Genomic DNA, 112,269 nt, shown 5'->3' with positions numbered 1-112,269 from the left:
GCACGTTGCCGATCTGCACGTGGACGGCCTCGACCGTGTCCGGAAGCCAGTCGGCGTCCCGGGCGGTGGCCATGACCATCCGCAGGTGCACGTTCTGCGGGGCACCCACGACGTAGAGGACGCGGTCTGCCTCCAGCTCACGGACCCGGTAGCGGATGGTGGCGAGGTCCGTGGTGCCGTAGCCGTAGCCGCCGTCGGACTTGCGGATGATCAGCGGCAGCGGCTGCCCGTCGCGGCCCGAAAAGCCGTCGGGGAAGGTGCACAGGGCGCCGTCGCTGATCCGGGCGAGGCCGCGCTCCTCAAGCTCCTGGCACAGTTGTGCCAGATGCTCGTCGTAGGAGCTTTCGCCGGCGATGTGGTCATCGGTGAGGCTGATGCCGAGCATGGAGTAAATGGCGTTGAAGTAGCGCTTGGACTGGGCAACGAGCCGCTGCCAGACCGCGAAGGTCTCCTCGTCGCCGCCCTGGAGGGCAACGACGCGGAGCCGGGCCCGGGTGGCGAAGCCGTCCGCGTCGGCGGCGGAGGAATCGAACTTGGCCCGGGCAGCCTGGTAGAACGCGCTGGGGTCATCCACCAGCAGCGCCGCTTCCGGGGAGTCCTCGCCGATCTCCAGCCAGTGCTCGATCAGCATGCCGAAGGGGGTGCCCCAGTCGCCGATGTGGTTCTGCCGGATCACGGTGTCGCCGAGGGCCTCGAGCACCTTGACCAGGCTGTCCCCCACGACGGTGGTGCGCAGGTGGCCGACGTGCATTTCCTTGGCGACGTTCGGGGAGGAATAGTCGACGACGACGCGCTGCGGTGTTGCGGCGGGCGTGACGGCGGTGGCCTTGGACGCGGCTTCGGCCGCCTCAGCGTTGAGCAGTTCCTCGATCCACGTGCCGTCAAAGCTCAGGTTGATGAAGCCGGGCCCGGAAATTTCGACGCCGGTGCAGATGCCGTCCAGGTTCAGGGCATCCACGATCTTTGCCGCGGCATCCCGCGGCGGCAGGCCGGCCTTCTTGGCCAGGGCCATGGCGGCGTTGATCTGGATGTCGGCGAATTGGGAGGGCCTGACCACCGGGTCCGTCTGCCGGAACTCTTCGCCGAACGCGGTGGCAATTGCAGCCTGGACTCTGGGGACAACCAATTCAGCCGGATTATTCACAGTCCCAAATTATCAGTAGGAGCCCTCCCCCGATGCTCGGCCGCCCTCAGGAGCAACGCACTCAGAAGCAACGCGGGGTCAGATATCGCCCATGCAGGGCGGCCAAAGTCACATGGGCGTGAAGTGACCCCGCGTTGCTGTGGCCCGAAAGGTGGTTAGGCGTCGGCGCGGAGCACCTGGACCACAGACGGGCGCGGGGCGCGCGCCTGGCCTGGCTTCGGCGTCGCTCCGGCAGCGACGTAGTCCGGGAAGTAGGAGGGCTGGTCGGCGAAGGTGCCTTCCTCCCCCGGGTGCTGAACGGCAACGAAGACCGTCCGTTCGTCGTCGTGGATCACCGGGCCGCAGGTCTCGGCGTCGCGCGGGACGGCGAGGAACTGCTCCACCTTGCCCCGGTCGGCACCGTCCAGGGTGACCTTGAAGAGCCCGTCGGCGTAGCCGATGCTGGACGGCGCACCGTCGGTGGAGATCCACAGGTTGCCCACGGAGTCGAAGGCCACGTTGTCCGGGCAGGAGATCGGCGAGACCTGGCTGGGCGGGAATCCGGCGAAGTAGGCGGCCGAGTTCTTTGCCGGATCCCCGCAGACCATGAGCAGGTTCCAGCCGAACGTGGTGGACGTCTGGTCCCCGGTCTCGGTGATTTCGACGATGTGGCCGTCCCGGTTCAGGGTGCGGGGGTTAACCTCGGTGGCACCCTCCTTGCCGGTCTTGCCGCGGTCCGTGTTGTTGGTGCAGACCACATAGACCTTGCCGGTGTGCAGGCTGGGCTGGACGTCTTCGCAGCGGTCCATCTTCGTGGGGCCAACCTTGTCTGCGGCGAGACGCGTGTAGACCAGCACTTCCTCCACGGACATCCCCGCCACCTTTGACTGCCCGCCCACAACGAGCGGCAGCCATTCGCCGGAGCCGTCGAATGTGCCGTCGGCGGGGAGTTTCCCCGAGCCGTCGAACTCTGCCGGCGCGGAGTTGCCGGTGAACTTGGCAACGTAGAGGTCGCCCTCCGAGAGCAGCGTCAGGTTGTTCTTGCGGTCCTCCGCCGTCGTGCCGGGGCGGTACGTTCCGGCCGAGACAAACTTGTAAAGGTAGTCGAAGCGTTCGTCGTCGCCCATGTAGGCCACCACGTGACCGGACTTGGCGACGATCAAGTTGGCGCCCTCGTGTTTGAAGCGGCCCATCGCGGAGTGCTTGCGGGGCGTGGACGCGGGGTCGAACGGGTCAACTTCCACGATCCAGCCGAAGCGGTTGGCCTCGTTCTCGTAGCCGGGGTTGCGGGTGTCGAAGCGCGGGTCATCCAGTTCCCACTGGCGCGCGGTGGGCTTGCTGGTCAGTCCGTAACGCTTGTCCGAGTCGGACGTTCCGGGCGCGGCGAAGTAGCCGTTGAAGTTTTCTTCGCCGGAGAGGATGGTGCCCCACGGCGTGGTTCCGCCGGAGCAGTTGCCCAGGGTGCCCTTGATGGCCCGGCCGGAGGGATCGGCGGTGGTCTTCAGGAGGGCGGATCCGGCAGCCGGGCCGTCGAGTTCGTAGGTGGTGTCGGTCAGGAAGCGGCGGTTCAGTCCGGCGCCTTTGACGTAGCTCCAGGGCTTGTTCTTGTTCTTCCGCTCCAGTTCCACGACGGTGAGCCCGTGGGCGGCCCGGCCGATCGCGCGGGTCTCGGCGGCGTCGAACCCGGCCGGCAGCATGATGTTTTCGTTGGTGTATTCGTGGTTCGTGAAGAGCACTGCCCGGCGGTCCTTGGAGCCGTCGATCGGCAGGATGTCCGTGTAGTCGTTGTTGTAGCCGAATTGGCGGGCCTGTGCGGCTGCGCTCTGGTGGTCGACGTCGAACGCCGGGGAGTCGTTGAACAGCGGGTCGCCCCAGCGGATGACCGGCTGCCAGGTGAAGCCGGCGGGGACGGTGAGCTTGTCCACGGCGGCGTCCACCGGCGCGATGGCCGTGAACTGCAGCTTGGATGCACCGAGGCCGTCTTTGGCGGCGGCCGCGAGGCCCGGGCCGCCGTCGGCCACTGCCGTGCCGGCGGACGTCACCGTGTTGCCGAGGACGACGGCGAGCGCGCCGGCGGCGCCGAAGCCGAGTGCTGCGCGGCGGGACATCGTGGCGGAGGCGATGTCCCGGAAGTAGCTGTTGCTGCTGGTGTTGCAGACCTCGCCTGAACAGGCGTTGTCGCATTTGAGCGCGCACGTGACAGGGCTGCGTTTGCCCTTCGTGTGGCCAAGCATGGGGAGCAGGGAAAAGGTGCGTCCGGAGGATGCGGGCATGGAGAGACCTTCCAAGGGGTGCGTGCGGTGCGGTGGCACCCACCCTTCCAGCCACGGGCTACGCGAAGCCGTCCCCCGGGTGAAGAAGCGGTGAACGGCGCTGTCCCTACCGGCCCCGTGGCCCTACCCGACGCTGTGCCCTACCGGACGGGCGGGGCGGCCAGCACCGCGTGCACGCGCCGCAGCCGCTCCAGCCACCAGTCCCGGCGTTCCGGAGAGGCGGCATGAGCGGCCAGGAGCTCCGGCGCCGGGCGGACGTCGCGGAGGGTGATCGCGCCGTCGTCGGCAACGAGGGAGTCGTGCGTGACGTCCGCGGCGAGCAGGGACACCGTCCCCAGGCCGCAGGCATAGGGCAGCTCCGGCAAGACGGCGGCGAGGGCCAGCCCGGCCCGGATTCCCACGGAAGTGTCCAGCGCGGAACTCACGACGGCGGGGAGCCCCGCCTGCGCCACAATCTCAAGGGCGCGCCGCACTCCCCCGAGCGGTGCGACTTTAACCACGATCAGGTCCGCGGCGCCGGCGCGTGCCACCTTGAGGGGGTCGTCCTCCTTGCGCACGCTCTCGTCAGCGGCTATCAGGACGGGGACGCCGGCGGCCCGGAGCCGGCGGCGGACTTCGGCGAGGCCCGCGATATCAGGAACGGGCTGTTCGGCGTATTCGAGTCCGACGGCGGCAAGCCGCGTCAGTGCGGTGACGGCCTCGGGCACGTCCCAGCCGCCGTTCGCGTCCACCCGGATCGCGGCATCCGGCAACGCCTCCCGGACGGCCGCCACCCGGGCGGCGTCGTCGTCGAGGCTCTGGCCGCGCTCGGCAACTTTGACCTTGACCGCGTCCACCCGACCAAAGCGGGCCAGGACTTCGGGCACCCGGTGTGCCGGCACGGCAGGCACTGTGGCGTTGACCGGGATGCTGTCCCGCAACGGCGCAGGGAACCCTGACCACCCGGCCTCGATCGCGGCCGCAAGCCAGCGGGAGGCCTCGGCATCCTCATACTCCGGGAAGGGACAGAATTCGCCCCAGCCCAGGGGGCCGCGGAGCAGGAGGGCCTCGCGCTGCAGGATGCCCCGGAACTTCACACGCATCGGCAGGCTCACCACATGGGAACCGGCAAGGAGCTCATCAAGGCCGGGCAGGGATGCATCGGAATGTGGCGGTGTGCCGGCGGCAAGGGGGTCCAGGGAATGTGGGTCCAACGGCTGTGGGTCGAGGGAATGGGCGGGCATGATGCCACTGTACTGGGACACTCTGTACTGGGATGCTCCGTACTGGGATGCTCTGGGCTGGAACGTTCCGGACTGGGACGCCGTGAACCCATATGCCGGGCTGAGACGCTGTCACGGGAAGCGGGCCCCTGATTGGGGCGGGGCCCTTGATTGGGCCGGCGTCGACTGGGGGTGAGTTCCTGGACCAGGAAACTCGTCTCCGCCGGCCCCGCTCAAGGAGCGTACTGCCGGGGACAAGCCGCGCCGGCACTGTCGACTCTACGAATCGCGTTCCGGCATGGCACGAGTAGTGTGTACTCGTTTTTTGTCCGGACACTACCCTCGCGCCGCGCGTCCGGTCCATCAGGTGGCGTGGAGGGTTCTGTGGGAGCCTTGATGGCATGACTTTTCGGCAGGAACCCACCCCACGGGACCCGTCTGCCCCAGTCTCTGGAACACCAATCCCTGAGACGCAGATCCCGGAGACGCAGGTCCTTCAGGCCCAGGCGCCCAGGACCTCCGCGCCAGCGGCCCGGGCGCCAAGGGCCCGGGCAACGAAGACTCAGGCCCCCAAGACCCGGGCCGGCACGACTCCGGATCCGCGGGCGCGGTGGTCTCCGGGCAGGGGCACGGCCGCCCTGTTCGTTCTGGCCACTGTCGCCTGCATCGCCGGGCTGGCCGCAACGTATTTCTTCTTTGTCCGCACCACCACGGGCCAGTTCATTGACGAGTCCGCCCTTGTGGAAGCGGTGGCGCTCAGCGGAACCGCGGGCAAAGCCGCCACCAAGTTGCTGGACTGGCTGCCAGCGCTCTGTGTCGTGATCGCGTCAATCGTGGTCATCTTCGTCACCATTCTGAGGCGACGCTGGGCTGCAGCCGGGATCGCGATTGCGGCCTGCGTGGGCGCCAACCTGGCCACGCAGATCCTCAAGGACCTGCTCCCGGTCCGGCCGTACCGCGGCGTCGAGACACTGGAACTGAACTCGCTGCCCTCCGGCCACACCACCATGGCGGCCTCGGCCGCCGCCGCCGTCTTCCTCATGGTCTCGCCGCGCTGGCGGCCTCTTGCCGGCTATCTGGGCGGCAGCTTCGCCGTCGCCACCGGCGTTTCCACCCTGATCAACCAATGGCACCGCCCGGCCGACGTCGTCGCGGCATTCCTCGTGGTGGGGGCGTTCATGCTCCCGGCCGGCTGGCTGATCATCCGCACCGGCCCGCGCTGGAACGTCTGGGACGGTTACGGGGAGCACTGGGCCTCAGCCAGGATATGGGTGGCGCTCCCCGTACTCACCGGACTTGCCGCGGCCGGGGTGGCAGCCTACGCCTTGCTGAGCATCGGTCCGGGTGGGCAGGAGATCAGCACCACCAGCTACTTCTGGGCAGGGACGTCCCTGATTGTCATCGCGGGCTACCTCGCCACCGTGGCGGCCGTGTGGCTGTTCGGCCTTGCCGCACGACGGCGGGACGCGTAGCAGCGAGGGTGCATAGGCCGCCTGGCTAACCCGGTGGCGCCGTCCGGGGGCGCTTTGACACGGACACGCCGGGGATACCCGGCGTCGCCACCGAAAAGCCCTTCAAAGTGCCCCCGCACGGAACGCACCCCTGGTGGAGTCGCACCCAAGGGCCGGCCGCCCGGAAACCTGCAGCCAGCGGGAGCAGGTCAGTAGTTCCGCCGGTATTTGAGCCGGGGAATGGTGACGGCGAAGACCGCCGCAGCAGCGAAGCCCAGCACGCCGGTGGCGGCCACCCCGGCCCCGAGCGAGACTGCGGCCGTCACGCCGGAGAGCAGCACGGGTCCGCCGGTAGAGCCGGCATCGGCCATGAAGCGCCAGATGCCGAGGAACTGGCCGCGGCCGGCGTCCGGCGAGAAATCGGCCCCAAGCGTCATGTTCAGGCCGGAGCTGATGCCGTTGCCGAAGCCGATCAGGAGCGCCGCCAGCATCAGGGAGACGAAGCCGGTGCTGAGCGGGATCAGCACCATGGCGGTCCCCATGATGAGGGTGGACGGCACGGCCACCCATTGCCGGCCCTTGCGGTCCATGAGCCGTCCCGCGGGGTAGAACACCAGCATGTCGATGGCCCCGGAGATCCCGTAGATGAGGGAGGCCTGGGTGGGGTCCAGGCCCAGATGGTCGGCCCACAGCGGGATGACCGCCTGACGGGAGGCCCGGATCGCGCTGAGCAGAAGGACCCCGCCTCCAACGGTCAGGAAGACGCCGGCGTGGGACACGGCGATGCTGCGCAGGGTGGGCTGTTGCCGGGGAACGCCGTCCTCGGGCGCCGGGGCTGCCTCGAGGTCGGGGATGGTGACGGACACGGCTGCCGCGGCGGCCATGGCCACGACGCCGACCCAGTAGGCGCCGGTGATGCCGGCAAACTGCATGACGGCGGCGCCGATGAACGGGCCGATGAAGATCCCGATCCTGTTGACGCCGCCGAGCGTGGACAGGGCCCGGGCCCGGAGCATGACCGGCACGGCCTCGGTCAGGTACTTCTGCCGCGCCAGGCTGAAGACGCTGGCGGCCATGCCGACCACCACCATCGCCGCCGCCAGCACCCAGAGTCCGCCGGGAAACAGCGGAGCGACTGCGGCGGCGGCGAGGGCCGCCGCGCTGGCGGCCGCGGCCCCCACGATCGCCCAGCGTTCGCCGAACTTCAGGGTGATCAGGGACGCCGGCAGGTTGAAGAACCAGGATCCGAGGCCGATCAGCGTCACGATCAGCGCAGCACCGGCCACGGAGGCGCCCAGATCGCGGGCGGACAGGGCAACCACCGGCAGGATCGCGCCCTCGCCCAGGCTGAACATGAGAGCCGGCCCGAAGGCGGGTACGGCGATACTGCGGAGGCTGAACGGGGCGAGGCGTGTGGTGGTCATCCCCTTCATCCTAGGCAACCGGCGGGCGCTCCCAGGTTTAGGCGTCGAAGTGGGTGCGGACTTCCTCGCTGGTGAGGTTCCGGAGCACGTCCGCGGCGACTTCTCTCAGCTTCTGGTTCCGGTTGCTGGACACCCGGGTGAGAATGGCCATGGCCTGCTCCTGGGAGCAGCGGTTCTGGGCCATGATCACGCCGCACGCGAGGTTGATAGACGTACGGTTTTCCAGGGCGGCCTGCAGGTCCTCGGCCCGGGACTGGAAGGTCCCTAGCCGCACGGCCAGCCGGAGGGCACGGCCGGCGAGATCGGCGAATCCGGCCGCTTCGGCGATGATGTCCTCGGTGAAGAGCCCGGTGTCCGGCGCGAAGAAGTTCAGGGCCGCGGCGGCGTCCTCGCCGATTTCCAGCGGGACACCCAGCATGCTGCGGCAGCCCTGGGCTGCAAGCTGGCGCTGGTAGTCGGGCCAGCGGGGATCGGTGTCGACATCCTCGAGCAGGACCAGGGCCTTGGTCCGCAGCGCCTCGATGCAGGGGCCGTCGCCGAGGCTCTGCTCGATGCGGTCCAAGGTGACCGCCCGCGGGCTGCTGCCCGCGACCGTCATGGTCCGTTTCCGGCGCTGCAGCGTGACGCCGCAGTCAATCTCGGCGTCGGCGGTGCGGCTCAACGCAGCGGCCGAGAACGCGGCGAGCCGGCCCAGGAAGTCCTCGACATTTTCGGTTCCCAGAAGAAGGTCCTGGAGGTGCAGGGCGGCGTCTTCCCCGATTGAGTTGTTGGCCATGCCTTAATCTACCGCGGCAGTCCGGGCACGTGGGCCTAGACGTATCCGTCCACGATTGCCGCGGCAATCTCCCGGTAGGCGCGCCGCGTTTCGGGGCGGAGCACGTCCAGGGTGACGAGGTCGCCGTCGGCCACGCCGCGGTCGTGCGGGACCGCGATCAGCTGCCGGCAAATGCCGGACAGGTGTTCCTCGATCGCGTCCTTGTCCACCCGCGTGGACACCTCGTCCTTGTCCGTGATGACAACTACGGCGTTGCGCGCCAGGTCCTCGTAGCCGTGGCTGGCCAGCCAGTGGAGGGTGCTGCGGGCGCGCTTGGCGCCGCTGACGGCGTACCCGGCCGCGATGATCAGGTTGTCCGCAGATTGCAGGATGCCGCTCATGGCATTGTGCGTGACGCCGGTGCCGCAGTCGATCAGCGCCACCGAGTAGTAGGCGGAGATGAGCTTGCGGATCCGCAGGTATTCCTCTGCCGTCAGTGAGTCCGACACCTCGGGGTCCTGTTCACCGGCGATGAGGTGGAGCCTGCCGGCATGGTGCATGTAGCGGGCCAGGGCAGTGAGCGAATCGACGGAATCGATGTTCTTGAGCAGGTCCGTGATGGTGCGCGGGCTCTGCTGCTGGTAGATCCCCTCGCCGAGGGCGCGCTCCACAAGGTCGCCGGAATCAGGGTTGGCGTCAATCGCGCACGGCGGATCGCCGCGGAACTCGGCCAGGGTCAGTCCGACGCCCACCGTCGTGGAGGTCTTGCCGATACCGCCCTTGAGGCTCAGGACAGCCGTGTTGTAGCTCCCCTGGAGCTGGCGGGAGATGCGCCGGGCGAGCTCGTCCTCTTCACGCTGCCGGGCGCTCGGCCCCAGGTTCAGCCCGCCACCGGTCAGCTTGTAAAGGGCGCCGCGGAACCCGCCGATGGGCCGGGGCTTCTGCTCCCGGACAAAAAGGCCCGGGGAACTGATGAAGTCAGGCACGGGGGCGTCTGCCAGGGCGGCGGCCCGGCTGGCCGAACGGGTGGCGCGGGTCGGCTGGGCAGGCACGGCAGGAGCAGCCTCGGGGGCAGGCGGTTTCAGGACGGGGTCCTTGGACGGTTTTGCAGGCTGCGTGCGCGCGGGCGCGTCGGCTGCAGCGGCAGCCTCCGCCCAGGAACTGCTCGGCGCCGTGGGGCGCTGTTCGGCCTGGTTGCTGGAGATGATGGGCATGGTTCCTGTCCAGGCGTCGGAGTCGTCACCGCGGCGGCGGTCTCTCCGGCGCGGGAGTTGGGCCTGCTCTGCAGCTGCGTCAGCTTCAGGGCGGCCGGTGGCGGTCTTGTTTTCGACCGGTTCTGGCATGTTCGTTCCCCCCAGGGATCACAGCGCAGACCGCTGCAGTGCTCGATTGACATCGTTCAAGGAACAAGTCTAGGGGCAGTGGTGAGCACCCTTACCATCGGATGCCGCAACCGGGCCCTAGCGGTGGGCGCGCGTGTCCTGCAGGCGTTTGATGAACCAGCGCGACTGCTCAGGACCGTACGGCAGGATCGGGATCGCTTTGGTCGCGTCATCCGGTGTTTCCCGCGTGGCCTGGATTGCCTGCCGTACTGCGGTGGTCATGGTGTTGGCCATGGTCTTGACGAACTGGTCGCTGCACGGCTCGCCGTGACCCGGGACCAGGAACTCGTAGCGGTGCCGCAGCGCGGACAGGTGCCGGAGGGCATCGGCCCAATCTTCCGGGAACGAATCCTCAAAGGAGGGGTGGGATCCCTGTTCCACGAGGTCGCCGGCGAAGACCGTGCTCGACGTGCCGACCAGGAGGTCGCCGTCGGTGTGTCCGCGGCCCAGGTAGAACAAGGTGGCGACCTGTCCGCCAAGGTCCACGAGGACCGGCTGGTCCTTGACGATCGCGTTCGGGACCACGAGCTCGACGTCGGTGCCCTCCCCCGCCGCCATTTCCGGCTCGGCCAAGGTCACGAACCGGCGCTGCTCGTCGCCGTTCTCCTCGATTTCCGCGGCGCAGTTCTCGTGCGCCCAGAATTCCGTGACGCCGTCGGCGGCGAAAACGGCGTTCCCGAAGAAGTGATCGTAGTGGGCGTGGGTGTTGACGACGACGAGCGGCAACCCGGTCTTTTCCCGCACGGCGGCCAGGATCTCGCGGCCCTGCCGAGGCCCGCCGCCGGTGTCGATCACCATGGCGCGCTCAGTGCCGACCACCAGCCCCGTGTTGAGCCAAGAATCTTGTGTTGTCAGTACGTAGTTGTCCGGACCGACTTCGAGCCATCGTGACATTAAATCTCCGTAATTCAGACGCTATTCCGGCGTTGTTGGTGCGCTGTCCAGGCCTCAATTCTACCTGTGAAGGCTGGCAAATCCCGGAGGGCATGCCCGTCCCGCGCCACATTGGGCGGGAGGACCCGGCTGCCCTCCCGCCCCAACGCCCGGCGTCCCCGGGCAATGCTCACATGTCCGCGAGCGCCGACCCCGGGTTCTCGATCGCGTCGGCGACATAGCGCAGGAAGCCCCCTGCCGTGCCGCCGTCGCACACGCGGTGGTCGAAAGTGAGCGTCAGTTCGGTGACCTTGCGGACTGCGAGTTCCCCGTTGACCACCCAGGGCTTGTCGATGATCCGCCCGACGCCGAGGATCCCCACCTCCGGGTGGTTGATGATCGCGGCGGAGCCGTCCACACCGAACACGCCGTAGTTGTTCAGCGTGAATGTGCCGCTGCCCAGTTCCGCCGGGGTCGCCTTGCCGTCGCGGACGACGGCGGTGAGGCGTCGGATCTCGGCGTCCAGCTGGCGGGCGCTGAGCTTGTCCGCGTTGCGCACTGACGGCACCATCAGCCCGCGGTCGGTCTGCGCCGCGAAACCGAGATTGACGCCGTCGAACTCCACGATTTCCTGGCTGGCGCCGCCGGTGGTGTCCTCGGTGGTGACGATCCTGGTGTTGAGCGCGGGGTACTTCTTCAGCCCGGCGACGACGAACCGGGCGATGAACGCCAGCAAACCCGGAGTGTTCTCCGGATCGGACGTCTTCAGCGCGGCACGCAGTTCCACGAGCGCCGTGGCGTCCACGTCCACCCACACCGTGGCTTCCGGGATTTCGGAGCGGCTGCGGGTCATGTTCGCCGCGACGGCCTTCCGCACGCCGCGGACGGCGGTGCGTCCGGCGATGCCCAGCCCGGTGCGGGCATCCGTAGCCCCGGATGCCGCGGCTGGGACTGCCGGCTCTGCCGGAACCGGCAGCTCGGCAGGCTCAACCCCCGGGAGCTCAACGGCCGGGGCTGGCTTGATGGCCGCCTCAACGTCCCGGCGCATGATGAGCCCGCTGGCACCCGACCCCTGGAGTCCCCCCAAATCGACCCCATGATCGCGCGCCATCCGGCGGACCAGCGGAGAAATAACGGCCCCCAGCTTCCCGGGAACCCGGGTGCGCAGGAGCAACAGGTCATCGGCAGCCGTCTCGGCCTCCGACACCCGAGGCGCCGCCGGAGCAGTCCCAACAGTCCCCTTAGGAGCCCGGGTCCGCCGGGCAACCCCATGCCCGCCAGGAGTCCCGTACCCAATCAGGACATTCCCCGACCCGGCCTTCTCCTCCTCGCGGTATGCCTCAGCGGCAGCTGCAGCAGGCGAGTCGGCAGCAGCGTCAGGAGAAGAACCTGCAGCGGCGCCGGACTGGGCGACAGCAGGTGAGCCAGCAGCGAAACCCGCCGACGCAGGCGATGCCGCCCCGAGAGTGGCATCGGGCCTTCCGGAGCCGGCAGCATCGTCCGCAGGACGAATGCTGTCCGGCGAAGGGGCGGGGGCGGCATCGCCTGTGGCGGCGCTACCAGCGGCGACAACGGCGCCGACCGGCATTACCGAGATCAGCGGCTTGCCGACATCGAGCGTCTGGCCGGGCTCGCCGTGCAGCACGGCCACGGTGCCGGCGTACGGCGAGGGCACCTCCACCATGGACTTGGCGGTCTCGACCTCGGCGATCGGCTGGTCCACGCGGATCTCGTCACCCACGGCCACGAGCCAGTTGACGAGCTCGGCCTCGGTGAGGCCTTCGCCGAGGTCCGGCAGGAGGAATACTTTTGGTTCGCTCATGGTCAGTCTTCCCACTGGAGGTCGTCAACGGCGTCAAGGATGCGGTCCACGCCGGGCAGATAGTAGTGCTCGAGCTTCGGTGCCGGGTAGGGCACGTCGAAGCCGGTGACGCGGCGGATCGGCGCGGCGAGGTGGTGGAAGCAGCGTTCCTGGACCCGGGCCACGATTTCCGAGGCCACGGACGCGAAGCCGTGGGCCTCGGCGATGACCACGGCGCGGCCGGTCTTGCGGACCGAGGCGCAGACCGTTTCGTCGTCGAACGGCACGATGGAGCGGACGTCGATCACTTCCAGCGAGCGGCCTTCCTCCGCGGCCGCGGCCGCGGCGGCGAGCGCCGTCGGGACGGACGGGCCGTAGGCGATCAAGGTGGCGTCGGTGCCGGGGCGGGCGACGGCGGCGCGGCCCTCGGAGGACGTGCCCCGTTCGGTGTTCGCTGCGTGCTCGGCGCGCAGCGCGTCCAGGTCCACCTGGTCCTTGGACCAGTACAGCTTCTTGGGCTCCATGAACATGACGGGGTCGTCGGAGTCAATGGCTTCGCGGAGCATCCGGTAACCGTCCGCCACCGTGGCCGGGGTGAACACCTTCAGGCCTGCGGTGTGGGCGTAGTAGGCCTCGGAGGAGTCGCAGTGGTGTTCCACTCCGCCGATGCCGCCGGCGTAGGGGACCCGGATGACGATGGGCAGCTTCACGGCGCCCTTGGTGCGGTTGTGCATCTTGGCGACGTGGCTGACGATTTGCTCGAAGGCCGGGTAGGCGAAGGCGTCGAACTGCATCTCGATGACCGGGCGCATCCCGTTCATGGCCATGCCGACGGCCATGCCGACGATGCCGGATTCGGCCAGTGGGGTGTCGAAGCAGCGGCTCTGCCCGAAGGTCTTGGTCAGGCCGTCGGTGATGCGGAAGACGCCGCCGAGCATCCCGACGTCTTCGCCGAAGACCAGGACCGACTCATCGGCGTGCATGGCGTCGGCCATAGCGGTGTTCAGGGCCTTGGCCAGGGTGATGGTCTGTGGGCCGGTCTTCTCGGCCTCAACCGCAGCCCGGGCGGCCGCGCGGGCCGTGGCGGCGCTGACGTTGCCGTTTGCCTCGGAGGACGTGGTGACGGTGGGGCTCATTTTGCTGCCCCCTTTGAAGTGGATGCGGTTGCGGTGGATGCGGCGTCGCGGGCCAGTTCGTCGGCGAGCATGGCGGACTGCTCCTTCAGTTGCGGCGTGGGGGTGGAGAAGACGTATTTGAAGAGGTCCAGCGGCTCCACCGGAACCTCTTCGCTGAGGCCTTCGCGCAGCTGGGCGGCGACCGCTTCGGCCTTGTCGGCGATCCGGGCGGCACCGTCGTCATCGAGGATGCCGCGGTCCGTCAGGTAGGTCCTCATCCGGCTCAGCGGGTCCTTGGCCACCCATTCGGCGACTTCGCTGTCCTGCCGATAGCGGGTAGCGTCATCGGCGTTGGTGTGCGCCTGCATCCGGTAGGTGTGGGCCTCCACGAGCAGCGGGCCCGAGCCTTCCCGGGCGAGCTTGACCGCCCGGCCCAGGACCGCGAGCAGTGCGACGACGTCGTTGCCGTCCACGCGTTCGCCGGCCATGCCATAGCCGACGGCTTTGTGCGCGAGCGACGGCGCGACGGACTGGTGCGCGAGCGGCACGGAGATCGCGTACTGGTTGTTCTGGACGAAGAAGACCACCGGCAGATGGAAGACGGCGGCGAAGTTCAAGGCCTCATGGAAGTCGCCTTCACTTGTGGCGCCGTCGCCGCACATGGCCAGGACCACGGTGTCCTCGCCGCGCAGCTTGGCCGCGTGCGCGACGCCGACGCCGTGCAGCAGTTGGGTGGTCAGCGGTGTGCACTGGATGCCGACCTTGTGCCGGGAGGGGTCGTAGCCGCCGTGCCAGTCGCCGCGGAAGAGCGTCATGGTCTGGACGGGGTCCACGCCGCGGGCCATCACGGCCACGGAGTCGCGGTACGTGGGGAACATCCAGTCGCCCTCGGACAGGCACAGCGCCGCAGCGACCTGGCAGGCCTCCTGGCCGTGGCTCGAGGGGTACACGGCCATCCGGCCCTGCCGGACCAGGGCGGAGTTCTGGTCATTGACGCGCCGGCCGACGACGAGCTGTTCGTAGGCGGCGAGCAGTTCGGCGTCGCCGGGCAGGCTGTATTCGTGCCCCGGCTGGGTGCCCTGCTCGGTGTGGGGGTTCAGTGTCCCGTCCGGGCCGACCATCTGGATCTGGTGGCGGGCCGGGAGCATGTAGTCCTCAACCGTGATGCCGAACTTGCGCACAGCCTCGCTGGCAGCATCTTGCTGCGCGGGTTGCTGCGCAGTCTGGTCTGCGGAGATCGTCATTGGTCCGTCCTTCTGTAGCCACTAATCTTTCCCAGTATGCTGCCAGCGGATGTTTCGTATCCACCTCCGCCGCAAATCGTGGAGAAGTCCATAAATTTGCCCTAATCTGGAAGACAAATCGTAAGTGTGAGCTGGATTACCGGCGGGGGTTGTAGACGAATGGCAGAGCTCGAGCCGGACCAGGTGGCGGTGCCGCTGGACGATGTGGACCGGAACATCATTGCGGAGCTGACCCGGGACGGCCGGATGTCCGTGACACAGGTGGCGGAGAACGTCCACATATCCCGCGCCCACGCCTACACCCGGATTGCCCGGCTCACCGGCGAAGGCGTGTTGACCAAGTTCACGGCGCTGGTGGATCCGATCAAGGCCGGCCTGAAGTCGTCCGCCTACGTCACGCTGAAGGTGCGCCAGCATTCCTGGCGCGAGCTGCGCGAACTCCTGCGCGCCATCCCCGAGGTGCACCACATTGCGCTGGTGGGCGGGGACTTCGACGTGATCCTGCTGGTGCGCGCGGTGGACAACATCGACCTGCGCCGGGTGATCTTCGACCAGCTGCAGTCCATGCCGGGGGTCCTGGACACCCAGACGTTCCTGGTTTTTGAAGACCTGGATACGCGCTAGCTGACGAACTCTTTCATCCAGGCCCGGAGCTCTTCGCCGAACTCCACCCGGTCGGCGGCGATCGAGATGACCGCCTTGAGGTAGCTCAGTTTGTCTCCGGTGTCGTACCGGCGCCCCCTGAACACCACGCCGTAAACGCCGCCGCCCTCGCAGTCGGACACGGCGAGGGTCTGGAGCGCATCGGTGAGCTGGATTTCGCCGCCGCGGCCAGGAGAGGTTTCCTCGAGGACGTCGAATATCTCCGGATGCAGGACGTACCGGCCGATCACGGCCAGATTGGACGGGGCATCGGCGACGTCGGGCTTCTCCACGAGGCGGTTGACCCGGACATGCTCCTCGCCCGGTATCGCCGAGATGTCGGCACAGCCATAGGCGCTGATTTCGGCCGGATCCACCTCGATCAAGGCGACGACGGAACCTCCGGTCCTGGCCTGGACCCCGATCATGGCGGTCAGCAGCTCGTCCCGCTCGTCGATCAGATCGTCGCCGAGCAGCACGGCGAACGGTTCATCGCCCACGTGCTGGCGGGCGCACAGGACCGCGTGGCCGAGCCCTTTGGGGTCCCCTTGGCGCACGTAGTGCAGCGGGCCCAGTCGCGAGGCGTGGCGGACGGCCTCCAGCCGGTCAAGGTCGCCCTTGAGCTCGAGGGCGTGTTCGAGCGAGGGCTCGCGGTCGAAGTGGTCCTCCAGCGCGCGCTTTTGGCGCCCGGTAACCATGAGCAGATCCGTCAGCCCGGCCCGGACGGCCTCCTCCACAACGTATTGGATCGCCGGCTGGTCGACCACCGGAAGCATTTCCTTGGGCATTGCCTTCGTGGCAGGCAGGAAGCGCGTTCCCAATCCCGCGGCGGGTATGACAGCTTTAGTTACAGATTTCCCCAGAGTCATAACCGAACATTACAAGCGGGTTCCGGAAATGAGAATGCTTCGGAGCAAAGACAAGTAGTGGACATTCCCGGTCCCGGGTCCCGCGCCGGGGCGCCTGTCAGCCTTTGAAAACCGGGGAGCGCTTCTCCTGAAAGGCGCGGAAACCCTCTGCGTAGTCCTCGCTCTTGCACAGCCGCGCCTGCTCGGCGTTCTCCTCTTCCATGGCCTCCCACAGCCCAAGGCGCTGGTCCCTGATGTGCGCCACGAGCTCCTTGCTGGCGTTGAATGCCCCGGTCGCGCCCGTCGCCACAGAGGCCACGATGGCGCGGGTGTTCTCCAGCAGTTCCGCGGCGGGCATCGCCCGGCTGAACAGGCCCTGCGCCACGGCGTCGGCGCCGCTCATGAGCTCGGCGGTATAGATCAGATCCAGGGTCCGGTGCATGCCGAGGCGCTCGGTGAAGTACCAGTGCCCGCCGGAATCCAGTGTCGCGCCGAGCTTTGCGAACGGTGAACCGAATTTGGCGTTCTCCGCCACGTAGACCACGTCAGTGGCCAGCAGCAGGCCGAGTCCCACGCCGAGGCACGCGCCCTGGGCCGCGGCGAACGTGGGCGCGGGGAAGGCGCTCATCTTCTTGAGGAGCGGCTGGACGAGGCCGCCCAGGTAGGCCTGGGCGTCGTCGCTCTCCGGGGTCACGCCGGCAATGTCGCGGCCGGCGCAGAAGGCGCGTCCCTCGCCGCGGAGCAGCAGTGCCCGGACCTCGCCGCGTGCGGCGGCGTCAGCGGCGTCGTCGTAGGCCCGGGACAAGTCCGCCAGTGCCTGTTCGTCGAGGGAGTTCAGCTTGTACGGCGCGTCGAGCACTACTTCGGCGACGCCGTCGGCGATGGACAGGGAAATCATGGGACTCCTTGGATTGGGAAAGGCCTAGACGTCGAAGTCGACCGTGACTTCCGGGGTGGTGGGGTGGGACTGGCAGGTCAGGACGTAGCCCTTGTCGAGCTCGTCCTGCTCCAGGGCGTAGTTCTCGTCCATGGTGACCTTGCCGGTCACCACCTTGGCGCGGCAGGTGCCGCAGACGCCGCCGGCGCACGCGAACGGCACATCGGGGCGGACCCGGAGGGCTGCGTTGAGGATCGATTCCCGGGCGTGAGTGGGGCTTGTGACCTCGCCCTGCAGGCCGTCCAGCTTGAACGTGATCTTGTAGGTATCCTGCGACTCGTCGGCGATGACGGGCCGGCCGATGTTGCCTTCGGGACGGTCCGGCTTGCCGGAGGTGAACAGTTCGAACCGGACATGTTCGGGGGCGACGCCGCGGGCGGCGAGGGTGTCCCTGCAGAGCTGGACGAGTTCGAACGGGCCGCAGAGGAACCATTCGTCGACGTCGTCGGCGTGGATGGCGGTGCCCAGCAGCGCCTGGAGCTTCTCTGCGTCGATCCTGCCGCTGAGCAGCGGCGCGATCCGCTGTTCACGCGAGAGCACGTGGTGCAGCGCCAGCCGGGCCGGGTACTTGTCCTTCAGGTCCGCGAGTTCCTCAAGGAACATCACGTCCATGGCGGCCTTGTTGGCGTAGATGAGGTCGAAGCGGGTCTCCGGGTGGGCCGCCAGCAAGGTGCGGGCGATGGCGATCACGGGAGTGATGCCGGAGCCGGCGGCGATGGCCACGAACGAGCCCGGCTCCCCCGCTAGCTCTTCCGGGTGGTTCATGGAATTCATGACGTTCTGCTCGACGGGCTTGCCGTCACGGCCGTGTTTGGAGACAAACGCGCCCATGGGGCTCATGACGTCCAGGACGTCGCCGGCCTTGAGCTCGGCGTTGGCCCACGTGGAGAACAGGCCGCCGAGGTCCTTCTTGATGGCCACCCGGATTTCGCTGCTGCCGTCCTCGAAGCTGCGCGGTTCGGCGCAGATCGAGTAGCTGCGGCGGATCTCGTGCGGCTGGCCGTCGGCGTCGGGCAGGGTTGTGCGGAGCGCGACGTACTGGCCCGGCAGGTAGTCGAACTGCCCCGCGAGCTCGGTCGGAACGCCGAACGTCACCTCGATGGCGTCATCGGTGAGCCGGCGGACTTCGTCCACCGTCAGGGTGTGGAAGGACGCACGACGGCGGCCGGTGGCTGCGGCCGACTCGGCGGCGGTCTGGCGGACAACAGTCATGGAGGCACCTGTTCCTTACAAAACTTTGAAGTAGTCGAACGGTTCCTTGCAGTCCTGGCACACGTAAAGGGCCTTGCAGGACGTGGAACCGAAGCGGGTGAGTTCTTTGGTGTTCAGCGATGAGCACTGGGGGCATTTGACGGCGAGGGACAGCCGCACCGGTCCGGCGTGGCGCACCGCGTTGGAGTGGCCGGAGGGCGGCGCGATGCCGTACTCCTCCAGTTTGGCCTTGCCGTCCTCGCTCATCCAGTCCGTGGTCCAGGCCGGGGACAGGACGAGTTCGACCTGGACGCTGGGGTACCCTGCGCGGTGGAACGCCGCGGTGAGGTCATCCCGGATGGTGTCCATGGCGGGGCAGCCGGAGTAGGTCGGGGTGATGGTGACGTGGACGGCGGGAACCATGCCGCCGTCGTCAGCGCTTGGTTCCTTCGTCACCTGGACGTTGCGCAGGATACCCAGGTCCTCGATGGTGAGGACCGGGATTTCAGGGTCGCAGACGGTGGCGGCCACCGCCCAGGCTTTCGCCTGGGCGGTGTTGCCCTGGGCGGCATCGCGGCGCCCCGGGGTGTCCGGATGGGAGACAAACATGTCCATCGTGGTTACCAGCTGGCTCCGGGGTACTCGCGGGCGAGCACCTGCATTTCGGCGAGGAGGTAGCCGAGGTGTTCGGAGTGCAGGCCGCGGCGGCCTCCGCCGGGGGCGGGCTGCACGTGGGGGACCTCAAGCTCTGCTTCGGCCAGGACCTCGCCGGTGAGCCGGTCGAAGTCCTCGCGCAGGCTCGACGGCTGCGGCGCGGCGCCGGCTTCGCTCAGCCGTCCGGTGAGCTCGTCGTCGCGGAACAGCTCATCCACGTAGGGCCAGATGACCTTGAATCCGTGGATCATCTTCTCGCGGGATTCGTCCGTACCCTGGGCCAGGCGCAGGACCCACTGGGCACTGTGGTCCCGGTGGTAGTCCACTTCCTTGACCGCCTTGGCGGCGATGCCGGCCAGGGTGGCGTCGGTGGAGGACGTCAGCCGACGATAAAGCTCGAATTGGTAGTAGCTGACCACGAACTGCCGGGCGATCGTGACGGCGAAGTCGCCGTTGGGCTGCTCGAAGAGCTCCGCGGAGCGGAACTCGTGCTCGCGGCGGAAGTAGGCGAGATCGTCTTCGCTGCGACCGTCCAGGCCGCCGGCGTAGCTCAGGAAGGACCGGGCGTGGCCGAGCTGGTCCAGGGCGATGTTGCCCAGCGCGATGTCCTCTTCGAGCTCCGGCGCACGGGAGATCCAGTGGCCCAGGCGCTGGGCCAGGATCAGGGCGTCGTCGCCCACGCGCAGGGCGAACTCGGCGACGTCGTCGCTCGGCTTCGCGGCGCCGCGGCTCACGGCAAGGGCGATGTCCTCCGGGCGGAGGGCGTTGCCGGGGGTGATGCGCGTTGCGCTGGCGGCGCCGTCGCCGCTGGCGCCGGCACCGGAGACGCCGACGGAGATGTCGCCGTGGCCGACGGTATCTGTCTCTGCGGGTGCCGCAGCTGCGGCAGTTTCGGCGGTGCTCACAGGTGCTTCACTCCCTCGCTCTTGGTGTAGTACGTGGCGTGGCGGTAGTCCTTGCCCTGCGGGGACTCAAAGAAGGACCCCTTGGAATCGGGATCGCTGGACGCGATGGCCTCGGCGGGAACCACCCAGATGGACACCCCTTCGTTCCGCCGGGTGTAGAGGTCACGGGCGTTCCGCAGGGCCATGGCCGCGTCGGGTGCGTGCAGGGATCCTGCGTGGACGTGGGACAGGCCGCGGCTGGAGCGGACGAACACTTCCCAGATCGGCCAGACGTTGCCTGCGTGAGGTTCGGGGGTGGTCATGCTGCGGATTCCTTCTCTGCTTGCTTGCGGCTCTGTTTTTCGGCATACGCCGCTGCGGCTTCGCGCACCCAGGCGCCGTTCTGGTGGGCTTCGCGGCGCCGTTCGAGGCGCTGGGCGTTGCAGGGGCCACGGCCGGCGAGGACTTCGTGGAATTCATCCCAGTCCAGCGGCCCGTGCTCCCATTTCTTGGTTTCCTCGTTGAAACGGATGTCCTTGTCCGGGAGCGTGAGCCCGAGGACCTTGACCTGCTCCATCATCATGCCGACAAAGCGGTTGCGGAGCTCGTCATTGCTGAAACGCTTGATGTTCCAGGCCATGGACTGCTTGGAGTTGGGCGAATCGTCATCCGGCGGGCCGAACATCATCAGGGCCGGGGCGTACCAGCGGTTCACCGCGTCCTGGGCCATCTGCTTCTGTTCGGGGGTGCCGTTAGAGAGTTCCAGCAGGATCTCGAAGCCCTGGCGCTGGTGGAAGGATTCTTCCTTGCACACGCGCACCATGGCCCGGCCGTAGGGGCCGAAGGACGCGCGGCACAGCGGCACCTGATTGGCGATCGCGGCGCCGTCGACCATCCAGCCGATGGCGCCCATGTCGGCCCAGGTGCGGGCCGGGTAGTTGAAGATGGAGGAGTACTTGGCCTTGCCGTCCATCAGGTCCTGCATCATCGCATCACGCGGCTGGCCGAGGGTTTCGGCCGCGGAGTAGAGATAGAGGCCGTGGCCTGCCTCGTCCTGGACCTTGGCCATGAGGATGGCCTTGCGCTTGAGGCTCGGGGCGCGTGAAATCCAGTTGGCCTCGGGCTGCATGCCGATGATCTCCGAGTGCGCGTGCTGCGAGATCTGGCGCAGGAGCGTCTTGCGGTAGGCCGGCGGCATCCAGTCGCGCGGCTCGATCCGGGAATCCTCCGCCATGACTTTGTCGAAGTATGCCTGGCCCTCGGCGTCGCGCCGGGCCGCGTCCTCGAGGCTCTGTTCATGCCGTGCCGGCGATGGCTCGGCGGGCACTGACTGCAGGGTCTGCGATGCCATGGTTGCTCCTATGAATTTCCGATAAATAATTACCGACCGTTCGTTCAGGATATGCGGAAGGCCGGAGATGCGTCAAGCACCGCAGACCCGACTCCGGCTCCCCTCGGGCGCGGAAAATCAGCGCACGTCCGGAGAGGGCACCGCCCGCGGGTTCGTGCGCAGGCAGGATGTCCGCGGATACAGGGATCGCGCGCAGAGGCCCAGCGCACAGAAGGCCTGCGCACGGAAGGCCTGGACGCCTTGCCAGGGCGCGCGGGATCCACGAGGGTTCCACGGGTGACGCATGACGGCGGCAACCGCCTCTCGGCGCGCACCGCCCGTACGGCGCCCAACGCGCGCACCGCGCGTACGGCCCGTCCGGGCTGTCCGGGCCGCTGCCCGCGCGGGATCCGGCTATCGCACTGCCGCGCGACGTCCGGCATTCATGGGCGCCGCCACAGAGAACGACGTCGCCAATCCCCACCGGCGCGGTGAGGAAGCCGGCGCAAGCTTAGGCCGCGAGCCTCCGGGGCCGGGGCGCCGGGGCATTTTCCGCCGGAGCCAGGATGCTGAGCTGGCATTCGGACTGGAGCGGATCAATGGCGGGCGGGAGGTGGTGGGAGGCCGAGCACTCCCGGAGCTGCTCGAGGGCCGCCGGTTCCACGCGGGCGTGGCTGATATCCAGCACCAGGTGGAGTCCTTCTTTGAGGTGGTTTGCCCTTTTAACCACTACGTACAGGGCTTGGAGGCTCCTCGCCGTCACATGTCCCTGCGCTGCTACTTCTGCCTGACCGCAATCGAGGTCAAGCCTGACAAGAACCCGGAGTTTGTGGTTCAAACGATTCCCCTGTTCGTGCATTTACTGCCTGGCCGCGACGCTGCGACCGCTTTGGCCGCGACGCTGCGACCGCCCCCAGCCTAGGCAGGGAGTGTGACGTAGGCAACAGTCCGCTTCATATCCGGGAAACCCCGCGTTATCTGCGGCTTTGTTGGGCCGAAAGTGTTGATCACCGGGCCCGGTGTACTGTAGTGGGGCCGCCACGGCGCCCGTCCGGCACCCGGCATTGGTCCAGATGGCTACCGGGTACGAAGCCCGGCCGACGTAGAGGAACACATGACAGACCCCTTCGAAACCGCAGACCACATCCCCGGGCCTGGGACCCGCGAGCGGCGCCCCGTGCGGAAACGCCGGGGCCGCACGGTGCTGATCGCCGTCGCCGTGGTGGTGGCGCTCGTCGCGGTCGTGGCCGGCGGCTACCTCTTCAACCTCGCCCGCACCTTCGACTCCGGCACCAGCAAGATTGACCAGGCCTTCCCGGACGAGTCCACGCGCCCGCAGAAGACGGGCACGGCGATGAACATCCTGGTGATGGGCAGCGACAGCCGCGGCGCCACCGAGTCAGATGCCGGCGGCGGCACGCCCACGAACCAGCGCGCGGACACGCTGATGCTCATGCACATCCCGGCGGACCGCAAGAACATCTACACGATGTCCATCATGCGCGACCTCTGGGTCAACATCCCCGGGCACGGCGAGGCGAAGATCAACTCCGCGCTGGCCCTGGGCGGCACGCCCCTGATGGTGCAGACCGTCGAGTCGATTTTCCAGCAGCGCATCGATCACGTCGCGATGATCGACTTTGAGGGCTTCAAGGGCCTCACCGACGCGCTGGGCGGGGTGACCGTGAACATCAAGGTGCCGTTTAGCTCCACCGCGCTTCCGGGCCAGTCTTTCGCCCCGGGCCAGCACACCTTCAACGGAACCGAAGCTTTGGCGTTCGTGCGCGAACGCCACGCCTACGCTGACGGCGACTACCAGCGCGTCCGCAACCAGCAGGAGTTCCTGCGGGCCATCATCAAGAAGTCGATTGCGGGCCAGACGCTGAGCAACCCGATCACGATCAACAACATGGTGGGCGCCGTCTCACCGTTCGTCACCGTGGACAAGTCCCTGGATTCAGGAGCCGTGGCGGGTCTGGCCCTCGAGCTCAAGGACATTCGGGCGCAGAATGCCGTCATGTTCACGCTCCCGACCGGCGGCATCGGAACGTCCTCCGACGGCCAGTCGATCGTCGTGACCGACCCGAACGCGATCCAGGCCATCTCCGGCGCGATGGCCTCGGACACCTTGGGCGATTACGTCGCGGCGAACAAGTTCGAGAACGGCAACTGATTCCCGCCATCCGATCCGGGGTGGGGGGCCCTTGGGCCCATGGTCCGCGGCGGGCGGCAATGGTAACGTCCGCTCATGGGGAGCGCTCAGGAGCCGGCAGCCGAGGCTTCCGCGGCGTCCCCGCCGCCGTCGCCGCCTCCCAAGGCCGGAACCGGCCGACGTCGGCTTGTCCTGCTTCTGGGCGTGCTGCTCGTGCTCGCCGTCGCTGCCTCGGCCGCGGTGTTCGTTCTCACCCGTTCCCGGCCGGGGCCGTCGGGAGCCACGGCGCCGGCCGCCAGCCCGGCTGCCGTGCCTTCGACACCGCCCAGTCCTACGACCACACCGGAACCACCCGCCGTCGCCCTTAACATCCTGCTGATCGGAAGCGACAGCCGGGTCAATGCGCGGGCGGCGGCGGCCGCCGGCAGCACCTCCGACCAGCGCGGGGATGCCCTCATTTTCATCCACCTTCCGGCGGACCGGCAGAGCATCTACGGCTTCTCGATCATGCGCGATCTCTGGGTCGACATCCCCGGCCACGGCGAGGCGAAGGTGAACGCCGCACTTGAACTGGGCGGGCTGCCCCTGATGACCCGGACGGTGGAGGCGCTGCTTGGTGCGCACATCGACCACACGATCATGCTCGATTTCCAGGGGTTCGCGGCTCTGACAGACGCGCTCGGCGGTGTCGACGTCGACATCAAGCAGCCGTTCACCGGCACCGTGGATGACAAGGTGCATTTTCCGGCGGGCGTGAACCGGCTCAACGGACTGCAGGCCCTGGCTTTTGTCCGCGAGCGCCATGCCTTCCCTGACGGCGACTACCAGCGGGTGCGGAACCAGCAGACGTTCCTGAAGGCCGTGATGGCCAAGATGGCCTCCGACGGCGGCCTGGCGGACCGCGATACCGTCCGGAAACTCGTCACGACGGTGCTGCCGCATGTGACCCTGGATGCGAGCTTCACCCCGGCGTCGCTGGAGGAGCTCGCCTTCAGCCTCCGCAACACGGCGCCCGGGCGTGGTGTGTTCTTCACGCTGCCGACCTCCGGCACCGGGACCAGCCGGGACGGCCAGTCGATTGTCCTGCAGGACCGTGCCGCGACCGCCGCGCTCTCCGCCGCGCTGGCCTCGGGAACGCTCGCCCGCTACGTGGCGGCCAACAATCTGCAGAACGGCAACTGAAGCGCCGCTCTTCGGTACATTGGGTCCATGACCCAGACTCCCGTCCAGCCGTCCCCGCAGCCTCCTGTCGCCCGGAAAGTCCCCTCGGTGCGCACCCACCACGGCGACTCCTTCGAGGACAACTACGAGTGGCTCCGGGACAAGGAATCCGCAGAGGTCGTGGACCTGCTCAAGGCGGAGAACGCCTACCAGGAGGCGGTGACCGCGCACCAGGAGCCGCTCCGCGAGGCCATCTTCCAGGAAATCAAGGGCCGCACCCAGGAAACAGACCTCTCCGTCCCCAACCGCAAGGACGGCTGGTGGTACTACACCCGATCGGTCGAAGGCAAGGAGTACGGCATCCACTGCCGCGTGCGCGGCCAGGACACCGGGGACCGCGTCGCGGACTGGACTCCGCCGGCGGTCGAGGCAGGCGTCGTGATTCCCGGCGAGGAGGTCCTCCTCGACGGCAACATCGAGGCGGAGGGCAAGCCGTTCTTCGCCGTGGGCGGGGCCGCAACGACCATCGACGGCACCCTCTACGCCTATGCCGTGGACAACGCCGGCGACGAGCGTTTCACGCTGCGCATCAAGGACCTCCGCACCGGCGAGCTGCTGCCGGACGTGATCGAGAACGTCTTTTACGGCATCTCCTTCTCCCCCGACGGCAGCCGGATCTTCTACACCGTGGTGGACGATTCCTGGCGGCCGTACCAGGTCAAGTCCCACGTGCTCGGCACCCCCGTCAGCGAGGACGAGGTCATCTATCAGGAGGACGACGTCGCCATGTGGCTCGGCTTCGAGCTCTCCGCCGACCGGCGCCACCTGGTGCTGAGCATCGGTTGCTCCGAGTTCAGCGAAACCCGCCTGCTGCGCTTTGATGATGTCGACGCCGGACTCCGCACCGTTATCTCCCGCGACGAGCGCATCCTGTACGAGGCGGAGCCGTTCCTGCTGGCCGACACCTCCGGCCGCGGCCAGGAACGGATCCTGCTCACCCACAACAAGGACGCCATTAATTCCATGGTGTCGCTCGTGGACCCGGCCGAGCTCGCGAAGCCGCTCGCCGAGCAGCACTGGAGCACCGTCGTCGCGCATTCCGAGCAGGTCCGGGTCAACGGCGCCGGCGTGACGTCGACCCACGTGGTGGTCTCGATCCGTAAGGACACGATTGAACGGGTCCAGGTCCTGCCCCTGACCGGGCTGGGCACCCCGGAGCAGGGCGCCGCGGTGGAACCGGCCTTCGACGAGGAGCTGTATACTGCCGGCGTCGCGGGCTCCGACTACGAGGCCCCCGTGATCCGGATGGGCTATACCTCGTACTTCACCCCGTCCCGGGTCTACGACTTCGTGCTGCCCACCCCGGAGCAACCGGGCGGTGAACTCCTGCTGCGCAAGGAGAGCCCGGTACTGGGCGGCTACTCGCCGTCCGACTACGTCGCCACCCGGGAATGGGCCACGGCCGACGACGGGACCCGCGTCCCGCTCTCGGTCCTCCGGCACGCCTCGGTCCGGCAGGATTCGACGGCGCCCGGCCTCGTGTACGGCTACGGCTCCTACGAGATGAGCATGGATCCGGGCTTCGGGATCCCCCGGCTGTCCCTGCTGGACCGGGGCATCGTGTTCGTGATCGCGCACATCCGCGGCGGCGGCGAGCTGGGCCGGCACTGGTACGACGACGGCAAGAAGCTGCGCAAGAAGAACACGTTCACCGATTTCATCGCCGCGACGGACTGGCTCGCCGGATCCGGCTGGGTGGACCCGGCCCGGATCGCCGCGATGGGGGGCTCCGCGGGCGGCCTGCTGATGGGCGCCGTCGCCAACCTGGCACCGGAAAAGTACGCCGCCATCGTGGCGGCCGTTCCGTTCGTGGACGCGCTGACCACCATCCTGGACCCCGAGCTGCCGCTCTCGGCGCTGGAGTGGGAGGAATGGGGCAACCCGATCACCGACCCGGAGGTGTACGCGTACATGAAGTCGTACACGCCGTACGAGAACGTCAGGGCCGTGGCCTACCCGAAGATCGCCGCGGTCACCTCGTTTAATGACACGCGGGTACTTTACGTGGAGCCCGCCAAATGGGTGCAGCGGCTGCGCGAAGTGAACACCGGCAGCGAGCCGATTGTCATGAAGATCGAGATGGAAGGCGGCCACGGGGGCGCCTCGGGCCGGTACGTGCAGTGGCGCGAGCGGGCCTGGGACTACGCGTTCGTGGCCGATTCCCTCGGCGCCACCGAGCTGCTGCCGGGGGCCGGGCTAAAGTAAATCCCCCACCCCCATCGGTTGCTCCGCAGGCGCCCTATTGGGGGCCCATTAGGGCAGTTGCGGAGCAACCGATCGGGTTGCCTGTTGCCTAATTGGTCATCATGCTTACTATTTACTGGCATGATGGGCACTTCGACGTGGAACCCGGCCGCTGGGGGCGGGGCGTCGCAGAGCTTTGACCGGGCACAGGGTGCCGGAGATGGAGTTTATTGTGAGCGTTGAGCAGGAAATGACCCCGTTGACTGATGATGAGCTGATGGCGCAGGGCGGCACGGCCCTTCCGGACAAGGAAGTCGCGTCCGTCCTGGACCTGAACGCCGACCTGAACCTGGGCATCAGCGCCGCGGCGCCGATCGACCTCGGCGTCGCAGCCAACGCCAACGTTGCCGCCCCGATCGACGCCGGCGCCTCGGCCAACGTTCTCTCCGTCGGGTCCGAATCGCAGGCGCTGGCCGATCAGGGCACCCTGATCAACCAGGGCATCACGGGCGATGCCACGGCGCATTCCGTGCAGGACAGCGGCATCGACCAGGGCACGGGCACCGCCACCGGGCCTGCCTCCACCGACTCGGCCCCGGCCCCGGCCCCGGATCCAGTCACGGATCCGACCACGGACCTGGGCGGCACAGACTTGGGCGGCACGGCCCCGGACCTGGGCGGCGCGCTGCCGACGGATGTCGCCGGTGCCGCCGGTGCTGCTGGGGCCCTGAACGGCAACCTGCTCAATGTCGACGTGAACCTGGACGCCAATGCGGGCATCGCAGCGCCCATCAACGGGGCCGTGGCCGCCAACGCCAACGTGGCAGCGCCGATCGACGCGGCCGTCGGCGCCAACATCGGCTCGATCGACAGCAACGCGTACGCAGTTGCCCACCAGGACGCCATCATCAACCAGGACATCCACGGCGATGCCACGTCCTCGGCCGATCAGCAGTCCACTCTGAAGCAGTAGCACCTCGATGAGCACTGTGCACGGAGGGCCGTCCGAACAGGGCGGCCCTCCGGTCCTGCCTGCCAGCGGCGGCGCTGGAACTGCCGGCGGCACGTCCGCTGAAACTCCTGCTGCAGCTGCCGCCGGGACTGGCCGCCCGGCGTCGTCCGTGGCGGTCAGCCAGCAGCCGGTTCCGGCGCGGGCCGCCGGCATCCAGCTGATCGGCGAGGCGAAGGGGTCCGGCTACAAGGAAGCCCCATCCCTCGTGCGCCGTTCCGACGGCCAGACCATCCAGCTCACCCGCCTGCTGTACCTCGTGCTCGAGGCGATCGACGGCCGCCGGGACACGGAAGAAATCGCCGAGCACGCCAGTGAAGGCTTTGGCCGGCTGGTCAGTGCCGATAACGTCCGGACGCTGATTACCTCCCAGCTCCTACCCCTCGGACTCCTCCGGCTGGCTGACGGTTCCGAGCCCGAGGTGAAGAAATCGAACCCGCTGCTGGGCATGCGCTTCCGGTACTCGGTGACCGATCCGGAACGCACCCGGAAGCTCACGGCACCGTTCGCCACGCTGTTCCACCCCCTGATCGTGGTGGCCGTGACTGCTGCCTTCCTGGCCACATGCTGGTGGGTGCTGATGGTCAAGGGGCTGGCGTCGGCCACGCATGAAGCATTCGCCAACCCCGGCCTGGTGCTCCTGATTCTGGTGGTCACCGTGTTCTCTGCCGGTTTCCATGAATTCGGCCATGCCGCCGCTGCCCGCCGCGGCGGGGCAACCCCCGGCGCCATGGGCACGGGACTGTACCTGATGTGGCCGGCCTTCTACACGGATGTCACCGATTCCTACCGGCTCGGGCGGGGCGGCCGCCTCCGCACCGACCTCGGCGGACTGTACTTCAACGCGATCGTAGCCGTCGCGATCATGGGCATCTGGTGGGCCACCGGCTTCGATGCGCTGCTGCTGGTGGTGGTCACCCAGATCCTGCAAATGGTCCGGCAGCTGATGCCGATGGTCCGTTTTGACGGCTACCACATTCTGGCCGACGCCACCGGCGTCCCGGACCTGTTCCAGCGGATCAAACCCACCCTGCTCGCCTTGATACCGTGGCGCCGCACCGACCCCGAAGCCCGGCTCCTGAAGCCCTGGGCGCGGGCGGTAGTCACCATTTGGGTGCTGGTCACGGTTCCCCTGCTGGTCTTCAGCATGGTCACCATGGTGCTGACCCTGCCGCGAGTCCTCGGGACCGCCTGGGACAACGGACTGAAGCAGCAGGCCATGCTCTCCCACAGCATCTCCGCCGGCGACTTCGCCGACGCCGCGGTCCGGGTGATCGCGATCGCCTGCCTGGCACTGCCGGTGCTGGGCATCTTGTACATTCTGCTGCGCCTTCTCCGCCAGCTCATCACTGGGCTGTGGCAGAAAACCCGCGGCAAGTCGCTGCAGCGGGCTACCGCCATCGTTGCCATCGCGGCCGTTGCCGCCGGCCTCGCGTGGGCCTGGTGGCCCGGCGGCGACGCCTACCGCCCCGTCCAGCCCTACGAGCGCGGCACCCTGGCCGACGCCACTGTGGCAGTCTTCCCCGTTGCGGCCACGGGCCGGATGGCGGAGGGCCGGCCAGGAAGGACCGTTGCCCTGTGGCCGGAGGGCGCCCGGAGACCCACGCGCGACGAGCCCCAGCTCAGCATGGTCCTGGTGCCGCGGCAGGCCGGCGCGGCCGGCACCGCAGGTCCTGCGGGCGCCGCAGCGGCGCCGACTGCCCCTTCCTGGGTTTTCCCGTTCGACAAGCCGGCTGCTCCCCAGGACGACGGCAACCAGTCCCTCGCGGTCAATACCACCGACGGTTCCGTGGTGTACGACGTCGCCTTCGCCCTGGTCTGGGCCGATGACGGCGACACGGTGGACACCAAGAATGAGGCCTACGCCTTCGCGAACTGCGCAGACTGCGCCGCCGTGGCGGTGGGTTTCCAGGTGGTCCTGATTGTGGGCCAGACCGATGTGATCGTCCCGGAGAACCTCTCGGCGTCCGCCAACTACAACTGCGTACGGTGCCTGACCTATGCCCTGGCGAGCCAACTGGTCCTCACCCTCGACGGTCCCCTGAGCAGCGACGGCACGGCCAGGCTCAACGCGCTGTGGCAGGAGATCGCCGCTTACGGCCGGGACCTGCGCAACCGGCCCCTCTCGGAGATCCAGGACCGGCTCAGCGCGTACAAGGAACAGATCATGGCGGTCATCAAAGCCGATCCCAGTGCCAGCCCGGCCGGGTCCTCCGGCACCGCCGGGACGCCGGGGGCCACACAGGGTGCCGCACCGGGGGCCAGCCCCTCCGCGACACCTGGAGCGACGTCCGGCGCCACGGGAGCCACCCCGGGCAGCACGCAGGCCGCGTCAACGGGCGCCAGGGGGACCACGGCGCCAACCGGCGGTGCTGCGCCGACTGGCGGTGCGGCGTCGTCCGGTCCTGCCCCGGGCTCCGGTGCCACGGTGCCTGCAGAGGAGCAGCCGACTGCGCCGGCTCCGGCATCGGGCACGCTCTCACCAGCGCCCGCATCCACCCCGCCGCCCGCACCCTAAGCTGGGGACCCTAACGGCATCCCATCTGACGCAGATGGCCGCAATGAGGACTTCATTCCGGCCATCTGCGTCAGATCGGCGTTCCGTCACGTCGGCGTTCCGCAAGGTCGGCGCGTCCCGGAGCCCTCAACCGCCGTATACCTCCTGCGGGCCTTCCATTCCTCCTCGAGGAGGGCGTACACGACTTCCGTGGCCCACTGTCCTTTGTAGTGCCACTTGTCCACCTGGGTGGATTCCAGGCGCATGCCGAGCCGTTCGCAGAGCGCCGCCGAGGCAGTGTTCAGGGCATCGAGCTTGGCGTCTATCCGGTGAAAGCCGAACTCCTCGAAGCCCAGCTTGAGCAGCGCCCGGGCGGCCTCGCTCGCGATGCCCCGTCCCCGGGCCTCCGGCGCCAGGCTCCAGCCGATCTCGGCCTGGCCAGGCCCCTCCAGCCACTTCAGGACCACCTCACCGAGCAGCCCGGGCGAATCCTGGGCCTCGATGGCCAGGGCAACCCAGTCGCCCTCCTTCTCGAACTCGAAGTTGGCGTACTTGCCCACGGTCTCCATCGACTGGGTATAGCTCTTAGCCTCGCGGGGCAGGAACCGGGCGGTCTCGGGCAGGCAGTGGTACGCGTGGAAGGCGTCGAGGTCGGCGGCTTCGAAGCGCCGCAGCACCAGCCGTTCGGTCCGGAGTGGCAGCGGAGGGAGGGGCGTGGGTTCCTTCATGTCCCCAACGCTACCCTCCGCCCAACTGACTCGCAGTTGAGGCCGTTGTGGGGGCTCAAAACGACCCCTGCTGCGAGCTAGTTGGGGCGGCTACGGAGCAACGGACGCCTGGGCGACGACGGCGGCCGTCGCCTCGGCGATCGCGCGTTCCTCGTCGGTCGGCACGACGAGAACGGGCAGGGCCGACGTCGGGGTGGAAATGACGCGGGGTTCTTTGGACCGCTCCCGGTTCAGCCCGGCGTCGAGCTCCACGCCCAAGGCACCGAGCCGCTGTGCCACAAGGGTCCGGAACTGGTGCGAGTTCTCGCCGATCCCGGCCGTGAACACGAGGGCCTTCGCGCCGCCGACAGCCACGTGGTACCCGCCGATGTACTTCGCGAGCCGGTAGGACGCGACCGCAAGGGCCATCGCCGCCTTGGCGTCGCCGGCCTCCGCGGCCTCCACGACCGAGCGCATGTCGTTGTTTCCGGCAAGGCCCTTGAGCCCGGACTGCCGGTTCAGCATCGAATCCAGGTCCTCGGGGGACCAGCCGGCCCGGCCCAGGAAGACGAGGATGGACGGATCGAGGTCACCGGAGCGGGTGCCCATGACGAGTCCCTCGAGGGGCGTGAAGCCCATGGACGTGTCGATGGACTGGCCGCCGCGGATGGCCGTGACCGAGGCGCCGTTCCCCAGGTGGGCGATGACGGCGTCGAACTCTTCGACCGGAACGTCCAGCAGCGCCGCCGCCCGGTGCGCAACGTACTCGTGCGAGGTGCCGTGGAACCCGTAGCGGCGGATCCCGTGGTTCGTGTAAAGCTCGTCCGGCACCGCGTAGCGCCAGGCGTGCTCCGGCAGGGTGCGGTGGAAGGCGGTGTCGAACACGGCGACCTGCGGCAGCTGCGGCCACTTCTTCGAGATGGCGCGGATGCCCAGGACGTTCGCCGGGTTGTGCAGCGGCGCGAGCGGGTTCAGTCGTTCGATGGCCCGGGTGATCTCGTTGTTGACCAGCACCGGCTCGGCGAAGCGTTCGCCGCCGTGCACCACGCGGTGGCCCACGGCGTCCAGGGCCCGGTCCCCCAGGGCTGCGTGGATGGCCGCGTCCACTTGTTCCAGGGCTTCGGCGTGGTCGCGCGGGCCCTCGATCTGGCCGTCCCCCTCACCGCCGGTGCCCATCCCGATCTTCTCGACCAGACCTTCGGTGAGCACGCTGCCGGCCTCGACATCACGTACCTGGTACTTGAGCGACGATGAGCCGGAGTTGATGACGAGCACGAGCACGGGGCCTCCTAAGCCTTGGCTTCGACGGGAAGTTTGGTTGCTGGCTGGATCTCCGCGGACTGCGCCTGGACGGCGGTGATGGCCACTGTGTTCACGATGTCCTCCACGGTGCAGCCGCGGGAGAGGTCGTTCACCGGCTTACGGAGCCCCTGCAGGACGGGCCCGACGGCGACAGCACCCGAGGACTGTTGCACCGCCTTGTAGGTGTTGTTGCCGGTGTTGAGGTCCGGGAAGATGAACACGGTGGCCTGCCCGGCGACGGTTGAGCCGGGCATCTTGGACTGCGCGATCGCGGCATCCACGGCGGCGTCGTACTGGATGGGGCCCTCGACGGCGAGATCCGGGCGGCGGGCCTTCACCACTTCGGTGGCCTGCCGGACTTTGTCCACCGCCTCGCCGCTGCCGGATCCGCCCGTGGAGTAGGACAACATGGCCACGCGGGGCTCCACGCCGAACTGGGCGGCGGTCTCGGCCGAGGCCAGCGCGATGTCCGCCAGCTGCTCCGCGTTCGGGTCCGGATTGACCGCGCAGTCGCCGTAGACCAGCACGCGGTCCGGCATCAGCATCAGGAACACGGAGGAGACGATCTTCACGCCGTCGCGGGTCTTGACGAACTCCAGTGCGGGACGGATGGTGTGGGCGGTGGTGTGCGCGGCGCCGGACACCATGCCGTCCACCACGCCCAGCTGCACCATCATGGTGCCGAAATAGCTGCCGTCCAGCATGACTTCCAGCGCCCGGGCGAGGTCCACGCCCTTGTGTGCCCGCAGCTCCGCGTACTTCTGCGCAAACGGCTGGCGCAGCTCCGACGTCGCGGGGTCCACGATGCTCATGCCGGAGAGGTCGATGCCCTGGGTGGACGCCAGCTCCCGGACCGCCGACTCGTTGCCCAGGATCGTGAGATCGCAGACATCGCGCCGGTGCAGAATCTCGGCCGCACGCAGGATCCGCACGTCGTTCCCCTCCGGCAGGACGATGTGCCGGCGCTGCAGCCTGGCCCGCTCAATGAGATCGTGCAGGAACCGCAGCGGCGTCATCCGTTCCGGCCGGGGCAGGTGCAGCCGCTCCAGCAGCTCGGCCTCGTCCACCCGCCTGGCCCACAGGCCCAGGGCGGAGGCCACCTTGCGGCGGTGTCCGGACCAGATCTCGCTGCGCACCTCGGAGACCCGCTTGGCGGTCACGTAGGTGTCGTCGGGGGCAGCGAAGATCGGGAACGGGGCCTGCGCCAGCAGCGAGTAGATGGTGGGATCGGGTGCCAGCCCGCCGGTCAGGATCAGCGCGGACGGGACGGGGAACTCGGGCGAGAACGACGACGCCAGGCAGGCGACCAGCACGTCGGCCCGGTCACCGGGAACGATCACCAGAGCGCCGTCGTCGAGCACGTGCAGGAAGTTGGCGACGTTCATGGCCGCCACTTTGACCGAATGCACGTCACGTTCCAGGTCCGGCAGCCCGGCGACCTGGCCCAGACCCAGGGCCGAGGCGACCTCGCCGGTGGTCGGCCTGGCGATCGCCTCCAGCTCCGGCAGGACGTACACGGGCCGGCCCGAGGCGCCCGGGCGGACGGCCGCGGCAATGCCGTCCAGGTCCTCCGGGTCGGCCCGGTTCACCATGATCGCCAGGAGCGTGCAGCGTTCGGCGAGGAGTTCCTTGCGGGCAACCTCGACGGCGTCGGCCGCTTCCGCGACAGTCCGCCCCTTCGCGCCCACCACAGCCACGATGGAGGCACCCAGATTGTTCGCGAGGCGTGCGTTGAGGTCGAATTCGACGGCGGCGTCCTGGCCGGTGAGGTCCGTTCCCTCCACGATCACCACGTCGCAGTGGCGCGACATTTCGGCGAAGATCTCCACGCACCGGGCGTCGATCTCCGCCCGGTTTCCCTCGGCCAGCAGCCCGCGGACCTCGGTAAACGTCAGGCCGCCGCGGCAGCGCTGGTCGTCAAGGTCGAACCGGGCCTTCATCAGGGCCACCATAGGGTCCGCCGCGGCGTCGTTGCCGTGAACCACAGGCTTGAAAAAGCCGATGCGGTCAGCATGGCGGTGCAGCGTGTCCGCCAGCCCCAGCGCTATGAGCGACTTCCCGGATCCCGGCGTGGTCGCGCTGACGTATATCCCCTTGGCCATGATCCGCCCTTAGGTCGTGTCGTGGTGGTGCTCCGTCCCTCCATACTTTCACCAGTTGCCGCAGTTTCTCCATGCGGCGCCCGGAGCACACGGGGCAGGTCCCGAAATATGCCTGATGTTCGGGCGGATGGGCCGCCAGCTCTTGACAGCGGGCACCCAAATGGGATTACCTAATGAACATTCGGTAAATAAAGCTGGAGGCAACGACGCATGGCTGAACTGACGATTTCCGGTGACACGCACCCCATCCTCAAAGACGACTACGCATCGGAGTGGATGGGCATCGAAGTTGTGGCACTGGACGACGGACATGCCACGATCCGCATGACGCTCCGGCAGGAAATGCTCAATGGATTCGGCATGGCCCATGGCGGGATGATCTTCGCCTTCGGCGACACAGCTTTCGCGCTGGCCTGCAACCCGGCCAACCCGAAACCGGGCGAAGCCGGGATCGACTCGGGCACCATCACCGTGGCTTCCGGCGTCGACATCAACTTCCTCAAGCCGGCGTTCCGCGGCCAGGTCCTGACCGCCGTCGCCAACCGCCGCGCCAGCACGGGACGCAGTGGTCTCTACGACATCCAGATCTACGCCGCCGATCCCGGCGAGGGCACTCCGACGGCGGCACCCGCCGGCCCGGCTCCCGCCGCCACGGTTCCGGGCGAACTCCCCACCGACATCGCCCCGGGCGAACTCGTCGCTGAGTTCCGCGGCCGCAGCCGCACCATCTCCAAGAAATAGAAACAGGGAACCACAGATGACCCAAGAAACTGCCGCCGCCACTACCGACGCTGTCCTGGACCGCGAGGAAACCATTTCCCGCGACGAACTCGAGGCGCTCCAGCTCAGCCGCCTGCAGCACACCGTGGCCTACGCCTACGACCGCGTTCCCCTGTACAAGCGCAAGTTCGATGCCGCCGGCGTCCACCCGACCGACCTGCGCGAGCTCTCCGACCTCGGCAAGTTCCCCTTCACCACCAAGGAAGACCTCCGCCTCGAGTACCCGTTCGGCATGTTCGCCGTGCCGCAGCACGAGGTCGCCCGGATCCACGCCAGCTCCGGAACCACGGGCCGCGCCACCGTGGTGGGCTACACGAAGAAGGACCTCGCCGACTGGGCCAAGCTCGTGGCCCGCTCGCTGCGCGCCTCCGGCGTCCGGCCGGGCATGAAGGTGCACAACGCCTACGGCTACGGCCTGTTCACCGGCGGCATGGGCGCCCACGCCGGCGCCGAGGCCCTCGGCTGCACCGTCATCCCGATCTCCGGCGGCCAGACCGAACGCCAGATCACGCTCATCCAGGACTTCAAGCCCGACGCCATCCTGGCCACCCCCACCTACCTGCTGACCATCGCCGACGCCATGATCAAGCAGGGCATCGACCCGGCCTCCACCTCGCTGAAGTACGCCGTGCTGGGCGCCGAGCCGTGGACCGAGGAAATGCGGCATGAGCTTGAGGTGACCATGAACCTCAAGGCGTGCGACATTTACGGCCTCTCCGAGGTCATGGGCCCGGGCGTGGCCGGCGAAGCCGTGGAGACGCAGGACGGCAGCCACATCTGGGAGGACCACTTCCGTCCCGAGATCATCGACGCCTTCGACCCCTCCGTGGTGCTGGGCGACGGCGAACCCGGCGAGCTGGTCTTCACCTCGCTCACCAAGGAAGCCCTGCCGATCATCCGGTACCGCACCAAGGACCTCACCCGGCTCCTGCCGGGCACCGCGCGGCCGGCACACCGCCGCATGGGCCGCATCACCGGCCGCAGCGATGACATGATCATCCTCCGCGGCGTGAATCTGTTCCCCTCGCAGATCGAGGAAATCGCCCTGCGCATCCCGGAGCTCAGCCCGCACTTCCAACTGGAGCTCACCCGCCCCGAGGGCCATCGGATGGACCAGATGACCGTCAAGATTGAACGCCGCGACACCGTCACGATCGAGAGCGGCGCGGCCGCGGCCAAGGTTCTGCAGCAGCAGATCAAAATCCACGTCGGCTCCTCCTGCACCGTCGACGTCGTCGACCCCGGCTCGCTGGAGCGGTCCAACGGCAAGCTGCGCCGGATCTACGACATGCGCCCCAAGGGCTGACGCTGCCCGCCGGTCCAGCCACCAGGCCAGCCCGGCCCGCCAGACCTTCGGGGCCGGGCTGGCCGGGCTGACCGACCGTTCATGAGAAACTAGCGAGTATGCCCAGCACAGCAACCACCACCAAGCGCGGCCGCCCCGGCTATGACCAGCAGTCGGTCCTGCTGATCGCCGTCGACGTCTTCAACCGCCACGGCTACGATGCCACCTCCATGGGCATCCTCGCCGAAAACCTGGGCATCTCGAAGTCCGCGATCTATCACCACGTGCCGTCCAAGGGCGATCTGCTCAAGCTCGCGCTGGATCACGCCCTCGGCGGCCTCGAAGCCATCCTGGACCGGCCCGAGGCGCAGACCGGCTCGGCCGAGGCCCGGCTGGAATTCGTGGTCCGTCAGACCATCTCGGTCCTGGTGGAACGGCTGCCGTTCGTCACGCTGCTGCTGCGGCTGCGCGGCAACACCGAGATTGAGCGGGACGCGCTGGAACGCCGTCGCACCTTCGACCACAAGGTGGCGGCCCTCATTTCCGCCGCCCGCGACGAAGGCTCGCTGCGCCAGGACATCGATCCCCGCACCGTCACCCGCCTGCTGTTCGGCACCATCAACTCGATCGTCGAGTGGTACAAGCCCGGCGGCTCGCTGTCCCCGGAGAAGCTGGCCGACGACGTCATCACCATGGCCTTCCACGGCCTCCACGTCCCGCAGTAGGCCCCCCGCTTCCTGCGGGCTGCGCGGCCGGATCGCCGTCGTCGACACGCTGCAGGCGTGCCTGATTTGGGAACCGCGGCGGATCACCCCGATCTTTGCCGTGCCGGAGCAGGAACTGCCGGCCGAGCCCGCCCCGGAACATCGCGTGGAGCTACGACCAGCGGTTCCTCGACGCCGCACAGATCCACGGATGGCCGCGTGACCCGTTTCGCCGAGTAATACCGGAGCGTCCGGGTCAATGTGCCCTCGCCCGGCTGACGCAGACGACTACTGAATCCGACAGGAGCCCTCGTCGCATGAAAGGATCAGCGGCTACTGGACGACAGTGCCGGTGGAATGCACCACGGTTCCGGTGCTTTGGGTTCGCCCGCTGATGTCGATCTGCAGCTGGCTGCGCTGCAGGGGCGCTTCCAGTGCGTAGGAGAGCTCCGGCAGGGTGGATGTTTGAATGCGGTGGATGAGGTCCTGGACGTCGGCCCTGTCATTGGCCGTCACCCTCAGGCTCAGGTCGGGGGCTCTGGCAGTTCCTCTCAGCAGGACCGCGGAACTGATGACACCGGGGAGGGTGTTGATCCGGTTTTCGACGGCGGCGGCGAGGACGGACGGGTCGCAGAGAGTGAATCCCTGACTGCCGTCGCCATGGAGGCGGTAGGCGCCGGCCGTGTTCTTCCTTGGGATCTGGGCGGTGATCCACAGCAGCCCGAGCACCGCGACGATGACGCCAATGATCAGTAGGGCGGCCGCCACCCACGGCTGCGCAAAGAACGCGTTCAGGTCGCCGGTGACAACGGACTCCCAAAAGCGGGCGGTGTTCAAAAAAGCATGCAGTGTCCCGTTGGACTGCAGGAGCAGAGCAGTACCGACGGCCAGGACAAGGATGCCGAGAACTGCCAGCCAGATCCGGTTCAGGGTCCCTGCAGTCTGTCTCATCGGAAACCATCCTTCAAATAGTCGCGGCGGGCGGGTGCGCGAATAGTCTTAGTCTCTGGACCGGACCGTGGCGGTAACCTGCGGAACCGGGGAGAGCCCGGTTTCTTCCAGACGGGCCCGGACAGCCTCGATGACCCTGGTGCGCAGGTCCCCCGGCTCGTGCAGGGAAGTCTTCACGCTCAGGTGTACGCGCCGGGTGGTGGCTGTTGCCGCCGCCGAGCCGACGCCGTCGATCTGCAGGCACCGGGCTTTCGCCAGGCGGGCGACGGCGCGGCGGGTCATCACTGTTTCCCGCTCCTGCACCGGCGGCGCCTCGGCCCCCGCGCCGCTGCGGGAATCATCGATTGCGAGGGCATTGAACCCTCCGGGAATGATGGCGCACAGCAACAGGATCACCCCTGCCAGTATGGCGGCTATCCCGATCTGCCCGACGGCGGGGTCGTTCCACGCCAGCGCGGTAAGCCAGTCGCGCGGTCCCTGCAGGAGGGTGGGCCAAGTGCCGTTGACCAGCCGGGTGATGGCCAGCCAGACCAAGGCGACGCCGACGGCCAGAAGCAGGGTTCCGGCGATGAGTGACGGGACGGCGCGGCTGGGCCGGTGCCGCAGGCGCGAGGACCGTTGGCCGTGCCGGCTCATAGCAACCTCCTTCGTCCGTTGGTGTCGGTGGTCAGCCACGAGATCCTGATGTCAACCTCTCGGACGTCAACTCCGGTCAACTCCGTCACCCTGGTCCTGATCCGGCCGCGCAGAGCCTCGGTGGCCTGCCGTAACGGCACCGGGTACAGCATCCCGACCTCGACCTTTAGAGTCGCGATGTTCCCGGCCAGTTCCACGGATGCCTTGGGCCGGGCAGAGAGGTCAGCACGGTTCCCGATACCCAGAAATCCGCCGGAGGAACCCCCGGCGGAGGACTCGTCGCTGGCGACCTGGGCGGCGATTTTCTCGATCACCCTGGCCGCCAGGACGGTCTGCCCCCGCGTGCCCGTCTCGACGAAGTCCGGGCCGGCATCCCCGGCCCCGGGCAAGGACCCGCCCCCGGCCCCGTCCCCTGGCAACGGCAGGGCGTGGGCTCCTGGCGGGTTCATCGGCTCGATGCTCTACCGAACAGGGCCTGCAAGTCGAGTTTTCCTTCCGCGACCCGGCCGACCAGCAGTCCGATAAATCCGAGGATCACCGCGGACAGCAGCGCCAGCCAGCCGCCGAAGCCCAGAACGATTCCCAGTACTAGTCCTATCGTCACGCACCAACGTGTAGTAGACATAGCCATCCTTTTTCCTCATCGTCCCGTTCCCCTTGGCGGAGGATTCTGTGACGGGTGGTTACTGCAGTTGGGTCTTCTGGACCTGCTGGTCTTCGTGTTCTTCGTCGGGCAGGTGGACATCGGTGACATTGATGTTCACTTCGAGCACTTCCAGCCCGGTCGCGCGCTCAACGGACTGAATGATGTTGCGGCGGATGGCCTGGCTGACCTCCACCACGGAGAACCCGTAGTCGACGACAATGGAGACGTCGATGGCAGTCTGACGTTCTCCCTTTTCCACGCTGACGCCGCCGCTGACATTGGTCTGGGAACCGGGAATGCGTTCCGTCAGTGCACTGAACGCCCGCCGGCCAGCACTGCCCATGGCGTACACACCGGGAACCTCGCGGGTCGCTATGCCGGCCAGCTTCTGCACTACGGTTTCCTCGATCGTGGTGTCGCCGCGATCGGTGTGCAGTGCGTCCCTCGCCTTCACTAGTTCCGGCGCGCCGCCGCGCATCTGATCGTCGGGTGTGGCCATGACGCCGCTGGCAGTTCCGGGGGTTCTGGGTGTCTCTGTCATGGAAAACATCTCCTCGTGGACTGGTGATCGTACTTACACCGATAAAGACGAAACCCGACAGGAATCGTCACGTGATGGCGCGGATTATTTTCCTCCCTGGGCACCGGAACCTCGGCATGGTTCCCGGCGTCGCCCGGCTGTGGCATATTTGGCCAGATACCGGTAAGTCACCGGACGGGATGGACAGCGCATGGGTGATCATGGCCCCGGCTTCGAACCGGACCTGGACGAAGGGAGCATCGTCGCCCGCGCCCAGGACGGCGACCTGGCAGCATTCGAACACCTGGTGCTCACCTATCAGTACAGAATTTTTCGGCTGGCGTATCGGATGCTCAACGACCATGGCGAAGCCGAAGACATCGTGCAAGAGACTCTGACAACGGGCTGGCGCGGTCTTCCCATGCTCGCTGACGTCGATGCATTCGGTGGCTGGATCTACCGGCTGGCGACGAACAAATGCCTGGACCTGCTGCGTAAGCGGTCCGCCCATGCCGTGAACTGCATCCAACCTGAGGACATGGACGCCATACCCGAAGCCTGCGCCCGCGCGGTGCCGGCCGGTTCGGATCCGTCCCATGAGGCTGAATGGTCCGCCGAACAGGCTGGCCTGACCGCAGTCCTAAACACGCTTCCCCCGGCACAGAGGGCCTGCTGGCTGCTGCGGGAACTGCACGGACGCAGTTACGCCGAGATTGGTGTCACACTGAAGATCAGCCCGACAGCAGTTCGCGGCACACTCGCCCGGGCACGGCACCAGATAGCAGAAGGGATGAGCGAATGGCGCTAGAAGACATCCCCCGGCTCGGCTGCGGCCGAAGCATCGACCGCATCTGGGCCACCATCGACCGGCCACCCACCGCACACGAAGAACATTGTGAACAATGCCAAACTGCCAGAACCCGACTGCAAAGACTCGGCGAAGCAACCCGTTTACTGCGTGAAAGCGACCTTCACGATCCCGCACTGAAACCCCGTCCCGGGATCGAAAACGCCATCATGGATGTGGCTCGCACTGAAGTCCGCCGCGGCAGCAGTATCCTCCTGCGCAGCGCAGACAACGGCACCACGGAGATCAGCGAACAGGCCTTGGGCTCCCTCATCCGCGTCGCGGCGGCAGCGATCCCCGGCGTCTACTCACGACGCTGCCGGATCGAAATACGTTCCGGCACCGCCAGTCTCGCCGGTGAAGACCACCCCTCCGGGACCACCGGTACCGCCACCAATGATGGTCCTCGCCTCATCGTCAATCTTTGGGTGGCCGCCGCCCGGGGGATCATCATCCCTCGAACAATGGAGGCGTTGCGACAAGAGATCAGAAACGCGCTTCCGGCCGGCGTCGGTATTGGCGCCGGAACCGTCAATATCACTGTTGAAGACCTTTACGATGTCTGACCAATCCCTCAAGGGCTCCATCATCACCAGCCGGCTCATTGCCTCCATCGCCACACGCACCACACTGGAAACACCCGGAGTCCTCAGACTTGAACCCACGATCCAAGGCTTCCTGGCGCGGCTCGGTCCCGCCGCCTTGCAAAACCTCCGCAATCCCGGCAGCCAGGACGGCACGTACCGGCAAAACGGCGTCACGGCGACAATCAGCGGAGGCACCGCACGCGTCCACCTCGACATCGCCACCGACATCGCCTACACCGCCCTCGACGTCGCCGAAACAGTTCGACGACGCGTGCGTGAAAACATAAGCCACACCGGCCTCATACCCGGCACGATCGACGTCACCATCCTCGCCATAGAGCCCCACCGCGGCGCAAAAATGCTGTAGCCCGGGGGGCATTAGCCGGCTCCACCACCCGGCCGCGCAGCCAGGGGGGCCAACACCGCCGACCCCACCCGGCTGCCACCTTGTATTCATAGCCAGCAGGGCGGCAGAGACCCGGCCGCACGGATTGCAGAGGGAAGAGGCACAACAATGGAACTGGTTCAGCTCATCCTGATCATCGCCGGAATCGTCGTCGTCCTGGCGGTCCTGTCCGCCCTGATGTCTTTTGGCCGGCGCAGAGGTGAAAAACGGGTACATGACAAACGACCGGCCACGGACGGGGACGCAACGGCCCAGGACCCCAATGAAGACCGCCGGGACCCATAACGGTTGCCGTTTCTCACGCCCCTGCCCCGGCTGTGGCCCGGCGCAGATCCCGCACGAGCGGTCCGGGGGCACTTTCACGGCGGCGGCACCGGTATCGCTGAGCAAAACCCGCGTGCCCTCGTCAATGGGCCCCCGCCCGGCCGACGACGGCGGCAGCTTCCCCGGACGAACTTCCCCGGACCAAAGAACAGCGCCCCGGCAGGCCCGGACGCTGTTCCCCTCGGGTGTATTGGGTGAAATGCTGTTTGGTTAGAGCTGGTAATCAGCTACCGTGGTGATGTTCTCGTGCACGCAGAGAATATTGTGCTCCGAGTCCATGAACCAGGCGCACTTCTCGGAATCCGTTGTGCAAATGTGGTTCTCGGTCTTGAGATCCGGGAGATCGTAGTCCTGGAACGTTACGCCCTTGGCTTCCATCTCCCTGACGGTGCGTTCGATCTCGCTGACTTCGAAACTCAGGGTGGTGTGCTCTGAATGCATCCCATCCTTGACTGGCATCAGCTGCAGCATGGGGCCGCCTTCTGAGCCGAACATTTCGCTTCCGTCCTCAGCCACGCCGCGGTGCGGGAGTCCCAAGGTGTCCGCGTAGAAATGCCGGGCACGCTCTGCATCATCGACTGGCAGGACCGTTGTGGCTTTACTGAGTACTAGGGACATTTCGCCACCTCCTACGAGCACGATTTTACGCCGGAGCGGGGTGGAAAGAACTTGCCAATCGCACCCTCCACCACTGTTGCCCTATCACTTATGGCTGCTATTCCGGGGTTTAGGCAGCCACAAGTGATAGGGCAACGGGAAGGGGTTACTTTTCGACGAGGGTCAGGACGTCGTAGGTGGCCACGATTTCGTCGTTCTGGTTGGTCAGGACGGCGTCCCAGGCCACCTCGCCGTATTCGTCGGTCTCGCGCGGGGTGATCTTCTTGGCGGTCAGGGTGACCCGGATAGAGTCCCCGGCCGCCACGGGCGTGATGAAGCGCAGGTTCTCCAGCCCGTAGTTGGCCAGGACCGGGCCCGGTGCGGGCTCGACGAACAGGCCGGCGCCCCAGGCCAGGAGCAGGTAGCCGTGAGCCACGATGCCCGGGAAGAACGGGTTGGCCGCCGCGGCTTCCGGGTTGGTGTGGGCGTAGAACGTGTCGCCCGTGGAGTTCGCGAACTTCGTGATCTCCTCCAGCGTGACTTCGCGCAGCCCGGAGCGGATGGCGTCGCCGATGTGCAGCGTGGCGAGGGACTTCCGGAACGGGTGCTGGCCCTCAGTCTCGAGCGTGAAGTTGCGGTCCGCGCCCGTGTGCCAGACGCCGGTGACCGCGGTGAGCATGTTGGGCGAGCCCTGGATGGCGGTGCGCTGCATGTGGTGCATCACGGAGCGGATGCCGCCGAGCTCTTCGCCGCCGCCGGCGCGGCCCGGTCCGCCGTGGACCAGGTGCGGGACCGGGGAACCGTGGCCGGTGGAGCTGCGGGCGTCCTCGCGGTTGAGCATGAGCACACGGCCGTGGTGGGCCGCGATCCCGGTGACCAGCTGCTGCGCCACGGCGGGATCGTTGGTGCAGACCGAGGCGACGAGCGAGCCGCCGCCGCGGGCGGCGAGCCGGACGGCGTCGGCCAGATCCGTGTAACCGATCACCGAGGACACCGGGCCGAAGGCCTCCAGCGAGTGGACTTCCTCGGCTTCCGGGTCGGCCCAGCTCAGCAGGACCGGGGACATGAAGGCGCCGCCGTCGACGACGCCGATGCTCCCGTCCGCGCTGGTGACCTTCGGCGAATCGAGCGTGCCGTAGGCAAGCTCGCCGCCGGCGTCGAGCATGGACTGGACGGCCGCGCGCACATCGGCGAGCTGCTCCCGTGAGGCCAGGGCGCCCATCGTGACGCCCTCCGCGCGGGGGTCACCGAGCACAACGCGTTCGCGGATGCGCTCCCCGACTGCGGCGATGACGTCCTGAACCTGCTCCTGCGGAACGATCGCGCGGCGGATCGAGGTGCATTTCTGGCCTGCTTTGGCCGTCATCTCGGTGACGAGGGATTTGATGAAGGCGTCGAATTCCGGCGTGCCTTTGACGGCGTCCGGGCCGAGGATTGCGGCGTTGAGGGAGTCTGTTTCGGAGGTGAAGCGGACGCCGCCCTTGACCACGTTGGGGTGGGACTTCAGCGTGTTGGCGGTCGAGGCCGAGCCCGTGAACGCCACGAGGTCGCGGTAGTCCAGGTGGTCCAGCAGGGTGCGGACGGAGCCGGAAATAAGCTGCAGCGAGCCCTTGGGGAGGATGCCGGATTCATCGATTGCCTTGACGACGGCCGCGGCCACGTACCCGGTGGGGGTGGCGGGCTTGACGATGGTGGGGACGCCGGCGATGAAGGCCGGGGCGAGCTTCTCCAGCATGCCCCAGACCGGGAAGTTGAAGGCGTTGATCTGCACGGCGACGCCCGGGATGCGGGTGTAGATGTGTTCTCCGGCGAAGGAGCCGTCCTTGGACAGCACCTCCATGGGGCCGTCCACCACCACCTGGGAGTTCGGGAGCTCGCGGCGGCCCTTGGAACCGAACGTGAAGAGCACGCCGATGCCGCCGTCGATGTCGATCATGGAGTCGATCTTGGTGGCGCCGGTCTGTGCCGAAAGGGCGTAGAACTCCTCGCGCCGGCCGTTGAGGTACTGCGCCAGTTCCTTGAGCTTGAGGGCGCGCTGGTGAAAGGTCAGCTTGCCGAGTTCCGCCTGCCCGGTGGTGCGGCCGTAGTCCACGACGGCGGCGAGGTCGAGTCCTTCGGTGCTCACCTTGGCCAGGAGTTCGCCGGTGCTGGCGTCCAGGACCGGCGCGGCGCCGGCGGCGGAGGCTGCGTCGGGAGTCCACCAGGAACCCCGGATGAAGCTGGGAACGATCTCTACGGTGTCTACTGTGGGTACGACTGTGGTGGTCATCGTTGACGGGTCCTTCCAACGCGGGGCAAGATCAACACGGCCAGCATTACTGACCGTCCGTTCGGTAATATGTCTACAGTACATGAATGAGGCCTGCCGCACACTAGCTACGGCAGCACAGACCGGCCAGGCCAATGGCCCGCCGGCAACGAAGGAGACGCTATGACGCCCGAGACCGGCAGCACCGAGTTGTGGAAGATCACCCTCGGGGAACTCGACGAGAAGATGGGCGTGAAGATCGTCGAGGAGTCCGTGGACCGCGTGGTGGCGACCATGCCGGTGGAGGGCAACCGGCAGTCGTTCGGGCTCCTGCACGGCGGCGCCTCGCTGGCCGTGGGCGAGGCCGTAGGATCCTGGGCCGCCGTGATCCACGCCAGCACGCTGGGCAAGACGGCCGTGGGCGTCGACGTCTCGGCCACGCACCACAAGTCGGCCCGGGAGGGGACCATCACGATCACGGCAACCCCCATCCACCTCGGCGGCACCCTGACCACCCACGAGGTCCTGATCACCAACGAGGTCGGCCAGCGGCTCTGCACGCTGCGGATCACCAACCTGTTGCTGGACCGCAAGTCCTGACGGCCGAGTTCGCGGCCCGGGGTTCCGTCCCGCACCCCCGAGTTCGCCCCAGACTTGCGGGCTCGCCGTAGCCGTACGGCGAGCCCGCAGCTTTCCGGCGAACTGGGTCCTGGGCCAAGGCCCGACTACACCGCTCTCACCGCGTGATGTAGGGCCGATCGACCCGGAAGGCCCGACGACGGGACTGTTAGCTTGCAAGTGCTGAGTCGCCCGGCAACGCTGGGTGCAACCGGTCACACCGGAAGGGACCCATCATGCTCTCAGACACCTCGCTTCCCGTCATCAAGGCAACGCTTCCCGTAGTCGGCGAGCACATCGAGGAGATCGCCAAGCGCTTCTACAAACATATGTTCGAGGCGCGGCCGGACCTCCTGGACGGCCTCTTCAACCGGGGGAACCAGGCGGACGGCCGCCAGCAGCAGGCGCTCGCCGGATCTATCGCGGCGTTCGCCGGCATGCTCGTGGACAAACCGGATCAGGTCCCGGACCATCTGCTCTCCCGGGTGGCCCACAAACACGTCTCGCTGGGACTAAGCCCGGACCAATACCAGGTTGTCCACGACCACCTCATGTGGGCGATCGTGGATGTCCTCGGGGACGCCGTGACTCCCGAGGTCGCCGCCGCCTGGGACGAGGTCTACTGGCTGATGGGGAACCTGCTCATCAACAAGGAACGCGGACTGTACAACGCCGTGCACCTCTCCCCCGAGACCATATGGCGGACGTGGCGGGTGGTGCGGCGGATCCAGGAGACGGAGGACGTTGTCTCCTTCGTCGTCGAACGGACCGACGAGCGCGACGTCAAGCCGTCCCTGCCGGGGCAGTACGTGACCCTCAAGATGGCCATGCCCGACGGCGTGCAGCAGCCCCGGCAATACAGCCTCACCAAGGCCGACGACGGGCAGCACCGGCAGTTCGCGGTGAAGCGCGTCCACGGCCTCGCGACTCCCGACGGCGAGATGTCCACGCTGCTCCACAACGGTGTCCAGGTGGGCGATGAGGTGGTGCTGTCGGCACCGTTCGGCGACGTGGTGCTGGAGTACACGGACCGTCCGCTGGTTATGGCCAGCGCGGGGATTGGGATCACCCCGATGGCCGGGATGCTGTCGCACCTGGTGAAGTCCGGCTCCCAGCGCCAGGTGATGCTCCTCCATGCCGATGACAGCGAGGCGTCCTTTCCGCTCCGGGCGCAGGTCCGGGAGGATCTCGCGACGCTGGCGGACGGGACCTTGAAGACGTGGTTCCTGACTCCCCCGGAGGCCGGAGAGTCGTCCGGATCCGTGTTCTCCGGGTTCATGGACGTCAGCGCGGTGGAGCTCCCCGACGACGCCGAGTACTACCTCTGCGGTCCCCTGCCGTTCCTGAAGTCGGTGCGCAGCGCCCTGATTGCCGGCGGCGTCCCTGCCAAGGACATTCAATACGAGGTTTTCGGCCCGGATCTCTGGCTGGCTGACTTCCAGTAGCCGCGGTAGCTAACGCACCGCCCGACGCCGGGCGAAGATCACGACGGCCGCGCCCAGCAGCAGGGCACCGGCGCCGAGACCGGCGGCGTACAACAGCCCTCCGGCGCCCGTGCCGGCCAGTTGGTTTGCGTTGCCCGGAGGCGTGCCGTCCACCGTGACGGAGGCGTCCGACGGCGGGACGGTAGAGGGCGGGACGGTGGACGGCGCAACGGGAACCTGCGCAACGGGAACCTGCGCCGGAACTGTCGACTGCGCAGGAGTTCCGGGCTGCCGGGGAGCGGGCTGCTGGACGGCCGGCTGCCGGGGAGCGGGCTGCTGGACGGCCGGCTGCTGGGGAGCCGCCGGCGTCTCATCGGGGGTGCCCGCGGAAGCAGGCGCGGCGTCGATGGTGAACGCGACGGCGGCCGGAAGTGAAGCGACCCCGTCAATTGCCTGCGTGACCGTAAGCCTATGCGCTCCGGCGGCCAGGCCTGCGGGGAAGGGGACACTCCACCGGGCGCCGCCGGCCAGATCCTGCGGAACCCGCGGCTGCAGCGAGGCCCTCGCCCCCGTACCGGCGGAACTTGCCTGTGCCGATCCGATGGCCGCACCGTCCATGGACACGCTGACCTCGGCGCCATCGACGGCGGTCCCGGAGATGCTCGCGGGCAGGGCATCCTGACGGAGATGCTTGCCATCGCGGATGCCCGAGACCGCCGGGACTGGCGGGATGACGGTGAAACTGCTGGTCGCGGAGGGGCTGTCCGTTTGGCCCGGAGCCGTCAGCACCGCGGTCACCGAGACTTTTCCGAAGACCGGCTGATCGGCCACGTTGATGCTCCAGCGGCCGTCCGGGGCGACCAGTCCGGTCCCGGTGAAGTCACCGGAGAGCCGCACCGTGCGGCCGGGCTCCCCCGTTCCCTCAATCGTTTCGACGGCGGTCAGCCCAGGGCCGTCCGCATGGCCGTCCGTCCGGGCGTCTGCCGGAGCCGTGATGACCGGGGCCACGAGGCCGGAGACCTTCACGGACAGGGAGACCGCCCCGGAGCGGCTGAAGCCGTTCACGGTTTCCGCGGAAAACGTGAAGGAACCGGCCCACTCGGGTGCGGGGAACTGCCAGTTTCCCGACGCGTCCACCGGCACTTCCAACGGCTGGCCCGGCTTCTGGCCCGGGTTTGAGCTTTGGACCGTGATGCGGACCTTGGAATTCGGCGCCACCACGGAAGCCGGGCCGGCATCCACGTGGCCCGTGATGGGCTCGCCGGCCGTGAGGGTTCCGTTGGCGGCCGCGGCGAGCGTCGGCTTATTCAGGAACAGCTGCAGCTGGACTCCTCCGGGGATCCGGCCGGTGGCGTCCTCGAGCGTCGTCGCGATGGCGCGGGTCTGGACGCCGCCGTCGCTTTCCGCCCCGGTGTGCGTGCCCACCGCGAAGTTCCCGCTGATCCAGGGGCCGCCCGAGTCGCCGGGGCGGGACTTGACCGTGGTGGAGTCAAAGCCGTTCAGCGCCCGGAGATCGTTGTCGTAGTCCGGCGGCAGGGAGTCCGGACCGGCGATGACCCACGTTCCCACGGAGTCCACGGTTCCGCATGACCAGCCGAGGCTCCGGCCGGATCGGCACACGGGCTGGCCCTGGAAGGGAGCCACGGTTCCCACGATCTTCACGGAGGTCGGCCCAGGATCGGCAGGGTTGTCCCACCGGGTGACGGCGGGCTGGAGGTCCAGGCTGCTTCTGATGCCTTGGAGGACGGCGATGTCCGTGCCCACATTGGTCCCGTCCGAGGCAACCTTGGTGTTGCCCGGACCGCCGAACTGGCTGAATCCGAAGGACCCCAGGGTTCCGGCGGCTGTGCCGGAACCGGCCCCGCCGGCCGCCGGCGCACCCGCCGGGTTTTCAATCTCGGCCTGCTTCGCGGCGCCGTCAGCGGCGCAGTGCCCGGCCGTCAGGACCAGGGGCTCGCCCGCGGGGCCGAAGGCTCCGAACCCGGCCGAGCACACGGTCCGGCCGTCAATGATGTAGCCCTCGCCGCCAAAGTAGTCCTCCTCCGTAGCGATCCGGGATCCTTGCTCCAGCGCTACGTTGGCGTAGCGGGCCACAAAGTCCGCTGCGGACATCTTCGGCTTAGTGCCCGGCGCTGTCGCCGGCGTTGTGTCCGGGCCGGTGAGCAGGCCGGCGCTGGAGGCAGGCCCGGTTTGCGCCGTCGTTGTGCCGCCGGTTCGGATGACGAAGTGGCCGTTGGTGTAGGTGACAGCCTGGAGCCCGGCGGCGCCGACGTCGCGGACATAGGCCTCGAACAGTTGCTGCGTGCTGGAGGCAAGGAGCTCGGCGGCCGAGGGGACCACGGCTGCGGATGCGGGGGCGGCCAGCACGAAATCGGCAGGGCCGGCCTGATTTAGTTGGTCCACGCCATTCACTTGGTCCACGCGGTTGAGTTCCGCCACGCGCGCCCGGAGCTCGGGGCCCTCGCCTTCGACGACGATCGTGCCGGCGTGGAGGCTGATCCCCACATAGCCGGGGAGCGCACGGAGGGAGGGCGCGGCGTCGGCGGCCCGCCGGGCCAGGGCCCCGGCGGCGTTGAATTCCGAGAGGGTCATGCCAAGGTCCCGCTGCACGGCTTCGGCGAGACCGGTACCGCTGATGGGCGCCGTGGCAGGCGCCGGAGCAGAGTCGGCTGCAGAAGAACCAGCCGAAGTCTCAGCCGGGGAAGACGCGGCAGGCGCCGCCGTCGTCGCTGGGACCGGCGAGGGCGAGGTTGAGGGTGACGACCCAGCCGGGACCGGCGTCGGCGTTCCCGTACCGGTTTCGGCCTCTGCCGGCATGGCGGACACGGTTCCGGCGGACAAGGTGCCGGCGAGCGCGATCGCAAGGGCGGCAGCACGCACCATCAGCTGGAACTTCGGAGTCTTCACCCGGTTACTCTAGCGTCCCAATTTGGCCAGAATGGCCGTCAACTCCCGGTCCGTTATGCCATTGTGGCGTAAGAAAGTTTCAGTCTTCACGTGGCGAACGAACCGCAGCAGGCTTTCGCCGCGGGATTCCAGCAGGGGCACCAGGGCGTCCTCGGGCAGGAAGCGCTCGTGCGGATGCGGGACGGCGGAGCGCCGGTGATGCTCGTTGATGCCCCGCATGGAGCGCTGGTAGGCACGCACAATGGCTTCGTCGCTGTGCCCGGCGAGGTCCTGGAGCATGGCGGCGATCATGCCGCTCCGGTCCCGCCCGGCGGAGCAATGGATGATCACCCCGCCCTCCGCGGCGGCCACCGCTTTGAAGACGCCGGCCAGCAGGTCCGGGAAGAGCCTGGCGTTGTCGGCATAGGAGGCGGGGTCGTTCAGGTACGGCACGCAGAGTTCACGGAATTCGCTGTTGGCCGGGTCTTCGGTGGGAGCCAGCACGACCTCGAAGGCCGCCAGGGCTGCCTCGTCCACCGGCGGGTCGGTCTCCCGGCGCCGGATTTCGGCCTCGTTGCGGAGGTCGACGACGGTCCGGATGCCGTGGTCGTACGCCTGCCGCCAGCCGGCCTCGGTCAGCCATTCGCGGCGTCCCATGCGGTAGACGTCCCCGGCCACGTGCCAGGCGTTGACCGCACCCTCCCAGCGCATCGCTCTGTGCACCGCCATCCCATTGGCGTAGCCACCCGAGGCGGCAGGAATCGTCATCCTGAAAGCTAATCACACGCCCCGGCGCCGATCCACGGCAGGATTCCCAAAAGACATACACAGTGGGAATATTGGCATGGTGCGGGTTCCCGATTCCGCAGAGTAGCGGAGCACCCGGTAGCCGCCGGACTCCTTTTCAGTTCGCCTGCCGCCGGGGCTGACACCCCTTCGCGATGCGATTTCAAAGCATGGGCGCTGAAGCCAGCGTGTTACTGAGGAGAACACCATGGGAAGTCTGAAACTTCGACGCCGGCGAACGGCTCTGGCAGCCGGTCTCGCCGCCCTGGCAATGGCGGCCGGTTTGGCGGGGGTGCCGGCGCAGGCGGTGGGCAGGACCACGTACATCGCGCTGGGAGACTCCTACGCCGCCGGGCTGGGGGCCGGTCCGTATCTGGATAGTTGTTACCGCAGCGAGAACACCTATTCCGAACTCGCTGCCCACGCGCCAACCATCAAGCTGGTCGCCAACGCGGCCTGCAGCGGCACGACGACCCAGGACGTCGTGAACACCCAGCTGAGGCAGCTGAATAAGACCACCGACCTCGTCACCATCACAGCTGGCGGCAACAATCTCCGGTTTGGGGCAATCCTTGCGTACTGCAGTGCCGCCATGGTGAGTCCCGTCGCGGGGCGGCAGTGCGCCGCGGCGACGGACTTCGCGGAGGGCGAGATCTCCAGCCATAAACTGGACGGTGACGTGACCGCGATGATTCAGAGCGTGAAGGCTGCCGCCCCCAACGCCAGGGTTGTGGTGACGGGCTACCCCTACCTCTATGATCCGGTCGCCCCGGGTCAGACTGATCCGATGTCCCTGTTCATCTATAAAGCCACACACCTGGCTGACGGCCTGAACGGCTCCATCGCCGCCGCGGCCGGGGCCGCCGGAGCGGAGTACGTCGATGTACGGGCCGCTTTCGCCGGTCATGGCGTCAATTCCGCGGCCCCGTGGATCAATCTCAACCTTTTGGCCCCGGCCAGTCCCGAAAACTACCACCCGAACGCCAAGGGCTACACGGCGTACTTCGCATCACTTCGCGAGGCCAAGGCCTACTCGACCCGCTGACGCCGTCTGGCCAGCCGGGCCTCGAGGCCGTTGCGGACCATGGGCCACTCGTGCTCGAGGATGGAAAAGACCACCGTGTCCCGCAGGACGCCGTCGGCGGTGCGGGAGTGGCTGCGCAGGACGCCGTCCTGCTTGGCTCCCAGCCGGGCGATCGCCTCGCGGGACTGGTGGTTGAGCCAGTGTGTCCGGAATTCGACCGCCGGGCACCCGAGCGTTTCGAACGCGTGCCGCAGCATCAGGAGCTTGGAGTCCGGGTTGGTGCCGCTGCCGTGCGCGGAGGCGGCGTTCCAGGTGGATCCAATCTCGACGCGCGGCGTGACCGGATCGATGTTCATGTAGGTGGTCATGCCGATGACCGCGCCGGGCGTGCCGGTGGCCGGATCGATCAGCCGCGTGGCGAACGGCAGCATGGATCCCTGCTCCTGGAGCGCGAGACGGCGGTCAATCTCCGCTGCCATCCCCTCCGGCTCGGGGACGCCGGTGTACCAGAGCTTCCACAGTTCGCCGTCGCGCACCGCGTCCACGAGGCCGTCGTGGTGGTCCTGGCTCAGCGGTTCCAGCACGACATATTTTCCGGTGAGCGTTGTGGGATGAATGCGGTTCACGCGACCATCCTAGGTGCGGGAGACGGCTGTTTGCCGGATCACGGGCGGCCCGGAGGCAGGTTCGGTCCCCATGCCGGGCCTTCTGGGTAGGCTGGGGCCATGATCACAGTCACCGGTACGGTCCGCTCAGCCCTGGATGCCAGTAGCGCCTTCGCATACCTCGCCGCTTTCGAACACACGCCGGAATGGGACCCCGGGACGCCGGTGGTCAGGAAGCTCTCCGACGGCCCGGTGGCTGTGGGCCACCGCTATCACGCCGAAGCGGAGTTTCGCGGCAAGCGGCAGACGCTGATCTACGAGGTCGTGGAGCTCGCCGGGACTGTCATCAAACTGCGTGGCGAAAACAAGTCAGTCATCTCCGTGGACACCATCGACGTCACGCCTTCAGGCTCCGGATCCGAAGTCCGGTACACCGCAGAATTCCGGCTCAAAGGTTGGCTCAAGCTTGCCGAACCGTTCGTCAAGCCGGCCTTCCAGTCGCTTGCGGCTCCGGCCATGGACGGCATGAAGAAGACCCTGGACGCCCGGGCAGCAAGGTAGTCCCCGCCCTGCCGTCAGTCGGTCCAGTCGAAGAACCCCTTGCCGGTCTTGCGGCCCAGTTCGCCGCGGGCCACCTTGTCGCGGAGGATCTGCGGCGGGGCGAAGCGCTCCCCCAGGGTGGACTGCAGGTATTCCGCGATGCCGAGGCGCACGTCGAGGCCGACGATGTCTGTGGTCCGCAAGGGTCCGGTGGGGTGCTTGTAGCCCAGGACCATGGCGTTGTCGATGTCCTCGGCGGACGCCACGCCCTCTTCCACCATGCGCATCGCTTCGAGGGCGATCGCGACGCCAAGCCTCGAGGAGGCGAAGCCGGGGGCGTCGTTGACGACGACGGCCGTCTTGCCGAGAGCTTCTACCCAGCCGCGGGCGGCCTGGGCCAGGGCATGGGAGGTCTGTTCGCCGAGGACCACTTCGATCAGGGTCGACGCCGGAACCGGGTTGAAGAAGTGCAGCCCCAGGAAGTTCTGCGGCCGCTTCAGCTCGCGGGCCAGCCCGTTGACGGACAGTGATGACGTGTTGGAGGCGAGGTAGGCGTCGTCGTCGAGCCGTTCCTCGATGCCGCGCAGGGCGGTGACCTTCAGGTCCCAGTCTTCCGGCACCGCCTCAACCACCAGGTGCCGGCCGGCGAAGTCGTCGTAGTCGACGGTGACCGCGAGCCGGGAGACCATCTCGTCCAGATTGCCGTCTACGGCGCCACGTTCGATGCTCTTGGCCGCGGCGGACTCGACCCGCTCGCGGGCGGCCTCGGCCGAAGCCTCGTCGCGCTCCACGACCAGGACATCGGCGCCCTTGATCAGGAAGGCGTGGGCGATGCCGGCGCCCATGCGGCCGCCTCCGAGGACTCCCACGAAGTGGGGAAGATCACTGTTGGGAAGGTTGGCGGGGAGTACGGAGTTGCCCATGGCTAGTTCTTCTTCTCGGATTCGTTGGCTGCCGTCTTTGCGGCAGATTTCTTGTCGGATTTTTTGTCCAGGAAAGCCTGCATGCGGTCGAATTTTGCCTGCGATTCGAAGAGGATCCCCTGCGCCAGCTGGTCGATGAGGGGGTGCGCCTCGGCCGGGGCATGGAACACGGACTTGGTGATCCGCACGGCGAGCGGATCCTGCGTGGCGATCCGGTCGGCGAGCTTGTGCGCCGCTGCCATGAGCTCGGACGGTTCATGGATTTCGGTGATGAGGTTGACGGCCAGGGCGCGTTCTGCGCGCAGCACGGCGCCGGCGAGCAGCATCTCCTTGGCCACGGGCTCCCCGACAAGTTCTTTGAGGCGCCAACTGGCACCTGCCGCGGCCAGGATGCCGAGGCCGGTTTCCGGGTTGCCGATCCGGACCGACGGGGTGCCGATCCGGAAGTCGGCGGCGTAGGCCAACTCGGCGCCGCCGCCGAGGCAGAAGCCGTCCAGGGCCGCGATGACGGGCATCGGCAGCTTGGCGATGCGGACGAAGATGGAGGAGTTGATGCCCTGCAGGGCGTCGTCCCGGCGGCGTTCGCGCAGCTGTGCGATGTCGGCGCCGGACGCGAAGACTCCGTCGGCGCCGGCGATGATGAGGATCTTGGGGCGCTGCTCGAGGTAGGCGCACACGGCGTGGAGTTCGTCGACCATCTGCTGGTCTATCGCGTTGCGGACCTCGGGGCGGTTGAGGACCACAACGACGCGGTCCTCACGCTGGTCGACCAGGAGCGTGCTGAAGCCGGCCGGGTCGAGCGTTTCGGCCGCCACTACACGCGCTCCAGCAGCATGGCCGTGCCCTGGCCGACGCCGATGCACATGGTGGCGAGGCCGATCCTGGCGTCTTCGCGTTCCATCCGGCCCAGCAGCGTGATGGCGATCCGCGACCCGGACGAACCCAGCGGGTGGCCGAGGGAGATCGCGCCGCCGTCGCGGTTGACGATTTCCGGGTCCAGGCCGAGCCGACGCATGCTGGCCAGGGACTGGGTCGCGAACGCTTCGTTGAGTTCGACGGCGCCGAGGTCACCGACGCTGAGTCCGCTGCGCTTGAGGACCTTCTGAGTGGCCGGGACGGGGCCGATGCCCATGATTTCGGGCTCACAGCCGGCCGAGGCGCCGTCGATGATGCGGGCGCGCGGCGTGAGGCCAAGCTTCTGGATGGCGGCTTCAGAGGCCACGATGATGGCGGAGGCGCCGTCGTTGAGGGTGGAGGAGTTGCCGGCCGTGACAATCGAGCCGCCCTTGACGACGGGACGGAGCCCGGCGAGGACGTCCATGGTGGTGCCTGCCCGGGGGCCCTCGTCGGTATCTACGATCGTCTCGCCCTTGCGGGACGTGACGGTCACGGGGACAATCTCGTCGGCGAAGCGGCCTGCGGCGATCGCCGCGAGGGCGCGTTCGTGGGAGCGGACGGCGAAGGCGTCGGCGTCCTCGCGGGAGATGCCGTCAACCCGTCCCACTTCCTCGGCCGTCTCCGGCATGGAGTAGGTCATCTTCCCGTCCCGGGCGAGCTCGCCCTTGGCGAACCGCGGGTTGACGAAACGCCACCCGATGGAGGTATCGAAGATTTCGCCGGGTTTGGCGAAGGCCGTCCGGGGCTTTTCCTGGACCCACGGGGCCCGGCTCATGGATTCGACGCCGCCTGCGATCACGATGTCGGCGGCGCCGGATTTGATCATCTGGCTGGCCATGATGATGGCGCTGAGGCCGGAGGCGCACAGCCGGTTCACGGTGATGCCGGGGATGTGCAGGGGAAGCCCGGCCAGGAGCGTGGCCATCCGGGCCACGTTGCGGTTCTCTTCGCCGGCGCCGTTGGCGTTGCCGAGGATCACCTCGTCAATGCTGTCCGGGTCGACGCCGGCGCGGACCACGGCTTCGCGGACCACCAGTGCGGCCAGGTCATCGGGGCGGACCGCGGAGAGGGCGCCGCCGTAGCGGCCGACCGGGGTGCGGGCACCGCCTACAAGAAAAGCCTCGACCATGAGAACATCCTTCACCAAGAAAGCGGGGCCGGCAGCAGACTAATTTACCGACCGTTCGTTCTATAAAGATTACACGGCAGGGCAAGCGGGTCAACCGGATGCCGCCGGATTACGCGACGACGACACCCAGATGCGTTGCGAGCAGCGGGGCCAGCAGGGTGAGCTGGTAGTCGTCGATCACGAGGCCGGCCAGGCTGCCCAGGCCGCTGATCGTGCGGAAGTCGGTGCCGCGGAGATCGAAGTCCTTGAGCCGGGCCCCGGTGAAATCGAGGGTGCCGATCGTGCAGTTCTTCAAGGCGACCCGGGTGGCGGTGCAGGAGCCCAGATCCAACTCGTTGATGATGCAGTCGCTGATCTGCACGTCGGTGAGCTTGGATCCGCGCAGGTTCACGTAGTCGAGTTTGCCGCCGTCAATCCGCACCGACTGCCAGCCGCTTTCGTAGAGCTCCGCCGATCCCCAGCGGGGATTGCCGATCTCCACGTCGCGCAGGCTGGCCCGGGCGGCCGTCAGCACCGGGGCGTAGAGCTCGGTGAGGATGCAGTCGCGGAAGGTGGCGCCGCGCAACTGGGTCTCATTGAACGACACCCCTGCGAACTCGCACTCGGCAAAGACCGCGCCGCCAAGGTCCAGGCCGTCGGCCGACACGCGGCTGTAGCGGACGCCGTCGTACCGTGCACCGCTCCGGAAGTCCGGGGCAGGGTCATCCCGCAGTTCCGGTGGCCGAACCGGCGCGAGGCGAGGGGCGGTGACTTTGGGGGCCTTGGCCGCCGCAGCGTGGCGGACCATCAGAGCGACTCGGCTTTGGCCGCGATTTCCGCCAGGTCCTTCGCGAGAGCTTTGCGGGTGATGCGCATGCCGAGCGGACCGAACACGGTGAGCATGATCTTGCTGAAACGGGTGGGGCTGGCGAGCTCGGCACCGAATGTCAGCGTGAGGTCAGTGCCGCCGTCGCGCTCCGCCAGGGAGAAGCGCGAGGTGTAGTCCGCGCCGCCCTGGAGAGCCTTTACGGTGGTGCCGCCGCCCCGGCCGTTCGACGGCGCCTCGCACTGGGAGACCCACATCTCCACCGTTTCCGAGCGCCCCATCATGGTGCGGGTTTCCTTCCAGCGGGTCCCCACAGCATAGGGTCCATCGGTGAGCATCTGGATCGCGTCAACGCCGGACAGGGTTGCGGCAGATGCGGGAATGTCCGACACCACCGCCCAGACCGAGTCCGCCGGAGCCTTGATGTGCTGCGTGAGAGTGGTCTTATGGTCCATGACTCCGAGCCTAGCCCGGGGAGCGCCCGCCAGGAAAAGCCCCCAGGGTTCGCGCCGCTCTGCCGTGGCCCGGCGGCGACATCCACCGATCAGCTCGCGGCACCCTTTTGGACGGGGCCCCTTGAAGTAGTAAGCATGCTTTGTGTTATGGTGTTCGGACAGTGAATTTCTACCGGAAACGAAAGGTGGCCTGCACCATGGGTATCGGAGACAAGATTCAGAACGAAGCGGAGCACCTTGGCGGCAAGGCCAAGGAAGCCGCAGGAAACGCGACTGACAACGACCAGCTGCGGGCCGAGGGGCAGCGCGACCAGGTTGTAGCCGACGCGAAGAAGGTCGGCGAAAACGTCAAGGACGCCTTCAAAAAGGACTAGTCCTTTTCAAGAATTGCGGCGCCGGACTTTCCTTTGGGGGATGTCCGGCGCCGCTTTTTTGTGCCCTCCGGGCGAACATCCTGCAACAATGGCCCAAACAGCCACAGAGGGGACAGCATGGCACGCACCGAGGCAGACCACGGCAAGCCCGCAAGCCGGGATCTCAGCAACGTCGACCTGAGTCAGGCCAGCGCCGCGGCCGGCGGTTCGCGGGTGCTGCGAGCTTACCTGGCGACACCGGAGGGCGAGGGGCCTTTCCCGGCGGTCCTGATGATCCACGAAGTGTTCGGCCTCAATGACATCACGGTCCGCCACGCTGACAGGTTGGCGGCGGCGGGATACCTGACGCTGGCCGTTGATCTGTTCAGCGACGGCGGCGCCCGCCGCTGCCTCGTGGCCACCATGCGGGCGCTGGCGGCGGGCGAGGGACGGGCCTTCACCGACCTGGCGATAGCCCGGGACTGGCTTCTGGAATCCGGCCGGACCACCGGCAAAATCGGCGTGATCGGGTTCTGCATGGGCGGCGGATTCGCCCTGCTCCTGGCCAATGACCGCTTCGACGCCGCGGCCGTCAACTACGGCCGGCTCCCTAAGAACCCCGAGAAGGCCCTGGCCGGCGCCTGCCCGGTGGTGGGCAACTTTGGCGGCAAGGACCGCAGCATTCCCGGCGGGGCGGCGAAGCTTGAGTCCGTGCTGGACCGGCTGGGGGTGGAGAACGATGTCAAGGAGTTCCCCTCGGCCGGGCACGCGTTCCTCAACGACGCGGAGGCCGGACCGAGGGCGCTGCGGCCGCTCTTCCGGGTCATGGGCGTCGGTCCCGATCCGCAGTCGGCTCCGGAAGCCTGGCAGCGGATCGAGGACCACTTCGCTGAGCATCTGAAGACGTGAGCATTTGAAGGCGTGAGCGCCCGCGTGTTCCGCATCGGCTGCTCCGTAACTGCCCTCATGGCGTTCCAGAAGGGCGGTTACGGAGCAATCGATGGGCAGATCTGCGGCGGTTCCTAGCTGTAGAGCTCGCTCTTGGGCGCGTTGTGCTTGACCTTCTGCCAGCCCATCCACAGCATGAGGGCGAAGAACGGAACGGTGGCGAGGGTCCACAGGCCGAGGTGGAAGACCTCGCCGGTCTTGCTGGTCATGGTATCGAAGCCGATCAGCACGGTGATCGCCAGGAGCGCGAGCAGTCCGGCCCAGCTGGTCCACGGCGAGCCCGGCATCGGGAGGCTGGAGACGCGGCCCTTCTGGTGGCGCAGCGCGATCTGACTGGCGAAGATGGCGCCCCACGTGAAGATCACGCCGATCGAGGCGGTGTTCAGTGCGAGGTCGAAGGCGTGCGAGCCGCCCAGCCAGATGTTCAGCAGGATGCCCACCAGGTAGAAGGCGGCGATGGCGAGGATGGCCGCGTACGGCACGTGCCGCTTGGACATCTTGGTGAGCCACTGCGGGGCATGTCCGTTGTTGGCCATGGTGCGGAAGACTCGGCCGATCGAGTACAGGCCCGAGTTGCAGGAGGACAGAGCGGCGGTGATGACGATCATGTTCATGACGTCGCCCACCCAGCCAAGGCCCATCTGGCCGAAGACGGTGACGAACGGGGACACGCCGGCCTTGTACTGGTCCGAGGGCAGCAGCATGGCAAGCAGCAGTACGGAACCGACGTAGAAGACCACAATGCGCAGTACGACGGCGCGGATCGCCTTGGGCACTTCGCGCTTGGCGTTTTCCATCTCGCCGGCGGTGATGCCGACGAGTTCGATGCCGTTGTACGCGAAGATCACGGCGTTCAGCACCAGGACCATGACGAGGGCGCCCTTGGGGAACATCCCGCCGTCGTCGGCAAAGAGGTTGGCGACCGAGGCGTGGCCCGCGCCCACCTTGGCGTTGGTGACCACCATGAAGGTGCCCACAGCCAGGAAGATCAGGATGGCGCCGACTTTGAGGCAGGACGCCCAGAATTCAAACTCGCCGAACGCCTTGACGCTGAACAGGTTCACGGCCACCAGCAGCGCGAGCGCCGCAATCGCGGAGGCTTCCACCGGCACGTTGGGGAAGAAGAACTGGAAGTACAGGCCGATCGCGATCAGTTCCGCGATCCCGGTCATGCCCCAGTTGATGAAGTACATCCAGCCGGAGATGAAGGCGCCCTTCTTGCCGAACATTTCGCCGGCGTAGCTGACGAAGGAGCCCGAGGTCTGCCGGTACATGATGAGCTCGCCGAGGGCCCGCATCAGCAGGTAGGCGATCACGCCGGCAATGGCGTAGGAGAAGATCAGCGCCGGGCCGGTGGAGGCCAGGCGTCCGCCGGCTCCCATGAACAGGCCGACGCCGATTGCGCCGCCCATCGAGATCATCGTCACGTGGCGGCCGCTCAGGGTCTTCTTGTAGCCCTCGGCGCTGAGAGTCGAGTCGACGACGGCGGGTTGCGCCGGCGCGCTCTGAAGTTCGGTGGAAGTACTTTGTGGCACAACAGTTCCTTGCAGGTCGGATTAGGGCCGGGACGGGACCGGGATTCGGTTACACAACATGCGGGTTTGCCCCGGCGGGGCGGCAGCGTGTACCGAACCTCACAAAGTCAAAGCTTCGCGCGGCTCATCCATCGTACTAGAATTCCCGGCCGCACCGTGACGCGGGCAACACCAGACGGGCACTATGCCTAATTAATGATGCTCGATCTTCTCAATGGCCGAATAATATTCTATTTGGAGTCCTTAAATCCCGGCGCATCATTGCCTTGCGTCACGGCGCCGTCCCGCATGGCGTACCGGCGCCAGTTCCCGGCCTCAACGCCGTGCCCGGTGCGGTTCCCGCTGCTGTTTGCACGGGCGCACTTGCTGAACCACTCCCCCAGCGCGCGGTCATGGCTGACTATGACCAGCGTCCCTGCGAAGTCGGAGAGGGCCGCTTCAAGCTGTTCCACGAGGACGGGCGCCAGATGGTTGGTGGGCTCATCCACGAGCATCGTCCCGAACCCGCCGAGCAGGAGCCGGGCCAGCGCCAGCCTGCGTTGTTGCCCTGCGGAAAGGCTGCCCACCGGTACGTGGAATTCGCTGGTCCGGAAGAGTCCCAGGCGCAGCAGTGCCTCGGCGTGCTCATCGATGTTGCCGCCCAGGCCCGCGGCAAAAGCAGGCAGGAGACGCAAGGCCGGACGCCGCGGGAGCTCCAACTCCTGCTGCAGGTACCCGATCCGGCCATGCCTCACCACGGTGCCCTTGGCCGGTTCCAGCGTGCCCGCGAGGACGGAGAGCAGTGTGGACTTGCCTGCACCGTTGGGGCCCGTGATGAGGATTTTCTGGCCCGCCTCCACCCGGAAGTCCGTGGGTTCCAGGCGGCCGGGCACGGCCACCCCGCTTGCTTCAAGAGCGGGACCCGCCGCAACGTCCGCCTGCAGATCCGTTGCCAGCTTCAAGGGCACCGGGGGACGGTCGATGGGGTTGGCCTCCAGCCGGCGGAGACGTTCCTGGGCATTGCGGACCTTGCTGGTGACCGCCTTTTGCCACGTGCCGGCCTTGAAGTCGAACCCCATTTTGTCGCCGTCGCGTTGGCGGGCATAGCCCATCCTTCCCGCGACCGTGTCCGCCTGGAGCCGTTCGGCAGCCATCGCGTCCAGCCACCCCTGGTATTGCTGCGCCCAGCGCTGGCGTTCGGCAGCCTTCTCCCGCAAGTAACCTTCATATCCGTTGCCATAGCGGTTGACCGTCCGGCGTTCGGCATCAACCTCAATCACGGTTGAGGCCACTTTGCGCAAGAGCACGCGGTCGTGGGAGACCACCACCACGGTTCCGCGGTGCGCCGCCAGCCGCGCCTCCAGCCAGGCCGTGCCGCTGGCGTCAAGGTGGTTGGTGGGTTCGTCCAGGAGGAGGATGTCCGCGGGATCGGCCAGTACGCAGGCGAGTGCCACGCGTTCCTGTTCCCCGCCGGAGAGCGAGCCCAGCGTCCGCATCCGATCCAGTCCGCCCAGGCCCAGCCTGTCCAGCGCCGCCTCCACCCGGGATTCCGCGGCGTAGCCTTCCCTGAGCTGGTACCTCGTCTGCAGGTTTCCGTAGCGCTCCAGTTCGTCCGCTTCCGCGCCGGCAAGCCCGTCCTCCAGCCGGTCCAGCTCGGCCTCCAGTGCGCGCAGCGATGCCAGTGCGGCGTCGATCGCGTCGCTGACGGTGAACTGATCGGGCAGGCCATGAGCCTGGGCAAGGTAGCCGACACGGCCTTGGCTGACGGCGGTGCCCTCGTCCGGGGCCTCAAGGCCGGCCAGAACCCGGAGCAGCGTTGATTTGCCCGCGCCGTTTTCGCCGACGACCGCCACATGTTCACCGGCTGTGATGGCCAGTTCGACGCCGGCAAAGAGCTGGCGGTCCCCATAACCATGGGATACGCCCGAAAGGCGGAGATGTTCGCTCAAGGAGTCCTCGCAAGTATGTGCCCAGCCTGCCGGCGGCAGCTTGCGTCCTCAAGTATCGCACCGTCAACTCTTGCTGAGGTACCGCGGCGACTGCCGCATGGTGTACTTGACCGCGTCAGTGCGCCCCGGCGCTAGGCTGGGGGCATGGGCACAGCTCTCCGCACACCGCCGGCGCCGCAGCCGGAGCTTTACCGGTTCTCACGGCTCGATTTCATCACTGCCGGACTCTATGTGGCCGTGGCCGCATTCTTCGCCGTGGCGGGCGAACTGCTGGCGCCGCTGCTGCTGAGGCTGTCCCCCAATCCGGCCGTGGCGTCCTATACGGTGAACCTGATCTTCTACGCAACCATCGGCATCCTGGCGCTGGCCGCCGCCCGACGCGTTGCCGCGCGGGACCTCCGCGTCCTGGCCACGAGGCCCTGGTTCACCGCGCTCATGGTGCCGCTGACCGTGGTGGCGATGCTCATCCTCACCGCCGTGTTCGTGGCCGTCAGCGGGCCGGTGCAGACCTCCGCCAACCAGGCCGGTCTTCAAGCGCTCATGCAGCAGGTCCCGGTGTGGCTCATGGTGCCCCTGCTGGTGATCGTGGGCCCGTTCGTCGAGGAGTACATCTTCCGCCACCTGCTGATCGGCAAGCTGAGCCGCCGGGTCAACCTCTGGCTGTGCTGCGGCCTGTCCGTGGTCCTGTTCGCGGCCCTGCACATCGTGGGCCAGGAGCAGATGACCCTGCAGGTGCTGATGCCGTACCTCGCCATGGGCGCCGTCCTGGTGTTCGTGTACGTCTGGACCGGCAAGAACGTGATGTTCTCCTACTTCGTCCACGCCTCCAAGAATCTTCTGGCGGTGGTCTTCGTCTACGCGATTCCGCCGGAGGTCCTCGAACAGCTGCAGCGGATCCAGGGCTAGGCGAAACAACGCGGGGAGACCGGGCACTTACCGTGCGGCCCGGGCACCTTCCGTCGCGGCCCCCGGCGTCGTAGGTTCTTCCCATGACACTGAACATTCAGATCGTGGTGGACTGCATCGACCCGCACGGGCTCGCCGACTGGTGGGCCGAAACCCTGGACTGGGCCGTGGAGCCGCAGGATGAGGGCTTCATCCGCTCCATGATCGGGCAGGGTTTCGCGACGGAGGCGGAAACCCGGACTCATCACGGCAAGCTCGTCTGGGATGCCGGCGCCGCCATCGTCCCGCCCGAAGAACTCGACGCCAAGCCGCCCCTCCGCCGCATCCTGTTCCAGGCGGTCCCCGAGGACAAGACCGTCAAGAACAGGATTCACTGGGATGTGAGGCTGGCCGGCGCGGACAAGGATGAGGCGCGCGCCGCCCTGGAAGCGCGCGGCGCCACGTTCCTCTGGACGGGCCGCCAGGGACCGCACGAATGGCACACCATGGCGGACCCGGAAGGCAACGAGTTCTGCATCAGCTGAGCCGATTACTAGACTCGGACTGTGAGCAACGAAATCCCCGCCAAGGTATCCGACGTCTTTGACCCCCAGCGGTGGCGCACCGTGTCCGGTTTCGACGACTTCCAGGACATGACCTACCACCGGCAGGTGGAGCGCTCCGCCGACGGAGAGGCGGTCCGGGACCTGCCCACCGTGCGCATCGCCTTCAACCGCCCAGAGGTCCGCAACGCCTTCAGGCCCGGCACCGTGGACGAGCTCTACCGCGCCATGGACCACGCCCGGATGACCCCGGACGTGGCGACCGTGCTGCTCACCGGGAACGGCCCCTCCTCCAAAGACGGCGGCCACTCGTTCTGTTCGGGCGGCGACCAGCGGATCCGCGGCCGCGACGGGTACCGCTACGCCGATGGGGAGACGAAGGAGTCCATCGACCCCGCCCGCGCGGGCCGGCTCCACATCTTGGAGGTCCAGCGGCTCATGCGCACCATGCCCAAGGTGGTGATCGCCGTCGTCAACGGCTGGGCAGCCGGCGGCGGGCATTCCCTCCACGTGGTCTCGGACCTCACCATCGCCTCCCGCCAGCACGGCAAGTTCAAGCAGACCGACGCCACTGTGGGAAGCTTCGACGCCGGTTACGGCTCGGCCCTCCTGGCCCGTCAGATCGGCCAGAAGGCCGCCCGGGAAATCTTCTTCCTGGCCCGCGAATATTCCGCCGAAGACATGGTCCGGATGGGCGCGGTCAACGAGGCCGTGGACCACGAACGACTCGAGGAAGTCGCGCTGGAGTACGCCGCCGACATCGCCCGGCAGTCCCCGCAGGCCATCCGCATGCTCAAGTTCGCATTCAACCTGGCCGACGACGGCCTGGCCGGCCAGCAGGTCTTCGCCGGCGAAGCGACCCGTCTGGCCTACATGACCGACGAGGCCGTGGAAGGCAAGGAAGCCTTCCTCGAAAAGCGCGACCCCGACTGGTCCAAATTCCCGTACTACTTCTAAGGCGCAGTGTGACTTCCGGAGCTATCAACATCGAACCTGCGCTCAAGGCGCTGGCTGCTGCCCTCCACGGTGAGGGACCCGCCGTCGAACTCTCCGTCGGGCCGGACGGCGCTCCGGTGCTGGCGTTCCCCGCAACGCCCGGCATCGAGGACGCAGCCGTCGTGGTGCGGACGTCCGGGTCCACGGGCACGCCGAAGGCAACCGTCCTCACCGTCGACGCCCTGGCGGCGTCGTCGGTGGCGACCGCCTTTGCGCTGAAGGGCGAAGGCCAGTGGCTGCTGGCCCTCCCCGTGCAGTATGTGGCCGGCCTGCAGGTGCTGGTCCGCTCCCTCTTTGCGGGCACCCGCCCGTGGGTCATGGACATGTCCGGCGGCTTCACCCCGGAGGCCTTCACGGCCGCGGCTTTGGAGCTCACGGACAAGATCCGTTTCACCTCGCTGGTGCCCACCCAGCTGCAGCGGCTGCTGGACTCGCCCTCGGCCGAGACGCTGGCCGTGCTGCGGCGCTTTAACGCCGTCCTGCTCGGCGGCGGCCCCGCGGCCCCGGAGCTGCTCGCGGCGGCCCGTGACGCCGGAGTCAAGGTGGTGACCACCTACGGGTCGGCCGAGACCTGCGGCGGGTGCGTGTACGATGGCTTCCCGCTCGAAGACGTCCTGGTCCGCGTGGCGGAAGACGGCCGCATCCTGCTGGGCGGGGCAACCGTCGCCGCCGGGTATCTGGATGCCCCCGAGCTCTCGGCCGGCGCCTTCATCGAAGAGGACGGCGTCCGCTGGTACCGGACCAACGACCTCGGCGAACTGGACGCCGACGGCCGGCTCACCGTGCTCGGGCGGGCCGACGACGTCGTGATCACCGGCGGCCTGAAGGTTTCGGCCGCGCGCGTCCAGGCCGAGCTGGAAAAGCTCGACGGCGTGCGCGCCGCCTTCGTGGCCGGCGTGCCCTCCGCGGAGTGGGGCCACGCCCTGGCCGCGTACGTCGCGGTGGCCGACAGTTCCCCGGAAGGCCTGGCCGCGTTCGCCGACGGCCCGAACGAAACTTGGCGGACGGCGCTGGGTGCGCTGGCGCCTAAAACGGTCCTGCCCGCCGCGGAACTGCTCATGCTGCCCAACGGCAAGCCGGACCGCCTCGGCATGACGGCCCTGCTCGATGCCCTGCATCAGGGAAAATAGACAAGCGGCTTCCGGCTTCCGGCCGGGTATCGAACCAACCAACGAGCATTCAACGAACCAATGAGGTACTGACCGTGGCCACAGCCGCACAATGGATCCAAGGCGCCCGACTGCGCACCCTGCCCGCCGCGATTGCGCCGGTGCTGATCGGCAGCGCGGCGGCCTACGAGATGGATTCGTTCATCCTGCTGAACGCCGTGCTGGCCGCACTGGTCGCCCTGCTCCTGCAGATCGGTGTCAACTACGCCAACGACTACTCGGACGGCATCCGCGGTACGGATGAAGACCGGGTGGGCCCGCTCCGGCTGGTGGGCTCCGGCGCTGCCAAGCCCGAACACGTCAAACAGGCCGCGTTCGCGGCGTTCGGGCTGGCGATGCTGTTTGGCCTGATCCTGGTGATCATCACGCAGGCCTGGTGGCTCATCCTGGTCGGCATCGGCTGCGTGCTGGCCGCCTGGGGCTACACGGGCGGCAAGAACCCGTACGGCTACCTCGGCCTGGGCGACGTCTTTGTGTTCGTGTTCTTCGGCCTCGTGGCAACGCTGGGCACCACCTACACCCAGGCCGGCCAGCTCAGCCTCGCCGCCATCATCGGGGCGATCGGCACGGGGCTGATCGCGTGCGCCCTGCTGATGGCGAACAACGTCCGCGACATCCCGACCGACAGGAAGGCCGGAAAGAAAACCCTGGCCGTGCGGCTCGGCGACAAGCATGCCCGCGAAAGCTACGTGCTGATGCTCGCCGTCGCGATCCTGCTGGTGATCGTCCTGGCCCCGGCCAGGCCGTGGATGCTGATTGTGCTGCTGCTGATCCCTGCCAGCCTCATGCCGTCCTGGCTCATGATCTCCGGGCGGCGCCGGAAGAGCCTCATCCCGGTCCTGAAGCAGACCGGACTGATCAACCTCGGCTTCGCGGCACTGTTTTCACTGGGACTCGTCCTGAGTCACGGCTTCTAGCACGCTGTTTCCAAGAACGGATTCGAGTCCGTGGCCCGGCGCTGCTTCCGAGTCATGGCCGGCGCTCCGGCCCGGCGGGTTCCGGCCCGGCGCTGTTAGGAGTCTTTGGGGCGGGCGTCCGTGTGGACGGCAATGTCGGGGTTCGCATCCACCATTCGGTCTTCGGCCTCGGCGTCAGCCACCTCACCGGCACTGCGCAGCGGCTTGGCCTTGCCCGAGAACCGGTGGTGGAGCGTCGCGGTGGCCGCGTCGCGCTGCCTCTGGAAGAACAGGAAGCTGATGGCGAAAGACATCATCCCGGCGCACAGCGCGGCCAGGAGCACCCCCAGCTGCAGGTAGAGGAAAAGTGCGAAGAGAGGCGCAAACAGCGCCAACCGAATCAGGGAGTATTTGAGGAAAGCCACACCCCAAGTTTAGCCGCCAGGACGGCAGCCCGGCTTCGGCCGCCGACCTCCCCGCGGCTCCGGCGCCCCTGACGTGTCCCGGCAGCAGTACCGGTGCCCGGACCCGGGGACGGACCGGGGGCGGTGATCGGCGCCGTCGGGCCGCTTGACGGCTAGACTGAAGATATGCTCCGAGTAGTGGTCCCGATCGTCATACTGGTCGTATTCGTCTATGGACTTGTCGACCTCATCCGGACTGACAAGCGGTTGACCAGGGGGATCTCCAAAACGGCTTGGATCTTCGTGCAGATCCTCCTCCCCGTGGTCGGCGCCATCCTGTGGTTCCTGATCGGACGCCCCCGTGCCACGGACACCGCGCCCGTCGCCTACAGCCACCCCGTAGCGCCCGACGACGACCCCGATTTTCTGCGCAACCTTGAAATCCGCCGCCGCAACCAGGCCGAGGCCGACCGGCTCAAGAGGCTCAAGGACCAACTCGATGCCAAGGAGCGCAAGCTTGACGCCGGCAACGGGGATGCGAGCCGCCCGGAGAGCGCCGGCGATGCCCGCGAACCAGGCGACGCCGGCACGCAAGGCACCGACGAGGTCAAGTAGCACTACTCCGGCCCTCATTCCCCCGGTCCAACGACTCCGCGCCATACTAACTGCCGCCATTCGCCCCAGATGGCCGGAATCCCGGCCTCAAAGCGGCCATCTCCGGCAAATGGCCGCCACTCATCCACTCGGCGGCTGCTGCTCACACGGCCCACTTCTCCCCCACACCCGGCCCGCTCTGTGGACAACTCCCGAGCCTCCTCGACGCGGGCGCAGAATGCTCATATGCGCGAGCCCAGTGAGCTACCCCCGCACCTTCGACATCGACCCTTCACCGTGGCCGAGGCCCGCACTGCCGGGCTGAGCCGACGACGGACCCGGGCCCAGGATCTCGCCAGCCCCTGTTACGGAGTGCGCGCCACCGCCGCCGCCCCGAATAGTTTGCTGGCGCGTGTGCACGCCCTGACGGCGGTGACGGGCGCAGTCGTGAGCCATCTGTCTGCGGCCGTGCTGTGGGGCTTCCCGCTGCCGCGCGCCTTGGAGAACCTGACTGTCGTCCATCTGACGAGTCAACCGGGCCGGCGCGCTGTGCGGCGTAAGAATGTGGTGGGCCATCAGCAGTCACTCGAAACGGAGGAGATCGTGTCCGGTGTCAGGGTGAGCTGCACATCCCCGCTGCGAACGTGGTTCGATCTCGCCGGCATACTGAGTCTCGATGAATTGGTGATTGCCGGGGACTTCCTATTGCGGCGGAGAAATCCATTGACCACGATCGACAGGCTGGACGCATACCTCGCCGGGAAGCAAGGCAGGGCGGGCTACCGGCGCGCTATGCGTGCCCGCTCCCTGATACGCGCCGACACGGACTCCCCCAAAGAGACGGAACTCCGGCTACTTCTGATTCGGCACGGCCTGCCCGAACCCGGAGTCAACGTCCCCATGTTCGACGAGACCGGGGGTTGGATCCAGGACCCGGACCTCTCGTACGAGCAAGAAAAGGTAGCGATTCAGTTCGACGGCGGCCATCATGCCGCTCCGGCCCAGCGTCGCAGCGACATCTTCCGGGATGAGAACGCCAGGGATGCCGGGTGGCGCGTCGTCGTATTGACCCAATGGCACTTGGCCCCGTTCGCCCCGGGGATGGAGCCGGCGGCGGTTACCCGAGTGCGTGCCGCGTTGACGGAGCGCGGCTGGACTCCTCCCGCCCCGGTTCCACAGCAGGGGCGACGCCAGCGTGCTCGCCCCACACCGAACTCACTTGACACGAATGGCCGCTGAGCCTGGTGGCGTAGCGGCCATCTGTGGCGAATCGAGGGAGTGCGGGGCCGACGCAGCCTAGTGCCGCCGCGCCATGCCGCGCTGCCCCAGCCGACCCACACCGCACTCACTTGGCACGAATGGCCGCCAAACGCGGTAGCTTGGCGGCCATTCGTGGCGGATCGCGGAGGCGTTGCGGCTCTGGGGTGCGGTCTACAGCCCCGAGTAGGAGTGCAGGCCGTTGAAGAACTGGTTCACGATCGTGAAGTTGAAGACCACGCACAGGTAGCCGACGATCGACAGCCAGGCGGCGCGGGTTCCGGTCCAGCCACGGGTGGCGCGGGCGTGCAGGTAGCCGGCGTAAACCACCCAGATCACGAAGGTCCAGACTTCCTTCGTGTCCCAGCCCCAGAACCGGCCCCAGGCCTTCTCCGCCCAGATGGCGCCGAACATGAGCGTGAACGTCCAGCCGACGAACGCGATCGCGTTGATGCGGTAGGACAGGTTCTCCAGGCTCAGGGCGTTTGGCACGAGGCGCATGAATCCCAGCTTGTCGGCACCTCCCGCGGCGATGGTCTTCTGCCGGTGCGACTGCACGAGCTGCAGCGCGGACATGGCGAAGGTCAGGGTGAACAGGGCAGAGGACATCACCGCGATGGAGACGTGGATGATCAGCCAGTAGCTCTGCAGAGCGGGCACGAGGTGCCCCACGGGCGTCCAGAAGGCGATGGAGGCCGCAACGAGCATGATGATCGCCAGGCCGATCACGAACGTGCCCAGGAAGCGCAGGTCGCGGCGGATCAGGACCAGCAGGAAGACGGCAACGGCCACGAAGGCACCGGTGGTGAGGAATTCGTACATGTTGCCCCACGGCACCCGGCCCGCGCCGAGCGCACGGGTGATCACACCGGCAGCATGGATTGCGGCGCCCAGGACGGTCAGCGCGACAGCCACCCGCGCGGGGACCCGCCGCTCGCCGCCGTAGCGCATGCTGCCGTCGGCGGTGTAGCCGGCCCCTGCCGCGCCGCTACGGCCTGAGGAGGACGACGTCGGACGTTCGGCGCGGCCCACGGGTCCGCTGACATCCGAATCGGCGCGGTCAGCGTCGCCTCCGGCGGCCCCCGCACCGACGCCGACGGGGACGCGCGCGGCCTCGGCCGTCTGGCCGGAGAGTTCCGCCGCCTTGAGGTCCACCGCGCGCAGCATCTTGCTGCTCTTGGCCAGGTCCCAGGCGAAGGCGATGAAGGCCACTGTGTATGTGCCGGCGGCCAGCAGCATGAAGAGCTCGCTGTACTGGCCCATGGTTTCGTTGATCGAGAACAGCATTACTGATCCTTCTTCGACTCAGAGGAGCCGGCTGTTGACTGAATGAAGTCTTCTGCGGGGTGTTCAGGGGAGGCGTCCGTGCCGCCGGCACCGCTCTCGGCGGTATCTGCCCGGTCATTATCCGCCGTCCTGCTGGGAGCGGGCTGGGAACCGGGCGCGGCGTCCTCGCCCAGCAGCCATTCGCTGGACAGGAGTTTGCGGATGGCCGCGGCTTCCCCGGCCAGGCGGTGGTCCTCGCCGCGGGCCAGGAGACCGTATTCCACCATGGTGCGGCCGTCCTCGTGGGTGCCGGTCCGGACCCAGACGCGGCGGCGGTTCACGTAGAGCGAGGTGACCAGCCCGGCGACGGCCAGAAGCGCGAAGATCAGGGCGTAGAGCTGGCCGGGGTTGTGGTGGATGTCCACGCCGACGTAGCGCTTCACGCCGTCGAAGCTGATGGAGCCCTTGCCGTCCGGCAGCGTGTAGGTGCTTCCGGGCGACAGGACGATGCCCTTGGTGGGCAGGTTCCGCGCATTGAGCGGCGTCAGCTTCTTGACGTCGAGTTCGAACACGTTCTGCGGGGCCCCCGCGTTCAGGCCGAGGTCGCCGAAGTACGAGTTCAGGGTCAGCTGCGGGTTGATGAGCTCCGGATCACCGCTGAAGGATACGCCCTTGTCGGTGATGAAGGCCGTCGGCAGGAAGAACCCGGCGAACGCGAGCTGCTCCGGCTTGGCGTCCGGGACTTTGATGACCACGGAAGAGTAGTAGTTCTCGCCCTGGAGTTTGGCGACCACGGGTCCCTGCATGGCGATGTTCCCGGCGGCGTCGCGGACGGTGACCACGGGGGCGTAGCCGTTGCCCGTGAGGTACACGCTGGTGCCGCCGAGGCTCAGGGGGTCGTTGACTTTGAGCAATTCCTTCTTGGCCGGCGCGTCCGGGTTTTCCTTCGTGGTCACTTCGGCTGTGAAATCGATGGGCTGTCCGAACTTGCCCTTGGATTCGCGGTCGAAGGTGATGTCGAACTTATCCAGCTGGACGGAATACGGCTGAAGCTGGCTGCTCTGGAAGTTCGTGCCGGGCGTGAACTGGTCATAGCCGACGAGGGTGTTGACGAAGGTGTCGCCCTCCACCAGGATCCGCTGCCCGCTGTAGCCGAAGAGGCCGCCGGCCGCCACCGAGACCAGCACCCCGATCAGCGCGGTGTGGAAGACGAGGTTGCCGACTTCCTTCAGGAAGCCGCGCTCGGCCCCGAGGGAGGGCCGCTCGCCATCGCGGTCCCGGACATCCACCCGGTATCCGCGCTTTTTCAGCAGCTCCGCGGCGTCGGAGATAGCCGCCGACGCCGGGATCCCGGCGTCGGCCGGAATCACCAGGGTGCCGTATTCGGGGAGGCGGGACAGCCGTGCCGGGGTGCGCGGAGGCTGGGAGCGCATCGCTTTGTAGTGCGCGATGGCACGCGGGATCACACAGCCGATCAGCGAGATGAACAGCAGGAGGTAGATCGCGGAAAACCACGCCGAAGAGTAGACGTCGTAGAGCTGGACCGAGTCCAGGATCTTGCCGTAGTCAGGGTGGTCCTGGATGTACTGCGTGACAATTGACGGGTTGGCGGGCCGCTGCGGAAACAGCGAGCCGGGCACGGCGGCGACGGCCAGCAGCAGGAGCAGGAACAGGGCCGTGCGCATGCTGGTCAGCTGCGTCCACGCCCAGCGGAGCATGCCCAACGGACCCAGCGAGGGCATGACGGCCTCGGACTTGGGGGACTTTTTCTTCTTTACGTTCACGCGCTCGCTCATCAGATCGGCAATTTCACATCGGTTTGGAACCAGTACTGCAACCCGGAGACCCAGGTACCCCACACGCCGCTGGCCATCAGGACGCCGAGCAGGATCAGGATGCCGCCGCCGGTGCGCTGGATGGCGAGCCGGTGCTTGCGGAAGAAGGACATCACGCCAATGCCGCGGCGCACAGCCAGCGCGATCAGCAGGAACGGGATACCCAGCCCAAGGCTATACACGAAGGCCAGGAACGCCCCCTTCGCCGCGGACGAGCCGCCGGAGAGGCTGAGCAGCTGGACGGCGGAATAGGTGGGACCGATGCACGGGGCCCAGCCCAGCCCGAAGGTGATGCCGAGCAAGGGCGCACCCCATAGGCCGGCCGGCGGTTTGGCATGGATCTTGGCATCGCGTTGCAGCCAGCCGAAGCCGCCCATGAACACCACGCCCATGATGATCACCAGGATACCCAGCAACTGGGTGATCCACCTGTTCTGCGAGCCGGTGATGAGGCTGCCCAGCTGCCCGAACGCCCCGCCAAGCAGCACGAAGATCACGGAGAAGCCCAGGACGAAGAGCCCGATCCCGGCCAGCATGCGGCCGCGCCTTTGCTTCTGCAGGTCGACGCCGGTCAGCCCGGTGACGTAGCCGAGGTATCCGGGGACGAGCGGAAGGACGCAGGGAGAGAGGAAGGAGACAAATCCCGCCAAGAGGGCAACGGGAATGGCCAGCAGGAGCGATCCGTTCAGGATGGCTTCGGCGAAGGGGCTGTTCACGGTGTGGACCGCGCTACTCGGCCACGGCGGCGGCGATGAGGGATTTAAGGGTGCCCTGCTGGATTTCGCCGAGCACCCGGGACGCGACGCGGCCCTGCTTGTCGAGCACGAGGGTGGTGGGCACAGCGCCGGGCGGCACGAGACCGGAGACGGCAAGCAGTACGGCGCCGTCTTTGTCGTTGAAGCTTGGGTACGTCAGCTTGAAGGTCTGGTCGAACGCGTCGGCCGTGGGTTTCTCGTCGCGCAGGTTGACGCCGAAGAACTGCACGCCCTGGTTCTTGAATTCCTGGTGCAGCGACTCAAGGGTGGGCGCTTCGACCCGGCAGGGGGCGCACGCGGCGAACCAGAAGTTCAGCACGGTGACTTTGCCGGTGAAGTCTGCCGAGGTGACGGCGGTGCCGTCGAACAGCGTCCCCTTGAGCTCCACGGGACTCTTGCGGTCCGCGACGGCGAATTCGGTCACGGATCCGTCGCCGGCCACGTAGTTCTTGTTGTCCCCGGCCTTGGCCTGCTTGGCGAGGGCATCGTCCTGGGCGCAGCCGGACAGCCCGAATACTGCGGCGAGGGCGGCCCCGCCGGCCGTCAGGACGTTGCGGCGGGACAGCGGAGCCCCGGCACGTCGGTTCTCTGCCATGGTCAGGCTCCCGGGGTGCTGGCGGCACCGGGCAAGAGGGCGGCAGCGGGCTCGCTGTAGTCAACCCGTACGAGCACGCCGGCGTCGTCGAACACCAGGGACGTCAGCGAGGTCAGCGTGCACTCGCGCTTCCGCGGATCATGCCACAGCGGGCGGCCCTCGGCGCTGAGCCGCGTGGCCCAGATGGGCAGCTGGTGGCTGACCAGGATGGCTTCGGCCCCGTCGCCGCCAAGCTCGATCGCCCGGACCCGTGCGTCCTGGACCGCCGCGATGACCCGCGCAGCCTGCTCCTTGTAGGGCTCACCCCACGACGGCCGGAGCGGGTTATACAGCTTGGTCCAGTGCTTGGGCCGGAGCAGCTCCGCCTTAGAGACGTGGAGACCCTCAAAGTAGTTGGCCGCTTCGATAATGCGGGCGTCGGTGGCGATCTCAAGACCCAAGGCTGCGGCAATCGGCTGGGCCGTCTCCTGCGCGCGGGCCAGCGGCGACGCCGCCAGGTGGACGATCCGGGCCCCTTGCTCGGACCGCTCGCTGAAGTGTTCGGCCAGCGTGCGGGCCATCTCCCGGCCGAGTTCGGAGAGGTGGAATTCCGGCAGCCTGCCGTACAGGACACCATCGGGATTGTGGACCTCGCCGTGGCGGAGCAAATGAACAGTGGCTTGGGGCATGTCTACCAGTTTCTCAAAGATGACGGTCGATCTGAAATCTTCTACGGAAGGTAGAACTGACGAGTTTTGAAAAATGTTCCCTGGAGTTGGAATAAAAGATGCAAATGCATGTTTATACTGGGTGAAGCAGTTAGTTGAGATTTCAACCAATGAGGTTTCAAGTAACGATCAGACGAACCGCAGCAGGACCCACCCGACTCAAGGAGCATCACCATGGCACTTCCCGCAAACGTCACCACCGGCACCTGGACCCTCGACCCGTCGCACAGCGAGATCGGGTTCACCGTCCGCCACGCAGGCATCAGCAAGGTCCGCGGCCAGTTCACCGACGCCGCAGCCACGCTGGACCTCTCCGAGAACGTCACCGACTCCAAGGTGAGCGCCTCGATCAAGACCGCGAGCTTCGACTCCGGCGATGCCAACCGCGACGGCCACGTCCGCGGCGAGGACTTCTTCGACGTCGAGAAGTTCCCGGAGATCTCCTTCGTCTCCAACACCATCGTCCCCAAGGGCGACGCCTACGAACTCCAGGGCGACCTCACCATCAAGGGCATCACCCGCCCGGTGGCCCTCGAGACCGAGTTCAACGGCGTGGCCGTCGATCCGTTCGGCAACACCCGCGCCGGACTCACCGCCGAAACCACCATCAGCCGGAAGGACTTCGGCCTGACCTGGAACGCGGTCCTCGAAGCCGGCGGCGTGCTGGTCAGCGACAAGGTTGCCATCAACCTGGAACTGGCCTTCATCGCTCCCGCGGCATAGCCACTACTCTCCCCGCTGGCCGCCCGACGCCGGGTGGCCGGTTCCGGCGCCCTGCTTCATCTTCGCGATGAAGCAGGGCGCCGTTGTTTCCGCCATTTTTCCGCAGTTGCTTCGCGGGCCGCGGCGGGCCTCGGATTCCCTAGATAACAGGGAATCGCCGGTCTACAGTGAGAGCCATGAGCAACCCGAGTGATGTACCGCCGCAGCAGCCAGGTGCCCATCCACCGCCGCCGCCGGGCAGTGTCCCGCCGGCCGGCCCGGAGCAGCCGCCGGGCTACCAGGCACCGCCGCCGGGTTATCAGGCGCCCCCGCCGGGCTACCAGGCACCGCCGCCGGGTTATCAGGCGCCCCCGCCGGGCTACCAGGCACCGCCGCCGGGCTATGAGGCACCTCCACCCGGGTACCAGGCACCGCCGCCGGGCTACCAAGGGCAGCCGGCGCCTACGGGCGGATTCCGTTTCGAGATGCCTGCGGACCGCCCGAGAAGCTTTAACGATGCATTGCCCGCGGGTGGCCTGTCTGGCATGTTCAAGGTCACCGCAATGCCCACAGAGCTGAAGGTCTCGTACTGGATCTGGCTCATCGGCGGGCTTCTGGGCATCCTCGGCGGAATCATTGGTTTGTTCGGGTCCTTTGTCATCATCGCCTTTGCGCCGCCCCTCGGGCTCCTGGTGTTCGTCCTGGTGTTGGTGGCCCTCGTGCTGGCGACTGCCCAGATCATCCTGGCCATGAAGATGAAGGAGGGCCGGGAGTGGGCCCGCTTCGCCCTGACAGTCCTTGTTGGCATCTCCTTGGTGCTGGCCATCGTTAGTGCCGGTCTCGCTGCCGGTCGGGGCGGTGGAGGCCTGCCGGGCTTCTTCATCAGCCTGGCGGCAACCGTGCTCATGTGGCTGCCAAATTCACAGGCTTGGTTTGTCGCCCATCGGGGCCGAATCTAGGCCTGCCGCGCCCCGGGATTCCCTCTGATGGCAGTGGCGTGCGCGCGGCCCGACCGCCCGTCCCGCTTGCCGTCCAGCCGCGGCACAGCCGGGGGTCGAACGAGGGTTGAGAATACCCCTTCGGAATGATCCGCACGGCGGCCGGCCCGCGGTACGGTGGAGCTAAACCATGCTGGGGGCAGGGCAGGATCGCTGGTCCCGGTGGCCGATTCCGTGATCGACTCGCAAAGGACCGCTTCATGAGCAACCCTCCAGTCCAGCCTTCACCTCCCAACGGCTCCGAGCCGGGAGGGGAGTCCAACCCTGCCAACGGTCAGAACGCGCCGCAGACCCCGCAGTACGGCCAGCAGACGCCCCCGGCCTACGGCCAAAACGCCCCGCAGACTCCGCAGTACGGCCAGCAGACGCCCCCGGCCAACGGTCAGAACGCCCCGCAGACTCCGCAGTACGGCCAGCAGACGCCCCCGGCCTACGGCCAAAACGCCCCGCAGACTCCGCAGTACGGCCAGCAGACGCCCCCGGCCTACGGCCAAAACGCCCCGCAGGCTCCGCAGTACGGCCAGAACGCACCGCAGTACGGCCAGCAGACCCCGCCGGCCTACGGCCAAAACGCCCCGCAGACTCCGCAGTATGGCCAGAACGCCCCGCAGTATGGCCAGGCCCCCTACGCCCAGTACCCGTCCGAGCAGCCTCAGGCTGCTGGCCCCGCTCCCCAGCTCGTCAACACCTCGTTCTGGCTGATCATCGCGGCAGGCGCGGTGTGGGTGATTTCCATGCTGCTGTCCTTGGGCACCCTGGACAGCCCCGCCGTTCGGGACCTGTTCGAGCAGCAGATGGCAACAAGCGGCACGAAGGTCGATTTCGAGTCCCTCAAAGGTGTCCTGATCGGCACCATCGTGGTGATCGCCGTGATCACCGCCGGGCTGTACGCCCTCGTGGCGTTCAATGTCCGCAAGGGCAAGAACTGGGCCCGTATTTTGGGCACGGTGTTTGCTGCGCTGTCGATCCTAAACCTCTTCCCGTTCAGCCTCGCCACCTTGGCCGCGCTGCTCGGCATTGCGGCCATCGTGCTGCTGTACCTGCCCGCGGCGTCGCCCTATTTCCAGAAGCGGCAACCCTTTGCCAACCCCTACGGGCGTCCCGGGGCGCCCTTCGGGAAGTAGCTGAACCAAGGACTCCCCAACAGGGAACTGCCCAACGGGCGCGGGAGCCGGAGGACCTGGCCGAACCTAGTCGGCGTCCTCCGGGTCCTGCGCCCGTTGTGCGTGATAGGCCAGGATCTGCAGTTCAGTTGCCATGTCGACCTTGCGGAGGTTGACTCCCGGCGGGACCTGCAGCATCACCGGGGCGAAGCTGAGGATGCTCCGCACACCGGCGGCAATCACGCGGTCGCAGACATCCTGGGCCACCGCGGCGGGCAGGGCAAGGACCACCATGTTGGCGCCCGTCCGTTGCAATACCGGCTCAAGGTCCGCGGCGTCGCTGACGCGCAGCCAGCCGACTTCGCTACCCACCACCATCTGGTCGGCGTCGAAAATTGCCACGATGTCAAAGCCCCGCGACTCGAATCCGCCGTATCGGGCCAAGGCCTTGCCCAGGTTGCCCGCACCGACGATTGCGACCTTCCAGTCATGCGTCAGCCCGAGGGCGGCCGCGATGTGCCGGTTGAGGTACTGGACCTCGTACCCCACGCCCCGCGTTCCGTAGGAGCCAACATAGGAAAGGTCCTTGCGCAGCGTCGAGGAACTAACCCCGGAGGCCTCGGCCAGGGACTCGGACGAGACCCGGTCCACCCCTTCAGCCAGCAGAGTGGTCAGGGCGCGCAGATAAATGGTCAGCCGCGCCACGGCCGCGGGCGGAATCTGTTTGGCGGCAGTCCCGGCTCCCCCGGGAACAGCCTCGGGAGATGAATCCAGCGAAGTCACTATCTGCTCCATTGCGTCGCGTTGTGCTTCCCACTCTAGAGCCCGCGCGCATCACGCAACAAAGCACCAGGCGTCAGGGCTGTTGTCCGAGGGCCCGCTGAAGGGTCCGTGTCAGGCGGGCCTCGTCGATCTTCCAGAAATCCCGCTGCACGCCGTCCACCAGCACCACCGGGATCTCCTCGGCGAATCGGTCGCGCAGCCCGGCGTCGTCGTCCACGGATTGCTCCGTCCAACCGATCCCGAGGGCAGCGGTGACGCGGCCGACGGCGGCGCGCGCCTCCGTGCACAGGTGACAGTTAGCTTTGGTGATCAGTACTACATCGGGGAAAGACGCGGGTGTGGCCATGGATCCACCGTAGCCCGGCGGGCGCGTCGGCGTCGACGCGCTGCACTCCCCTCATGGGGACAACACCGGCGGCGGCGCTTGGGGGGCCGTCATGCAGTCCTGCCGCCGCGTCGCGCGCCCGGCGGGCGGTCCGGGGCCGGTCATTGACTAGACTCGTGGCATGCCCGAGGAGAAAAACGTCGCTGTGGCCAGCGAGCCCGCTGCAACGCCGCAGCACGGCGAGGCCGCGTTCTTCGACGTCGACAACACCCTCATGAAGGGCGCAAGCCTTTTCCACGTGGCACGCAAACTGCACCAGCGCGGCGCTTTCACCCTGTGGCAGGCTGCCGGCTTCGCCTGGAAGCAGTTCATGTTCATCCTGCGCGGCGAAAACATGGACGATGTCCATGCCGTCCGGGATTCCGCCCTGTCCCTCGCCGCCGGCATCACGGCGAAGGATATCGAGGCCCTGGGCGAAGAGGTCTATGACGAGATGATCGAGTCGCGGATCTGGCCGGGGGCCAAAGCCCTGGCCGAGCAGCACCTCCGGGTCGGGCGCAAGGTTTGGCTCGTCACTGCGACACCGGTCGAGGTGGCGAACGTTATTGCCAGCCGGCTGGGCCTGACCGGGGCGCTGGGCACTGTGGGCGAGATCCTGGACGGCTCCTACACCGGACAGCTCGTGGGCGAAATCCTCCATGGCCCGGCCAAAGCGGTGGCGGTCCGCGAAATCGCCGAGGACCAGGGCCTGGACCTTGGCCACTGCTGGGCCTACAGCGATTCCCACAACGACATCCCGCTCCTGAGCATGGTGGGACACCCCGTCGCCATCAATCCCGACTCCAAGCTGCGCCGTTACGCCCGCGAGCACAACTGGCCGGTCTACGATTTCCGCTCCGGCCGGCGCGCTGCCACTCTGGGGTTCAAGGCCGCCACGGTGGGCGGGGCCATCTACGGCCTCTGGCGGGGGTTCTCCCGCTTCCGCGGCCCCGGCCGCTAAGCTCCGGACCTTTCCGCCGCGGTTCCGGTCGCGCGCGGCGCGGATCCGGCCCGCCGTCGTCCGGTCCGGTAGCCTGCGCCCGGTTCCGCAGCCCGTGCCCGTTTCCGGCGCAAAATCCCTGCCCGCCCGCACAAGGGCAAGAAAATGCCCGCCACCTGGAAGGCAACGGGCATTTCATGCAGTGCGAAGTATTGCTACTTCTTATTGCGACGCTGGTGGCGCGTCTTGCGAAGCAGCTTGCGGTGCTTCTTCTTGGCCATACGCTTGCGACGCTTCTTAATAACTGAACCCACGAAAGTTCCTTACCGGCTAGATGCAGTACCTGCCTGTTGGGAAGGGTCCGCGGGCTAAGCAGCAGACTGAAACAACTGACAGGTTCTTACAATGACGTAAAACGTTCCTTAACAGGGTACCGCCTCTCCGGGGCACCCCACGACCGCGGGCCGTATGCGGGCCCCAAAGCAGTCAATTCACGCTGAGAAAGATGTTGCGGACTGTTTAACCAGTCCCGGCGTGGCCGTCGCTCGAGTCGACGACAGCACCCTTGAGGTACTGCTCGACGGCGTTCTCCGGTACGCGGTAGGAGCGGCCGAAGCGAACGGCCGGCATCTCCCCCGAATGCACCAGACGGTACACAGTCATCTTTGATACCCGCATGAGTTCCGCGACCTCAGCCACGGTCAAAAAACGGGCTTTGGAGAAGTTGGCCTCCGTAGACATTTCCCTTATTCCTTTGCTCAAGCGAACGGCAGCCCCACCTGATGCCATGGCGGTGTGCCGATGCTGAGCCATCAAACAACCATGTGAAAGCAACTGTAGTTGCTCATGGTGCCAATGTGAAAGGCTTCCGCAGGAATACCCACGCACTTTCCGCAGGAATCTCGAAATGCTGGCCGCGCCGGCACCCCGTTCCCTGGTCCGGGTTGCGGCCTCAGGCGCGGGTCCGGCGCGTGCGGGCCGAGGCCGCCAGTTGGCCGAGCACCGACGCCGTTACGTCCCAGTCCATGCAGGCGTCCGTGACGCTCTGGCCGTAGACCAGTTCGTCCCGCCCCGAGCCTGGTTCTGCGGCTGTGCCTGCGGCGTTGGCCGAGGCGTTGACGTCCAGGTTCTGTGCCCCGCCCACCAGGAAGCTCTCCAGCATGACGCCGGCGATGGCCCCGGCAGCGGCTCCGGCGCTTTCCAGCTGGGATCCGATTTCGAGGGCGACCTCGGCCTGGCGGTGGTGGTTCTTGCCGCTGTTGGCGTGGCTGGCGTCGACGATCAGCCGGGGGTTCAATTGCTTCGCGGCCAGCTTGGCCGAAGTGGCCTCAACGTCGGCGGCGGAGTAGTTGGGTCCCTTGCGTCCGCCGCGGAGAATGATGTGGGTGTCCGGATTGCCGGCGGTGGCCACGAGCGCGGCCCTGCCGTCGTCGTCGATCCCGAGGAACGCCTGGGCGGCCGCGGCGGCGCTGCAGGCGTCCAGCGCCACCTGGAGGTCGCCGTCGGTCCCGTTCTTGAACCCGATCGGCATGGACAGCCCGGAGGCCAGCTGGCGGTGGATCTGGCTCTCCGTGGTGCGGGCGCCGATTGCGCCCCAGGAGACGAGGTCCGCGACGTACTGCGGGCTGATGGGCTCGAGGAACTCGGTGGCCGTGGGCAGTCCGAGCGCGGTGACCTGCCGCAGGAATGACCGGGCCGCGCGCAGGCCTGCGGCGATGTCGTGGCTGCCGTCCAGCCGGGGGTCGTTGATCAGGCCTTTCCAGCCGACCGTGGTGCGCGGCTTTTCGAAGTAAGTGCGCATGACGATCAGCAGGTCTTCACGGTGCTTCTCTGCCTGGCTCACCAGCCGGCGGGCGTATTCGAGGCCGGCCTTGGGGTCGTGAATGGAGCACGGACCCACGATCACCAGCAGCCGGTCATCGACGCCGTCCATGATGGCTCGGACCTCGTCGCGGCTTCGTCCCACCACCTCGGCCATGCGGGCCTCCAGCGGCAGTTCCGCCCTGAGGTCCTGCGGGGTGGGCAGCGGGGTGAACTCGCTGACGCGCAGGTTCGAGGTGGATTGCTGGGTGTCGGCGGCTGCTTCGATGCTCATGTTCGGGTCCTGTTCCGGGTGCGGAGCGGGCCCTGATCAGAACCCGCCGGAGAAATGGCGAAGGGCAGAGAATGATCTCTGCCCTGTTGGCTCTGAAGGAAAGTTGGATGCGTGTCAGTTAGACGCGGGCCCCTCCAGAGCCAACGAAAAATACGCATACCAACGGTTAGTCATAGCGTCGACCATAGCCCCGGAGCCGAGGAAGGGGCAAACGCCGGGCGTAACATTTCGCCGGCACCGCCGCCACCCAGCCGGCGGGCCACCCCAGCTCCCCGGCCGCCCCACGTCGTCGAGACGGCAGATCACGGCGCTATCTGGCGGGTCGATGCTGCCGCAAAGTGTCATCTCGGGGCGGGCACGGGGTCAGGCCGCCGGCGGGGCCAGCAGGACGTCGACAAGCTGGGTCAAGCCGTCCGCCATGTCCACGTCCTTGTCGTAGAGCCACTGCAGCTGCAGGCCGTCAAACGCTGCGATCACCAACCTGGCCAGGATGTCCGGCGCAACGTCCGTCCGCACCGAACCCGCACCCTGGCGGTGCGCGATGTCCTGCCGCAATTCCTCGACCAGCTGCGCGTACCTGTCCTGGAAATAGCCGTGGGAATCATGTCCGGGGTCGTTGGCGGTCGCCGACGCCACGGCGTACAGAGTAGTGAGGCCCGGTTCGCGGCGGTTTCGCTCGGCAACGACGGCGAGGGAAGACAGCCCCACGTCCCCCGTCCCCCCGGCTTCCCGGCTGCGCCGGTCCCGTTCGGCCAGCACGGCCGTCAGGAGTTCCTGTTTGCCAGTGAAGTAGTGGAAAAGTGTTGCCTCCTTCACGCCGACGAGTTCGGCGACGCGCTTCAGGGCAGTGCCCTCAAAGCCTTCTGTGGCGAACACATCGGTCGCTGTCCGAACGATCTGCTCGCGGCGTTCCGCTCCTTTGGCGTAGGGCCCGCGCGGCTTCGAGATTGACATTGACACAGTTTATTTCACCTTTTTGTCTTAAAACCTAGTCGCACTCGGTTTTTATGGTTACGATCATTTCCAGGGCCCAACGGAGGGCCACTTTTCGTCAGGAGGCAATGTGGCCGTCAGGACCATCAACCAGGATTCAGCGGCTCAGGCCGCCCATCAGGCTCCCAGCAGCCTGGAACCGTCAATCAGCAAGGCTTCCCGCGCCTACGTGATCGGGATGCCGATCGCGAGCGCCGGTCTGTGGATGGCGGTGCTTGCGCCGGCCATCGTTGTTCTGGCCATCAAGGTTTCCGAAATCACCACGCCGGACACGCGCGCCGGTGCGCTGAGCCTTGTCGCCGGCGTCGGCGCCATCGTCGCCCTTCTCGCCAATCCGTTCTTCGGCCGTCTGAGTGACCGCACGACGTCCCGCTTCGGAATGCGCAAGCCGTGGATCATCGGCGGGGCGCTGACCGGGCTTGTTGCGCTTTTCTTTTTGGGTTCGGCCACCACTGTCGCGGGGGTCCTGGTCGCGTGGATCTTTGCCCAGCTAGGCTTCAACGCGGCACTCGCGGCGCTGGTGGCCACCCTTCCGGACCAGGCCGCCCCCTCGGAACGCGGCCGCCTGTCCGGGCTCATCGGCATGACCCTGTCCGTCGGGCTTGTGGCCGCGGCGTTCTTCGCGCAGCTCTTCGACAATGCCCTGCAGATGGCCGTTGTTCCCGGCGTCGTGGGGACCGCCCTGGCCATCGGCTTCGCTTTCACTTTCAAGGACCGCGTCCTCACCGAGAAGCCCGCTCCGCTGAACCTCAAGGAGATCCTGGGTTCGTTCTACTTCAACCCCCGCACCTACCCTGGCCTGGGCTGGGCCTGGCTGACCAAGTTCATGGTCTATGTGGGCTACTGCGCGGCCCTGCTCTATCTGCCGTACTTCTTCACCGACCAGCTCCACGTAGCCCCGACCCAGGTCACCACCCTGGTCTTCCAGGCAACGCTGATCAGTTCCGCCGGCACGGTGCTCACCAGCGTGGCCGGCGGTTGGCTCAGCGACAGGATCGGCAAGCGAAAGGGCATGGTGATCGCCTCGGCCCTCATCATCATGGTCGGCCTTATCGTCATCGCCACGTCCAGCACCACCGACCAGGTCCTGGTGGGCCAGGCCATCGCCGGACTGGGCCTGGGCTGCTTCGGCGCCGTGGACGTCGCCCTCATCGCCGACCTCCTGCCGGGTACCCAGTCTGAAAACGCCAAGACCTTCGGCGTGTTCAACATTGCCCAGGCGCTTCCCCAGTCCCTGGTGCCTGCCGTCGCCTTCCCCGTGATCGCCTTGGGCGGATACCCCGCACTGTTCCTCGGCGGCGCCGTCGTCGGCATCATCGGGGCGATCCTCGTCACCCGCATCAAAGGAGTCAAGTAAATGAACCCCTCGCTATCCCCTGCCGTCCTGGCCCTCTCCCCGGATTCGCCGGATGCAGAGGCCCGGATCCGCGAGCTCGCTGCCGGTCTGAGCCTGGAGCAGCAGATCCAGCTGCTGACCGGAGCGGATGTGTGGTCCACGCACGCCATCCCCGAAATCGGGCTCAGCCGCGTCGTGATGTCCGACGGCCCCGCCGGCGTCCGCGGCGAGGACTTCGATGAGCGCCACGACTCCGTCTCGTTGCCCTCGTCCTCCGCCCTGTCCGCGACGTGGAGCGTTGAAACCGCCCGCCGCTACGGTCAGGTACTCGGGCAGGAGGCCCGGCGCAAGGGCGTCCACGCCGTCCTCGGCCCCACTATCAACCTCCACCGCTCGCCGCTGGGCGGTCGGCACTTCGAATGCATGAGCGAAGATCCCCGCCTCACCGCGACGCTGGCCGCCGGGTACGTCTCCGGCGTGCAGTCCATGGGCGTGGGCGCCACCCCTAAGCACTACCTCGCCAACGAGGCCGAGACGGAGCGTTTCACATCGGATTCCGTCGTGGCCGAGCGCCCGCTCCGCGAGCTCTACCTCGCCGCCTTCGAAGACGCCATCACCGAAGCCCGCGCCTGGCTCGTGATGAGCTCGTACAACTCCATCAACGGCACCACGGCCAGCGAAAACAAACTCCTCGAGACGCCGCTCGCCACGGAATGGGGCTTCGACGGCGTCGTCGTGTCTGACTGGACCGGGGTCCGGTCCGTGGAGGCTGCCAATGCGCACCAGGACCTGGAAATGCCGGGACCTGTGGGTCACTGGGGCCCGAAGCTGCTGGCGGCCGTGAACGACGGCCGGGTCAGCCGGGACGCCATCCTGGAAAAGGTCACCCGCATCTTGCGGCTTGCCGCCCGCGTGGGTTCCCTCGAGGGATTCACGCCGGCCGTGACGGACCTGCCTGCACAGTTGAACGGCGCCGCCGTCGCCCGTGAAGTGGCTGTCCGTGGCGCGGTACTGGTCCGTAACGAGGGCGGAATCCTGCCGCTGGACGCCGCGAAGCTGGGCAGCGTGGCAGTGATCGGCCACAACGCCGAGGAGGCGCGCACGCAGGGCGGGGGCAGCGCCACCGTCATGCCCAAATACACCGTCTCGCCGCTGGAGGGACTGCGAAAGGCGCTGCCCGACGGCGTCGACGTCACCTATGCCCGCGGCGCCAAGGTGGCGGAAGGCCTTCAGGCGTTCCCGCGCACCTCGCTTCACAACCCGGTATCAGGTGTGCCCGGAATCCGGGTCACGTTCCTCACAGCGGACGGAACAGAGATCTCGGGCGAAGACCGCCTTGCCTCACATCTGATCTGGTTCGGCGTGGGCATTCCCGACGGCACCGCAGCCATCCGGATGCAGGCCGACTGGACCGCGGAAACGGCCGGTATCCACCACCTCGGCGTCGGGACCGTCGGTCAGATCCGGCTCGCCCTCGACGGGGATGAAGTGTTCAACGGTGAGCTCGAGGACGACACCGACGTCCTCGGCGCCGCCTTGTTCGACCCGCCCAAGACCGTCCACGCCCTTGAGGCCGCGGCCGGCCGGAGGGTCCGGATCGACGCCGAATACCAGCTGCCGAAGCAGCAGGTCATCCCGTTCACGGCCATCCTGCTGGGCGAGGAAACCGTGGTCACGGATCCCCAGGCGGAGATCGACGCTGCCGTGGACGCCGCACGGGACGCCGACGTCGCGGTGGTGGTGGTTGGAACCAACGCGGCGATCGAATCCGAGGGTTTCGACCGCAAGGACCTTGACCTGCCCGGCCGGCAGAACCAGCTCGTGGAAGCCGTAGCCGCGGCCAACCCGCGCACGGTAGTTGTGGTCAACTCCGGTTCGCCGGTACTCATGCCGTGGCTGGACAAGGTTGACGCGGTCCTGCTGGGCTGGTTCGGCGGCCAGGAGTTCGGCACCGCAGTCGCCGATATCCTGCTCGGCGCCGAGGAGCCCGGCGGCCGGCTGCCCACCACCTGGCCTGCGGCTTTGGCGGACGTTCCGGTGCTCGCCACCCGCCCCGTCGACGGCAAGGTGGTGTATTCCGAGGGGATCCACATCGGCTACCGCGCGTGGCTCCGGCAGCAGGCCAACGGCGGAGCTGCGCCAGCCCTGCCGTTCGGATTCGGCCTCGGGTACACCACGTTCGACGTCGGCAGCCCGCATGCTCCGGCATCCGTTCCCGCCAACCAGGACGTCGTGGTGCACGTACCGGTCCGGAACACAGGCACGCGCACCGGCCGCGAAATCGTCCAGGTCTACCTGGACCGCGCCGACTCCGCCGTGGAGCGGCCGGTCCGCTGGCTGGCCGGCTACGCCGGAGCACACCTCGCGCCCGGCGGAACGGACAGCGTTGAAGTCCGGATCCCGGCCAAGGCGTTCGGCCACTACGACGGCGGCTGGCAGTTTGAGCCCGGCACCTTCCGGCTACTGGTAGGCCGCCACTCGGCCGATGATTTCCAGACTCTGGACATCGAACTGCGCTAAGGCCTTTCGGCCCGCCCGAGGCTTGGCGAAGGAGCAGTTGGCGGCAGTGCCCATTACCGGCGCTGCCGCCAACCGCTTCCCTCGTCACCACCGGCCACCCCCTAGAGTGTGAAAGGACCCCAACACGAGCATCCGACCGCTTTGGAGGAAGCCATGACGCAGACCTTCCCGCCCGAGAACCCAGAGGCCCCCACAACGCCGAGCGCGACGGCGCCGGACATCCAGGCGCCCGGCGCCCGTGCATTCGGGCAGGCCGGCCCCGGGGCCGTTCCGGCGGCGCTGAGGCGCCGCGTGCCCAAGTACGCCGACCTCGCGCCCCTGATGCAGTTCAAGAAGCCGGAGTTCAGCCGGGCCGCCCGGCTGCGCCGCGCGAGCACCATCTGGGACCTGCGCGACATCGCCAAGCGCCGCACACCCCAGGCGCCGTTCGACTACACCGACGGCGCCGCCGAGGCTGAAATCACTCTCCGCCGCGCCCGCCAGGCCTTTCTGGACATCGAATTCCGTCCCGGCATCCTGCGCGACGTCTCCAGCATCGACCTCAGCACCGAGATCCTGGGCGGCCCGTCCCGGCTGCCGGTGGGCATCGCGCCCACGGGATTCACCCGGATGATGCAGTCCGAGGGCGAATACGCCGGCTCCCGGGCCGCCGAAGCCGCCGGCATCCCGTACACCCTCTCCACCATGGGCACGGCGTCCATCGAGGACGTCGCCACCGCCGCACCGGCCGGCCGCAACTGGTTCCAGCTCTACCTCTGGACGGACCGGGACCGGTCCCTGGAACTGATCCAGCGCGCCGCCACGGCCGGCAACGACACCCTCATGGTCACGGTGGACACCGCCGTCGCCGGCGCCCGCCTCCGGGACGTCCGCAACGGCATGACCATCCCGCCCGCACTAACGCTCAAGACCGTCCTGGACGCCTCCTACCGGCCCGCATGGTGGTTCAACTTCCTCACCCACGAGCCCCTGACCTTCGCCTCGCTCTCCCGCTACACGGGCACCGTCGCGGACCTGATCAACTCCATGTTCGACCCCACCCTGACCTTCGCCGACCTCGACTGGCTCCGCGAGACCTGGAAGGGCAAACTCGTGGTCAAGGGCATCCAGACAGCAGAGGACGCCCGCAAAGTGGTGGACCACGGCGCGGACGGGATCGTGCTCTCCAACCACGGCGGCCGCCAGCTGGACCGGGCACCGATCCCCTTCCACCTGCTCCCCGAGGTGTCCGCCGCCCTGAAGGCGGACCGAAGCGACGCCGCGATCATCCTGGACACCGGCATCATGAGCGGCGCGGACATCATCGCCGCGCTCGCCCTGGGCGCCGAATTCACCCTGATCGGCCGCGCCTACCTCTACGGACTCATGGCCGGCGGCCGGGCCGGCGTCGACCGCGCCCTCCAGATTCTGGAGAAGGACATGCAACGCACCATGGCCCTGCTGGGCGTGAGCCGCATCGGGGACCTCACCCCGGACCACGTGCGGATCCTCCGGGGCTAAGTCCGCAGCCTAGATGGCATTTCGCGGCAGAGTTGGCCCCTGGCACTGGCGCGAACCGCCAACACAAGACGGGAGGCCGGAGGGCTACTTCTTGCGGCCGAACTTGGGCAGGTTGGCGAGGAGGTCCGCGGCCTTGGTGGCGGCGCGGCCCACGGTCCGCCCGATCTGCTGGGGCATCTTATCCTCGCCGGCGGTTCCCACCGGGATAACGACGGCGGGGCTCAGCGGGCTGCCGGCAGGGCGGCCGGCCAGTGCCGCAGCCGGCTGCGCGCCAGCCTGCGCTGCGGCAGGTAGCGGCTGCGGGGCGGCCGCGGCTGCCAGGCTGTCCGGCACCGCTGCGGGGCTGGTTTGGGGGCTGGATTCGGGGTGGCGGGCCGGTGCCGTGTCCGGGGCCGCTGCTGGGACGACGTCGAAGGTCTGCAGCCAGTTGGCAACGCCGGCAAGGGGCTTCGGGTTGAGCGCGTAGTAGCGCTTCTGGCCCTGGGCGCGCATGCTCACCAGGTTCGCTTCCCGGAGGACCTTGAGATGTTTTGAAATGGTGGGCTGGCTTGCATCAAGCTCCTGGACCAATTCCCCCACTGCCTTATCCCCCTTGCGGAGGGCCACCAGAATGTCACGCCTGGTTGCCTCAGCAATGACGGCAAATACGTCGTCTGTCACCATGTCCTCCACACTAGCGACATATACGCCAGATGGCATCCACAAATTGGCGGGCTGCCGCCTGGCCTGATCCGCGGCGCGGAGCTAGTCGAACCAGGGGTCCAATCCATGCAGGGGAAACACCTCTTTGCGGGTGGCCATGATGGTGCGGTCCACCGCGTCGTTGGGGTCGAACCCCACTTCCCAGGACCGCCACCAGACGTCGACGTCGTCGCCCATCAGTTCAGGGGGCTCGACGCCGAACTTGGCCCCGTACTTGTCCCTGACGTAGCGGCGCCAGTCCTCCGGAACCGGGGTGCGCAGGGGGACAGGCCGGCCGGCGGCGATGGCGATGAGGTGGCTCCAGGAGCGCGGCACCACGCTGACGACGTTGTAGCCGCCGCCGCCCGTGGAAATCCAGCGGTTGTCGCAGTAGCGCGCGGCGAGATTGCCGATCGCTGTGGCGGCCTCACGCTGGCCGTCCACGCTGATGTTCAGATGGGTGAGCGGGTCAAGCCGGTGCGAGTCGCACCCGTGCTGGCTCACGATGACTTCCGGTTCGAACGCGCCGATGAGTTGCGGCACGACGGCGTGGAAGGCCCGCAGCCAGCCGGCGTCGCCGGTGCCCGCCGGGAGGGCCACGTTCGCGGCGCTGCCCTGCGCCCCCGGGCCGCCGATCTCATTGGCAAACCCGGTGCCCGGGAAGAGAGTCAGCCCGGACTCGTGCAGCGAAATCGTCAGGACGCGCGGATCGTCCCAGAAAATGCTCTGCGTACCGTCGCCGTGATGGGCGTCGACGTCGACGTAGGCGACGCGCCTGATGCCGCCGTCAAGCAGTCGCTGGATCGCGAGGGCGGCGTCGTTGTAGATGCAAAAACCGCTTGCGCGGTCCCGGGAGGCGTGGTGCATTCCGCCGCCGAAGTTCACGGCCCGCACCGCGCTGCCGTCCAGGACGGCGGCAGCCGCCAGCAGGGAGCCGCCGGCCAGCCGGGCGCTGGCCTCGTGCATGCCGGCAAAGGCGGGGTCGTCCTCGGTTCCGAGGCCCCTGGCTTCATCGGGAGTGTCCGGATCTTCGCTCACGCGCCGCACGGCGGCTACGAACTCGGGGCTGTGGACCGCGCACAGTTCCTCGTCGGCGGCGACTTCCGGGGCAGCTACCGTTACATGCTCCAGATCCAGCAGTCCCAGGCTGCCGGCCAGCTTCGCCGTGAGCTCCATGCGCTCGGGCGCCATCGGGTGGCTGTGGCCAAAGTTGTAGGCGGTCATGGCAGGAGCCCACACCACCGTCGTTGGCAGCGCGGCCTGAGAGAGTCCGGGCAGGAATGTCATCACTCACAGGCTACCCGAGCGTCCCCCTGCTTCCCGCGTGCGCAGGCGTGCTCCCCCGGTCATGACGCGGACTTTAGTGGTTTACTACTGAGGGAAGCAGTTTCAACCAAGGAAAAACATGACGCAAAGCCAGTCGAGGTCTACGCGCACGGCCAGCTGGCAGCCAGGCATGCCGGAGCGGGACGGTCTGTGGATCTTCACACGCCTGCGCGACTTCATTGACAGCATCGCGAACAGCTCGCCGGCCCGCCTGGCCCTCACGGTGTTCGGCATCGTCATCGTGGTTTTCACCACGCTGCTTTCGCTGCCTATCGCTTCCGCCACCGGACAGGTCACACCCCTGCACGAGGCCCTCTTCACGGCCGTGTCCGCCGTCTGCGTCACAGGCCTGACCGTGGTCTCCACGGCCGCGTATTGGTCCTTCTTCGGTCAGCTCGTGATTCTGGTCGGCATTTTCGTGGGCGGCCTGGGCACCCTGACTCTCGCGTCGCTGCTGGCGCTCATGGTCAGCAAGAAACTCGGTGTCCGCGGCAAGCTGATTGCCCAGGAGGCCATGAACAACGCCGGCCGGCTCGGCGAGGTCGGTACCCTGCTCCGGATCGTGATCGTGACGTCCGTCGTGATCGAGGGCGCACTGGCGCTGGCCCTGGTCCCCCGCTTCCTGATCCTCGGGGAGAGTTTCCCGCAGGCCCTCTGGCACGGCGTCTTCTACGCAATTTCGTCGTTCAACAACGCCGGCTTCACTCCGCATTCGGACGGAATCGTCCCCTACGAAACCGATCTCTGGATCCTCATCCCGCTCATGGTCGGTGTGTTCCTGGGCAGCCTGGGCTTCCCCGTGGTCATGGTGCTGCAGCAGAACGGGCTGCGGTGGAAGAAATGGAACCTGCACACCAAGCTGACCATCCAGGTGTCCTTCATCCTCTTCGCCGCCGGGGCGCTCCTCTGGGGGCTCCTGGAATGGGACAACCTGCGCACCATCGGGGGCATGGACCTCGGCGACAAGATCACGCATTCGCTGTTTGCCTCCGTCATGCTGCGTTCAGGCGGCTTCAACCTTGTGGACCAGAACAACATGGAATCCACCACCATGCTGGTCTCCGATGCCCTCATGTTCGCCGGCGGCGGCTCGGCATCCACGGCCGGCGGCATCAAGGTCACCACCATCGCGGTGATGTTCCTGGCGATCGCCGCCGAGGCCCGCGGCGATGCCGATGTCAAGATCTACGGCCGGACCATCCCGGAGGGCACCATGCGCGTGGCCATCTCGGTGATCGTCGCCGGCGCCACCCTCGTCTCGGTCTCGGCCCTGCTGCTCCTGCACATCAGCGGCGCCTCCCTGGACCGGGTCCTGTTTGAAACCATTTCCGCCTTCGCCACGGTGGGCTTGAGCACCAATCTCAGTGCCGAATTACCGCCGTCGGGGGTTTACGTCCTCACTGTGCTCATGTTTGCCGGGCGCGTCGGGACGGTCACCCTCGCCGCCGCCCTGGCCCTGCGCCAGCGCAGCCAGCTGTACCACTACCCGGAAGAGAGACCGATCATTGGCTAGTTCCTCAGGCGCCGTCAACCGCCCCGCCCACAATGCCCCCGTGCTGGTGATCGGGCTTGGCCGCTTTGGCGCATCCACCGCAGAGCAGCTGGTGAAGCAGGGCCGGGAGGTGCTTGCCATCGAGCGCGACCGCACCCTGGTCCAGAAGTGGGCTGGCGTCCTGACGCACGTGGTGGAAGCCGACGCCACCAACATCGACGCCCTCCGCCAGCTCGGAGCCCAGGAATTCAGTTCCGCCGTGGTGGGCGTGGGCACCTCGATCGAATCCTCCGTGCTGATCACGGTGAACCTCGTGGACCTCGGGATCGAACACCTCTGGGTCAAGGCGATCACGCCCTCGCACGGCAAGATCCTGACCCGGATCGGCGCCAACCACGTCATCTACCCGGAAGCCGACGCCGGCGTCCGCGCCGCGCACCTGGTCTCGGGCCGCATGCTGGACTTCATCGAGTTCGACGACGACTTCGCCATCGTCAAGATGTACCCGCCGCGCGAAACCGTGGGCTTCACGCTCGACGAGTCCAAGGTCCGGTCCAAGTACGGCGTCACGATTGTGGGCGTGAAGTCTCCGGGCGAGGACTTCACCTATGCGCGGCCTGAGACGAAGGTTTCCTCACGGGACATGCTCATTGTTTCGGGCCACGTGGACCTGCTGGAACGGTTCGCCGCGCGCCCCTGAGTTCAGCCGAGCTGGCGGGTGATTTCCGCCGAGCGGGCGGCGGCTGCCCGGGCGCCCTCGGCGATGATGGCCGGCAGGCCGCGCTCATCAAACGTCGCGATGGCCCGTTCCGTGGTGCCGTTCGGGCTGGTGACCGCCTTGCGCAGCGACGCGGGGTCCGCCCCGGGCTCGGCCAGCATGAAGCCGGCCCCCGCGACGGTCCCGCGGGCGAGCAGCAGCGACAGTTCCGGGTCCAGGCCCAGTTCGACGCCGGCCGCCGCCATGGCTTCCGCCAGGTAGAAGGCGTAGGCCGGGCCCGAGCCGCTGATCGCCGAGACGGCGTCCACCTGCTCTTCGGGGACCTCCACCACCGTGCCGGCGGCTGCGAGGATGTCTTTCGCGTGCTGGAGCTGCCCGGCCGAGCAGCTGCTTCCGGGGGTGACGGAGACCATGCCGCGGCCGAGCTTCGCAGGAGTGTTCGGCATTGTGCGGATGACGGGCTGGCCGGCCGGCAGCACGGCTTCGAGCTGCGCCAGGGAGACGGCGGCTGCGACGCTGATGACGATCGTGTCCGGAGAGAGGGAACCGCTGATTTCCCGTGCCAGGTCCGCGATGCCCGCCGGCTTGACGCCCAGGATCACGACGCCGGAGCCGGTGGCCGCCTGTTTGTTGTTTTCGGGCTCTTCTTCGCCGGCGATGGCCGTGATCCCGTGATGGCGCTCTGCGAGCCCGGCCGCGCGGTCAGCCCGGCGCACCGTCGCGACGATGTCGGCGGGATCGACGCCGCCGTCGATCAGGCCGCCCATGATTGCCTCGTTCATTGATCCACAGCCCAGGAATGCGATTCGGTTGCTCATGCTCCCATCATTGCAGTCCGGCCCGATTCCCAGCCAGCTCACACCTTGGCCGCAGTCAGCGCACAACTTCGGAGCCTAGCGTTGTCATTACCTCATTGAGGGTGCGAGTGATGCAGCAGGCATGCGGATGCCTGCGTGGCACCGGTGGTCTGCGGCGGGTTTTCCCATTTTCCCGCAGTGGACCATCGGTGCCTTTTCCGTTTAAGCCGGCGCCCATTCCGACTGACTCCTGCGTCGGCACGCCACCGCAGCCGAACGACGGCGGATTGTCAGCGAACACACAGGTGACTCCCGCCGTGCGCCCATCTACGGCCACTATCGTGGAGCGTGCCTCAACAGGTGCGAGTGATGATAGCCGGTTCCACCGGAGCCGGCGGTGCGCCGGGTGTTTGCAGCAGATTTCCCCCAAGTCCTGCTCCAAGCGCCCGGCGCTACTCCGTTAAGCGAGCTGCGAGCTTCAAGGCACCTGCGAGTCCGGCCGCTCGCAGTCTCCGGCCCCGGCGAGCCAGCAGCTCCGGAGCTTCTCTTCCAGAAACCGGCGTTCCGCCGCGCTCCCGGCAAGCTCCAGCGCCCGCCGGTAGGCCCCGGCAGCCTCCGGAGCGCGGTCCAGGCGCACCAGGAAGTCGGCGCGGACGGCGTGGAAGAGGTAGTAATTGTCCAGTCCCAGGCTCTCAACCTCCGACAACCCGGCAGCGGGACCGTGCAGCTCCGCCACGGCGACGGCGCGGTTGAGGGCCACGACCGGTCCGGGTGCGACGGCCAGGAGCAAGTCATACAACTGCAGGATCTGTGCCCAGTCGGTGCCGCGGGCGGTCGCGGCGTCGCTGTGGACGGCGTTGATCGCGGCCTGAAGCTGATAGGGCCCCGGCCGGTTCCGGCGCAGGCACTGACGCACCAGCTCCTGGCCCTCGGCGGCCAGCGCCCTGTCCCACCGCTGCCGGTCCTGTTCAGGCAGCAGCACGAGTCCGCCGTCGGGAGTAAACCGCGCGGCGCGGCGGGACTCGATGAGCAGCATCAGTGCCAGCAGTCCCCTCGCCTCCGGTTCGTCCGGCATGAGGGACGTCAACAGCCTGCCAAGCCGGATGGCCTCCCAACAGAGCTCCGTACGGCCGGGGCTGTCCGCGGGGCCGGCGCTGTAGCCTTCGTTGAAGATGAGGTAGACGACGGCGAGCACCGATTGCAGCCGCTCTGGCAGGTCGGCGCCCTGCGGGACGCGGTAGGGGATCTTGGCGTCGCGGATTTTCGCCTTGGCCCGGACCAGCCGCTGGGCCATGGTGCTCTCCGGAACGAGGAAGGCCCGGGCGATCTCCGGCGTCGTCAGTCCGCCCAGAAGCCGCAGCGTGAGCGCCACCTGGGCGGGCCTGGCCAGGGCCGGATGGCAGCAGGTGAAAATCAGCCGCAAAGTGTCGTCGTCCACGTCGTCGATTCCTGCCTGGTCCGCAAGGAGCTGCTCGTCCGCGGCCGGTGCTGATCCGTTCCCCGCCGGCGCCGCAGACAGGAAAGCGGCCTGTGCGTATTTGTCCTCGCGCGAGGACTCCCGCCGGAGCCGGTCGATGGCCCGGCGCCGTGCCGTGGTGATGATCCAGCCGGCCGGGCTGGGCGGGACGCCTGCCGAGGGCCAGTGCCGGACCGCCGCCGTGAAGGCATCCTGGACGGCGTCCTCGGCTATATCGATGTTCCCGAACGTGCGCGTCAGGACGGCTACTGCCCGGCCGTATTCGTTCCGGAAGACCCGGGCAATGTCCGCCTCGGTGGCACCGGCGCGGGGGCCATGACCGTTCACGGCAGCGTTCCCGTCCGGGGGCTAGTGCTGGAAGGGACGGACTTCAACGGGAAGGGTCGTGACGCCGGCCAGCTTCCGGGCCCAGCCGAGGGCCGCGTCCAGGTCTTGGGCTTCGATGACGGTGAAGCCGCCCAAGTGCTCTTTGCCTTCCGTGAACGGGCCGTCGGTGATAAGAATCTCGCCGTCACGGGGCCGGAGGACGGTGGCGGACTCCGCGGGGTGCAGTCCGGCGGCGAACACCCAGGCCCCGGCTGCCTGCATCTCACGGTTCAGGGCCGTCAGGTCCCGCATGATCGGTTCGAGGACCTCAGGTCCCGGGACCGGGCCGTCCGGCTGGTAAATGCTGAGCAGGTACTGCGACATTTCAGGTGCCTCCTTGTCGAATCCGCCGGCGGCGTGCCGGCCTCTCAGCAACTACACGAACGGAACCCCTGCAGATCGACACTTCCAAGCGGCACTTCCAATCGAACCCGCAGGATTCGCAGCGGACACTGACCGGGTTAGGAAACCTTCTCCGGGGACTGGAGCTGCGCCGGCGGCCTCTGCGCCACATGCGGTGCGGGGTCGAGCGGCCCCTCGAACACCAGTTGGTCCAGGCGGCGGAGGATGAGTCCCTCGCGCAGCGCCCACGGGCAGATCTCCATGCTGGCGAACTCGAACATTTCCAAGGCGGCCTCCGCGACGAGCGCGCCGGCGAGGACCTGCGGCGCCCGGGCCTCGGAAACGCCGGGCAGGTGGAACCTGTCCCCGATCTCCATGGCCGAGACACGCTGCGCCCAAAGCCCCAGGTCCAGCGCCTGCAGCTCGCGCTTGACGTACGGCCCGGCGGCGCTGGGGGCGGCCCCTGCGATCCTGGCGAGGGACCGGAAGGTCTTGGACGTGCCCGCCACATGGTTGGGCTTGCCCAGTTTCTCGAATTTGCGCACGGCGGGCTTGAGCGTGGAGCGGATGTAGCGGCGCAGCTCCTTGATGCTTTTGGCCGAGGGCGGGTCTCCGGGGAGCCAGTCGCGCGTCAGCCGGCTGGCCCCGAGCGGCACGGACATCGCCAGCTCGGGGAGTTCGTCCTGTCCGAGGGCCATCTCGAAGGAGCCGCCGCCGATGTCCAGGTTCAGGATGGGCCCGGCGCCCCAGCCGTACCAGCGGCGGACGGCGAAGAACGTCATGGACGCCTCTTCGCTGCCGGTGAGTTCCCGGAGGGTGACCGTGGTTTCATGCTTGACGCGGGCCAGGACCTCCGCTCCGTTGGTGGCCTCGCGGATGGCCGAGGTGCAGAACGCGAGGAGGTCGTCGGCTTTGTGCTTGGCGGCGAATTCCCACGCTTCAAGGACGAACTCGACAAGCTCATGCTGGCCGGCGTCGTTGATGTTGCCGTCGCCGTCGAGGAACTGCACGAGGGACAACGGCCGCTTGTGTGAAGCGAAAGGGACCGGCCGGGCGCCGGGGTGTGCGTCGACCAGCAGGAGGTGGACGGTATTGGACCCGATATCGAGGACGCCTAGACGCATGTTGCCATTATTGCCCCCACTGAAGCGGCTGGTCTAACTGCGACGGCGGTATTCGCGAAGAATACCGCCGTCCGGGACGCTGGCTCAGGCGAGGTCCGTATCCTGCGCCGGGCGGTCCGCGGACCCGGCAGTACCGTCCGCGAACTCGTCGGAGGGCTTGAAGTCGCGGCGGATGTTGGCCACTCCCTCCGGATCGATTTCAAAGCCGTAGGCGGCCCCCGGGTTGATCACCATGCCGAGCTCGTCGCCGAGGTTGCCGATGATCGCGGCGCCCTGTGTGCCCAGCACGTTGGGAGCTGCCGCGAGATACTGCTCGGTGACGCGGCTCGGGTGCGAGAAGACGGCCAGAACCGGCTTACCCGAGGAATTCGCGAGGACCAGCGGCTCCACCTGGGAGTCGGGACCCTCGAGGGCGTCGGAGCTGACCACGTAGACCTCGTTGTTGAGGAAGGCCAGGATCACGTCCACCGGGTTGGCGTCCGGCTGCTCCCCCCGGGCAAGCTGCTCTTCGAGCTCGTTCAGCGGCTGGTTGTCCAGGTGTGCGGGCTGTTCAGTCATGGTCCTACTCGATCACGTCCGCGCCCGCTCCGCAAACGCAGAATCGCCGGAAAGCTGCGGAGTCGCCGGAAAATTCCGGCGACTCCGCAGCTTTACGGCGAACCCGGTGTGGCTCTGCTACTTCTTGGCCGGCGTCTTCCGGGCGGGGGCCTTACGGGCCGTCGTCGTGCGCTTGACCGGGCCCCTGGCGCGCTTCTCCGCGAGGAGTTCGACGGCCTGTTCCCGGGTGAGCTCCTCCAGCGAGGTGGAGCGCGGCACGGTGATGTTGGTGATGCCGTCGGTGATGTACGGGCCGAATCGGCCTTCCTTCACCACGATGTTCTTCTCCGAGACCGGGTCCGGGCCGAACTCGGCCAGCGGCGGCACGGCGGCACGGGCGCCGCGCTGCTTGGGCTGCGAGTAGATCTCCAGCGCCTGTTCCAGCGTGATCGTGAAGATTTCCTCCTCGGAGCCGATGGAGCGGGAGTCCGTGCCCTTCTTCAGGTACGGGCCGAACCTGCCGTTCTGCACCGTGATCGGGTTGCCCTCGGCGTCCTGGCCCAGCACGCGGGGCAGGCTCATGAGCTGCAGGGCCTCGTCCAGGCTGACCGTCTCCACGCTCATCGAAGCGAACAGGGAACCCGTACGCGGTTTGGCCTTGACGGGCTTCTTCGGCGGCTTCGGCTTGCCGTTCTTGTAGTACTCCACGGGCTGGCTGGCCAGCTGCGCCTCGGTCATTTCCGGGATGATCTCGGTGACGTAAGCGCCATAGCGGCCGTTCTTGGCCACCACCGTGTGGCCGGTGTGCGGGTCCGTGCCGAGGACGCGCTCTTCCGGGGCCGCGGTCTCCATGAGTTCAATGGCCTTGGCTGCGGTGAGCTCGTCCGGCGCCAGGTCCTCGGGGACGTTGGCGCGGGCGGCTTCAACCACTTCGCCGGTCTTGGGATCGACCGTCGGGACGGAGCTTTCCAGGTACGGGCCGAATTTCCCGACCCGCAGCGTGATGCCCTCGGCGATCGGAATCGAGTTGATTTCGCGGGCGTCGATCTCGCCGAGGTTGTTGACGATGCTCAGCAGGCCCGGCTCAGCGTCTTCCCCGAAGTAGAAGTGCTTGAGCCAAGCGGGTCCGGCCGCCTGTCCGTTGGCGATCTTGTCCAGGTCAGCTTCCATGTCGGCCGTGAACTCGTAGTCCACGTAGTCGTGGAAGTGCTGTTCAAGCAGCCGGATCACGGAGAACGCGATCCAGCTCGGGACCAGCGCGGAACCCTGCTTCCGGACGTAGCCGCGGTCCTGGATGGTGGAGATGGTGGAGGCGTAGGTGGAAGGACGACCGATGCCCTTCTTTTCCAGCTCAGCGGTCAGCGATGCTTCCGTGTAGCGCGGGGGCGGCGAGGTCTCGTGGCCGACGGCGACGATGTCCGAGGCGGTCAGGGAGTCGTCCTTGGCCACGTTCGGCAGGCGGCGGGCTTCCTCGGAGTCGTCATCGCCGCGGCTTTCGTCCTTGCCCTCTTCATAGGCGGCCAGGAAGCCGGGGAAGGTGATGACGGTGCCGGAGGCGGAGAATTCCGCGTCGCGACCGGCGGCAGCTCCGCCCACGGTCACGGCGCCCAGGCGGATGGTGGCAGTGGAGCCCTTGGCATCAGCCATCTGCGAGGCGACGGTGCGCTTCCAGATCAGCTCGTAGAGCCGGAATTCGTCGCCGGAGAGCTGCTTGGCGACCTGGGCCGGGGTGCGGAAAGAGTCGCCCGCCGGGCGGATGGCCTCGTGGGCCTCCTGGGCGTTGGCGGCCTTGCTGGTGTAGACCCTCGGGGACTGGGGCACGTATTCCGTGCCGTACAGCTCGGCTGCCTGGCGCCGGGCGGCGGTGACGGCCTCGTCGCTCAGTGCGGACGAGTCCGTACGCATATAGGTGATGTAGCCGTTTTCGTAGAGCCGCTGGGCCACCTGCATGGTGCTCTTGGAGGAGAATCGCAGCTTGCGGCCGGCCTCCTGCTGCAGCGTCGAGGTGGTGAACGGCGCCGCCGGGCGGCGGGTATACGGCTTGGTGTCGACAGAACGGACGCGGAAATCAGCGGTCTGCAGGCCGACCGCCAAGGCGGTGGCGAGTTCCTCGTTGAGGTGGATGACGTTGCGGGAGGTGAGTTCGCCGTTGTCATTGAAGTCGCGGCCGCTGGCCACCTTGGAGCCGTCCACGGCAGCGAGTTTCGCTTTGAAGGCTCCGGCGTCGGCACTGAACTGGCCGGTCAGGTCCCAGTAAGAGGCAGCCTTGAACGCCATGCGCTCACGCTCCCGGTCCACCACCATGCGGGTCACGACCGACTGCACCCGGCCGGCGGACAGACCGCGGGCCACCTTGCGCCACAGCACCGGTGAGATCTCGTAGCCGTAGAGGCGGTCTAGGACGCGCCGGGTTTCCTGTGCGTCCACCAGGTCCTGGTCCACGTCGCGCAGGTTGTCCATGGCGCGGTGGATGGCTTCCTTCGTGATTTCACCGAAGGTCATCCGGTAGACCGGCACCTTTGGCTTCAGGACTTCCAGCAGGTGCCACGCGATGGCCTCGCCCTCGCGGTCCCCATCGGTTGCGAGATAGAGCGCATCGGCGTCTTTAAGCTGGGCCTTGAGTTCGGCGACCTTTTTCTTCTTGTCCGCGGACACCACGTAGTACGGCTTAAAGTCGTTTTCAATGTCGACGGCGAACTTGCCCAGCGGGGTCTTCTTCAGTTCCGCGGGGAGCTCGGAAGGCTGCGGAAGGTCGCGGATGTGACCAATGGAGGCCTCAACGATGAAGCCCTCGCCCAAGTACTTGGCGATGGTCTTGCTCTTGGCGGGAGACTCCACGATCACGAGTTTCTTGCCGGTTTTGGCCTTGCTTGGCACGGTGCTCCTACAGAAAAAGGTTGCTCGGGCAGATGCGCCCATACCCGCCTAGTTCACCATATTTTGCAGAATCGCGCGCATCCGGCCGGAAATGACGGCCCCGCGGAGGCGGGTTTCGGCCGCAAAAGAGCAGGGCGCCCGGTGGTCCTGGAGGCCGCGCCGGGCGGCGGCTCAGGCGCTGCCGGCCTCGGGTTTCGCGGCGGCCGGGCCGCGGTCGTCCGGAATCATCGACCACATGGTGGCCATGCGTTCGGCGCCGTCGGGCACATGGTCCGGATCCTCGAGTTCATAATCGCGCAGGAGGTCGAAGACGCGCCGCGTCAACTCGGACCGCTGCTCCGGCGTCAGGTACAGCAGGTTACTCGCCAGCACCACCGACGACGGGCCGTCGCCGGTCTCGCCGCGCTCGCGCCGTTCATTGCGGGTCTTGGCGTACGCAAGCACCCGGCGGCGGTAGGCTTCGAGCTCGAGATCAAGGACGGCGAGCTCAGGGCTGGCCACTCCGCCGAGCGAGTGAATAGTGAAATCGGTGCCGGCAGCCTTCCAGCGCCGCTCCCGGGCGTCCCCTGCCGTGGCTGCGGGGACCACTATGCCCCACTTCTGCAGCGCCCGCAGGTGGTAGCTCATGGCGCTGGGGGTCAGGCCGGTCTGCGCCGCGAGTTCGGTGGCCGTCCGGCTCACCTGGGTGGAATACAGTTCGGAAATAACCTCCAGCCGGGCGGCGTGAGCGAGGGCCCGGATCGCCTTCGGGTCGGTGATTTCCACTTGCTTTTCCGGACGATGCCGGCGCTTGGCGGCCGGCGGAGCCGTGGACTCCGCCGTCGGGGTTTCTGCATTCACCCCTCCAGTGTATCCAGCCGCTCCAAAATATGAAAGAAATGCTTGACATCTAGCCCCGGCCGGGACTAGCTTCCTATTTATGAAACAGATATTTCATAAATCCTCTGCCCCTTCAGCGGCGGTGCAGCCCCTGTGGCGCAACCGCGATTTCCTGATCGCCAGCACCGCCAGGTTCGTTGCGACGGCGGGGATGGGCGCCGTCGTCGTGAGCGTCATGCTGCACCTGCAGAACGCGGCCGCTGCCGGGGGAACCCCTGTCGCCGGGCCCTGGCTCGTGGCTGCCTACCTCTTTTGCTCAGCGCTGCCGCTGGTCCTGCTGGCCCCGTGGGCCGGCCGGCTCGCCGACACCAGGGACTCCCGCACGCTGGCGACGGCGGCCTCCGCGGTCAGTGCCGCCGCCGTCGCCGGCATGGGCCTGGGCATGCAGTATGTGGAGAACTACCTGCCCGTGCTTTTTGCCATGACGTTCCTGCTCGACGCGGCCCAGGCCGTGGCCGGCCCCACCTGGCAGGCCCTGCTGCCCCGGCTCGTCGGCGAGGACCGCACCCCGCGGGCGATGGGGACCATGCAGGCGACCGTCATGATTGCCGGCATGGTCGGGCCGGCCGCGGGCGGCATGCTCAGCGGCTGGGGCGGCGCCGGACTCGTGTTCGCCGTGGCCAGCGGCTGCTATGTCGCCATGGGGCTGGGCGCCCTGCTAATCAGAACCCGCCGCGGCACGGCGGCCGAACGGGCCGGCCAGGCGAAGCCCGCACTGCTCGACGGGCTGCGCCTGATCCGCCGGGACAGCTTGGTCTGGGCCCTGGTCCTGGGGGCGATGTTCTTTATCGTCGTGGGCGAGGCCACGAATGTCCTTGAAGTGTTCCTGGCCCGCGGCGAACTTGGCGCCACCGAGACGCAGTATGGCCTCCTGGCCGCGGCGTTCGGCCTCGGCATGGCGGGCGGGGCCGCGATGGCCGGCAGGATCACCACGCCGGCGTTACGACTGCGCGCGCTGCTGGCCTCCATGGCCCTGGCCTCGGCGTTCCTGGGCATCACGGGGATGGTCCCCACCGTGGAGATGCTCTTTGTGGCCTACACGGGGACGGGGATGGCCTGCGGCGTCCTGAATGCCTGCTTCGGGGCGATCGCGATCCTCCGGATACCCGAACGTGGCCGGGGCCAGGCCATGGCGATCGTCGGTGGGATGACACGCGCCGTCTCGATCGCCGCCCTGGCCCTGGGCGGGCTGCTGGGCGCACTGGTGCCGGTGCGTGTCAGCTTCCTGCTCACCGGGGCCGTCGCGGTGTTGGTCACTCTTGCCCTCACCGCGTACGTCCTGCCGAGGTTCGGCCGGGAGGACGCACGCGGTATCGCGGCGGCGCCTGCCGTCACGGCCGCCGGGGCTGGAACGGCAGGCGTGAGGGCGCCAGACCCGGTTGCGGCGGCGCCTGCCGTCTCAGGCCGGCAGCAGGAAGCCGTCGCGAACCAGGTTACCGACTTCGGTCAGGAGGCCGGCGCGGAACTGCGCGCCGTCGAACCCCTCATAGCCGCCCAGCAGGGCCTCGAGGGCGCCGACGATCTGCCCGACGGACAGGTCACCGTCGCACGCTGAAACAAAGCCGGCCAGCTCGGTGCTCAGCAGGTTGGTGCGGCGCAGCCCGGCACCCTGCCGCAGCAGGATGACGCCGGGGTGTTCCGCCCCCGGGCGCTGGTGCCGCTCCTCGGTGACGTCCTCCGCGACCAGCAGGTGAGCGGCGGCCAGATCGTGGGCGGCCAGCCAGTCGGCACGCTCGACCGCCGCGCCCAGGTGCGGCCCCACGGGCTGTTCGATGGGGTACGTGATCTCCTCGAAACGGGAAATCACGCGCCCGGCGCCGTCAGCCGGCCGGCGCAGCCAGATCATGCCGAAACCGATTCCCGCCACATTGCGCGAGGCGAAGTCGTCAAGGTACGCCGCATACGAGTCCTGGTAGAGCTGGCGGTCCCGGTTTTCGGAGGCGTCCTGCAGCCAGGTCTCGGCATACTGCTCCGGCCCCACCTGCTCCCGCTGGATGAACCAGACGTCGGCGGCCGGGTCGGCCCAGCTTTGGGGCCGTTCGGACCAGGCCGCCCCCGCCTCGATCTCCCAATTGCCCAGGAGCTGGGCCGTTCCACCCGGCGCGAGAACGGAGGGCAGGGCCCGGACCAGCGAAGAAACGATCTCGTCCCCCGGCAGGCCGCCGTCGCGATAGGTGAACTGGTCCACGGGGGTCTCGCCCAGGCTGCGCGGCGTAATGACGAACGGCGGGTTGGACACCACCAGCTCGAACTCCTCCCCCGCGACGGGTTCCAGCAGGGACCCGAGCCTCAGGCTCACGCGGGCCTCAGGATCCGCCGGGTCCACGTGCAGCTCGGCGGCGTTGAGCAAGAGATTGAACCGGGTGAACGCGAGGGCGCGTTCGGAAATGTCCGTGGCGGTCACGTGCTCCGCGTGGTGGAGCAGATGGAACGTCTGGATGCCGCAGCCCGTGCCGAGGTCGAGGGCCCTGGCCACATGCCGGCGGGCCGTGACCTGGACCAGGGTGGTGGAGGCCTGCCCGATCCCCAGGACGTGGTCGTGACGGAGGACGCCTGCGCGCTGGTGGGCCGCGAGGTCGCTGGCCACCCAGAGGTCCGCCCCGCCGCTCGCCACGCCATCGTCCCCGACAGTGGGGTCCCAGCCGTACGGCCTCAGATCCACCTTCGCCCGGATCAGGTCCTCGTCGGACCGCTCCACGAGCCCGAGTTCCGTCAGCCCCTCCGTGCGGATGCCGGGCAGCGCGGCGTCGAGTGTCTCCGCACGCTGCGGCTCGGCCAGGAGACAGAGACGCACGACGGCGGCGAGCGCCGCCGTCGACGGCTCACCGGAGGCGCGCCCGGTGACGATCAGTGCGGGGATGAGCTGGTCCCGGCTGAGGGCAGAGTGCGCAGCCTCACCGAGCAGCCCGGCGACGCCATCCACGGTGTAGCCAACGGCCCGCAGGTCCCCGGCCAGGGCCTCGAGGAGGCCGGGGAGGTCGCTCCGCGGCGCCTCCGGAGTGTTGCCGGCCGTGAACGGCGATGAACGAACTGCCATGGCGGGAGTTGGCGTGGCCGGACGCGGTGCTGCGGGAGCCTGCGGGGCGGGGTTTTGGGCTGAGGACGTCACCGCACAAGTTTAGTCCCGGGGACTGGGCGGGGCCGGCGAGAGCCGGGTCTCCGCATAAAGCCGCAGGGCATCCCGGACGAAGGCCGCGCCCTCGGCACCGCCGTAGTTCGCGGCGAACCGGGGATCCGCCACGTACATCTCGCCGAGTCCCGTCACGTACCCCTTGATGTCCGGCACGGCAACTGCGGTGCCGCCTGCTGCCCTAGCGCCTGCTCCCTTGCCACCGCCTGCGGCGGGCGGCGCCGCCGGGGTGCCGGGAATGCCCCTGAGCCATTCGACGTGGCGCCGGGCCAGGTCTTGGGCCTGAACGCTGTCCGCCGTGACGCCCGACTCTGCCGCGGCCCTCCAGTCGGCGCCAAGCTGCCGGGACTGTTCCTGCCAGGCAGCCTTCTCCTCGGCCTGCATGCCGCGCCACCAGGCATCTGAGGTCGCATAGGCGTCCTGGCCCCACCGCTGCTGGACTTCGTCCCGGTACCGGGTGTGGTCGAAGCCGTCGAACATTTCCTCTGCCATGATCTTTCCTCCCGCTTGCAGTGCCTCAATGGTGTGCCGGACCGAAGCGATCTGCCGCCCCAGCCGGTCCTGTTCCTGCTGCAGCCACTCCAGATGCCGTCCCAGGGCGTACTCCGCGTCCGCCTGGCCGGCGAGTACGTCCGCGATCGCCGGCAGCCCGAGCCCCAGGTCACGCAGTAGTAGGATCCGCTGCAGACGGACCAGCGAGTCGGGGCCGTAGTACCGGTAGCCGTTGTTGCCGGTACGGCTGGGCTTGAGCAGGCCGATGTCGTCATAGTGACGCAGAGTCCGTCCGCTGGTGCCCGCCAATTTCGCGATTTGTTGGACGGACCAGTCCATATCTCCTCCTTTATCTCCTCCTTTGCGTAGGGCCGGCTGCCCCGCCGGAACTAGCTTGCCGACGGCGCCGGTCATCCCGGTTCGCCGTCTCCCGGAGCACCGTCTCCCGGTGCCGCGCTTGTCGCCTGCCGGGCCGTCCCGGGCCGTCCCCACGACTCTAAACTTTGACGTTACGTCAACGTCAAGAGCCCGCGGGAGGCGCCGCTGGACGGCCGGCGCGGCCGGGGGTGAAGCTGCAAGGCGGTAAGTTGGAGGCATGGTTTTTCCCTCCTCTCACGCGCCGGCGACCCTGCTGGTAAGGCGGACGCTTACGGGCGCGGCCGCAGCCGCCGTCGTGCTGGCCGCAACGGCATGTACCCCGCCCGGTTCAATTCAGGGCGTCGATGTCCCGGCCTGGAAGGCGACCGCTCTGCCCTCGGCCCCCGGGACTGTGCTGGAGGACGCCGGCAAGATCCTGAACCGCGATCCGATCGTCCGGACCGCGTCCGGTGTGCCCGCCGGCACCTACACCCTGACCATGACCTGCGACGGCGGCGGTAAGGCGTTCTTCGCCGTCAGCCTGGCCGGCCGGCCGCTGACCGAGGCAGGAGCTGCCTGCAACGGCAGCCGCGAAACCGCCCGCATCACGGTGCCCGCCGCGGGCGAGGTGAAGCTCAGCACGTCCAGCGTGGACGCCCCGATCATCTACGCCTACCACCTGGCCGCGTCCGAGTAGGGTCCGCCCGCAACCCGGTCACGGCGGCCGGCTCGGCACCTTCTGGGAAAACCGCCCGCCGCGGACCTTCGACCTCTGGTGTTTGCATCGGGGCGACCTTAATCTCAGGGTATGCCAACTGTGCCGGCCCGCAGGCTGCCGCGACGGCGCACCCTGGCCGCCGCCGCGGTGCTGTCAATTGCGGTGTTCCTCGGGGCGGTCTTGTCCGGCTGCGAGTACGAATACAGCGCCGACCATTGGGACGACGGCTCGCCCACTGTTTCCGCCGCGCCGACCACCGACGCCGCCCTGCCGCAGGATCCCCATCGCAACGAGCCGGTGTCCGGTGAAGAGCTGGAGCAGTGGGTCGACGACGCGCTTCCCGACGCCGCGGGGCAGGTGTTTCACACCAGCTACGGCTCCGTGGCGGCCGGCGCGGTGCACAAAGAAACAACAACGCAACTGCCCGCCGGCACCTATTCCCTGACGCTGGCGTGCCGCAGCACGGCCCGGGTGTCTTTCGCCGTCCGCAATGGGGATGAGTCGCTGGTAGACCTGAGCCTGCGCTGCGGAACGTCACGAGTGAACGTCGTCTCGCTGCCCGTGGACGCGGTGCTCTCCGTCCAGGTGACCGGGCGGGCCGCAGCAAACTTCGCCTACCGCGTGAGCCGGATCTGAGACAACCCTCGCACTGGGGGCCGCGCCTCTTGCGTGAGCAACGCCTCTTGCGTGAGCAACGCCCATCGGGCGGGGCCGCGCGTGCAGGGGGCCTCGGGGCGCCAGGACCGGCTGGGATAGTCCAGCCTCAGCCGATCAGGCGGCGCAGCCCTCGGGGCATCGCAGGGTTTCAGGGCTCGCTGCGCACCCGGCACAGTAAAGCGTGAGGGTCCGGCAGCTCGGATTGGAGCAGTTCTCGAACTTGCTCGTGGGCGCCGAGCAGCGGACGCACTGGCCGATGGTCTTGGCGTCCTCGCTGAACTCCAGGTGCATGCGCTTGTCGAACACGTACAGGGATCCCTCCCACAGGCCGTGGTCCTTGAAGGTCTCTCCGTACCGGACAATGCCGCCGTCGAGCTGGTAGACCTCCTTGAACCCGCGGTTCACCATGAGGCTCGACAGCACCTCGCAGCGGATGCCGCCCGTGCAGTAGGTGACAACCGGCTTGTCCTTGAGGGCATCGTATTTGCCCGAGTCGAGTTCTTTGATGAAGTCGTGGGTGGTAGCGACGTCGGGGACCACCGCATCCTTGAACTTTCCGATCTGGGCCTCGAAGCCGTTGCGTCCGTCGAAGAACACGACCTCGTCGCCCTGTTCCTTCTTGGCTTCAATGAGTTCGTGGAGTTCCTCGGGTTTGAGGTGCGTCCCGCCGCCCACCACGCCGTCGGCGTCGACTTTCAGCTCGCCCGGGGCGCCGAAGGAGACGATTTCATCCCGCACCTTGACGCTGAGGCGCGGGAAGTCTGCCGCGCCTCCGTCGGACCACTTCACGTCGATCCCGTGGAATCCCTTGTACTCCCGCGTGGTCTTGACGTATTGCTTCACGGCGTTCAGCTCCCCGCCGACCGTGGCGTTGATGCCGTCCTTGGAGATGATGATGCGGCCGGTGAGGCCGAGTTTTTCGCAAAGCGCGCGCTGCCACAGCCGGACGGCGTCCGGGTCAGCGAGGGGGGTAAATCCGTAAAAGAGCACAATCCTGTTCAAAGCCACACTTTTAAGGGTACTGGCTGGGACGGGAGGCCGGGAGACAGTCACAATTCCATAAGCGAGCACACTTCCCGGACCCGGCCCCTGTTGCTTGTGGCACGGCTGGAATACGCTCATCACATGAGTCTTGACGCCATGGTTGAAGACACCACTCATCTGCTGGAAATCTGGGTTGCCGGATGGGCAGGTTGTCGCGGATATGAGACGCGCAGGGAGGGACGGTTCCCTGCGGCCTTGCGCGCGGACACCACCGGTCAATGGGAATATTTTGCCTTCGACCCGTCCGATTCGGAGTTTGCGGAGCTGGCGGCGAGGACGGCTGAAGTGCCGGCCCGAGTCCTCACGATCCTCACCAATGACGTGGCCCGGTACACGTTCCTCGGCCAGGAAAACGGCCTCCATGTCACCTCGGCTTCCCAGACCATGATGATCGTGGACATGGAGACTCAGGACTCGGAGGACCCCTGGCTTTCCGACGACGACCTCAAGCTGGAGACGTCCCGGACGGACGGCGTGCACCACGCTGTGGTCCACGCAGGCGAAGAGACCGCCGCGAGCGGGCGCGTATTTGTGGTGGGACACACCGCCATCTTCGACAAGATCGTGACGGCGCCGGCGTACCAGCGGCGGGGACTGGGCAGCTTCATCATGAAGGCCCTGGCGGCCCAGGCCTTCGAGCACGACGTCGACTCCGGGCTGCTGCTCGCGTCTCTGGACGGCCAGAAGCTCTATTCGCACCTCGGCTGGCGCATGGTCTGCCACGTTCTGATGCTGTCGACCTCGGACGAAGGCGCTGACCTCTCCGTCGGCTGAGGCCCTGCGCGTGCCGGGCGCTGCGGGACCCGGGCTGCCTTCTCCGGCGATTTGAGGCCGGATGAAAGAATGTGTGAGTGAACCCGCATGAGTCCCTGATTCCGCTGCTGGGCCGAGGTCCGGACCCGGAACAGCTGCGTCATGTGCGAACGATCCCCGCCCGCCAGGCCGTCAATGCGCCGTGGCCGGGCTGGGCCCACCCGGATCTCGTGACAGCCTACGGTTCCCTGGGCATCCACGAGCCCTACCGCCACCAGGTGCAGGCCGCCGAGTTGGCCCACGCCGGAGAACACGTGGTCATTGCCACCGGCACGGCGTCCGGCAAGTCCCTGGCGTACCAGCTACCAGCCTTGGACGCGATCCACCGTTCCGAACTCAGGGTCCTGGCCGATCCCGGAAAGATCCACGACGACGGCGCCGTGACCCTCTATCTGTCCCCCACCAAGGCCCTCGCAGCGGACCAGCTGGCCGCGATCCGCGCGCTGAAACTTCCCACCGTCCGGGCCGAAACCTACGACGGCGACACCGATCCCGCGTCCCGGCGCTGGATCCGGGACCATGCGAACTTCATCCTCGCCAATCCTGACATGCTGCACTTCGGCATCCTCCCGAACCATGCCTGGTGGGCCCGGTTCTTCCGGCGCCTCCGCTATGTGATCGTGGACGAGGCCCACAGCTACCGCGGAGTGTTCGGCTCCCATGTCGCCAACCTCATGCGCCGGCTGCGCCGGATCTGTGCCTACTACAGCCCGGGCGGCTCACACCCGGGCCCCGTGTTCATCGCGGCGTCGGCCACGGCGTCAGAGCCCGGACCGTCCTTCGGCAGGCTCATCGGCGCACCGGTCCGTGCCGTTTCCGAAGACAGCTCGCCCCACGGATCCACGACCGTAGCTTTCTGGGAGCCTGCCCTGACCGAAGTGCGGGGCGAGAACGGCGCCAAGGAGCGACGTACCGCCGTCGCCGAGACCGCCGATCTGCTGGCCAATCTCGTGTCCTCCCGGACCCGGACCATTGCCTTCATCAAATCCAGGCGCGGAGCCGAGACGATTTCCTCCATTGCCAAACGCCTGCTCGATGAAGTGGACCCCAGCCTGCCGCAGCGTGTGGCCGCCTACCGCTCGGGCTACCTGCCGGAGGAGCGGCGGGCGCTGGAAAAGTCGTTGCGCTCGGGTGAGCTGCTGGGCGTCTCGAGCACGTCTGCGCTGGAGCTGGGCATCGACATTTCCGGTCTCGACGCCGTCCTGGTGGCCGGATGGCCAGGCACCCGCGCGTCCTTGTTCCAGCAGATCGGCCGGGCGGGCAGGGCCGGCCAGGACGCGATCGCGGCCTTCGTAGCCAGCGACGACCCGCTGGATACCTATCTGGTGAACCACCCCGAGGCGATTTTCGACGTCTCGGTGGAAGCCACGGTCTTCGATCCCTCCAATCCCTATGTGCTGGGCCCGCATCTCTGCGCCGCCGCCGCGGAACTTCCGCTGGGGTTCGCCGAACTTGACCTTTTCGGGGCCACCTCGGAGAAGCTGCTGGAGCGCCTGGTGGCGCAGGGCTACCTGCGCAAACGGCCGGCCGGCTGGTTTTGGACCCACCCGCAGAGTGCTGCGGCTATGGTGAACCTGCGCGCCGACGGCGGGGGTCCGGTGAGCATCGTGGATGCCGACACCGGGTCCCTGCTCGGCACCATGGATTCGCCCCAGACCCACTACCAGGCCCACACCGGCGCCGTCTACGTCCACCAGGGCGACAGCTACGTCGTGGAGGACCTCAATGAGGGCGATCACTGCGTGATGGTGCGCCGGGCGAACCCCGACTACTACACCACCGCCCGCGACGTGACCCAGATCGAGGTCCTCGAAACCGAACGCACCACCCGGTGGGGCGACGTGGCCGTACATTTCGGCGAGGTCAAGGTGACGACCCAGGTGGTCTCCTTCCAGCGCAAGGCACTGATTTCAAATGAAATCCTCGGGGAAGAACCACTGGAACTGGGGGCCAGAGACCTGTTTACCAAGGCGGTCTGGTTCGTTGTGGACAACCGCTCGCTGACCGGCGCGGGACTGATCGAGGCGCAGTTCCCCGGAGCACTGCATGCCGCCGAGCACGCAGCCATCGGTCTCCTGCCGCTCGTGGCCTCCAGCGACCGCTGGGACATCGGCGGGGTGTCCACCGCCATCCACGCCGACACCGGGGTGCCTACCATCTTCGTCTACGACGGCCATCCCGGCGGGGCTGGCTTCGCCGAACGCGGATACGACAAGGCCCGGGTGTGGCTGACCGCCACGCGGGACGCCATCAAGGCCTGCGAATGCGAGTCCGGTTGCCCATCTTGTGTCCAGTCACCCAAGTGCGGCAACAAGAACAACCCTCTCGACAAGGACGCCGCCGTCACCCTGATTGACGTGCTGCTGAAAGACGCCAGCGAGCTGATGAACGCCGACAGCACTGGGACGGTGGCGGCTGGCACGGCTGCTGCTGGCACGGCCGTTGCGGGCGCCGGCGCGGCGGGTGCGGCCACGGCCGCTGCCGGTACGGCGGCCGGTACAGCGGCCGGTACGGAAAAAGATTCCGCCCAACCGCTCCGCGCCGGATAGCGCGTTTGGCGCGGCCCTGGCAGGGCGTGCCAGCGGGTGAATCCCGGTTGTTTCGAAGCGCCGCGCGTCCTGCCGCGGGCAAAGCAGCCCTCACGGTGAGGGCCCGTTCCGGGGCGCCGGGGGTGGACCGGCCCTGGCCAGACCTCTGGCAGCGCCGAGGAACGGCCCGACGTTGATCTCGGTGCTGACCTGGACTGACGTGTCCGCGCCCTTCGAGCAGGCGAGCACAATGGCATTGTTCTTCCGTGCGACCTCCCGGGCGACGGCGCACGGCTCACCGGATGTGATTCCTCGGGCGGCGTCCGCTGCCGCCAGGGCTGCGAGGTCGGCAGCCGCCGCAGCCCTGGCCGCCGCGACGGCTGACTGAGCCAGAAGCAGCAGCAAGACTGCCGCCATGATCACGACCAGCCCGAGTCCCAAGGCCAGGACCGTCCCTGATCCCCGCTCCCGCGGCCGCCAGCGGTACACGTCATGGCCTGGGGACGGAGTCCGGCGCCATGGCCCGCTGGCCCCGGCACTAACCGGCGACATCATGTGCCCGTCCCGAGCGGGAGGCCCCATCCACCCGGGACAGTTGTGCCGCGCCGGGGGTTTCCGGACGCGCCCAGGCACTGGCGCTCAGGGTCCACGGAATGAGGGAACCGACAGCCCCGGGGACACGGCCGGACACCGTGACCCTGAGCCATTCGCCGTCGAGGGCCACGGTCGACGCTGCGGTTTCGCCGGCAAGCTGGCGGACAATCCCTCCGACTTCGCCGGCTGCGGCTCCTCTGGCCAGCGCACGGGCACCACCCCGGGCCGCTTCCTCGACGCGAAGTTGCATCACCCCGGCTGCCGAACCCGCGAGCAGCATGGCAAGCAGAAAGACGACCGACGGCAGCGCCACGGCGAACTCCGCTGTGACCGCCCCGAGGCAGTCCGGGGTTCGCGGCGACCCCCGCCGCCCGCTCCCGCCCGCGCGCCAGACCCACGTCATGGCAGCGTAAGCGCCGTGCGGATGAGGTTCAGGAGGAACCCCCGGACCTCATCACTGCGCATGATGAACACGAGAACGCCGGCAAACCCTACGGCGGCGAGTGTTGCGATGGCGTATTCGGCTGTTGCCATTCCTGCCTGCGCCGAGAGCGGCCTCCTGCGTCCGTTCGGCTGAACGGGAACAACCAAGCTGGCGCCGGGATAGATTTCGTACACCTCGGCAACCCCATCTTCCCCGCTGTCTATGCGTTTCGCAGCGGGAGTGTCCTGATTGACTGACATCTGCTTTCCTTCCACGGGACACCGGCAGGATCGCCGGCTGATTCGACTCTCCCGGCTTGGGCACGGCGCGGTAAGCCACGAAGTCCGCTAAGTGGAAAACATGCCCGCAGCCGGCGCCGCGGCGGCCTGTGGAGGAGAACTCACGGGCTGTTCCACGCCGCCGGACGGACGGCACGACAGCGCCCCGCTCATGCCTTGGCCCGACGAGGTACCCGCCTGACCCGACTAACGGCCACTCCTGACCGGGCGCAAAACTGAACCCGAGATGCTGCGGTCCATACTGCGACTACAGCTTCTCGGGTTCAGTTCGGTGCGCTGGAACCTCAATCACGCGCTTCTAGGGGAGGAAGTACCCCGCGAGGTCGGCGATGAGCTGGGAGGATCCGGAGGACCGGTTGAACAGCGCCACCTTTCCATCCGAGCCGAGCGCCACCGAGACCAGGTTCGGTACCGTCTGTCCGGTCGAGAAGTTCAGGTTGGACGCGTTGGGCCGTGCTGAACCGTTCGGGTAGGCGGTGATGAAGCCGAAGGACTTGGGCGAGGTGACGGTGAGGTTGAACACTGCTGCCAGGGCACCGGTGGGGACCCCGTTGGCGCCGGCGACCTGAACCGACACCGCGGAATCCGCGGCCACCGGCTTGGTATTGCGGGTGTCAAGGATCCGGGTCGGTCCGACGGCCTTGAAGGCGCCGGTCGCGGTCGGTGTGCCGGGCAGGTAGTAGCCGGCGACGTCGGCGATCAGCTGGGACGTGCCCGAGGAACTGTTGAACAGCGTCACCTTGCCGTCGGACCCGACCGGGACCGTGACCAGGTTCGGGACCGTCTGACCGGCGGAAAAGTTCAGGTTGGACGCATTGGGCCGGGCCGCACCGGACGCGTACGCGGTCACGAAGCCCAGGGACTTCGCCTGGGTCACCGTCAGGTTGAACACCACGGCCGCGACCGAGGCGGGGATTCCGTTGGCTCCCGCGACCTGGAACGACACCGCGGAATTCGCGCCGACTGCCGAGGAGTTCCGGGTGTCCAGGAGCCGGGCCGGCGAGAGGCTCTTGAAGGAACCGCCCGTCGCCGGCGTTCCGGTGACGTAATAGCCCGTCACGTCAGCGATCAGCTGGGAGGACCCGGAGGAACTGTTGAACAGGGCGACCTTGCCGTCGGCCCCGACCGGGACGGTCACCAGATTCGGTACCGTCTGGCCGGCAGAGAAGTTCAGGTTGGACGCGTTCGGACGGGCGGCGCCCGAGGCGTAGGCCGTGATGAAGCCGACGGACCGGGGCTGGGTCACCGTCAGGTTGAACACCACCGCCGAGACCTTCGCCGGGATCCCGTTGACCCCCGCGACCTGGAACGACACCGCGGAATTCGCCCGGACCGGTGAGCTGTTCCGCGTATCAAGGACACGCGTGGGAGCGGTGGGGTTGAAGGTTCCGGGAAGCTGGCCACCGGCCTTGCCGGCTTTGATCACGACGTCGTCAATGTAGCTGTCGCCCGCCTGCCGTCGGTGCTCTGCGCCGAGCTGCATCTGGGTGACCGCGGTGAAGGCCGTGGCGACCTGCTTGCTGGAATAGAGGAGCTGGCCGTCAAACCACACCTCGATGGTGGAGGAGGCGCCGTTGGGGATTACGTGCATGACCAGGTGGTGCCACGTTCCGAGCGGGACGTTCACTTTCATCGCGGTGTAGCCGAGCGTG

The 112,269-nt window shown here is 67.6% G+C and carries 106 protein-coding genes and 1 pseudogene (2 of these 107 cut by a window edge); 41 read left to right on the top strand and 66 right to left on the bottom strand.

Annotation, left to right across the window (positions count from 1 at the left end):
• The 3 genes from argS to ACVWZ7_RS15230 all read right to left on the bottom strand — a co-directional run.
• A protein-coding gene (gene argS / locus ACVWZ7_RS15240) for an arginine--tRNA ligase (RefSeq protein ID WP_456508367.1) crosses the window boundary here: on the bottom strand, positions 1-1,144 show its 5' portion. The gene continues 677 nt to the left of window position 1, outside the view; only the first 1,144 of its 1,821 coding nucleotides appear in the window; its start codon is at positions 1,142-1,144; the stop codon falls past the left edge of the window.
• A 155-nt stretch (positions 1,145-1,299) separates the two neighbouring features.
• Positions 1,300-3,396: a PhoX family protein gene (locus tag ACVWZ7_RS15235; RefSeq protein WP_456508366.1), complete on the bottom strand. Its 2,097-nt coding sequence runs from the start codon at positions 3,394-3,396 to the stop codon at positions 1,300-1,302.
• A 140-nt stretch (positions 3,397-3,536) separates the two neighbouring features.
• Positions 3,537-4,619, bottom strand: coding sequence for an o-succinylbenzoate synthase (locus ACVWZ7_RS15230; RefSeq protein ID WP_344361843.1), 1,083 nt, complete (start codon positions 4,617-4,619; stop codon positions 3,537-3,539).
• A 380-nt stretch (positions 4,620-4,999) separates the two neighbouring features.
• Between ACVWZ7_RS15230 and ACVWZ7_RS15225 the strand changes: the two genes are divergently transcribed.
• Positions 5,000-6,070, top strand: a complete 1,071-nt coding sequence (locus tag ACVWZ7_RS15225; protein ID WP_344361841.1) for a phosphatase PAP2 family protein — start codon at positions 5,000-5,002, stop codon at positions 6,068-6,070.
• A 188-nt stretch (positions 6,071-6,258) separates the two neighbouring features.
• Here ACVWZ7_RS15225 and ACVWZ7_RS15220 read toward each other — a convergent pair whose 3' ends face one another.
• From ACVWZ7_RS15220 to pdhA, 7 genes are all read right to left on the bottom strand, one after another.
• On the bottom strand, positions 6,259-7,473 hold the full coding sequence (locus ACVWZ7_RS15220; RefSeq protein ID WP_344361839.1) for an MFS transporter: 1,215 nt from the start codon (positions 7,471-7,473) through the stop codon (positions 6,259-6,261).
• A 37-nt stretch (positions 7,474-7,510) separates the two neighbouring features.
• Entirely contained in the window at positions 7,511-8,248 is a 738-nt protein-coding gene (locus ACVWZ7_RS15215; protein WP_456508365.1) for a GAF and ANTAR domain-containing protein, read from the bottom strand.
• A gap of 35 nt (positions 8,249-8,283) precedes the next feature.
• Entirely contained in the window at positions 8,284-9,570 is a 1,287-nt protein-coding gene (locus tag ACVWZ7_RS15210) for a MinD/ParA family ATP-binding protein (RefSeq protein WP_456508364.1), read from the bottom strand.
• Positions 9,571-9,687: 117 nt separating this feature from the next.
• Entirely contained in the window at positions 9,688-10,503 is an 816-nt protein-coding gene (locus ACVWZ7_RS15205; protein WP_116765228.1) for an MBL fold metallo-hydrolase, read from the bottom strand.
• A 169-nt stretch (positions 10,504-10,672) separates the two neighbouring features.
• Positions 10,673-12,304, bottom strand: coding sequence for a dihydrolipoamide acetyltransferase family protein (locus ACVWZ7_RS15200; RefSeq protein WP_456508363.1), 1,632 nt, complete (start codon positions 12,302-12,304; stop codon positions 10,673-10,675).
• 2 nt (positions 12,305-12,306) lie between these two features.
• Positions 12,307-13,419 (bottom strand): alpha-ketoacid dehydrogenase subunit beta, encoded by a 1,113-nt coding sequence (locus ACVWZ7_RS15195; RefSeq protein WP_456508362.1) that lies wholly within the window; start codon positions 13,417-13,419, stop codon positions 12,307-12,309.
• The gene (gene pdhA / locus ACVWZ7_RS15190; protein ID WP_344361827.1) at positions 13,416-14,642 is read right to left on the bottom strand and encodes a pyruvate dehydrogenase (acetyl-transferring) E1 component subunit alpha; all 1,227 of its coding nucleotides are present in this window, start codon (positions 14,640-14,642) and stop codon (positions 13,416-13,418) included. Before pdhA ends, ACVWZ7_RS15195 begins: the two co-directional genes overlap by 4 nt.
• Before the next feature lie 159 nt (positions 14,643-14,801).
• Between pdhA and ACVWZ7_RS15185 the strand changes: the two genes are divergently transcribed.
• Positions 14,802-15,266, top strand: coding sequence for an Lrp/AsnC family transcriptional regulator (locus ACVWZ7_RS15185; RefSeq protein ID WP_091251190.1), 465 nt, complete (start codon positions 14,802-14,804; stop codon positions 15,264-15,266).
• On the opposite strand, the gene galU is transcribed toward ACVWZ7_RS15185, so the two are convergent.
• The 8 genes from galU to ACVWZ7_RS15145 form a co-directional block, all read right to left on the bottom strand.
• Entirely contained in the window at positions 15,263-16,153 is an 891-nt protein-coding gene (galU, locus tag ACVWZ7_RS15180; RefSeq protein ID WP_344361822.1) for a UTP--glucose-1-phosphate uridylyltransferase GalU, read from the bottom strand. The genes ACVWZ7_RS15185 and galU overlap by 4 nt on opposite strands.
• Before the next feature lie 97 nt (positions 16,154-16,250).
• Entirely contained in the window at positions 16,251-17,030 is a 780-nt protein-coding gene (locus ACVWZ7_RS15175) for an enoyl-CoA hydratase/isomerase family protein (protein WP_116765233.1), read from the bottom strand.
• A 24-nt stretch (positions 17,031-17,054) separates the two neighbouring features.
• Positions 17,055-18,281, bottom strand: a complete 1,227-nt coding sequence (paaE, locus tag ACVWZ7_RS15170) for a 1,2-phenylacetyl-CoA epoxidase subunit PaaE (protein ID WP_344361818.1) — start codon at positions 18,279-18,281, stop codon at positions 17,055-17,057.
• Between the two features lie 15 nt (positions 18,282-18,296).
• Entirely contained in the window at positions 18,297-18,869 is a 573-nt protein-coding gene (gene paaD, locus ACVWZ7_RS15165; protein WP_116765349.1) for a 1,2-phenylacetyl-CoA epoxidase subunit PaaD, read from the bottom strand.
• 11 nt (positions 18,870-18,880) lie between these two features.
• The gene (gene paaC / locus ACVWZ7_RS15160; RefSeq protein ID WP_116765235.1) at positions 18,881-19,819 is read right to left on the bottom strand and encodes a 1,2-phenylacetyl-CoA epoxidase subunit PaaC; all 939 of its coding nucleotides are present in this window, start codon (positions 19,817-19,819) and stop codon (positions 18,881-18,883) included.
• Complete coding sequence (gene paaB, locus ACVWZ7_RS15155) at positions 19,816-20,121, bottom strand: 1,2-phenylacetyl-CoA epoxidase subunit PaaB (protein ID WP_116765236.1); 306 nt, start codon at positions 20,119-20,121, stop codon at positions 19,816-19,818. The genes paaC and paaB overlap by 4 nt, the downstream gene beginning before the upstream one ends.
• Positions 20,118-21,149, bottom strand: coding sequence for a 1,2-phenylacetyl-CoA epoxidase subunit PaaA (paaA, locus tag ACVWZ7_RS15150; protein WP_116765237.1), 1,032 nt, complete (start codon positions 21,147-21,149; stop codon positions 20,118-20,120). Before paaA ends, paaB begins: the two co-directional genes overlap by 4 nt.
• Positions 21,150-21,639: 490 nt before the next feature.
• The gene (locus ACVWZ7_RS15145; RefSeq protein WP_337189802.1) at positions 21,640-21,858 is read right to left on the bottom strand and encodes a hypothetical protein; all 219 of its coding nucleotides are present in this window, start codon (positions 21,856-21,858) and stop codon (positions 21,640-21,642) included.
• 384 nt (positions 21,859-22,242) lie between these two features.
• Between ACVWZ7_RS15145 and ACVWZ7_RS15140 the strand changes: the two genes are divergently transcribed.
• The 5 genes from ACVWZ7_RS15140 to ACVWZ7_RS15120 all read left to right on the top strand — a co-directional run bounded on the left by ACVWZ7_RS15140 (position 22,243) and on the right by ACVWZ7_RS15120 (position 30,212).
• A complete protein-coding gene (locus ACVWZ7_RS15140) occupies positions 22,243-23,301 on the top strand; it encodes an LCP family protein (RefSeq protein WP_344361805.1) in 1,059 nt (352 codons plus the stop codon).
• A gap of 75 nt (positions 23,302-23,376) precedes the next feature.
• Positions 23,377-24,462, top strand: a complete 1,086-nt coding sequence (locus ACVWZ7_RS15135; RefSeq protein ID WP_344361802.1) for an LCP family protein — start codon at positions 23,377-23,379, stop codon at positions 24,460-24,462.
• 27 nt (positions 24,463-24,489) lie between these two features.
• Positions 24,490-26,706, top strand: coding sequence for a S9 family peptidase (locus tag ACVWZ7_RS15130; RefSeq protein WP_456508361.1), 2,217 nt, complete (start codon positions 24,490-24,492; stop codon positions 26,704-26,706).
• 211 nt (positions 26,707-26,917) lie between these two features.
• The gene (locus tag ACVWZ7_RS15125; RefSeq protein ID WP_456508360.1) at positions 26,918-27,658 is read left to right on the top strand and encodes a peptidoglycan-binding protein; all 741 of its coding nucleotides are present in this window, start codon (positions 26,918-26,920) and stop codon (positions 27,656-27,658) included.
• Between the two features lie 7 nt (positions 27,659-27,665).
• The gene (locus ACVWZ7_RS15120) at positions 27,666-30,212 is read left to right on the top strand and encodes a hypothetical protein (RefSeq protein WP_456508359.1); all 2,547 of its coding nucleotides are present in this window, start codon (positions 27,666-27,668) and stop codon (positions 30,210-30,212) included.
• A gap of 86 nt (positions 30,213-30,298) precedes the next feature.
• On the opposite strand, the gene ACVWZ7_RS15115 is transcribed toward ACVWZ7_RS15120, so the two are convergent.
• The 3 genes from ACVWZ7_RS15115 to pta all read right to left on the bottom strand — a co-directional run bounded on the left by ACVWZ7_RS15115 (position 30,299) and on the right by pta (position 34,302).
• Entirely contained in the window at positions 30,299-30,919 is a 621-nt protein-coding gene (locus ACVWZ7_RS15115) for a GNAT family N-acetyltransferase (protein ID WP_456508358.1), read from the bottom strand.
• Positions 30,920-31,009: 90 nt separating this feature from the next.
• Positions 31,010-32,179, bottom strand: coding sequence for an acetate kinase (locus tag ACVWZ7_RS15110; protein ID WP_344361789.1), 1,170 nt, complete (start codon positions 32,177-32,179; stop codon positions 31,010-31,012).
• An 8-nt stretch (positions 32,180-32,187) separates the two neighbouring features.
• Positions 32,188-34,302, bottom strand: coding sequence for a phosphate acetyltransferase (gene pta / locus ACVWZ7_RS15105; RefSeq protein ID WP_456508357.1), 2,115 nt, complete (start codon positions 34,300-34,302; stop codon positions 32,188-32,190).
• Positions 34,303-34,512: 210 nt separating this feature from the next.
• Here pta and ACVWZ7_RS15100 point away from each other — a divergent pair, with 210 nt between their 5' ends.
• From ACVWZ7_RS15100 to ACVWZ7_RS15090, 3 genes are all read left to right on the top strand, one after another.
• Positions 34,513-35,043 carry a hotdog fold thioesterase gene (locus ACVWZ7_RS15100; RefSeq protein ID WP_456508356.1) on the top strand — a complete coding sequence of 177 codons (531 nt, stop codon included), beginning with the start codon at positions 34,513-34,515 and terminating at the stop codon, positions 35,041-35,043.
• Positions 35,044-35,059: 16 nt separating this feature from the next.
• Positions 35,060-36,388, top strand: coding sequence for a phenylacetate--CoA ligase PaaK (gene paaK, locus ACVWZ7_RS15095; protein WP_456508355.1), 1,329 nt, complete (start codon positions 35,060-35,062; stop codon positions 36,386-36,388).
• A 98-nt stretch (positions 36,389-36,486) separates the two neighbouring features.
• Positions 36,487-37,092 carry a TetR/AcrR family transcriptional regulator gene (locus tag ACVWZ7_RS15090; RefSeq protein ID WP_456508354.1) on the top strand — a complete coding sequence of 202 codons (606 nt, stop codon included), beginning with the start codon at positions 36,487-36,489 and terminating at the stop codon, positions 37,090-37,092.
• A 312-nt stretch (positions 37,093-37,404) separates the two neighbouring features.
• Here ACVWZ7_RS15090 and ACVWZ7_RS15085 read toward each other — a convergent pair whose 3' ends face one another.
• Genes ACVWZ7_RS15085 through ACVWZ7_RS15065 form a run of 5 tightly spaced genes read right to left on the bottom strand, consistent with a single transcriptional unit; the run spans position 37,405 to position 39,782 of the window.
• Positions 37,405-38,022, bottom strand: coding sequence for a hypothetical protein (locus ACVWZ7_RS15085; protein ID WP_456508353.1), 618 nt, complete (start codon positions 38,020-38,022; stop codon positions 37,405-37,407).
• Between the two features lie 48 nt (positions 38,023-38,070).
• A complete protein-coding gene (locus ACVWZ7_RS15080) occupies positions 38,071-38,658 on the bottom strand; it encodes a DUF6286 domain-containing protein (protein ID WP_344361774.1) in 588 nt (195 codons plus the stop codon).
• A complete protein-coding gene (locus ACVWZ7_RS15075) occupies positions 38,655-39,107 on the bottom strand; it encodes an Asp23/Gls24 family envelope stress response protein (protein WP_456508352.1) in 453 nt (150 codons plus the stop codon). The genes ACVWZ7_RS15080 and ACVWZ7_RS15075 overlap by 4 nt, the downstream gene beginning before the upstream one ends.
• Positions 39,104-39,283 (bottom strand): hypothetical protein, encoded by a 180-nt coding sequence (locus ACVWZ7_RS15070; RefSeq protein WP_344361769.1) that lies wholly within the window; start codon positions 39,281-39,283, stop codon positions 39,104-39,106. The genes ACVWZ7_RS15075 and ACVWZ7_RS15070 overlap by 4 nt, the downstream gene beginning before the upstream one ends.
• A gap of 58 nt (positions 39,284-39,341) precedes the next feature.
• The gene (locus tag ACVWZ7_RS15065; RefSeq protein ID WP_344362097.1) at positions 39,342-39,782 is read right to left on the bottom strand and encodes an Asp23/Gls24 family envelope stress response protein; all 441 of its coding nucleotides are present in this window, start codon (positions 39,780-39,782) and stop codon (positions 39,342-39,344) included.
• A 253-nt stretch (positions 39,783-40,035) separates the two neighbouring features.
• Between ACVWZ7_RS15065 and ACVWZ7_RS15060 the strand changes: the two genes are divergently transcribed.
• The 4 genes from ACVWZ7_RS15060 to ACVWZ7_RS15045 all read left to right on the top strand — a co-directional run bounded on the left by ACVWZ7_RS15060 (position 40,036) and on the right by ACVWZ7_RS15045 (position 41,949).
• Positions 40,036-40,632: an RNA polymerase sigma factor gene (locus ACVWZ7_RS15060; RefSeq protein WP_344361766.1), complete on the top strand. Its 597-nt coding sequence runs from the start codon at positions 40,036-40,038 to the stop codon at positions 40,630-40,632.
• Entirely contained in the window at positions 40,623-41,237 is a 615-nt protein-coding gene (locus ACVWZ7_RS15055; protein WP_456508351.1) for an Asp23/Gls24 family envelope stress response protein, read from the top strand. Before ACVWZ7_RS15060 ends, ACVWZ7_RS15055 begins: the two co-directional genes overlap by 10 nt.
• Entirely contained in the window at positions 41,230-41,625 is a 396-nt protein-coding gene (locus tag ACVWZ7_RS15050; RefSeq protein ID WP_456508350.1) for an Asp23/Gls24 family envelope stress response protein, read from the top strand. The genes ACVWZ7_RS15055 and ACVWZ7_RS15050 overlap by 8 nt, the downstream gene beginning before the upstream one ends.
• Before the next feature lie 147 nt (positions 41,626-41,772).
• Positions 41,773-41,949, top strand: a complete 177-nt coding sequence (locus ACVWZ7_RS15045; RefSeq protein ID WP_456508349.1) for a hypothetical protein — start codon at positions 41,773-41,775, stop codon at positions 41,947-41,949.
• A 249-nt stretch (positions 41,950-42,198) separates the two neighbouring features.
• Here the strand turns inward: ACVWZ7_RS15045 and ACVWZ7_RS15040 are convergent, their stop codons facing one another.
• A complete protein-coding gene (locus ACVWZ7_RS15040; protein ID WP_116765250.1) occupies positions 42,199-42,606 on the bottom strand; it encodes a VOC family protein in 408 nt (135 codons plus the stop codon).
• Positions 42,607-42,751: 145 nt separating this feature from the next.
• The gene (gene paaZ, locus ACVWZ7_RS15035) at positions 42,752-44,854 is read right to left on the bottom strand and encodes a phenylacetic acid degradation bifunctional protein PaaZ (RefSeq protein WP_456508348.1); all 2,103 of its coding nucleotides are present in this window, start codon (positions 44,852-44,854) and stop codon (positions 42,752-42,754) included.
• Between the two features lie 162 nt (positions 44,855-45,016).
• On the opposite strand from paaZ, the gene ACVWZ7_RS15030 reads away from it, so the two are divergent.
• Entirely contained in the window at positions 45,017-45,433 is a 417-nt protein-coding gene (locus ACVWZ7_RS15030; RefSeq protein ID WP_456508347.1) for a PaaI family thioesterase, read from the top strand.
• Between the two features lie 254 nt (positions 45,434-45,687).
• Positions 45,688-46,896 (top strand): globin domain-containing protein, encoded by a 1,209-nt coding sequence (locus tag ACVWZ7_RS15025; protein WP_456508346.1) that lies wholly within the window; start codon positions 45,688-45,690, stop codon positions 46,894-46,896.
• Positions 46,897-46,905: 9 nt separating this feature from the next.
• On the opposite strand, the gene ACVWZ7_RS15020 is transcribed toward ACVWZ7_RS15025, so the two are convergent.
• Together ACVWZ7_RS15020 and ACVWZ7_RS15015 are read right to left on the bottom strand one after the other, a co-directional pair.
• A complete protein-coding gene (locus ACVWZ7_RS15020) occupies positions 46,906-49,782 on the bottom strand; it encodes a hypothetical protein (protein ID WP_456508345.1) in 2,877 nt (958 codons plus the stop codon).
• Between the two features lie 9 nt (positions 49,783-49,791).
• Positions 49,792-50,472 carry a tyrosine-protein phosphatase gene (locus ACVWZ7_RS15015; protein WP_344367143.1) on the bottom strand — a complete coding sequence of 227 codons (681 nt, stop codon included), beginning with the start codon at positions 50,470-50,472 and terminating at the stop codon, positions 49,792-49,794.
• Positions 50,473-50,755: 283 nt separating this feature from the next.
• Here ACVWZ7_RS15015 and ACVWZ7_RS15010 point away from each other — a divergent pair, with 283 nt between their 5' ends.
• A complete protein-coding gene (locus ACVWZ7_RS15010; protein ID WP_344366437.1) occupies positions 50,756-51,592 on the top strand; it encodes an SGNH/GDSL hydrolase family protein in 837 nt (278 codons plus the stop codon).
• Here the strand turns inward: ACVWZ7_RS15010 and ACVWZ7_RS15005 are convergent.
• Complete coding sequence (locus ACVWZ7_RS15005) at positions 51,577-52,197, bottom strand: GNAT family N-acetyltransferase (RefSeq protein WP_344366440.1); 621 nt, start codon at positions 52,195-52,197, stop codon at positions 51,577-51,579. The two genes, ACVWZ7_RS15010 and ACVWZ7_RS15005, sit on opposite strands and share 16 nt — an antisense overlap.
• A gap of 99 nt (positions 52,198-52,296) precedes the next feature.
• Between ACVWZ7_RS15005 and ACVWZ7_RS15000 the strand changes: the two genes are divergently transcribed.
• Positions 52,297-52,737, top strand: coding sequence for an SRPBCC family protein (locus tag ACVWZ7_RS15000; protein WP_456508344.1), 441 nt, complete (start codon positions 52,297-52,299; stop codon positions 52,735-52,737).
• Between the two features lie 14 nt (positions 52,738-52,751).
• Here ACVWZ7_RS15000 and ACVWZ7_RS14995 read toward each other — a convergent pair whose 3' ends face one another.
• The 5 genes from ACVWZ7_RS14995 to ACVWZ7_RS14975 all read right to left on the bottom strand — a co-directional run bounded on the left by ACVWZ7_RS14995 (position 52,752) and on the right by ACVWZ7_RS14975 (position 56,925).
• Positions 52,752-53,639 carry a 3-hydroxyacyl-CoA dehydrogenase family protein gene (locus tag ACVWZ7_RS14995; RefSeq protein WP_456508343.1) on the bottom strand — a complete coding sequence of 296 codons (888 nt, stop codon included), beginning with the start codon at positions 53,637-53,639 and terminating at the stop codon, positions 52,752-52,754.
• A 2-nt stretch (positions 53,640-53,641) separates the two neighbouring features.
• The gene (locus ACVWZ7_RS14990) at positions 53,642-54,454 is read right to left on the bottom strand and encodes an enoyl-CoA hydratase/isomerase family protein (protein ID WP_456508342.1); all 813 of its coding nucleotides are present in this window, start codon (positions 54,452-54,454) and stop codon (positions 53,642-53,644) included.
• On the bottom strand, positions 54,454-55,665 hold the full coding sequence (locus tag ACVWZ7_RS14985) for a thiolase family protein (RefSeq protein WP_344366451.1): 1,212 nt from the start codon (positions 55,663-55,665) through the stop codon (positions 54,454-54,456). Before ACVWZ7_RS14985 ends, ACVWZ7_RS14990 begins: the two co-directional genes overlap by 1 nt.
• Positions 55,666-55,774: 109 nt before the next feature.
• Positions 55,775-56,452: a pentapeptide repeat-containing protein gene (locus ACVWZ7_RS14980; protein ID WP_456508341.1), complete on the bottom strand. Its 678-nt coding sequence runs from the start codon at positions 56,450-56,452 to the stop codon at positions 55,775-55,777.
• On the bottom strand, positions 56,452-56,925 hold the full coding sequence (locus tag ACVWZ7_RS14975) for an SRPBCC family protein (RefSeq protein WP_116765263.1): 474 nt from the start codon (positions 56,923-56,925) through the stop codon (positions 56,452-56,454). Before ACVWZ7_RS14975 ends, ACVWZ7_RS14980 begins: the two co-directional genes overlap by 1 nt.
• A 197-nt stretch (positions 56,926-57,122) precedes the next feature.
• Here ACVWZ7_RS14975 and ACVWZ7_RS14970 point away from each other — a divergent pair, with 197 nt between their 5' ends.
• Complete coding sequence (locus ACVWZ7_RS14970) at positions 57,123-57,299, top strand: CsbD family protein (protein WP_116765351.1); 177 nt, start codon at positions 57,123-57,125, stop codon at positions 57,297-57,299.
• A gap of 117 nt (positions 57,300-57,416) precedes the next feature.
• Complete coding sequence (locus ACVWZ7_RS14965) at positions 57,417-58,187, top strand: dienelactone hydrolase family protein (protein ID WP_456508340.1); 771 nt, start codon at positions 57,417-57,419, stop codon at positions 58,185-58,187.
• Between the two features lie 113 nt (positions 58,188-58,300).
• Here ACVWZ7_RS14965 and ACVWZ7_RS14960 read toward each other — a convergent pair whose 3' ends face one another.
• Both ACVWZ7_RS14960 and ACVWZ7_RS14955 read right to left on the bottom strand, forming a co-directional pair.
• Positions 58,301-59,761: an amino acid permease gene (locus ACVWZ7_RS14960; protein ID WP_091251092.1), complete on the bottom strand. Its 1,461-nt coding sequence runs from the start codon at positions 59,759-59,761 to the stop codon at positions 58,301-58,303.
• Positions 59,762-59,991: 230 nt separating this feature from the next.
• Positions 59,992-61,689 (bottom strand): ABC-F family ATP-binding cassette domain-containing protein, encoded by a 1,698-nt coding sequence (locus tag ACVWZ7_RS14955; RefSeq protein ID WP_456508339.1) that lies wholly within the window; start codon positions 61,687-61,689, stop codon positions 59,992-59,994.
• Between the two features lie 144 nt (positions 61,690-61,833).
• Between ACVWZ7_RS14955 and ACVWZ7_RS14950 the strand changes: the two genes are divergently transcribed.
• The 5 genes from ACVWZ7_RS14950 to ACVWZ7_RS14930 all read left to right on the top strand — a co-directional run bounded on the left by ACVWZ7_RS14950 (position 61,834) and on the right by ACVWZ7_RS14930 (position 66,219).
• A complete protein-coding gene (locus ACVWZ7_RS14950; RefSeq protein ID WP_344366469.1) occupies positions 61,834-62,595 on the top strand; it encodes a CPBP family intramembrane glutamic endopeptidase in 762 nt (253 codons plus the stop codon).
• An 83-nt stretch (positions 62,596-62,678) separates the two neighbouring features.
• Positions 62,679-63,119 carry a VOC family protein gene (locus ACVWZ7_RS14945; protein WP_456508338.1) on the top strand — a complete coding sequence of 147 codons (441 nt, stop codon included), beginning with the start codon at positions 62,679-62,681 and terminating at the stop codon, positions 63,117-63,119.
• A 21-nt stretch (positions 63,120-63,140) separates the two neighbouring features.
• Positions 63,141-64,094: a 1,4-dihydroxy-2-naphthoyl-CoA synthase gene (locus ACVWZ7_RS14940; RefSeq protein WP_344366476.1), complete on the top strand. Its 954-nt coding sequence runs from the start codon at positions 63,141-63,143 to the stop codon at positions 64,092-64,094.
• 8 nt (positions 64,095-64,102) lie between these two features.
• Positions 64,103-65,263 carry an AMP-binding protein gene (locus ACVWZ7_RS14935; protein WP_456508337.1) on the top strand — a complete coding sequence of 387 codons (1,161 nt, stop codon included), beginning with the start codon at positions 64,103-64,105 and terminating at the stop codon, positions 65,261-65,263.
• Positions 65,264-65,337: 74 nt separating this feature from the next.
• A complete protein-coding gene (locus tag ACVWZ7_RS14930) occupies positions 65,338-66,219 on the top strand; it encodes a 1,4-dihydroxy-2-naphthoate polyprenyltransferase (RefSeq protein ID WP_456508336.1) in 882 nt (293 codons plus the stop codon).
• A gap of 95 nt (positions 66,220-66,314) precedes the next feature.
• Here ACVWZ7_RS14930 and ACVWZ7_RS14925 read toward each other — a convergent pair whose 3' ends face one another.
• Entirely contained in the window at positions 66,315-66,623 is a 309-nt protein-coding gene (locus ACVWZ7_RS14925) for a DUF4229 domain-containing protein (protein ID WP_344366485.1), read from the bottom strand.
• Between the two features lie 165 nt (positions 66,624-66,788).
• Between ACVWZ7_RS14925 and ACVWZ7_RS14920 the strand changes: the two genes are divergently transcribed.
• On the top strand, positions 66,789-67,217 hold the full coding sequence (locus ACVWZ7_RS14920) for a PLD nuclease N-terminal domain-containing protein (protein WP_091251080.1): 429 nt from the start codon (positions 66,789-66,791) through the stop codon (positions 67,215-67,217).
• 225 nt (positions 67,218-67,442) lie between these two features.
• Complete coding sequence (locus ACVWZ7_RS14915) at positions 67,443-68,435, top strand: hypothetical protein (RefSeq protein ID WP_456508335.1); 993 nt, start codon at positions 67,443-67,445, stop codon at positions 68,433-68,435.
• Between the two features lie 192 nt (positions 68,436-68,627).
• Here ACVWZ7_RS14915 and ccsB read toward each other — a convergent pair whose 3' ends face one another.
• The 5 genes from ccsB to ACVWZ7_RS14890 are packed head-to-tail and all read right to left on the bottom strand — an operon-like array spanning position 68,628 to position 73,572.
• A complete protein-coding gene (gene ccsB, locus ACVWZ7_RS14910; RefSeq protein WP_344366494.1) occupies positions 68,628-69,740 on the bottom strand; it encodes a c-type cytochrome biogenesis protein CcsB in 1,113 nt (370 codons plus the stop codon).
• Positions 69,740-71,515, bottom strand: a complete 1,776-nt coding sequence (gene resB, locus ACVWZ7_RS14905; protein ID WP_456508334.1) for a cytochrome c biogenesis protein ResB — start codon at positions 71,513-71,515, stop codon at positions 69,740-69,742. The genes ccsB and resB overlap by 1 nt, the downstream gene beginning before the upstream one ends.
• Positions 71,515-72,270 carry a cytochrome c biogenesis CcdA family protein gene (locus tag ACVWZ7_RS14900; RefSeq protein ID WP_344366500.1) on the bottom strand — a complete coding sequence of 252 codons (756 nt, stop codon included), beginning with the start codon at positions 72,268-72,270 and terminating at the stop codon, positions 71,515-71,517. The genes resB and ACVWZ7_RS14900 overlap by 1 nt, the downstream gene beginning before the upstream one ends.
• A gap of 13 nt (positions 72,271-72,283) precedes the next feature.
• Positions 72,284-72,904 carry a TlpA family protein disulfide reductase gene (locus tag ACVWZ7_RS14895; RefSeq protein WP_116765274.1) on the bottom strand — a complete coding sequence of 207 codons (621 nt, stop codon included), beginning with the start codon at positions 72,902-72,904 and terminating at the stop codon, positions 72,284-72,286.
• A gap of 2 nt (positions 72,905-72,906) precedes the next feature.
• Positions 72,907-73,572 carry a histidine phosphatase family protein gene (locus ACVWZ7_RS14890; RefSeq protein WP_344366504.1) on the bottom strand — a complete coding sequence of 222 codons (666 nt, stop codon included), beginning with the start codon at positions 73,570-73,572 and terminating at the stop codon, positions 72,907-72,909.
• A 213-nt stretch (positions 73,573-73,785) separates the two neighbouring features.
• Here ACVWZ7_RS14890 and ACVWZ7_RS14885 point away from each other — a divergent pair, with 213 nt between their 5' ends.
• The 3 genes from ACVWZ7_RS14885 (at position 73,786) to ACVWZ7_RS14875 (ending at position 76,435) form a co-directional block, all read left to right on the top strand.
• Complete coding sequence (locus ACVWZ7_RS14885) at positions 73,786-74,334, top strand: YceI family protein (protein WP_091251071.1); 549 nt, start codon at positions 73,786-73,788, stop codon at positions 74,332-74,334.
• Positions 74,335-74,876: 542 nt separating this feature from the next.
• A complete protein-coding gene (locus tag ACVWZ7_RS14880) occupies positions 74,877-75,272 on the top strand; it encodes a hypothetical protein (protein WP_456508333.1) in 396 nt (131 codons plus the stop codon).
• A 239-nt stretch (positions 75,273-75,511) separates the two neighbouring features.
• Positions 75,512-76,435: a hypothetical protein gene (locus tag ACVWZ7_RS14875; protein WP_456508332.1), complete on the top strand. Its 924-nt coding sequence runs from the start codon at positions 75,512-75,514 to the stop codon at positions 76,433-76,435.
• A 66-nt stretch (positions 76,436-76,501) separates the two neighbouring features.
• Here the strand turns inward: ACVWZ7_RS14875 and ACVWZ7_RS14870 are convergent, their stop codons facing one another.
• Both ACVWZ7_RS14870 and ACVWZ7_RS14865 read right to left on the bottom strand, forming a co-directional pair.
• Entirely contained in the window at positions 76,502-77,197 is a 696-nt protein-coding gene (locus ACVWZ7_RS14870; protein ID WP_116765279.1) for a redox-sensing transcriptional repressor Rex, read from the bottom strand.
• A 73-nt stretch (positions 77,198-77,270) separates the two neighbouring features.
• Positions 77,271-77,543, bottom strand: a complete 273-nt coding sequence (locus tag ACVWZ7_RS14865) for a glutaredoxin family protein (protein ID WP_344366517.1) — start codon at positions 77,541-77,543, stop codon at positions 77,271-77,273.
• A gap of 160 nt (positions 77,544-77,703) precedes the next feature.
• On the opposite strand from ACVWZ7_RS14865, the gene ACVWZ7_RS14860 reads away from it, so the two are divergent.
• Positions 77,704-78,522 carry an HAD family hydrolase gene (locus ACVWZ7_RS14860; RefSeq protein ID WP_456508331.1) on the top strand — a complete coding sequence of 273 codons (819 nt, stop codon included), beginning with the start codon at positions 77,704-77,706 and terminating at the stop codon, positions 78,520-78,522.
• A 194-nt stretch (positions 78,523-78,716) separates the two neighbouring features.
• On the opposite strand, the gene ACVWZ7_RS14855 is transcribed toward ACVWZ7_RS14860, so the two are convergent.
• The 4 genes from ACVWZ7_RS14855 to ACVWZ7_RS14840 all read right to left on the bottom strand — a co-directional run bounded on the left by ACVWZ7_RS14855 (position 78,717) and on the right by ACVWZ7_RS14840 (position 81,550).
• Positions 78,717-78,815, bottom strand: coding sequence for a 30S ribosomal protein bS22 (locus tag ACVWZ7_RS14855; RefSeq protein WP_003792170.1), 99 nt, complete (start codon positions 78,813-78,815; stop codon positions 78,717-78,719).
• Between the two features lie 205 nt (positions 78,816-79,020).
• Entirely contained in the window at positions 79,021-79,242 is a 222-nt protein-coding gene (locus ACVWZ7_RS14850; RefSeq protein WP_116765282.1) for a helix-turn-helix domain-containing protein, read from the bottom strand.
• A gap of 211 nt (positions 79,243-79,453) precedes the next feature.
• The gene (locus ACVWZ7_RS14845) at positions 79,454-80,596 is read right to left on the bottom strand and encodes a 3-deoxy-7-phosphoheptulonate synthase (protein ID WP_456508330.1); all 1,143 of its coding nucleotides are present in this window, start codon (positions 80,594-80,596) and stop codon (positions 79,454-79,456) included.
• Between the two features lie 363 nt (positions 80,597-80,959).
• On the bottom strand, positions 80,960-81,550 hold the full coding sequence (locus tag ACVWZ7_RS14840; protein ID WP_344366526.1) for a TetR/AcrR family transcriptional regulator: 591 nt from the start codon (positions 81,548-81,550) through the stop codon (positions 80,960-80,962).
• 109 nt (positions 81,551-81,659) lie between these two features.
• Here ACVWZ7_RS14840 and ACVWZ7_RS14835 point away from each other — a divergent pair, with 109 nt between their 5' ends.
• The 3 genes from ACVWZ7_RS14835 (at position 81,660) to ACVWZ7_RS14825 (ending at position 86,945) form a co-directional block, all read left to right on the top strand.
• On the top strand, positions 81,660-82,946 hold the full coding sequence (locus ACVWZ7_RS14835; RefSeq protein WP_456508329.1) for an MFS transporter: 1,287 nt from the start codon (positions 81,660-81,662) through the stop codon (positions 82,944-82,946).
• Positions 82,947-85,445 (top strand): beta-glucosidase, encoded by a 2,499-nt coding sequence (locus ACVWZ7_RS14830; RefSeq protein WP_456508328.1) that lies wholly within the window; start codon positions 82,947-82,949, stop codon positions 85,443-85,445. It begins immediately after the preceding gene.
• Positions 85,446-85,598: 153 nt separating this feature from the next.
• Positions 85,599-86,945 carry an alpha-hydroxy acid oxidase gene (locus tag ACVWZ7_RS14825; protein ID WP_456508327.1) on the top strand — a complete coding sequence of 449 codons (1,347 nt, stop codon included), beginning with the start codon at positions 85,599-85,601 and terminating at the stop codon, positions 86,943-86,945.
• Between the two features lie 84 nt (positions 86,946-87,029).
• Here the strand turns inward: ACVWZ7_RS14825 and ACVWZ7_RS14820 are convergent, their stop codons facing one another.
• Positions 87,030-87,608, bottom strand: a complete 579-nt coding sequence (locus ACVWZ7_RS14820; RefSeq protein WP_456508326.1) for an ArsR/SmtB family transcription factor — start codon at positions 87,606-87,608, stop codon at positions 87,030-87,032.
• A gap of 81 nt (positions 87,609-87,689) precedes the next feature.
• The gene (locus ACVWZ7_RS14815) at positions 87,690-88,913 is read right to left on the bottom strand and encodes an acetoin utilization protein AcuC (RefSeq protein ID WP_456508325.1); all 1,224 of its coding nucleotides are present in this window, start codon (positions 88,911-88,913) and stop codon (positions 87,690-87,692) included.
• 118 nt (positions 88,914-89,031) lie between these two features.
• Here ACVWZ7_RS14815 and ACVWZ7_RS14810 point away from each other — a divergent pair, with 118 nt between their 5' ends.
• Positions 89,032-90,465: a TrkH family potassium uptake protein gene (locus ACVWZ7_RS14810; RefSeq protein WP_456508324.1), complete on the top strand. Its 1,434-nt coding sequence runs from the start codon at positions 89,032-89,034 to the stop codon at positions 90,463-90,465.
• A 40-nt stretch (positions 90,466-90,505) separates the two neighbouring features.
• On the top strand, positions 90,506-91,144 hold the full coding sequence (locus tag ACVWZ7_RS14805) for a potassium channel family protein (RefSeq protein WP_202615744.1): 639 nt from the start codon (positions 90,506-90,508) through the stop codon (positions 91,142-91,144).
• 2 nt (positions 91,145-91,146) lie between these two features.
• Here the strand turns inward: ACVWZ7_RS14805 and proC are convergent, their stop codons facing one another.
• From proC to ACVWZ7_RS14770, 7 genes are all read right to left on the bottom strand, one after another.
• Positions 91,147-91,980, bottom strand: a complete 834-nt coding sequence (gene proC, locus ACVWZ7_RS14800) for a pyrroline-5-carboxylate reductase (RefSeq protein ID WP_344366550.1) — start codon at positions 91,978-91,980, stop codon at positions 91,147-91,149.
• A gap of 457 nt (positions 91,981-92,437) precedes the next feature.
• Positions 92,438-93,763, bottom strand: a complete 1,326-nt coding sequence (locus ACVWZ7_RS14795) for an RNA polymerase sigma factor (protein WP_456508323.1) — start codon at positions 93,761-93,763, stop codon at positions 92,438-92,440.
• Between the two features lie 21 nt (positions 93,764-93,784).
• Positions 93,785-94,126 carry a YciI family protein gene (locus tag ACVWZ7_RS14790; protein WP_456508322.1) on the bottom strand — a complete coding sequence of 114 codons (342 nt, stop codon included), beginning with the start codon at positions 94,124-94,126 and terminating at the stop codon, positions 93,785-93,787.
• Between the two features lie 137 nt (positions 94,127-94,263).
• On the bottom strand, positions 94,264-95,268 hold the full coding sequence (locus tag ACVWZ7_RS14785; RefSeq protein WP_456508321.1) for a Ppx/GppA phosphatase family protein: 1,005 nt from the start codon (positions 95,266-95,268) through the stop codon (positions 94,264-94,266).
• An 84-nt stretch (positions 95,269-95,352) separates the two neighbouring features.
• On the bottom strand, positions 95,353-95,826 hold the full coding sequence (locus tag ACVWZ7_RS14780) for an SseB family protein (protein ID WP_344366559.1): 474 nt from the start codon (positions 95,824-95,826) through the stop codon (positions 95,353-95,355).
• Between the two features lie 117 nt (positions 95,827-95,943).
• The gene (gene topA / locus ACVWZ7_RS14775) at positions 95,944-98,682 is read right to left on the bottom strand and encodes a type I DNA topoisomerase (RefSeq protein ID WP_456508320.1); all 2,739 of its coding nucleotides are present in this window, start codon (positions 98,680-98,682) and stop codon (positions 95,944-95,946) included.
• Positions 98,683-98,853: 171 nt separating this feature from the next.
• Positions 98,854-99,522 (bottom strand): ArsR/SmtB family transcription factor, encoded by a 669-nt coding sequence (locus ACVWZ7_RS14770; RefSeq protein ID WP_116765295.1) that lies wholly within the window; start codon positions 99,520-99,522, stop codon positions 98,854-98,856.
• Between the two features lie 79 nt (positions 99,523-99,601).
• Between ACVWZ7_RS14770 and ACVWZ7_RS14765 the strand changes: the two are divergent.
• A pseudogene (locus tag ACVWZ7_RS14765) lies at positions 99,602-100,870 on the top strand (MFS transporter); the annotation flags it as partial.
• 90 nt (positions 100,871-100,960) lie between these two features.
• Here the strand turns inward: ACVWZ7_RS14765 and ACVWZ7_RS14760 are convergent.
• The gene (locus ACVWZ7_RS14760; RefSeq protein ID WP_344367145.1) at positions 100,961-102,598 is read right to left on the bottom strand and encodes a DUF7059 domain-containing protein; all 1,638 of its coding nucleotides are present in this window, start codon (positions 102,596-102,598) and stop codon (positions 100,961-100,963) included.
• Between the two features lie 81 nt (positions 102,599-102,679).
• A complete protein-coding gene (locus ACVWZ7_RS14755) occupies positions 102,680-103,522 on the bottom strand; it encodes a MerR family transcriptional regulator (protein WP_456508319.1) in 843 nt (280 codons plus the stop codon).
• Positions 103,523-103,778: 256 nt separating this feature from the next.
• Between ACVWZ7_RS14755 and ACVWZ7_RS14750 the strand changes: the two genes are divergently transcribed.
• Together ACVWZ7_RS14750 and ACVWZ7_RS14745 are read left to right on the top strand one after the other, a co-directional pair.
• Entirely contained in the window at positions 103,779-104,237 is a 459-nt protein-coding gene (locus tag ACVWZ7_RS14750) for a hypothetical protein (protein ID WP_116765298.1), read from the top strand.
• A gap of 111 nt (positions 104,238-104,348) precedes the next feature.
• On the top strand, positions 104,349-104,894 hold the full coding sequence (locus ACVWZ7_RS14745; protein ID WP_456508318.1) for a hypothetical protein: 546 nt from the start codon (positions 104,349-104,351) through the stop codon (positions 104,892-104,894).
• A gap of 135 nt (positions 104,895-105,029) precedes the next feature.
• On the opposite strand, the gene trhO is transcribed toward ACVWZ7_RS14745, so the two are convergent.
• The gene (trhO, locus tag ACVWZ7_RS14740) at positions 105,030-105,923 is read right to left on the bottom strand and encodes an oxygen-dependent tRNA uridine(34) hydroxylase TrhO (RefSeq protein ID WP_456508317.1); all 894 of its coding nucleotides are present in this window, start codon (positions 105,921-105,923) and stop codon (positions 105,030-105,032) included.
• 117 nt (positions 105,924-106,040) lie between these two features.
• On the opposite strand from trhO, the gene ACVWZ7_RS14735 reads away from it, so the two are divergent.
• Positions 106,041-106,733 carry a GNAT family N-acetyltransferase gene (locus tag ACVWZ7_RS14735; protein ID WP_116765301.1) on the top strand — a complete coding sequence of 231 codons (693 nt, stop codon included), beginning with the start codon at positions 106,041-106,043 and terminating at the stop codon, positions 106,731-106,733.
• Between the two features lie 77 nt (positions 106,734-106,810).
• The gene (locus ACVWZ7_RS14730) at positions 106,811-109,321 is read left to right on the top strand and encodes a DEAD/DEAH box helicase (protein WP_456508316.1); all 2,511 of its coding nucleotides are present in this window, start codon (positions 106,811-106,813) and stop codon (positions 109,319-109,321) included.
• A 90-nt stretch (positions 109,322-109,411) separates the two neighbouring features.
• On the opposite strand, the gene ACVWZ7_RS14725 is transcribed toward ACVWZ7_RS14730, so the two are convergent.
• From ACVWZ7_RS14725 to ACVWZ7_RS14710, 4 genes are all read right to left on the bottom strand, one after another.
• Positions 109,412-109,789 carry an Rv3654c family TadE-like protein gene (locus ACVWZ7_RS14725; protein ID WP_456508315.1) on the bottom strand — a complete coding sequence of 126 codons (378 nt, stop codon included), beginning with the start codon at positions 109,787-109,789 and terminating at the stop codon, positions 109,412-109,414.
• A gap of 49 nt (positions 109,790-109,838) precedes the next feature.
• Positions 109,839-110,207: a TadE family type IV pilus minor pilin gene (locus tag ACVWZ7_RS14720; protein WP_456508314.1), complete on the bottom strand. Its 369-nt coding sequence runs from the start codon at positions 110,205-110,207 to the stop codon at positions 109,839-109,841.
• A gap of 86 nt (positions 110,208-110,293) precedes the next feature.
• Positions 110,294-110,578, bottom strand: a complete 285-nt coding sequence (locus ACVWZ7_RS14715) for a DUF4244 domain-containing protein (protein WP_344366595.1) — start codon at positions 110,576-110,578, stop codon at positions 110,294-110,296.
• Between the two features lie 337 nt (positions 110,579-110,915).
• Positions 110,916-112,269, bottom strand: partial view of a hypothetical protein gene (locus ACVWZ7_RS14710; RefSeq protein ID WP_456508313.1) — the 3' portion only. Its footprint extends 200 nt past the window's final position; only the last 1,354 of its 1,554 coding nucleotides appear in the window; the start codon falls outside the window, past its right edge — the gene reads right to left on this strand; the stop codon is at positions 110,916-110,918.

Source organism: Arthrobacter sp. TE12232 (assembly GCF_054062615.1).
Note: the sequence above shows the minus strand (reverse complement) of the source record. Positions and strands in the feature narration are given on the sequence as shown.

Excerpts from the sequence above, each read along its gene's own strand:
- ACVWZ7_RS15235 (WP_456508366.1), bottom strand. The coding sequence starts at position 3,396 with ATGCCCGCATCCTCCGGACGCACCTTTTCCCTGCTCCCCATGCTTGGC.
- ACVWZ7_RS15230 (WP_344361843.1), bottom strand. The coding sequence starts at position 4,619 with ATGCCCGCCCATTCCCTCGACCCACAGCCGTTGGACCCACATTCCCTG.
- ACVWZ7_RS15225 (WP_344361841.1), top strand. The coding sequence starts at position 5,000 with ATGACTTTTCGGCAGGAACCCACCCCACGGGACCCGTCTGCCCCAGTC.
- ACVWZ7_RS15220 (WP_344361839.1), bottom strand. The coding sequence starts at position 7,473 with ATGACCACCACACGCCTCGCCCCGTTCAGCCTCCGCAGTATCGCCGTA.
- ACVWZ7_RS15215 (WP_456508365.1), bottom strand. The coding sequence starts at position 8,248 with ATGGCCAACAACTCAATCGGGGAAGACGCCGCCCTGCACCTCCAGGAC.
- ACVWZ7_RS15210 (WP_456508364.1), bottom strand. The coding sequence starts at position 9,570 with ATGCCAGAACCGGTCGAAAACAAGACCGCCACCGGCCGCCCTGAAGCT.
- ACVWZ7_RS15205 (WP_116765228.1), bottom strand. The coding sequence starts at position 10,503 with ATGTCACGATGGCTCGAAGTCGGTCCGGACAACTACGTACTGACAACA.
- ACVWZ7_RS15200 (WP_456508363.1), bottom strand. The coding sequence starts at position 12,304 with ATGAGCGAACCAAAAGTATTCCTCCTGCCGGACCTCGGCGAAGGCCTC.
- ACVWZ7_RS15195 (WP_456508362.1), bottom strand. The coding sequence starts at position 13,419 with ATGAGCCCCACCGTCACCACGTCCTCCGAGGCAAACGGCAACGTCAGC.
- pdhA (WP_344361827.1), bottom strand. The coding sequence starts at position 14,642 with ATGACGATCTCCGCAGACCAGACTGCGCAGCAACCCGCGCAGCAAGAT.
- ACVWZ7_RS15185 (WP_091251190.1), top strand. The coding sequence starts at position 14,802 with ATGGCAGAGCTCGAGCCGGACCAGGTGGCGGTGCCGCTGGACGATGTG.
- galU (WP_344361822.1), bottom strand. The coding sequence starts at position 16,153 with ATGACTCTGGGGAAATCTGTAACTAAAGCTGTCATACCCGCCGCGGGA.
- ACVWZ7_RS15175 (WP_116765233.1), bottom strand. The coding sequence starts at position 17,030 with ATGATTTCCCTGTCCATCGCCGACGGCGTCGCCGAAGTAGTGCTCGAC.
- paaE (WP_344361818.1), bottom strand. The coding sequence starts at position 18,281 with ATGACTGTTGTCCGCCAGACCGCCGCCGAGTCGGCCGCAGCCACCGGC.
- paaD (WP_116765349.1), bottom strand. The coding sequence starts at position 18,869 with ATGTTTGTCTCCCATCCGGACACCCCGGGGCGCCGCGATGCCGCCCAG.
- paaB (WP_116765236.1), bottom strand. The coding sequence starts at position 20,121 with ATGACCACCCCCGAACCTCACGCAGGCAACGTCTGGCCGATCTGGGAA.
- paaA (WP_116765237.1), bottom strand. The coding sequence starts at position 21,149 with ATGGCATCGCAGACCCTGCAGTCAGTGCCCGCCGAGCCATCGCCGGCA.
- ACVWZ7_RS15140 (WP_344361805.1), top strand. The coding sequence starts at position 22,243 with ATGACAGACCCCTTCGAAACCGCAGACCACATCCCCGGGCCTGGGACC.
- ACVWZ7_RS15135 (WP_344361802.1), top strand. The coding sequence starts at position 23,377 with ATGGGGAGCGCTCAGGAGCCGGCAGCCGAGGCTTCCGCGGCGTCCCCG.
- ACVWZ7_RS15130 (WP_456508361.1), top strand. The coding sequence starts at position 24,490 with ATGACCCAGACTCCCGTCCAGCCGTCCCCGCAGCCTCCTGTCGCCCGG.
- ACVWZ7_RS15120 (WP_456508359.1), top strand. The coding sequence starts at position 27,666 with ATGAGCACTGTGCACGGAGGGCCGTCCGAACAGGGCGGCCCTCCGGTC.
- ACVWZ7_RS15115 (WP_456508358.1), bottom strand. The coding sequence starts at position 30,919 with ATGAAGGAACCCACGCCCCTCCCTCCGCTGCCACTCCGGACCGAACGG.
- pta (WP_456508357.1), bottom strand. The coding sequence starts at position 34,302 with ATGGCCAAGGGGATATACGTCAGCGCGACCACGCCGGGATCCGGGAAG.
- ACVWZ7_RS15100 (WP_456508356.1), top strand. The coding sequence starts at position 34,513 with ATGGCTGAACTGACGATTTCCGGTGACACGCACCCCATCCTCAAAGAC.
- paaK (WP_456508355.1), top strand. The coding sequence starts at position 35,060 with ATGACCCAAGAAACTGCCGCCGCCACTACCGACGCTGTCCTGGACCGC.
- ACVWZ7_RS15090 (WP_456508354.1), top strand. The coding sequence starts at position 36,487 with ATGCCCAGCACAGCAACCACCACCAAGCGCGGCCGCCCCGGCTATGAC.
- ACVWZ7_RS15085 (WP_456508353.1), bottom strand. The coding sequence starts at position 38,022 with ATGAGACAGACTGCAGGGACCCTGAACCGGATCTGGCTGGCAGTTCTC.
- ACVWZ7_RS15080 (WP_344361774.1), bottom strand. The coding sequence starts at position 38,658 with ATGAGCCGGCACGGCCAACGGTCCTCGCGCCTGCGGCACCGGCCCAGC.
- ACVWZ7_RS15075 (WP_456508352.1), bottom strand. The coding sequence starts at position 39,107 with ATGAACCCGCCAGGAGCCCACGCCCTGCCGTTGCCAGGGGACGGGGCC.
- ACVWZ7_RS15070 (WP_344361769.1), bottom strand. The coding sequence starts at position 39,283 with ATGTCTACTACACGTTGGTGCGTGACGATAGGACTAGTACTGGGAATC.
- ACVWZ7_RS15065 (WP_344362097.1), bottom strand. The coding sequence starts at position 39,782 with ATGCGCGGCGGCGCGCCGGAACTAGTGAAGGCGAGGGACGCACTGCAC.
- ACVWZ7_RS15060 (WP_344361766.1), top strand. The coding sequence starts at position 40,036 with ATGGGTGATCATGGCCCCGGCTTCGAACCGGACCTGGACGAAGGGAGC.
- ACVWZ7_RS15055 (WP_456508351.1), top strand. The coding sequence starts at position 40,623 with ATGGCGCTAGAAGACATCCCCCGGCTCGGCTGCGGCCGAAGCATCGAC.
- ACVWZ7_RS15050 (WP_456508350.1), top strand. The coding sequence starts at position 41,230 with ATGTCTGACCAATCCCTCAAGGGCTCCATCATCACCAGCCGGCTCATT.
- ACVWZ7_RS15045 (WP_456508349.1), top strand. The coding sequence starts at position 41,773 with ATGGAACTGGTTCAGCTCATCCTGATCATCGCCGGAATCGTCGTCGTC.
- ACVWZ7_RS15040 (WP_116765250.1), bottom strand. The coding sequence starts at position 42,606 with ATGTCCCTAGTACTCAGTAAAGCCACAACGGTCCTGCCAGTCGATGAT.
- paaZ (WP_456508348.1), bottom strand. The coding sequence starts at position 44,854 with ATGACCACCACAGTCGTACCCACAGTAGACACCGTAGAGATCGTTCCC.
- ACVWZ7_RS15030 (WP_456508347.1), top strand. The coding sequence starts at position 45,017 with ATGACGCCCGAGACCGGCAGCACCGAGTTGTGGAAGATCACCCTCGGG.
- ACVWZ7_RS15025 (WP_456508346.1), top strand. The coding sequence starts at position 45,688 with ATGCTCTCAGACACCTCGCTTCCCGTCATCAAGGCAACGCTTCCCGTA.
- ACVWZ7_RS15015 (WP_344367143.1), bottom strand. The coding sequence starts at position 50,472 with ATGCGCTGGGAGGGTGCGGTCAACGCCTGGCACGTGGCCGGGGACGTC.
- ACVWZ7_RS15010 (WP_344366437.1), top strand. The coding sequence starts at position 50,756 with ATGGGAAGTCTGAAACTTCGACGCCGGCGAACGGCTCTGGCAGCCGGT.
- ACVWZ7_RS15000 (WP_456508344.1), top strand. The coding sequence starts at position 52,297 with ATGATCACAGTCACCGGTACGGTCCGCTCAGCCCTGGATGCCAGTAGC.
- ACVWZ7_RS14995 (WP_456508343.1), bottom strand. The coding sequence starts at position 53,639 with ATGGGCAACTCCGTACTCCCCGCCAACCTTCCCAACAGTGATCTTCCC.
- ACVWZ7_RS14985 (WP_344366451.1), bottom strand. The coding sequence starts at position 55,665 with ATGGTCGAGGCTTTTCTTGTAGGCGGTGCCCGCACCCCGGTCGGCCGC.
- ACVWZ7_RS14980 (WP_456508341.1), bottom strand. The coding sequence starts at position 56,452 with ATGGTCCGCCACGCTGCGGCGGCCAAGGCCCCCAAAGTCACCGCCCCT.
- ACVWZ7_RS14975 (WP_116765263.1), bottom strand. The coding sequence starts at position 56,925 with ATGGACCATAAGACCACTCTCACGCAGCACATCAAGGCTCCGGCGGAC.
- ACVWZ7_RS14970 (WP_116765351.1), top strand. The coding sequence starts at position 57,123 with ATGGGTATCGGAGACAAGATTCAGAACGAAGCGGAGCACCTTGGCGGC.
- ACVWZ7_RS14965 (WP_456508340.1), top strand. The coding sequence starts at position 57,417 with ATGGCACGCACCGAGGCAGACCACGGCAAGCCCGCAAGCCGGGATCTC.
- ACVWZ7_RS14950 (WP_344366469.1), top strand. The coding sequence starts at position 61,834 with ATGGGCACAGCTCTCCGCACACCGCCGGCGCCGCAGCCGGAGCTTTAC.
- ACVWZ7_RS14945 (WP_456508338.1), top strand. The coding sequence starts at position 62,679 with ATGACACTGAACATTCAGATCGTGGTGGACTGCATCGACCCGCACGGG.
- ACVWZ7_RS14920 (WP_091251080.1), top strand. The coding sequence starts at position 66,789 with ATGCTCCGAGTAGTGGTCCCGATCGTCATACTGGTCGTATTCGTCTAT.
- ACVWZ7_RS14915 (WP_456508335.1), top strand. The coding sequence starts at position 67,443 with ATGCGCGAGCCCAGTGAGCTACCCCCGCACCTTCGACATCGACCCTTC.
- ccsB (WP_344366494.1), bottom strand. The coding sequence starts at position 69,740 with ATGCTGTTCTCGATCAACGAAACCATGGGCCAGTACAGCGAGCTCTTC.
- resB (WP_456508334.1), bottom strand. The coding sequence starts at position 71,515 with ATGAGCGAGCGCGTGAACGTAAAGAAGAAAAAGTCCCCCAAGTCCGAG.
- ACVWZ7_RS14895 (WP_116765274.1), bottom strand. The coding sequence starts at position 72,904 with ATGGCAGAGAACCGACGTGCCGGGGCTCCGCTGTCCCGCCGCAACGTC.
- ACVWZ7_RS14890 (WP_344366504.1), bottom strand. The coding sequence starts at position 73,572 with ATGCCCCAAGCCACTGTTCATTTGCTCCGCCACGGCGAGGTCCACAAT.
- ACVWZ7_RS14885 (WP_091251071.1), top strand. The coding sequence starts at position 73,786 with ATGGCACTTCCCGCAAACGTCACCACCGGCACCTGGACCCTCGACCCG.
- ACVWZ7_RS14880 (WP_456508333.1), top strand. The coding sequence starts at position 74,877 with ATGCCCACAGAGCTGAAGGTCTCGTACTGGATCTGGCTCATCGGCGGG.
- ACVWZ7_RS14875 (WP_456508332.1), top strand. The coding sequence starts at position 75,512 with ATGAGCAACCCTCCAGTCCAGCCTTCACCTCCCAACGGCTCCGAGCCG.
- ACVWZ7_RS14865 (WP_344366517.1), bottom strand. The coding sequence starts at position 77,543 with ATGGCCACACCCGCGTCTTTCCCCGATGTAGTACTGATCACCAAAGCT.
- ACVWZ7_RS14860 (WP_456508331.1), top strand. The coding sequence starts at position 77,704 with ATGCCCGAGGAGAAAAACGTCGCTGTGGCCAGCGAGCCCGCTGCAACG.
- ACVWZ7_RS14850 (WP_116765282.1), bottom strand. The coding sequence starts at position 79,242 with ATGTCTACGGAGGCCAACTTCTCCAAAGCCCGTTTTTTGACCGTGGCT.
- ACVWZ7_RS14845 (WP_456508330.1), bottom strand. The coding sequence starts at position 80,596 with ATGAGCATCGAAGCAGCCGCCGACACCCAGCAATCCACCTCGAACCTG.
- ACVWZ7_RS14840 (WP_344366526.1), bottom strand. The coding sequence starts at position 81,550 with ATGTCAATCTCGAAGCCGCGCGGGCCCTACGCCAAAGGAGCGGAACGC.
- ACVWZ7_RS14830 (WP_456508328.1), top strand. The coding sequence starts at position 82,947 with ATGAACCCCTCGCTATCCCCTGCCGTCCTGGCCCTCTCCCCGGATTCG.
- ACVWZ7_RS14825 (WP_456508327.1), top strand. The coding sequence starts at position 85,599 with ATGACGCAGACCTTCCCGCCCGAGAACCCAGAGGCCCCCACAACGCCG.
- ACVWZ7_RS14820 (WP_456508326.1), bottom strand. The coding sequence starts at position 87,608 with ATGGTGACAGACGACGTATTTGCCGTCATTGCTGAGGCAACCAGGCGT.
- ACVWZ7_RS14815 (WP_456508325.1), bottom strand. The coding sequence starts at position 88,913 with ATGACATTCCTGCCCGGACTCTCTCAGGCCGCGCTGCCAACGACGGTG.
- ACVWZ7_RS14810 (WP_456508324.1), top strand. The coding sequence starts at position 89,032 with ATGACGCAAAGCCAGTCGAGGTCTACGCGCACGGCCAGCTGGCAGCCA.
- proC (WP_344366550.1), bottom strand. The coding sequence starts at position 91,980 with ATGAGCAACCGAATCGCATTCCTGGGCTGTGGATCAATGAACGAGGCA.
- ACVWZ7_RS14790 (WP_456508322.1), bottom strand. The coding sequence starts at position 94,126 with ATGTCGCAGTACCTGCTCAGCATTTACCAGCCGGACGGCCCGGTCCCG.
- ACVWZ7_RS14785 (WP_456508321.1), bottom strand. The coding sequence starts at position 95,268 with ATGCGTCTAGGCGTCCTCGATATCGGGTCCAATACCGTCCACCTCCTG.
- ACVWZ7_RS14780 (WP_344366559.1), bottom strand. The coding sequence starts at position 95,826 with ATGACTGAACAGCCCGCACACCTGGACAACCAGCCGCTGAACGAGCTC.
- ACVWZ7_RS14760 (WP_344367145.1), bottom strand. The coding sequence starts at position 102,598 with ATGGCAGTTCGTTCATCGCCGTTCACGGCCGGCAACACTCCGGAGGCG.
- ACVWZ7_RS14755 (WP_456508319.1), bottom strand. The coding sequence starts at position 103,522 with ATGGACTGGTCCGTCCAACAAATCGCGAAATTGGCGGGCACCAGCGGA.
- ACVWZ7_RS14750 (WP_116765298.1), top strand. The coding sequence starts at position 103,779 with ATGGTTTTTCCCTCCTCTCACGCGCCGGCGACCCTGCTGGTAAGGCGG.
- ACVWZ7_RS14745 (WP_456508318.1), top strand. The coding sequence starts at position 104,349 with ATGCCAACTGTGCCGGCCCGCAGGCTGCCGCGACGGCGCACCCTGGCC.
- ACVWZ7_RS14735 (WP_116765301.1), top strand. The coding sequence starts at position 106,041 with ATGAGTCTTGACGCCATGGTTGAAGACACCACTCATCTGCTGGAAATC.
- ACVWZ7_RS14715 (WP_344366595.1), bottom strand. The coding sequence starts at position 110,578 with ATGTCAGTCAATCAGGACACTCCCGCTGCGAAACGCATAGACAGCGGG.